Origin of the sequence: Lactobacillus sp. RTP31084st1_F9_RTP31084_210423 (assembly GCF_040919545.1) — a bacterium.
GTDB lineage: Bacteria > Bacillota > Bacilli > Lactobacillales > Lactobacillaceae > Lactobacillus > Lactobacillus paragasseri.
In genome coordinates this window covers 935,037-1,050,379 of record NZ_JBCOVH010000001.1, presented here as the reverse complement: position 1 = coordinate 1,050,379, position 115,343 = coordinate 935,037, and the positions used below count along the sequence as shown (strand labels likewise).

The following is a 115,343-nucleotide window of genomic DNA, read 5'->3' as shown; positions in this document are numbered from 1 at the left end:
AAAACTCATTTCGCCTGAGCGTCGTCCAACTTCCTTTATTTTAGTTATACTTGCTGTTGCTGTTGGTGGCATTTTGTATGCATTCTTATCAGTGAAATTTGGCTTAGCGCAAAAGATTATTGGACCAAAGGTTAACCGAGTATTAGCAAGATTGCATATTAGAATTTAAGAATATAGAGAAAAAGGGAAACTTAGTGATTATACCTAAGTTTCCCTTTTTTGCCCCTGCCAAGGAACTTCATTATATAATATTCTAGAGAAAGTGAGGAAGAAAAGATGAATAATATGCTTGTATATGCTGCGAAAGAAAGGAAAAGCTTTAGTGAAGCTTCTTTAAACGAGATAGACAGCATGATTTTTTCACAGTTAGCATATTGCAATTTTGATCTTCTTCCTCAAATCACTAAGTTGACCGATTTGGCTTCAGACGACGAAATTAAGACTTTAACACAAGGCAATCTTGGCGGAAAAAATACCGAAAAATTAATCAAGATTATGATTAAAAATCCACGTTTTAAAAATGTATCTTGGCATCAAGCCATTAGTAAGGTAGATGCAAAAACACAGATGCAGTTTAATGCTGTTGCTTTTTATGTCGCTACGGGCGAGTATTATGTTGCTTATCGTGGAACAACAGCAACGACTATTGGATGGAAAGAAAACTTTAATATGTCTTTTAGAGATTGGGTACCAGCTCACTATTTTGCCCGTTCATATTATCGAAAAGTAAGAAATAAATTTCCCGGGAAATTTTATATTGGAGGTCATTCAAAAGGTGGTAATTTAGCTTTTGCCGTTGCATTAGGCCTAAAAGAGGTCGATTTAGCTAATATTGTTAGAATAGACTGTTTTGATGGTCCCGGCTTTCATAATCAAGATCGATTAAAAAATAAATTTTTAAAATTAAAAGGGAAAATCCATAAATACATCCCACAAGGATCCTTAATTGGAATACTTCAAGATGATCTTATTGGAGAAAAAGATTATTGCACGATTGTAGCGGCTGCAGGTGTGAATATACTTCAACATGACATGTTTAATTGGCGTGTAAAAAATGACAAGTTTGTGACTTTAAAACAATTAGATAGTACCTCTGAAATTTCCTGGAAGGCAATTGCTGAATGGCTAAAAAATACTACTGATGCTGAACGAAGAGATTTCATTGAAATGTTGTATTTAACTGTTAGCGATACTAATCAAATTTATTTTAGAAATCTATTAACGCCTAAAACAACGTATAAACTAGCCACTCGTTTAATTAAAAATAGTTCTGTCAAAAAAGAGGTATGGGAACCAATAATTAGAAAATTATTTGAAGCTTATGTTAACTCAGGTACAACAACGCTCAGTGAGCAGAGAAGAAATAATTTAATGAGTTTTAAAAATATCTTAGATGAGCAACGCCGATAGTAATAAAAAATTTAAAATTTCCCGCTTATCAGGAAAAAGAGTAAAATAACGTTTGAAAGAGGTGGACAAAATTGAAAAAAGATACATATATGACTTTGCTAGGATTGCGTGATACTTGTTATAACAATTTCAATTTTGATATTGATGAAAAAGATTTCTACTTAGGAACCGATACATATAAAAAGATAGATAAGATCTTAAAAAACGCACAAGACGAGCAGCTTCTAATTCAGTTTGAAGAAGGTACTCACCTTTATCAAGATTATGATCCCGAATATTTGAGTGTAGCTCAAAAGAGAGAAGTGCAACATGATATTAACGCAGCTCGTGACTTTTTAGATAACTATGATGGTAGCAGTGATGATAAGCATGATAATTATGCCGCTTACTTAGATGACAATTCATTAAGTTATTCTTTTGGTGCAGATAGTAGTTTAGATGAAGTGCAAAATAATTTAAACGATATTGAAACTGACGCAGTTATTGTTTGGCAAAGAAGGGAAGATGAATATATCTTACTTCCACACACCATTCACAGTCTTGAAAGAATTAAAAAGCAAATTTCGTCAAATAAGCATGTTGATGATAAAAAACTTCGTTATGCAATGGAGCGTTTGTTTGATAATATAACTGATTTCCTTAAGCCATTTAGTGATAGCGAACTAGGAAAATATGAAAATACGATTTCTAAAGAGTTAAAGGACAATTTTGAGCATTATGCTTTAGGCGTTCAAACAGATGCACGAGAAACAGCAGCTGATAAATTGACAAAATATGCTGTTGAACTTGCAGAAAAGGAAAATAACGATAAATTATAAAGCTGAAGCTCATCGATTTGATGGGCTTTTTTGGATAAGATAAAAATGAAAAGTATTTCAAAAGAACTAATATCTGAGGTAATTAAAAAGCGTGAAAGTGCCACACATAAGGGTAATTATGGGCGAGTACTATTAATTGGTGGTAATAAAAAATATGGTGGTGCTCTCATTATGTCTGCAGAAGGTGCACTAAACAGTGGTGCTGGTTTGACTACGGTGGCGACAGATTCAGTAAATATTAGTGCCTTACATGCCAGAGATCCTGAAATTATGGCTCTTGATTGGGATAAAAGAGATGAATTAAAAAATCTAATTGTGGGCTCTAATGTAGTAGTTTGTGGGATGGGACTTGGTTTAGATGACCAGGCACGAGATATTTTGGCTCTTATTAGAGATAGCATTAGCTTAAAGCAAGTATTGATTTTAGATGCAAGTGCACTTGATTTAATTAGCCAGCAAAAAGATTTATTGCCAGTAAACTCAAAATTAGTAATTTTTACACCTCACCAGATGGAGTGGCAAAGATTGAGCAAAATAAAAATTGCTGACCAAAATGATCAATCGAATCAAGCTTTTTTAAATGAATTAGTCCCCAGGAAAAATGCTATTTTAGTATTAAAATCTAATCATACTAAAGTTTATGATCAAGCAGGAAATATTTATCAGAATCCTTTTGGCAATCCAGGAATGGCGATTGGCGGAATGGGAGACACGTTAGCTGGAATCATTGGTGGTTTCTGCGGTCAATATACACCTAATTTAAAGACTGTAGCAGGTGCTGTGGGCATTCATTCAATAACTGCTGATGAAATTGCGAAGAAACACTATATTGTTCGACCGACACAACTGTCAGCCCTTATTCCTGCAATGATGAGAAAATATGAGAAGTGAATAAAATGAAAAAGATAAGTAAATATCAAAACTCTGTTTTAATTATTGGAACAATACTAACTATTTTAGTATTTGCAATTATTTTATTTCCTCATCGTAATGTATCGCTGGCAAGTCCAAATAAAATAGTAAACAGTAAAGTAACAAAAAAAGTAGCCCAAAAAGTAAAAAAAGTTACACATAAAGATTCTAATTTACCATATCCGGATCCTAAAGATTTACAGCCAGCTGGTAGCTGGAAAGTTAAAAGTGAAAGTAAGGCACATCCTGATCTGGTAAGACTAAATAATTTGTGGATAAGAGTTTCAATTAAGGGAAATCGTGTTTATATTATGGATGGTAACAAGCCAGTTTACACAATGCTTGCATCTTGCGGGGTGTATCATAATGGTAAATCTGCAACGCCAACTGGAACTTATGCTGTCGAAGCTGAAAGGGGAGCAACATTTTTTAACCAGAGTCTCCAGGTTGGCGCACGTACTTACATTAGCTGGCACGGCCATGGAACTTATCTCTTTCATTCGGTCGCAACAGATGGTAATAATAAAATCATGAAAAATGAAGCAAAGAAACTTGGTAAAACCCAAGCCTCGCATGGTTGCATTCGCTTGAGTATTCCTGATTCTAAATGGCTATATGAAAAATTACCTGTTGGCACTAAGGTTGTAGTAAAGGATGAGTAGACTAAATATGTGCAGCGAAAGAAATTAGGTGACGAAATGAGGCATGCAAAAAAGAAATCTAGAAAAAAATTTCTGTGGATAATAGGTATAGCAATAATTATTATTTGCTTTTTTCTGTGGAAAAATGATCATGGTCCAAATGGGATGCCGTCTAATTATCATGCCGATCAAGTGAACTTAAATGTTAAAGCTGCCGTAGCAATTGATGCCAAAAATGAAAACGTCATTTATGCCAAAAATGCCAATCAAAGTTTGCCAATTGCTTCAATGACTAAGTTGTTAACTGCTTACTTAACCTTAAAAGCAATTAAAGAGAAGAAAATTTCTTGGGATACAACTGTTAGTCCTACTCAAGAAATCATTAATTTAAGTTCTAATCCTGATTATGCAGGTGTGCCACTTAGTTTAGGTCAAAAATACACTGTTAGAGAACTTTATGATGCGGCATTGATAAAGTCAGCTAATAATGCAGCTCGTATGCTGGCGATTGCAGTTAGCGGAAGTGAGACTAATTTTTTAAATCAAATGCGGCAGCAGGCCAATAAATGGAAACTTCATAATGTTAAATTGGTGACAGTTGATGGGTTACCGGAGAAAAATAAAAACTTCTTAGGGATGACAACGACAATTGAAAATAAAATGAGTGCTAATGATATGGCAATTATTGCGAGAAAATTAGTTACAGATTATCCTGAAGTTTTAAGTACGACTAAAGTAGCAAAGTCCGATTTTAGAAATACATTAATGACTAATAGCAATAAAATGCTAAGTGGACTTTCAGACTACGATCCTAATTATCCTGTTGATGGGTTAAAAACAGGAACAACTGATGGAGCTGGCGCTTGCTTTACTTGTACAATGGATAAAAATAATAAGAGAGTAATTACAGTGATTTTGGGTGCTCAAAATGATAACGAGCGCTTTTCAGAAACAAAAAAGTTACTTAATTATTCTTTTAATTAAAATTTAGCTATGAATTCGTTTTAATATTGCACTTTGGCTAAGATTGCTGATATAATCTTCATGATAAAGAGTTAAAAGTAGTAATATTAATCTATTTTCAGCGAGTCTATGGTTGGTGGAAGTTAGGCAATAGAGTGATATGAAGGCGTGTTTAACTACAATTTTAAAATCAATTAATAAGCGGATACTTTGTATCAAGTAGAGTGGTACCGCGGGAAACTTTCTCGTCTCTTTCTAGATTAGCTAGGAAGAGACTTTTTTTATGCAAGAGGTGTTATCAGTGGATTTTAAACAAAAAGTCGTAGATTTAGTTAGTGAACAGGTAGATTTACCTAAAGAAAAAATTGCAATGTTAATTGAAAGACCAAAGAATGCTAAAATGGGAGATTATGCTTTTCCAGCATTTGCTTTGGCTAAGATTGAACACAAGAATCCAGCTTTGATTGCAAAAGACATTGCAGAGAAAATTAGTGATGATAATTTCACTAGTATTCAGGCAGTTGGACCATATGTTAACTTTGCGATTGATCATGCTAAACTTGTTAATGCGACTTTAAATGATGTTTTGACAGAAAAAGACCATTTTGGTGATCAACAATTAGGCGAAGGTAATGTACCAATTGATATGTCTTCTCCTAACATTGCTAAGCCAATGTCAATGGGGCATTTACGTTCTACTGTTATTGGTAATTCAATTGCTAAAACTTTGGAAAAAGTTGGTTACACTCCAATTAAGATTAATTACCTTGGCGACTATGGTACACAATTTGGTAAGTTGATTACAGCGTATCGTTTATGGGGCAATGAAGAAGATGTTAAGAAAGATCCAATTACTAATCTTTTCCATTATTACGTTAAATTCCATGAAGAAGCTGAAAAAGATCCTAAATTAGATGATGAAGGACGTGCTGCATTTAAGAAACTTGAAAATGGTGACGAAGAAGAGATTAAATTGTGGAAATGGTTCCGCGAAGTTTCCTTGCAAGAATTTAACCGTATTTATAAAGAATTAGGTGTAACTTTTGATTCATACAACGGTGAAGCTTTCTTTAACGATAAGATGCAACCAGTAGTTGACGAATTAAGAGAAAAAGGATTACTAGAAGAATCTCGCGGAGCTCAAGTCGTTAACTTAGGTGAAGATGAGAATCCAGCATTAATCTTAAAATCTGATGGCTCTAGTCTTTATATGACTCGTGATTTAGCTGCTGCATTATATCGTAAAAAAGAGTATGACTTTGTTATGTCTCTTTATGTTGCTGGTGGTGAACAAAGCGGTCACTTTAAGCAATTAAAGCAAGTTTTGAAGAAAATGGGATATGACTGGGCTGATAATATTCACCACATTCCATTTGGTCTAATTACGCAGGGCGGTAAGAAGTTATCAACAAGAAAAGGTAATGTTGTCTTCTTAGATAAAGTATTGAAAGATGCGGTTTCTTTAGCAGAACAACAAATCGAAGAAAAGAATCCTAACTTAGCTAATAAAGACCAGGTAGCTCATGATGTTGGTGTGGGTGCAGTAGTATTCCACGACTTAAAGAATGATAGAATGGATAATTTTGACTTTGACTTAGAAGAAGTTGTTCGTTTCGAAGGGGATACTGGTCCATACGTTCAATATACTAATGCTAGAGCACAAAGTATCTTGCGTAAGGCAAATAAAGAAATCTCAATGGATAATTTGAGCTTAAATGATGATTGGTCATTTGCAGTTGCGAAAGCTTTAGCTGATTTCCCAGCTATTGTAGCAAAAGCTTCAGAAAAATTTGAACCATCAATCATTGCCAAATATGCGTTAGATTTAAGTAAGAAATTTAATAAATACTATGCAAATGTGAGAATTTTAGATGAAGACGATCAGTTAAATGCTCGGCTTGCACTAGTTCAAGCAACTTCAATTGTTTTAACTGAAGCTTTGAGACTTTTAGGCGTAAATGCACCTAAAGAAATGTAATATTTATCAAAATAAAAATATTCACTGAATTTTTTTGAGCTAAAGTATGTTAATTTTTGCACTAATGGGTTAAACTAATGATGTGTTAAAAATTTAGGAGGTATTTTTTTAATGGCTTATTTAGTAAATGGTAATGACATTTTCAAAGCTGCTCGTGAAAACCACTATGCTGTAGGTGCATACAACACTAACAACCTTGAATGGACTCGCGCACTTTTAAGAGGTGCTAAGGAAACTAGAACTCCTTTATTGATTCAAGTTTCTACTGGTGCTGCTAAGTACATGGGTGGTTACAAGACTGTTAAGGATTTAGTTCTTAACGAAATGGACAACATGGATATCGATGTTCCAGTTATTTTGAACTTGGACCACGGTGACTATGAATCTGCTAAGGAATGTATCGCACTTGGTTACTCATCAGTTATGTTTGATGGTCACAACTTACCAACTGACGAAAACTTAGCTAAGACTAAGGAAATCGTTAAGTTAGCTCACGAAAGAGGTATCTCTGTTGAAGCTGAAATCGGTAAGATTGGTGAAAACCAAGGTGCCGATGGCGGTGAATTAGCATCTGTTGAAGACGCTAAGACTTTCGTTGCTGCTGGTGTTGACAAGCTTGCTTGTGGTATTGGTAATATCCACGGTGTTTACCCAGAAGGCTGGAAAGGCTTGAACTTCGATCGTTTGAAGGAAATTGCAGAAGCTGTACCAGGTGAACCACTTGTTCTTCACGGTGGTTCTGGTATTCCTCAAGACCAAATTGAAAAGGCAATTAAATTAGGTATTGCTAAGATCAACATTAACACTGAATTCCAATTAGCATTCCAAGCTGCAACTCGTAAGTACATCGAAGACAAGATGGACTTAGACAAGGGCAACAAGGGTTACGACCCACGTAAGCTTTTGAGAGCTGGTACTGACGCAATTACTGATTCTATGAAGGAAATGATTTCATGGATGGGTACTGCACCAATCGACTCAAAGGAATCATCAGTTAAGTTTGACGAAGCTTCATTAAACGAAGAATAATCAACTAATTCCATTAAAAAAGACCTCAGTTTTTCTGAGGTCTTTTTTGTTTAGGTGAGATAAAAGATAATGCATGTCGAATTTTACAAAAAGGGTTGTAAAAGTTTCTTTAAAAAATATAATAAGCAAAAAGATACCATTGTAGAATTGGTTGAAGCCGCAATTGACAAAGAAATGGCTAGCGGGATGACAAAGGTTAAATTGGCGACCAGAAAAAGAATAAAGGGTAGAAATATTTATGAATTTCGGCTTAATGTCGGTACAATAGGTTCGATTCGAATTGCATTTTCAATTTTTGATAAAAAAGCAATAGTTTACTTTATTAGCAAAAACCTTCAAAAATCAACGTTTAGTAAAGATTTTGATAAAATAATTGTTAAGCTATAATAAAATATTTTTAGTGCTGTACATATTCAAAAAGTAAGAGTTTATTACTATGAAAATTTTGAAAATTAAAGCTCTTGATCAAGAAACAGAAAATAAATTATTAGTAATTTGGGAAAGCAGTGTCAGAGCTACGCACAATTTTTTATCAGATCCAGAAATTAATAATATTAAGAAATATGTTCCTCATGCTTTAAGAAGAGTATCGCATTTAATTGTTGCATATGATGAGAATGAACCAGTTGCTTTTATGGGAATCAATGATCTAAAGCTAGAGATGCTCTTTGTTGATGCTAATCAGCGTGGAAACGGAATTGGCAAAGCCTTGATTACTTATGGCATTCATAATTTAGATATTAATGAGTTGGCCGTTAATGAGCAGAATCCAGGAGCTCGTGGTTTTTATGAACATATGGGATTTAAAGCAGTAGAAAGATCTGAGTTTGATGATCAGGGTAATCCTTACCCAATTTTAATTATGAAAAGAATTTAGAAAGAAGGATTTAGATGTCTTTAACAGTTAACCTTTATTACACTGGAAAAAATGGAAGTGCCCGCAAGTTTGCTGAAGAAATGGAAAGTAGCGGTGTGGCTGATCGTATTAGACAAGAGCCAGGCAATGAAAAATACGATTATTTCATTCCTATGAATGACCCAGAAACGATACTTTTGATTGATAGCTGGAAGAACCAAAAATCTTTAGATGCTCATCATGCTTCGCCAATGATGAAAGAATTAGCAGATTTACGTGAAAAGTATGATCTACATATGCGTGTTGAACGTTATATTTCTGATGAGAATGGGATGCCAGATACGGATCAAAAGTTTATTAGAAAATAGTAACAGAAAAACTCGTTGATCTATCAATCAACGAGTTTTTGCGTTCAATACTAAAAATAGAGGAAAATGAAGAATAGAATTATAGATTTATTTCCGACGAACCTTTACAGGAACTGGAACTGGTTTATTTACAATAGCGGCATTTGCGGCAAGTACTGCCATAGCGCTAACTCCTAGAATTAATAATAATTTCATTAAACCATTCCTTTCTTTATTTGATTGATATCCATCTTAAAGTGAAGTTGTGAATTTTTTGTGACTTATATTTAAGAGAAAATCTAAAAAACTATAAATAATTTTATCCCCTTTATAAATACGAACAATTTTGCAATATTAAGTAAAAATAATTAATAAATAAGTGTAAAAAGACTAAAAAAATCTCTTTATTTATGTTAAAATTTCATCATTGACGATTTTAGTAAAGAGGAATTACAGAATGAATAACGATATCGAACGTATATTGTATACTCAAAGCGACTTAGATAGTCGTATGGATGAAATGGCTGCGGAATTAAATGTGAAGTATAAGGACGAAGAGCCGATTGTCGTGCCCGTTTTAAATGGAGCCATGATTTTTGCTAGTGACATGATTAAGCGATTGAATTTTAAGTTGACTATTGATCCGATTAAGGCCTCTAGTTATGCTGGTACGCAATCAACTGGAGAAGTAAAGATTACGCAAGATATTAAGTCAGATGTAAAAGATCGTCCAGTAATTTTTATGGAAGATATTATTGATACTGGTCGGACTTTACAAGCACTCAGTGAAGTCATGAAAGGTCGTGGAGCTAAGAGCGTTGAAGTTGTTGCAATGCTTGATAAGCCGGAAACACGTGTAGTAGATTTTCATGCTGATTATTACGGATTTAAGGCACCAGACGAGTTTTTAGTCGGCTATGGCTTAGATTATAATGGGTTGTACAGAAACCTTCCTTATGTGGGAATTTTAAAGCATGAGGTTTATGCTAAATAAGGGGGATAAGTAATGCGTGTAAATGTTTTACAACATACTCCAAATGAAGGACCTGGTTCAATTAAAACTTGGGCTGATCAACATTACTATGATTTCTATGTTTATCATCCTGAAACTTTTGGTAAACTGCCAACTGTGGAAGAAACAGATTTATTAATAATTCTGGGTGGACCAATGAGTCCAAACGATGATTTAATTTGGATTAAGCAAGAGAGAAAATTAATAAAAGAAATGCTTGATGCGCATAAACCAATGTTTGGCGCATGTCTTGGCGGACAGCAAATTGCAAAAACTATGGGCGCTAAAATTTTAGATGCTCCTCATAAAGAAGTGGGTTGGGCACCGGTTTACTTGAAGGATCAGACAATTCCTAACTTACCGGAAAAATTAACAGCTCTTCATTGGCACCAGCAAATGTTTGAAATCCCAGAGGGTGCTAAGCTATTATTTTCAAGTGATTTAGTAGAAAATCAAGGCTTTTTATTTGGTGATAATGTGATTGGTTTACAATTTCATTTTGAACCAGAAGAAGATAATGTGAGAGAAATTGCAATCAATGACGTTGATTATCCATTAGAGAATAATGATTTGCATCAAACTGGTAAAGAAATTATTGCTCACGGGGTACCGGAAGAAAATCAGAAAGTAATGTTTAAGTTACTCGATTTCATTACTAAGTAAAAATTTTAGACTACTAATAAAAAGTAAGCTAAGATAAAGCTGTAAGTTTTTCTAGGAGGAAAATTATTATGGCTAAGATTTTTATTTTTGGTGGTTCAGGAAGAGTTGCTACAGACTTAATTCAAGACTTAGTAGCAGATGGTAATACTGTGACGGCTGCTGCTCGTCATCCAGAAAATATTATTCAACTTGATGGCGTTACGGCTGATAAACTTGATTTACATGTTGACGTTGATGATATTTTTAAGCAAGTAAAAGGTTTTGACGCAATTTACTTTACTGCTGGTTCACGTGGTAAAGATCTGATTCAGACGGATGCAATGGGTGCAATTAAGACAATGATGGCTGCTGAAAAGGCAGGCGTTAAGCGCTACATTATGCTTAGTTCGATGCTTAGTTTAGATATTAATTCATGGAAGAAGATTCCAAGCTTAGAGGATTATTTAGCAGCTAAGTTCTTTGCAGATACTTATTTGATGGATTCTACGAACTTGGAATATACTATTTTACAACCAGGTAGTCTTACTGAAGCAGCTGGAACAGGTAAAATTCAGCTCGATGTTAAAGCGACTGATTCAAATCCAATCCCTGATGTTGCCAAAACATTAGCAGCAATTCTAAAATATCCGAATACAATTGGCAAGGTTATTCCAATGAGTAGTGGTAAGACACCAATTGATGATGCTTTGAAAGAAATCTAATAAAGAGAAAAAAGACTCCATTATGGGAGTCTTTTTGTGTGTTAAGGAAATATACTATTTAAAATTTAAAGACATTAGAAATTGCTTCCAAATATTTTTGATCTAACTCATCAAAATTAGCAATTTTAGTTGAATCAAAATCAAAAACTCCCCATAAATCATGATTTCTCTTAAAAATAGGAATAACGATTTCAGAATTTGAATCACTATCACAAGCAATATGTCCTGCAAACTCATGTACATTTTTTACAATTTGAGTTTGCCTTTCTTTTGCAGTTGTTCCGCAAACTCCTTTACCAACAGCAATATGAACGCATGCTGGTTTTCCCTGAAATGGACCAAGGATTAATTCATTATTTTCATAGCGATAAACACCAGCGAAGTTAACATTATCAAGTGAATTAAATAAGAGTGCAGAAATATTTGCAGTGTTAGCAATCCAATCACTTTCTCCGTCTACTAGAGCTTCAGCTTGTTTTACTAATAGTTGGTAATTGCTTTCTGTTGTTGCTGACATAAGTGGTACCTCAATTTTTAGTAAATTTATTTAATTTTAACACTTATAAAACATTTAATAGAGAAAATTATATTTTTAATTTAAACATTTGTCTTTCTTCACATCCTAATCAGATTTATGTTAGCAGTTTACTTTATTTGTTGTCTGGATTCAAATCGCTCATAATAAAATTGAGAGAACGGTAAATGAAGAAAGGATTTGTCCAATTATGATTGGAAAAGAAACTCAAATACGTTTAGTAAATAAATTAGAAAATATACACCACGTTGTTGTTCAAGCTTCAGCACTCGATGGAAGTAATGTATTTGTCCTACAATTACTTCATAGACAGAGCGATGTTATTGTTTATCAAACTCCAAATGATAGCGAAACTGTGACCTTTAATGAGGATCATCCAATTTTATACTTGAAAGGACCCAATTCAGCTGGTACAGCGGGTGGACATACTCAAACTTGGGTACAAAGTGGAGAAGACAATAAATGGTTCGTTGGAACTAAACCTAAAAAGCATGGTAATACTTATTGGACAACGCAAATTGCGCGAGTAACAGTTCCTGGCTATCAAACTCAAATTTTTACCAGTAATACGGAGTTGCCAAGACTTTCTTATCTTAATCGCGCAGGTTCAGGCTATGGCGATGGAAGTGTAGCTTATCCTGGCAAAGATTTAGTTAGAGTAGAAGCAGCTGTTTCACCGAATAAACAATATTTCTTAATTGCAAGTATTGACATCAATCACACAGGTCATTTTGCTATCTATAATCTTGATGAAGTTAATAAAAAACTAGATCAAGCAGAAGAAAAAGCTGAAGATGTTAATATTCAGAGCTTGAATTGTTTAGGTGCATTTAATATCCCACATTTTAATGATCAAAAGATTATTTCGATTCAAGGCTATGGAATTGATGATAATAAGGACATTTATATTTCCAGTCAGCCCAGCCCGCATACAACGTTCTTAGGATTTCCAAAACAAGGTAAACCACGTGAAATTGTAAAAATTCCCTGGGGAATATCCAATTCAAATAAATGGTCATCAGTCAATTTAGACAACAGTTTAAATTTAGATGCATTAGACTTTTGTACTGAATTTGAAGGAATACAAGTAACAAGTGATTGTCTTTACTTAACCGTTGCCTATCACCAACGAAACAGTGATTTGACTACTTTGATAAATCGAATATATCAGGTTGAAAAATTTTAGAAAATGGACAGACTATTGAGTCTGTCTATTTTGTTATAATTGATAAAAATGAGGTGTAAAAATTGAAACTAAGTCGTTGTAGTTGGGGAAACAGTAAAAATCCACTTTATCAAAAATATCATGATAAAGAGTGGGGAAAGCTTAATTTAGATTCAACTTATTTATATGAAATGCTAGTTTTAGAAAGTTTTCAGTCAGGATTATCATGGGAGACAATTTTAAATAAACGAGGAAATTTTAGAAAAGCTTTTGCAAATTTCGATTATCATAAAGTGGCTGAATTCAATCAGGATGATTTTGAACGATTGATGCAAGATAAAGGAATTGTACGCAATCGCTTAAAGATAAATGCAGCAATTAATAATGCAAAAATATTGGTTAAACTAGAAAAAGAAAATCGGACTTTTGAAGATTTTCTAGCTGAATTTATTCCTAAGCCAATAATGCATCATCCACAAAAGATGGAAGATATTCCTGCTTCGGATGGTTTATCTACGCAAATTTCAAAAGAAATGAAAAAACTTGGCTTTAAATTTGTAGGACCAGTAACTGTGTACTCTTTCTTACAAGCGGTTGGATTAATTAATGATCACTTAGAAAATTGTAGTTTTAAGAATGGAGGACGTTGATGTCTTTATTACTGCCGACAAAACAAGTAGTAATCATGTTCATTTTGATGATTGTCGGCTGGATTTGTTATCAAGTTAAGTTTCTACATGAACAAACGGTTAAGGATCTAACTAAGGTCCTTTTATATGTAGTATCTCCTTGTTTGATTATTAACTCATTTCGACAGTCATTTTCGGCTGCTAGATTATTACAATTTGGGCTAGTGTTTTTACTAGTAATTGCTTTATTTATATTTAAAATTATTACTAGTGAGTTTATTTTTGGTAAAAATTTAGTCAAAGATCGTCAGAAAAGAACAGTATTGCGATATGCAGGCACCTATACCAATGCAGGCTTCATGGGAGTTCCATTAGTACAGGCAATTCTAGGAACTAAAGGAGTCTTTTTTGCAGTTCCTTATTTAATTGCTTATAACATTTTCATGTGGACACATGGAATTAGAATGTTCACACAGAAAAAACAGTCATTTAGAGAAAGTTTTCAGCAAGCCGTGATTAACCCTAATATTATTGCGGCGGTTATTGGGATGATTTTATTTATAACGCAATTTAAATTGCCTGATGTAGTTTCAGATCCGATGAATTATATCGCTAATTTAAATACACCACTAAGTATGATCGTAATTGGTACAAATCTTGGTTCCATTAATTTAAAAGCAGATTGGCAAGATAAGCTAGCTTGGAGCGGAGTGTTTGTTAGAAACCTATTTTTTCCAATAGTCATTTTAGGGATCTTATATGCCTTACCATTACCGGCAATTGCCAAAATGACTACGTTAATTATGGCTACTTGTCCAGTTGCAGGTGTTGTAGTTCTCTTTAGTTTACTTAGTAATTTTGATGTGAAATTTCCAACGAAATTAATGTGTTTATCGACATTAGGAGCGATTATTACTATTCCTTTAGTGATTTGTTTAGCTACGTTGATAGGCTTATAAGCTAAAAGGCGAGGAAAGATAATGAAAAAAGATAGTTATTTAGCAATTAATGAAACAAATGCCTCAATTAAATGGATGACAATTGCGTCTTTAATTTATCTAGTGGTTTATTCACTAGCAGGGAGATTAGAATTTCAGTCTCAATCGATTTGGATGCAAATTTTGTATTTAGGTATTGTCTGCGTTTTGGCAATAACTTTTAAAAAGTTCTATAAGACAGACAAAGTTTTTATTAAATTGCCTAAAGAAGGAAAAGTAAAGATCATCACAATTATTTTTTGTGCTCTGGTGATCTTACTCTATGCTCTATTGGGTAGTGTGGTAAGTTGGGCGGAAGTTTTAAATTCAATGCCTGAAATGATGTGGGGATCAATTTGTGTTGCTTTGGCTGCAGGAATTGGCGAAGAAGTTTTATGTCGAGTTTTACTATTTAATTTGTTTGCTAAAATTTTTGAAAATAAAAAATATGTTTTAGTTTGGGCTTCTTTAGCTTCGTCAATCTTATTCGGATTATTTCATTTGATTAATTTAACGCATGGAGCAGCTATTAATGCTACTATGCAACAAGTATTTTACGCAACTGCTATTGGATTAATATTTTCATATATTCATATTTTTACTAATCGAATTTGGTTGTGTATTGTGATGCACTTTTTATTAGATTTACAGCCCAATATTGGAACGATGGAAGCACAGGCATCTCCATGGGGGTTAATTTTATTAATCTTTGGTACAGCAATGATTGTTTCTTTATTTTCTATTTATGTATTTAATAGAAGAGCTAATAAGGTGTTTGAACATTAAAAAAAGCAGATCAACTGATCTGCTTTTTTACATACTTAATTAATTTCCAAAAGGAATTTTGTAAAGAAAAATTCCGATGATTGCACCCAGAGTAGGAGCAATAACAGGAATCCAGCCATAACTCCAGTGTGCGCCACCTTTTTTGTTAGGGATTGGCAATAATGAGTAAACAAGTCTTGGACCAAAGTCACGTGCTGGATTAAGAGCAGGACCAGTTGGACCACCAAGTGCCATAACTAAAGCGGTAATTAAGAATCCTACACCGATGTTAGCAATATCGACAGCTTGCTTGAAGAACATCCCTTTGTAAAGACCAATTGCAACGAACATTAAAACTGCAGTACCAACAACTTCAGAGATAAAACCATTCCACTTGTTATTAGTACAATCGCTAGTAGCAAAACAAGAAAATACAATGTCAGGATCAGTAGATTCTTTAAAGTGTGGCCAATATACTGCTAAAACAAGAAGTTGACCACAAATTGCACCTAGTAATTGGCAAATTATATAAGGAGCGACTTGTGACCATGGAAAGTTACCAGCAGCTGCTTGAGCAACAGTAACGGCCGGATTAATATGGTTACCAGAAATTGAACCAAATAGCATGGCAGGAAGCATAACACCAAAGCCAAAACTGAAGGCAACCAAAATCCAACCACCATTAGCTTTACCGTCAGGTGCATTACCAGTTGTTCCTTTTAAGAAAGAGTTGGCAACTGAACCATTACCAAATAATACTAAAATTAAAGTACCGAAAAATTCGGCAAAATACTTGAGCATCCAACTATGTTCCATAGATACTTTTTCCTCTCTTGAAAAAATAAGTGAAAAATAAACACAGCTACTGATTATACCTAAAGTTCTAGAAAAATCCTAGATATTTTTTTAAGATTCTTGCATTTTTGAGCAAAAAGTTTGCATAATATAAAGATAAATGTTTTAGCTCTAATTACTTGATGTAATAAGGGCTCTTTTTATTGTTGAGGAAGTGCTTTAATGAACAAGAAACAGATCAGGATGGTAACAGTGGCCTTGATGCTGGGAAACGTAATGGCCGGGCTAGATGGAACGATCACTAATACTGCAATTCCAGCAATTGTATCGGCGTTACACGGAATTCAATTTATGGGCTGGATTGTAGCAATCTATCTTTTAGGAATGTCTGTTTCAATACCAATTTGGACCAAAATTGGTGAAAAAATCACTAATAAATTAGCTTTTGAAATTGCATTAGGGCTGTTTGTTTTAGGGTCAACTTTAGAAGGATTAGCACCAAACATCTACTTTTTCTTAGTGGCAAGAATGATCATGGGCATTGGTGGCGGTGGTATGGGATCACTACCTTATATTATCGCTGGCTATGTTTTTCCAAATATTAAAAAGAGAACGCAAATTTTAGGTTACTTGACTGCAAGTTTTAATGGTGCAGCAATTTTGGGACCTTTAGTGGGTGGATGGCTAATTGATGCCCTATCTTGGCACTGGGTTTTCTATATTAATATTCCAATCGGATTAGTTGCTTTACTAATCGCCCTAGTTTACTACAAACCGGTGACACCAAAATCTGCACCAGTCTTTGACTTAAGAGGAGCATTTTTATTAGTTAGTGGTTTGATTATGTTTCTGATGGGGATTCAACTCTTAGGTCTAACTGCAACTTGGATTGTAGTCGGATTAATATTATTGAGCTTAGTTCTTTTAATTTTCTTCTTCTTACACGAAGCAAAGGCTGAAAATCCAATTATTCCATTATCAATCTTTAGAAACAGAGATTTAAATGGTGATCTAATTCTATTTGCAACTACCTGGGGTGCCTTTATTGCCGTTAACACTTATTTACCAATGTGGGCACAGGCGCTTTTAGGGATGTCGGCGTTAATGGGTGGAATGACTTTAATTCCTAATTCAGTTGTTGAAATTATTGCTTCGCAAACTGTTGCTACAATTCAAGAAAAAATTAGAACTTTTACCTTAGTAATGATTGGAATTGTCACAATGATGATCTCTTCTGGTGGACTATTTTTAGCAAATAATCATACACCGCTATGGGTATTAATTGTAGTCGGTGCTTTTTCTGGAATTGGAGTTGGTTTTATCTTCGTAGCACTCCAAGTAAAAGTTCAAATTGACGCTGGAATGAAAGATATGGCGACTGCCACTTCGACATCTTACTTAATTAGAATCTTAGCGCAAACAGTAATGGCAGCAGTATATGGTGTGATTATGAATTTGGCTTTAGCTAGCGGAATTAATTCACATAGCAATATTACGATGAAGATGATGAATGAATTAAGTGACGCTAAATCTGCTAAATTATTGCCACAGCAGCTTTTGCCAGAGATGCGTGAAATTTTTCATAGTGGTATCCACGAAATAATGGCAGTTTCTTTTATTCTATTGTTGATTGCTACTGTTTTTAATTTCTATTTCAACTTCAAACAGCCAAATAAAAAAATTAAAAATTATTCAAAATAGTTCTTGTTTTTAAGTAAGTGAGCAAGTATATTTTAGATAGATTATTAGCCTTGATTATTGCGAAATAATTGGGGCTTTTTATTTTTTAGAAAAGTAGGTGTAGACATGACAAAAAAGCAAGTAACGATGGTGACGTTTGCCATGGTTTTAGCAAATGTAATGGCAGGATTAGATAGTACGATTATTAATACCGCGATTCCCGCCATTATTGCGGACTTACATGGAATCCAATTTATGGGCTGGATTATTGCAATTATGCTCTTAGGGATGTCAGTTTCAACCCCAATTTGGACCAAAGTCGGTGAAAAAATTGGTAATAAAGCCACCTTTGAATTGTCGTTGCTCTTTTTTGTTTTAGGCTCTCTATTTCAAGGATTGGCTGATAATATGTATTTCTTCCTTTTGGCACGTGCTTTAATGGGGATTGGTGCTGGAGGTATGGGGTCGCTGCCTTATATTATGGCTGGCTTTATTTTTGATAATATTAAAGCAAGAACGAAGATTCTAGGATATTTAGGTGCTGCTTTTAGCGTAGCAGCGATTGTAGGACCATTAGTAGGTGGTTATTTAGTAGATTCTCTTTCCTGGCACTGGGTCTTTTATATTAATATTCCAATTGGTCTTTTAGCAATTTTATTATCGTTAATGTATTATCACGAAGGCAAGATCAGAAAAACGCCTAAGTTTGATATACTGGGTTCTTTTTTAATCATTGTTGGATTAACTTTGCTTTTATTAGGGATTCAGTTGCTTGGTCTAACTAAGCCATGGAGTGTAGCAAGTTTAATTATTGCTGGTTTAGTGTTATTAGTTTTATTCTTTATGCATGAAGGAAGGCACCCCAATCCTGTAGTACCGATTAGTATGTTTAAAAATCGAGCTTTAGTCGGTGATTTTTTACTCTTCATTTTTAGCTGGGGTGCATTTTTAGCAATTAATACATATTTACCGATGTGGGCGCAAGGTTTGCTTGGCACAACTGCGTTAATTGGTGGAATGACCTTAATTCCGAATTCCTTAGTTGATGTGGTAGGAACTTTAGTGGTTAATCCCTTAAAGGCGCGTTTTAATAATCGAACACTACTTTCGATGGGATTAATTTGTATTTTGATTTCGTCCTTAGGACTAGCACTGGCACCGCAAAGTACTAATATTTGGTGGTTGGCAATTATTGGAACTTTTTCTGGTTTTGGGGTGGGGTTTATTTTTGTATTGCTTCAAATTAAAGTTCAAGTTGATGCTAGTGAGAAAAACATGGCGCCGGCAACATCACTTTCATATTTAATTCGAATTCTGGCTCAAACTGTCATGGCTGCTGTTTATGGTGTGATTATGAATGTACAATTGGCCAAGGGAGTTGCTGAAAATTCAGGTATAACGATGGGGATGCTTAATAAGTTAAGCGATGCTTCATCTGCTAAAAGCTTGCCACAGAATTTATTACCGACAATGAGAAATATTTTTCATTTAGGATTGCAAGAAATTATGTGGTGCGCCACTGCTTTGCTTGTAATTGCAATTGGGTTAAATTTTATTTTTAATAAAAATAGTAAATAAGAAAAAAGCTGGTAGACGAATCCTAAAGTTGGAATTGTCTATCAGCTTTTTTTGTAGTATTAAATCGCTGTAGTCTAAACACTACTTAGTGCTGGCACTAATAAATTAAAGAAATATTGACATTTTAATAAAAAAATAATATTATTGTGGTAATTTCTAAATGGTTATCTCCAACTAACAGATATGTATATTTATCAGTTCCCTTAGAAAAAGCGGACGCTATTAAAAATAATTATAGGATCTAGATGATTAAAATGAGTTTTCAAAAATTAATTAAAACTAATTTACTCTTATTCATTGTAATAATTGTTTTAGAGTTTTTGTTTGCAGCAGGATCTGCAACAAGTTCGTATATTATACAATTCGCTTATAATCAACTAGTTAAAAATATTCTTCTAGGTTTTTTGCTAATTATTGCCAGTAGTGTCTTTCTTTCATTCGTTTCTTATATTTTGAGTTCGTTAGCTACATATCTTTTTAGTAAGCAAACGCAAAAATATATTCACAGTATTAGGCATAAATTAATAAGCAAATACTATCATGACAAGGCGCCTAAAGTAGCTGAAATGGAAAATGAATTAAATAGCAATTTACAAGTGCTGACTAAAAATTATGCCGATCAGTCTTTGAGTATTATCCAATCAGGTTTTTTATTGGTTACGTCAATTAGCAGCCTTCTTCTAATGAATTGGATGCTGACATTGTTAGCAATAATTCTATCAGTTATTACGCTTTATATTCCTCGCTTTACAAGACAGAAAGCTTCTAATGCAACGCAAAAAGTAGTTAATAGAAATAGTAAATACTTGTTAGCTATTGAAGAATGGTTTAATGGTCTAGAAGAATTAAGAAAGTATACTGCTTTTAATAAATTAGACTTAGTCATGCAAAAAGTTAGTCAGAATCTAGAAACAAGTTTCGTAAAAAGAAAAAAGGTAATTTCTGTTGCTGATTTCCTTAAGGGATGTGCTAATTCCTTTTCTCAAATTGCGATTACTCTGTTAGCCGCAATTTTGTTTTTTAATCATCAAGTAACTTTTGAAGTAATAATAGCAGCAGGGAACTTCTCCTCTATGATTTTAAATTGTTTATTGACAATTACTACATCACTAACACGAATTCAGTCAGTTCAAGGTCTTAACAAACAAATTATTGAATCCCAGAAGTTAGCCTCTTCTCATAAAGAAACTAATACTGATGAAATATACTCAATTAGTACGCATAATTTAAGCATTTCGTTTAAAAATGGAGAAACGATCTATTTTCCAGATATTCATATTGAAAGAGGAGAAAAAGTGTTGCTTAGTGGTGACAGTGGTACTGGTAAGTCTACGCTATTTAAGTTAATTCTTAATAAATTACAACCAACTAATGGACAAGTTATTTTTGAAGATAAATATGGTAAAGAAGTTAGTCCTGATTATGCTGAGATAGGATATATTCCTCAAGATGGGAAGCTTTTTCCTACTTCTATTATCAACAATATTATTATGTTCTATAATAAATTGAAAAAACTGGTTAAAAAAGCAGTTGAAAATAATGATTTAAGTAAAGATATAGCTAGTATGCCAAATGGACTTGAAACGGAAATTGATTTAGATACGAATAATTTTTCTGGAGGTCAAAAACAGAAAATTATTTTAGCTCGTAATGAGATACATAATTTTTCTATTATTTTAGCTGATGAGGCAACCAGTGCGATAGATTCAAAAAGTAGCTATCGAATTCTAAAAAACTTAGTATCATCGAATAAAACAGTTATTGTAGTAGCTCATAATTTAACTCCAGCCATTGAAAAACTATTTAGTAGAAAGATTAGCCTTGTAAATAATAAGAGGTGACTATAAGTGTCTTTTAAAGATCTGTATGCTGTTAATAGAATAAGAATGATATCGCTATTAATTCTAGAATTCCTAACTTCTGGTTTAATAATTGGGGTCAGCTATATTAATACATATCAAATAACAGCCATTAAGAACCGAAAATGGCAACAATTTATTTTCTTGATTACTCTATCTTTGATTTTGTTCATTATAAGCTATGCTGGCCTTAATGTTTGTCAGTATTGGATTGAAAAACAAATTCAGCAATACAATCATCAAATAAGATTTAAAATAGTAAATCATTATTTTTATGATAATAAAACGCATAGTACTGCCCAAGTTCAGAATCGATTAACTAACGACCTGAACTTAATAAAAGATTCAAAGCTTGCAGTATATACGGATATTCCATACTATTTAGCGCAAATTATCTTTGCATCAATTGGCTTGCTGCTGTTTCATTGGAGCCTATTAATTGTTGTTTTGATATTAGGAACGCTTAGTTTTTACTTGCCTAAACTTCTTCGTCCCGCCATGCAAGCAGCTGCTCTAAAGTTATCTCAAGCAAATAAGCAATATTTGGATACAGCTGAAAAATGGTTAGATGGTCTATCAGAGCTCAAAAAGTTTTCAGTAGGTTCACAGCTGTCTAGGATTATGGATAATGCTTCCGATACATTAGAAAACGCAAACATAGCGAGAACAGGTACTATGCAAGAGTTAGCCGTATTAAATAAGGCTACTTCCGCCTTGTTACAATTTGCTTTATTAGCCGTTACGGCTATATTAGTTACAAACCATATCGTTATATTTGGTGTAATAGTAACTGTTGAAAGCTTTAGCTCTTATATCAATGTATCAGTTAAGATGCTTGCAACTGAATTAGGACAGATTCACTCAGTAGACCGTTTAAGCAGTGAAGTTAATGCGGACACGGCTGTAGTTGAGCATACGGGCGACTTACAATCTCCAGCTAGTTTAATTACAAAAAATGTGTCAGTAAAATTTCCTAACGGTAAAATAATAAAATTTCCTGATTTAAATATAAAAACTGGTGAGAAAATTCTGTTGACTGGTGACTCAGGATCCGGAAAAACTACTTTATTTAAAGTACTTGTTGGTAAGATTAAACTTCATACCGGTATGATCAATTTTAAAAATAAATATGGTGATGATATTAACGTCGATAAGACTAAGATAGGATATATCCCACAAGATCCGGTTTTATTTCCTGATAGTATCGAAAATAATATTACGATGTTTAATTCAAAATTGAAAAATAAAGTGCTAGATTATGTTAAAGACGTTTCTTTTGAATCTGATATTAGAAAAATGCCGCTAGGCCTAAAGACAGAATTAAATTTGCAAAAATTAAATATTTCTGGAGGTCAGCGACAAAAAATTGTGTTAGCTAGAGCTTGCATTCATGATGACGATTTTATTTTGATTGATGAGGGTACTAGCGCTATAGATAAAAAAGCAACGCTTGATATCTTAAAGAAGTTATTAGATGGCCCATACACTGTGATCTTTATAGCTCATAATTTTAATGAAGAAATGAACAGTCTCTTTGATAGAGAAATACACTTAACTTAGATGCGTTTTTTGTATTATTAATTATTTGCTTTTTCTATTTTTCCAACTGCAATTGGAAGAGTAACATGTGACCATATTTTACTACATTTATATTGAAAGGAACCATTGTTGTGCCTGACACTAGCTCAGTTTCTGGTAAATCAACAAATCCATCTCCATTTAAGTCATTGTCCATTGTTGCTTTACCATCAGGGAAACCATGGAAGTGTTACTAGTGTTCGATATTTGCTGGAGTGTCGAACATTTCAATCATAATATGTAACGTATCTTGTTCCTCATCTTCAGTAAAAGTAGCAGTTCCGTGAGGAGAGCAGGCTATTTTTTCGGCATTAAGTGGTCCAATTTTAGCAATATATTTCTTTGTTTCAATTTCCTTTCTAAAAACTTAAACTTTCAACTGTATTATAGAAAACAAAATTGAGGGGAAGAAAATATTATGCTTATAAATTAGTAATAGATAATGATAACGGAGAATTTAGCTATTGATGACGATATGATTCTCAATATATGATAAGAGCTCATTAATTGGCTTTTGATAATCATGACCAACCCACCAAACCAAGAGCATGTAAATCCCACCTGACTGATAGCTAATTGCATAGGGAGGAAGTTTTAAATTAGGTTGAGAGTAATTAATTAATTCTTTCAAAAATTTGGTTTGCTGGTTAAGTAATTCTCCTTCTAAACCAGCATTAAGGAATAATTTCATTAGATCCGGATGATCCTTAAAAAATTTAAAATAGACTGCTAATTGATCCTTGAAGTCGGTTAGATGGCGATTTACTTCTTTTACCAAAGGCTGTTAAAGAAATCTTGAATTTAGTAATGACACCAGAAAAGGATTTGCAAGATAAGAAAATTAATGAAGTCTTTGACGATGAATTTTTTAAGTCAAACTTCTGGTTATATTGGCAAACAATGTTTGCATTTATGCCTTGGGCAAGTGCAATGGAAATGCGTCGTTACTTAATGCGGTTTGTTCAGCATGTAGCAACTTTGAAGAATCTGTCTTCACTTCGCTTTACTAAGTACAATCAATACGAAGATTTAATTATGCCTTTGATTAGTTACTTAAAGAAGCATGGAGTAAAATTCCACTATGACACAATTGTAGATAATATTATTGTTAATCGGACTGAGGATGAAAAAGTAGCTACTGAAATTAAGATGACTGAGAAGGGGGAGCAAAAAGTTATTAAGTTAACCCCTAACGACTTGGTCTTCGTAACTAATGGTTCAATTACTGAAAGTACAACTTATGGGGCCAACACGCACCCAGCTGAACAAAAACATGAGCTTGGACCAAGTTGGCAATTGTGGAAGAACTTAGCAGCGCAAGATGAAGACTTCGGTCATCCAGAAAAGTTCTGCGAAAATATTCCAGCTGCTAACTGGGTAATTTCAGCTACAGTTACTTTCACTAATGATGATATTGTGCCTTACATTGAAAAGGTTAATAAAAAGGATCCACATTCTGGTTCCATTGTAACTAGTGGTCCAACTACGCTTAAGGATTCTAACTGGTTACTTGGATATTCAATTAGTCGTCAACCACAATTCCATAAGCAAAAGCCAAATGAACTGATTGTTTGGTTATATGGCTTGTATTCAAATACTAAGGGTAACTATGTCAAAAAGACTATGCCTGAATGTGATGGTATTGAACTTTGCGAAGAATGGCTTTATCACATGGGTGTTCCTGAATCAGAAATTAAGAAGATGGCAATTGATGTAACTACAATTCCAAATCATATGCCATATATTACGTCTTACTTCATGCCACGTGCATTGGGAGATCGTCCAAAGGTAGTGCCAAAGAATTCCAAGAATTTAGCCTTCATTGGTAATTTTGCTGAAACTGAGAGAGACACTGTCTTTACTACTGAATATTCAGTACGTACTGCTATGGAAGCTGTCTACACTTTGCTTAACGTAGATCGCGGTGTTCCTGAAGTATTTGCATCTGCCTTTGATGTGAGAATGTTAATGAACGCAATGTATTACTTAAATGACAGAAAGAAGTTAACTGAACTAAATTTGCCTTTACCTGAAAAATTGATGGTTAAAGAAGGTTTGAAGAAAGTTAAGGGAACTTACGTTGAAGAATTACTTAAGAAGTATAAGTTGATATAGATAAAAATTTAATTATTTGACTAATAGGGATGAGTGGAATAGCTTGTCCCTATTTTGTATAGTATTAGAAATTTGCTTTTTATTGAAAAGTATTTTTTAATTAGAGAAGTAAATTATATTATTAGAAAAGAGAAGGATTTTTATTTTAGACGAACAACCCGCCCGATGGGGCTCTAAGAATTATCGTAAAGTTAAAGATTTATATTATAGTGCTTTTCCAGAATGGGAAAGATTTTCATGGATGTCAATGGTATTAATGAGTTTGCGCAAGAAGCTACAACTTAATGCCGTCTATGATGGAGAAGTATTTTGCGGGATGGTTTGTTATTACATTAGTGATAATACTGTTTATCTGGCTTACTTAGCTGTTGAATCCGAATTACGTGGTAATGGATATGGAAGCAAAATTTTACATATGCTTGAAGAAAAATATCCAGATCAGCAAATTGTGTTAGATATTGAACCGCTTGATCCTGATGCGGAGAATTATCATCAACGTGTAAGTCGTCTGCGCTTTTATCAAAAGAATGGGTGGCGTAGAACTCACCAGATGTTAGTTGACGCAGATGGTGAATTTGAAGCTTTAGTTGATCAAAATCATTTTGATAAAAAGGATTTTGCTAAGACCTTGAAACAAATGAGTTTAGGCTTTTATCGCTTTAGAATTGAAAAATAATATTTGCAGTCACTTAACTATTGAGTGACTGTTTTTTATGAAAGTATATTTAAAATATAAAGTTGAAGAATTTGGCGATATGTATTAGAAACTAAAAAGGCTTGAAACAGAGAGGGAATTGTTTCAAGCCTTTTTACTAGAGAATATTATTTTTAATGTAGGTGAGAACACCTTGTTCATTGTTTGATGTTGTTGTATGATTCGCGACCTTTAAAAGTATTGGAGCTGCATTTGACATAGCTACGCCATCGCCAACTTCTTTGACCATTTCTAAGTCATTTCCACCGTCACCGAAAGCAGTCATTTCAGTAAGAGAAATACCAAGTACTTTACCTAATTCTGCTAAGCCATGTGCCTTATGAATTCCTGGTAAGATAAGATCGATATCGCCGTGCCCACTACTTGTTACATTACAGTAATTGCCAAGGTTCTTTTTTAGAAAATGAATATAATAATCTGTCTTTTCATCAGGACAGGAAATAGAAAATTTCAGAACTTTGTCGTCAATTTCACTAAAGTCGTGTATTTTCTTTAAACGATAGTAATACTTAGTAGAGATTTCGTAATAAGCGTCCGTAAATTGAACTGGAAAATAGGCACACTCTACTCCTGATACTAAAAATTGTAATTCAGCTTGCTTTAAAAGAAAATCTTCAATCTTTTTAACGTTTTCTTCAGAGAAAGCATGCAGGGCTAGAATCTTTTCTTTGGTTCTAACTAAGGCACCATTTTCTGCAACATAAACTACAGCAGGAAATTTCTTAAAGAAAGTAGTAATTTGATAATATTGATTACCACTAGCAACTGTGAATATAATGTTTCTTTTTTCTAATTCCTGGTAGATTTTAGCAAATTTTTCTTCATCATAGCTTTTATCGTCTCTTAAGAAAGTACCGTCCATATCTACGGCGATTAATTTTGTCATTTTGCAGTCTCCTTTTAATAATTTATTAAAAAACAAACTTATCTAAAGCCTTTGCGATGCCGTCATCATCGTTTGATGCAGTGATAAAGTTTGCGTGATCTTTAGCTTCTTGACTTCCATTACCCATAGCCACAGCAGTTCCTACGATATCAAACATAGAAATGTCATTTCTTTCATCCCCAAAAGCAATCATTTCGTTAGTGCTAATGCCAATCTTTTCACCTAATTCTTTCAAACCGTTTCCTTTGTTTACGTTTGGATGTAGACATTCTAAGAAATGGTCATCTGCACGAACAATATATAAATCTTGATCAAACTTTGTTCTTAATATTGGTTCAACTTGATCAAGAAGGTCTTTATTGCCGACAAAACATCCTTTAGAAATCTGGAAGTCATTAGGCATTTCATCAGGAGTTCTAATGAACATTGGAGCAGTATTTTCCCAGGCTTGTAATAATTCAAAGTAGTCTACATCACGATCGGCAGTAATAATTCTTGAGTCTGGATCAACAATATTAAAAGGAACTTTTTGTTCTTTAGCAAATTTAGTTAGTTTGCGGTAAAGATCGTTATTGACTAGATCTTGTGTCATTATTTTACCGTCTGCGTTTCTCGTAATTGCACCGTTTAAGGTGACGGCGTATTGATCACTGCCTTCAATTCCAAGTTCTTTCATGAAATGCGCAAGACCTGCGATTGGTCGACCAGAGCAAAGGACAACCTTGACTCCCTGATCTAAAGCTTTTCTTATTGCTGCTTTAGTAGAGGGAAGAATTTTATTTTTAGAGTTTAAAAGTGTACCGTCTGTATCTAAGGCGATTAATTTAATCATTTTTATTTCCTCCTCGTATTTTTTACACTATTAAGATACCATTTATAAATAGAAACTAAGTGTCATTTCTGTAACTAAGAAGTAATTATTTTGAAAGGGATTACAATGGTTGAGCATGAGGAAGTTCAAAATAATCAAAGACTGCCATTTTATTTTTATCATGATAATCAGGTAAATGAGCCAGAGCATTGGCATCAGGGAATTGAGCTTAACTATTTAATTAAAGGAAAAGATTTGCGTTTTGCACTTGAGGGTAAAACTTACCATTTCAATAGTGGCGATATCTGGCTAGTTAACCGCCGGCAAATTCATAGTGCTTCAGGTGAAAATGAAGACTGGAAGTATGAAGGTTTTATTATTGATGATGACTTTTTATTGAGCCAGTATCCAACGAGTATCAATTGGAATCTTGATTTATTAGGTAAAAATAGTACTAATAATCAAACTGCTTATAAGGAGTTAAAAAAAGAAGTTGTTGAACTTGGTGAATTGTGTCAAAAAAGCTTGACTGACGCTCGACGTTTTATGATTTTAAGTCATTTAATGAAAATTATTGTCTTACTTGATCAGAATTTTAATAAGAAAGAGCCAGTTACTAGAAGTCCTAATCTTCCCTTGGGGGATGAAATAATTAAATATATTAATGATCATTTTCAAGAAGATATTCAGGTTAGTGATATTACAAATAAATTTAATATTTCGCATGTAACTCTGAATCGGCAACTTAAGCAGAGCAATAATATGAGCATGGGTAAATACTTAAAGTTGGTTCGCTTAATGCACGCAAGAGAATTGCTACTGAGCACAAATAAGCCAATTGAATTGGTGGCGTTTGAGAGTGGATTTTCGAATGCACGGGTGTTGAATAGAAATTTTAAAGAATGGAAACATAAGACGCCAACGGAATATCGAAATGAGTTTAGTAAGTATTTTATTAAATAAATTATTAATATTTTTTAGCAATAAAAATACAATAAGATACACACAAATATTTAGTAATTTGTCAAAACAAGATAAAAAATTTGTTTTGGCAATGGCACAAAGCTCAAACGAACGGGTAACTATTAAAGAGATACGAGAAAAACTAGATCGACCGAGTAACTTTATTGCTAATTATCGAAGACGTTTATTAGACGATGAAATTATTAAAGCTACAAATTATGGAGAGGTTGCATTTACTTTGCCATTTTTTTAAGGAGTATATATTGCAGCAATATAGATTTGAACAAGAAATGGACTACTAAAAAAGCTAGAATCCGTATTACACGGGTTCTAGCTCTTTTCATATATTCAACTAATTAAAGTATTTTTGCTCTTTTTCTTTCTTTTCAGCTTCTAATGCTTTTTCACTGGCTGCCTTCTTAGGTAAGATCCAGTTCATTAACATACCGAAGATTGTACATAAAGCGACTGAAGTTAATTGAAAATTACCAAGTTGGAGGTAGGCACCACCAATACCGATAACTAAAATAACTGAGGCAATTAACATATTACGTTTTTCACCAAAATCAATCTTGTCGTCAACTAAGATCTTAAGACCGTTAGATGCAATAGTTCCGAATAATAAGAAAGAAATACCACCAATAACTGGCATTGGAATTGATTCGATAACTGCAGCGACTTTACCAACAAAGCTAAAGATAATTGCAAATACAGCAGCTCCAGCTAATACCCAAACTGAGTGAACCTTAGTCATTGCCAAAACACCAATATTTTCACCATAAGAAGTGGTAGGTGGACCACCAATAAAACCAGCAATAATTGTTGAAAGACCATCACCCATCATAGTTCTGTGAAGACCAGGATTCTTGAAAAAGTTTCTCTTAGTTAGAGAGTTAAGAACCATAATGTGTCCCATGTGTTCAGTCATAGTAACAAAGGCAATTGGAGCCATAGTTAAGATCGCAGCTGGATACCACTTAAAGTGGTAGCTGATTCCAGGTAGGTCTAAAGCAGGCATGGAGAACCAAGCAGCTTTTGCTACACCAGAGAAGTCAACAATTCCTAAGACGCAAGATAAGGCATAACCACAGACAATTCCAAGCATAATGGAAACTAGACTAGTAAAGCCTTTAAAGCACATTTGGAAAATTAGTGTCATAACTAATGTGAAGATTGCAACTCCAAAGTAGGTTAAGTTGTATTTAGTGCCTTTCATCATGGCGTCGTTAGCAGCTGTAGTTGCTAGAGATAAACCAATTACGATAATAATTGGACCAACTACAATAGGTGGCAAAACTTTATTAACCCAATCAGAACCAACTTTTGCAATGACTAAAGCTACAATTACATATACAAGACCAGCAGCAATCTTGTCTCATTAAGGCTTGCATAGTAGCAACAAAGGCAAAACTTGAACCTAAGTATGCTGGAATCTTGAAGTGGGTAAGAAGCATGTGGACTAATGTACCTACACCAGATGAAAGCAAGGCAATACTTGGATTGATTCCGACTAAAATTGGAACTAAAACGGTTGAACCGAACATGGCAAACAAGTGCTGCATTGAAAGCAAAATTCCTTGTCCAAGTTCAGGCTTTTCATAAACGTCTAAGATCGCATCATCATTATGAAATGTGTCTTTAGGCATCTTTTTCATTTTTTCCTCCTTGAAAACGATATTTGGATGACCTAAAGAAAAAACGGCTATCTAAAGAATTACCTCTAAGATAGTCGTTTCTGTTTAAAACTATGCAAAAAATAGTTTACGCGCAGACTTCCTTGATAGCCTCACAGGACTAAATTAAAGGTCATCACTTATATTTCTTTTTTTATTTAACTAAGTTATAGGAAAAAAGTCAAGTGTGAAATTTGAGCTGTTCTAACTTGTGAGTTTGAAAGTTCACAAAAAAATTAAATATTTTATTTGTAAGCGATATCGTTGCTATAATACAGCTTAGAAGGGCTATTTGACTATCTAATTAAATAATGAACACAAATTAACTTTGACAAACATAAATGAACATATATAATAAAGATGTAATGAGTTGGTTAGCCAAATAGAATTAAGGTGAACAATGCTAAAAAGAGAACGATTAAGAAATATTTTAGAAATTGTGACTGATAGAAAGTTTGTGACCGTTGATGAATTGGCTAAGGCGTTGCAAGTTTCAGATATGACAATTAGACGAGACCTCAATGAATTGAATACGACTGGTAAAGTGATGCGAATTCATGGGGGAGCGCAAGTGATTTCTCAGCAAGATTCAGTTGAAAAGAATTATATGCAAAAAAGAGAAATCAACATTTCTGAAAAAAAAGCAGCTGCTGAAGTTGCAAGTAAGATTCTTCAAGATGGCGAAACTATTTATGTTGGACCAGGAACAACCTTAGAGTTTATGGTTGCTAAATTGAATCAAAAAAAATTACGAGTTGTTACTAATTCTTTACCTGTTTTTGAAGCAGCTAAAAAGAATCCAAACAATTATGAACTAATTTTGATTGGTGGCTCATATCGCAGAGTTAGCGGAGCATTTATAGGTGCATTGGCAAATAATCAGTTAAGAGGAATATCTTTTGATCGTGGCTTTGTTGGCGTAAACGGAATCAAGGACACCTCAATGATGACTGCTAACTTAGAAGAAGGACAGACGCAAGGCTTGGGATTAAATCGCTCACGTAAAAAGTATGTTGTGGCTGATTATCACAAGATTAACCGCAATGACTTTTATGAGTTTTATCACTTATACGATGTTGATGGTTTGATTACAAGTCCTGGGCTTGATCCGGATATCGTAAAGCATTACAGCCAAATCACGACTTTATATCAGGGTAGTGAATAGCGAAAGGAGAACAACATGAAAGTTGTTATTGGTAGTGACAAAAAAGGTTTTGAATTAAAAGAAAAAGTTAAAAAGTATCTAGAAGATGGCGGCTATGAAGTATTAGATGTAACGCCAGAACCAGCAGAAGACTTTGTAGAATCTAGCTTAAAAGTTACGCATGAAGTCTTAGACCATGGTATTAAGAAGGCTATTATGTTTGATGAATATGGCGTTGGTTCAGCAATGGCATCAAACAAGGTTAAGGGCATGGTAACTGCTGATGTTAACGAAGAAAGAACTGGACACATGACTGCTATGCACAACGGGGCTAAAGCATTGGCAATTGGTAGTGGCATTGTTGGTGAAAAGCTTGCCGAATCAATCATTGATTACTACTTGCATACTGAATATGCAGGCGGACGTCACCAAGTTCGTTTAGACATGCTTGAAAAAATGATTTAGAGGAGGCTTGAAAATGTTTGATAATGATAGACCACAACCAGAATTTGTAGACCCAAAGATTGATAAACATACTGTTGTTGCATTAGGTAATGACCACATTGTTACGCCAATTAAGATGGCATTATCTGACCATTTGAAAGAAGAAGGATACCAAGTCTTAGACTTTGGTACTTATGACAACACTAGAACTCACTACCCAATGTATGGTAAGCGTGTTGCTGAAGCTGTTGCTGACGGCAGAGCTGATGTTGGTATTGTAATGTGTGGTACTGGTATTGGTATTTCAACTGCAGCTGATAAGAATGAAGGTATTCGTGCCGCAATGGTTGGCGATGTTGCTCAAGCTAAGTATGCTAAGCGTGAATTAAATGCTAACGTCTTAGGTATGGGCGGTATTGTTTTAGGAAGAGACTTTATTTTCTACATTGCTGATGCATTTTTGAATGAAAAGTATCAACCAACTGAAGAAAACAAGAAGTTAATTGAAAAGATCGATAACATTGCTAAGCCAAATCCTGATCAAAAAGATAACGAACACTTCTTTGATGAAGAAAACAAGAAGTGGGCTGAAGGTGTATACCACGATTAGTTAGAATGGGGTAATAACATGAGTAAATTAGAAGAATTTAGAAAAGCAAATCCCCAATATAAGATTTTAACTTTGGATGATCCATCTTTTAAAGAATACGGTGTACTCTACACTAATGACTTTAATTTAGATGATGTTTATAAGGTAATGGAGAAGGTTCCAATTCCCAAAACCGGCATGAAGTATATTGCTAACATTCCTGAACTAGCTGACACTTATACTATGCTTGCTGTAAAGCGTGATATTTTTGGTGAAATTCCAATTGATGCTGGTGTTACATTGGGTCACTCAGATACATTTACTGCATTTGAATATCACCAATGTTCAGAAGTAAACATTATGCTTGATGATGTCTTAATGGTGCTTGGTAAGCGTGAAACTTTGGAAGAGAAGCATTTTGTTGATCCAAATACTGAAGCTAGAATGTTCTACATGCCAAAAGGTACTATTGTAGAACTCTATAATGATACTCTTCACTATGCTCCAATTCAGATAACTAAGAAGGGCTACAAGGTAATTGTGGCTGTAATTCATGGTACTAACGCTGTTTTACCTGAAGGCGTTAAGAGTCTGAATCCACGCGTAGTTAAATGCGGAAAGTTCCAAGTCGTTCACCCTTCTCGTAAAGATAAGATTGAACAAGGTTATCAAGTCGGTTTAAGTGGGGATGTAATTAAAACAACTCCACTTGATGAATAAATAATAAGCGCAATAAACTACAATATTTATAAATTTCCCTCAACTTTTATTAATAGAAACTTATGGAGCATATAATTATATGCTCCATTTTTTTATGCAAAAATAAGTTCAAAATTATTTTTGAAAGCGCTTGTAATTTAACGAACAGTATTATATGATAATGGTGTAGTAAATGAACAATATCTAACATATAAAAACAAAAGTAAAAGTTCATTTACAGATACTGGAAAGGTGGTTCATATGACAGTGGCAACTAGTTTATTTGCTCCTGACGCAGTTTTTACCAGCGACAAGACAAGTAAGGAAGAAGTCCTAAAAGAGGTCTATGGCAAATTATTAAAGGCTGGCTATGTAAAAGGAAATTTCCTTTCACATATTATTGAAAGAGAAGAGCATTATCCAACTGGAATTGACACTTCGCCAATTTCGAAAGAGTTGCCAAATGTCGCAATTCCTCATACAGAAGGCGAATTTGTAAATGCTCGTCTGATTGTTCCAATCGCTTTGAAACATCCAATTAAGTTTCAAAATATGATTGCTCCGGATGAAAGTTTAGAAGTTAAATTCTTATTTATGATTTTAAACAATGATCCGGAAGGACAGGCAAATGTCCTAGCACAGATTATGGGGTTCTTATCCACAACGCCAGTTGAAGATTTAATTAGGCTGTTTAATCTCACTTCAACTAAAGAAATATTTGATTTTATGAGTGAGAATTTTAAGCAAGAATAGGAAGATATTTTTTGGGAGGTATTTATTATGGCAAAGGAAGTTAAGTTATTAGCTGCATGTGGTGCAGGGGTTAACTCTTCTCACCAAATTAAGGATGCTGTTGAAGAAGAAATGAAGAAACGTGGACACAATGTTCATGTTGATGCTGTGATGATTAAGGATGTAAACGAAGATATGCTTAATCACTATGATGCATACTTGACTATTGCTAAAACTGATCTAGCATTTGAACCTAAAATTCCTTTAATTGAAGCAGGTCCAATTCTTTACAGAATTCCAGCAATGGCTCAACCTGTTTATGACAAGGTTGAAGAAGTAGTTAAAAAGGTAGAAAACGAATAGCAGTTATTCCTGGGGGAATAGAAAATGAACGCGATAATTGATTTTGCGAATGCTATCTTTAAGCCTTTAATTGATATGGGAGCACCAACAATCATGTTGGTTGTTCTTACTATTATTGCTCTATGTTTCAGAGTTAAATTTAGTAAGGCTCTTGAAGGTGGTATGAAATTAGCTATTGCCTTAACGGCGATCGGCGATGTTATGAACTTATTGACTACCAGTTTTGCACCAGCGATGAATCAATTCGTTAAGAATACTGGTATGCATAAAGATATCATGGATATGGGATGGGCACCACTTGCCACTATTACTTGGGGTTCTCCATATACCTTGTACTTCTTGTTAGTTTTAATTATCTTGAATGTTTTAATGTTGATCTTCAAGAGAACTAACACACTAGATGTTGATATCTTTGATGTTTGGCACTCAGCCTTTGTTGGTTTGTTTGCAGTATTCTGCGGCGCACCACTTTGGTTAGCAACTTTATTAATTTTACTTATTGGTTACTTAAAGATCGTCAACTCAGACTTAATGAAGCCAACCTTTGACGACTTGCTAGATGCTCCATCAAGCAACCCAATGACTACTACTCACATGAACTACATGATGAACCCAGTAATCATGGTCTTCAATAAGTTTTTTGATAAATGTTTACCATGGCTTGATAAATACGACTTTGACTCGGCTAAATTAAATGAAAAAATTGGTTTCTGGGGCAGTCGTTTCGCAATTGGTGTTTACTTAGGTATCTTTGTTTCATTACTTGCTGGCTACAACTTTACAACTGAGCAAGGTTGGAAGACAATGTTTACTCTTTCCTTCACAGCCGGTGCATGTATTGAGTTGTTCTCAGTCATTGGTTCTTGGTTCATTGCTTCTGTTGAACCATTATCACAAGGTATTTCAAACTTCGCTACTTCAAAATTTAAGGGACGTACATTCAATGTTGGTCTTGACTGGCCATTCATCGCTGGACGTGCTGAAATTTGGGCAGCTGCCAATGTTTTAGCTCCAATTATGATGATTGAAGCTATGGTTATTCCAGGCAACAGATTAATGCCTTTAGGTGGTATTATCGCCATGGGTGTTACTCCAGCCTTGTTAGTTGTAACTCGTGGTAAGATTATTAGAATGATTATCATTGGTACCATTGAATTACCAATCTTCCTATGGGCAGGTACTTTAGTTGCTCCATTCGTAACTCAAGTAGCTCACCAAGTTGGTGCTAACATTCCTGCTCACACTTTAGTATCAGATACTACTATGGAAGGTCCTATTGAAAAATTCTTAGGTTACTTAGTAGGTAACGCTTGGAAGCATCAGGGAATGTTTATTGTTTATGCAATCTTAGCCATTGCTGCTTACATTTTAATCTTCTGGTGGTACTCAACAGAAATGAAGAAGCGTAATGCTAAATATGCAGCAGCTGCTAAAGAAGCATAGTTAATAATATTATTTAGAAACGGTAGAGATGATTTTTATGAAGACAAAGAAAGTTAGCCGCGAAGAAGAAGCACGACGTAAGCGAGTATTATATTGGACAATATTTGTAATTGCGATTAATATTCCACAACTTTTCTTTAAAAATATTTTTATTGAAGGCTTTGCAATGATTGGTACTATTTATGCCCTTTATCGCTTGGTGGTATTCGATAATAAAAAGAATCGTCTCAGCCGTAAATATTATGACTGGAAGGGCAGACCTTTAGACGCCAAGAATAAGAATTAAAACAGTTTAGAATAAGTTATTAAAAAAGTTAAGATTTATATTTTTAGAAAAACCGCACGCAAAAAGAGATTGGAATTGAAACCAATCTCTTTTTATTTAGGAACAATAAATAATAAAATAAATAAATACTAATAAAAGCGTTTACATTAGACAGATTACATGCTAATATACATGTGTAAGCAAAAATAAATGTGGATTGTTACTAATACGATTAGGCAAAACCGCGAATTTTTAATACAGATGACTAACTGTAATCTCGTATTAAAATTCGTGGTTTTTTTATTTTTCCTGGAGGGGTGAGAGATGGAATACCGAATAGTTCAAATATTAAACAATAATGTTGCTATTGTTCATACCAGGAATAATAAACAAAACATTGTTATGGGAAGGGGTGTTGCTTTTCATAAGCAAAAAGGAGATTTAATCCAAGAAGAGAATGTCGACAAAATATTTGAGATAAGAGATAGAAATACCGTTAATGATTTAACAACTTTGTTATCAAACGTACCGCTAGATTTTGTAACTACAAGTTATGACTTAATTGATCAAGTGCAGGCAAAATATCATTTTGCTGCTGAGCCGTATATCTACGTAACTTTAACAACGCACTTGTTTGGTGCATATCAACGCTTAATGAAAGGCGAAAATGATGTTAATTATTTACCAGACTTAAGTGATAATTATCCAGTTGCTTACAAAATTGCGGATGACGTAATTAAGGGATTTAAAAGTAGTTTAGATATTTCTTTTCCAGAGTCAGAACATAAGAGTATCGCCCTTCACTTTATCAATGCTCATACTAGTGGAAGTGTTGAAGAAGAGAAGAGTCAAACAGAAAATGAAGAAATCATAAAAGTTGTTCAAAATGAGCTTGAAAGAAATGGAATATATCGAACGCAAAAAAATGCCAACGATTATGACAGATTGTTAGTTCATTTGAAGTATTTTATTAATCGGCTTAATAATCACGAACCAGATAGTTTACCTATTTCCGAGGGAATGATTGGAGAAATAGAAGCTAGTTATTCGAAGGCTTGGAGAATAGTTCAGAGAATAAAAGAATTAATGCAAGAAAAATTAGAAATAAAGTTATCGTTAAGCGAACAAACATATTTAACAATTCATATTCAGAGATTGATCTAAGGAGAATAAAAATGGACGCAGAAAATCAAATTACTAAAGAAGATATTTCAATGACTGGTTTTTCAATTGTTGCATATTCAGGGGATGCAAGAACTTACTTAATGCAGGCAATGGATAAAGCTAGTGAAGGAAAGATTACTGAAGCAAAAGAACTTGTTAAGAAGGCGGAGGAATCAATCAACTTAGCTCACAATGAACAAACTAAGCTCTTGAGTAAAGAAGCTGGAGGAGATGATATGGATGTGACTTTCATTATGGTTCACGGTCAAGATACATTGATGACTACAATGCTTTTGAAGGACCAGATGAAGACAATTATTAATCTTTATGAACGAGTAAATAAGCTCGAAGGAAAAAGCATTGAATAAAGTGATTAAAAACAAATAGTTTTTAAAAATTTACGAAAGAGGAGGAAGAAAAGATGAATGGTTTTACCAAAACAATGGATAAGATGAAGCCTAAATTCGAAAAAATAGCGGCTAATCCATATGTTTCAGCAGTTCGTGACGGCTTTATTGCTGCCATGCCAATTATTTTGTTTTCAAGTTTGTTTACGCTGATTGCATATGTACCAAACGCATGGGGATTTTATTGGCCAAAGGCAGTAGAAAATGCATTGGTTTTGCCTTACAACTATTCAATGGGATTGTTAGCTTTATATGTAACTGCAACCTGTGCAAAGAATTTAACGGATTATAAGAACTTAAAGCTACCTAAGACAAACCAAATTAACTCAATGAATGTTATCTTAGCTGCTGAAATTTCATTTATTATTATTGCTATTAAAGTTGGTAAGAACGGATTAGATTTAACTTACTTAGGTACGCAAGGATTAATTGCTTCATATATTGTTGGTTTGATTGTACCTAACATTTACTATCAATGTATTAAGCATAATGTAACTATTAAAATGCCAGATGTAGTACCGCAAAATATTGCTCAAACTTTTAAAGACATTTTTCCAATGACTTTTTCAGTAGCATTATTCTGGTTGGTACAAATTGTATTAAATCAATTCTTTGGTGCTAACTTATCTGAATGTGTGGTAAAAGTTCTTTCACCATTATTCCATGCAAGTGATACTTACGGTGGTTTAGCATTAGTTGCTGGTGCAATGGCATTCTTCTGGTTTGTTGGTGTGCAAGGTCCTTCAATTGTTGCTCCAGCCGTAGCCGCAATTGAAACTACTAATGTTGGTTTGAATCAACAATTAGTTCATGCCGGAATGCAAGCAAGTCATGCTTTAACTATTAACTGTCAAGACTACGTTATGAACATGGGTGGTACTGGATCAACTTTCGTAGTTCCATTCATCTTCTTACTTTTAGCTAAATCAGCTCAAAACAAGGCTGCTGGTAAAGCCGCAGTTATTCCTGGATGTTTCTCAGTTAACGAACCTATTTTGTTTGGTGCTCCAATTATCATGAACCCAGTATTCTTCATTCCATTTTTGGTAACACCAATGTTCAATGTCTGTGCTTATAAATTCTTTGTTCAAGTTCTTCACATGAACGCTTTATACAACACTTTACCTTGGACTGTTCCAGCTCCAATTGGTATTATCGTATCTTCTGGTTTTGCTGGTTTATCATTTGTTTATGTAATTTTAACTTTAGTTGTTGATACTTTAATTTGGATTCCATTCTTTAAGTTCTACGACAACGATTTGTACAAACAAGAACAAGCTAAGCTTGCTGCAGAACAAGCTTCTGGCGTAGCTACTGCTGCTGATGATTCAACTGCTAGTCTTACAGCTACTGACAAAGAAGCTAAAGAAGGTATTACCAAAGATACTAACGTAATGGTTATCTGTGCCGGTGGTGGTACTTCAGGTATCTTAGCTAAGGCCTTAAACAAGATGGCTAAAGAACGTAATTTGCCACTTCACGCAGCAGCTCGTGCTTATGGTCAACACATGGATATTATTCATGATATGGACTTAATTATTTTGGCTCCACAGATGGATAGTATGAAGGATAACTTGAAAGAAATTGCCGATCATGACGGTTCTAAATTAGTCACTACTACTGGACGTCAGTACATTGAATTAACTCAGAAACCTGATTTAGCATTTAAGTTTGTTGTTGATAGCCTTGAAGGCAAGAATGAAGATAAGTAATTGAGGTAAAAATTAATGAAAGAATTTAAATTTCCAAAAGGATTTTACTTTGGTGGTGCAACTGCTGCTTACCAATGTGAAGGCGCAACAAAAGAAGATGGTAAAGGTGAAGTAATCTGGGATAAGTACTTGCGTGAACAAGGAACAATTAATCCAGATCCAGCTTGTGATTTTTACCACCGTTATCCAGAAGACTTAGAATTATGTAAAAAGTTTCACATTAACGCAATTAGAGTTTCAATTGACTGGGCAAGAATTTTCCCTGAAGGTGAAGGAAGAATTGAGCCAAGAGGTGTTGAATACTACCACAAGTTATTTAAGAAATGTCATGAAGAAGGCGTAGAACCTTTCGTAACGCTTCATCACTTTGATACACCACAAGCCTTGCAAAACAAGGGTGGCTGGCTATCACAAGAAATGTTAGATGCTTTTGTTGAATATGCTAAGTTCTGCTTTAAGGAGTATGCTGGCGAAGTTAGATACTGGATTACCATTAACGAACCTACATCAATGGCTGGTCAACAATATGTTGGTGGAACATTCCCTCCTGCATACAAGGATCAATTTGATAAGTGTTTTAAAGCTGAATATAACCAGAATCTAGTTCATGCCCGAATTGTTAATGCTTATAAAGAAGCAGGCTATACTGGCCAAATTGGTATTGTTCATGCTCTTCAAACTGTTTATCCAGCAACAGACAGCGAAGGTGACAAGCATGCTGCTGAATTAAAAGACGTTTTAGAAAATAAGTTTTATCTTGATGGAACGTTAGCTGGTAAGTATTCTAAGCATACGCTTGCTTTAGTAAAAGAGATTATTGATGCTAATGGTCAACAAATGATTGACATCAAGTCAGAAGATGAAAAAGTACTTCTTAAAGCTGCAAAGCAATTAGACTTTGTGGGAGTTAACTATTACTTCTCGAAGTTTATGAAAGAATATCATGGTGACACCGAAATCATTCATAACGGTACTGGTGAAAAGGGAACTGATGTCAACCGTATGAAAGGCGTTGGTGAAGAAATTCACCCGAAGGACTTGCCAGCAACTGATTGGGATTGGATCATTTATCCACAAGGGATGTATGATCAATTGAAGCGTGTTTACGATGATTATCCTTTAGTTCATTCAATCTATATTACCGAAAACGGAATGGGTTATAAAGATAAGTTTGAAGGCGAAGATAAGATCATCGATGATACACCAAGAATTGATTATCTAAAGCAACATATGGAAGAAGTAGCTAAGGCAATTGAAGCTGGTATTCCAGTCAATGGTTACTTTGTATGGTCACTGCAAGATATGTTCTCTTGGACGAATGGTTATTCAAAGCGTTATGGTTTATTCTATGTCGACTTCAAGACGCAGAAGCGTTATGCTAAAAAGAGCGCATATTGGTATAAGAAACTAGCTGAAACTCGAGAAATTCCTTCTATTGATTAAAAATAAGCATTTGAAAAAACTAAGTACTGAATAAAAGTACTTAGTTTTTTTGATGGAAAAGTTTAAAAGAGTTTAAAAGTAGATATGAAGTTTAAGTGAACGTGCAGGTAAAAACCAGCTAAGCATTTAGTGTTTAGCTGGTTTTGTTTAATTTAGATGGAATTTCCGAAGAATGTCAATTCCTTGTTTTTGATATTTATTGGGAATAAAACTTTTTCTCATTGCAATTTGCATGTATGCCCAGAGTTTTTGTCCTGAACGAAGACGAATTATGTGGAGATCTTTTTCATCTTTAACGGAATTCTCCATTGCTAGAGCAATACCAACGTTTCTTTTGACTAAATCGATCATTAGTTTCATTGTTCGAGCCGTGTATAAAATGTTTGGAGTAAAATCGCCGAGCTTTGCCTCTTCTTCCAAACATTCTCTGGTTAAGTAACCTTTTTGTCTGGCCACAAACTTGCGGTTTCTTAATTCCTGGGCATCAATGACTTTTTTATTTTCCCAAGGGTCATCTTTACCGGTAATAATGACTAATTCTGTTCTATCTAAATTACGGATAAAATAGGCAGGATCGTTGATCGGCACCATCCAAGAATAGATAGCAACGTCTACGTCGCCATTATTTAAATCTTTAAATGCAGTCGCACTTCTTTCTAAGCGAGCATCTAACAGGTTAACAATATCTTCTTTATAAAATTTTTCTATAATTTCAGGAATATAAATACTACCAGCAATCCCAGAAAAAGCTACTCTAATTTTTTTAATATTGGCGTGTTTAACGTCGTAATCGATACTTGCCATTTCTTTTAAAAGGTATTTGGCTTTCTGATAAAGTAATTCACCTGCGGGTGAGAGTGTAATTTTACTTTTGCGATTCTTTTGAAAAATCAAGGGATCATCAAATCTATTTTGAAGTCGCTTGATCGCCATCGAAATTGTCGGTTGTGTAACGTTGAATGAATTAGCAGTCACGGTATAGTTCTGCGTTTCAACTAATTTGCAAAAATATAATAGATCCTTATCGTTCATATTATTATCTCTTTTATAAATATTTTTTATAAACTAATCTTTTTTAATTATAAGTTACATTTTTCACAATCACAAGGAAGCTATGATATATGCGGTTTTATAGAGTTGAGTAGTTCAATTTTATTCACAATTACCCACTAGAAAAAGTTTATAAAGAGATATAAATTGCTATGTGTAAAGGATGAAACAAGTTTGTGAGGAGAAGAGCATATGGTGTATAAGACGAAAGTATCTTGGGATGCCACATATGATGTAATTGTAATTGGTTTTGGTGGCGCCGGAGCAGGTGCAGCGCGTTTTGCTGCTGATAATAATGCAAAAGTTCTTTTGATTGATGCTGCTCCTGAAGGAAGCGAAGGTGGTAATACTAGATATGCTGGCGGTGCTTTTGCTTGGGGATCAAATTTCGATCAACTGAAAGAATACTATAAGCAGACCTATTATCCATTTGAGTATGATGAAGAAGCTTTAGATACCTTTATCAAAAATGTAATGCAAATGAAGGAGTATTCAAAAAAGTATTTTGGAATTGAAGCTCAACCAACGGGTAGAAGACCAAATGGAGAATATCCAGAATATAAAGATGCAGCTTCTATGCAGTCTCAAAGTATGACTAAAGGGATGTACAATGGCGGATTTTGGAAATTGCTTCGTAAGCAAGTTTTTGATCGATTAGACAAAATTGATATTTGGTTTGAATCGCCAGCAGAGCACTTAATTCAAGATCCAGAAACTAATACAGTAATGGGTGCTGTTATTAAGCGAAATAATAGAGAAGTAAATGTTGCTGCTAAAAGAGGAGTTGTCTTAAGTCTAGGCGGTTTTGAAAATAATCAAAGTATGATTCAAGACTTTTTAGGTCAAGGCTCGCTTGCGCCAATTGGTACTTTGTATAACCGTGGTAAGGGAATTGATCTTGCTGTTGAAGCAGGTGCGGGATTATGGCATATGTCTAACTACGATTCACATGGCTTATCACTTAGACAAAATGAACCACGAGAAAAATTTGCTTACATGATTAATTGGAAGAGCTTATTTAATGGGTCAATTTTTGTGGCAGGGGATGATGGAACTCGTTACTTTAGAGAAGATGAAGAAGATCGTCATGGCTACAAGTACAATCATGGAAATTGGGTTATGATTCCTAATCAAAATCATCCACATATCATTATGGATCAAGCTCAATATGAGCAGCTTTCTAACGATCAGTCAGCTAAGGCAGATCAAATTAAAGAATTGATTTCATATGCAATTAAAGCTGATTCAATTGAAAAATTATCTAAAAAAATTGATGCGCCATATTTAAAGCAGGCAGTTGAAGACTTTAATTTCTTAACTGATGTGAAAAAACGAGATATGTTTTTGAACAGAAAAATTGAAACTATGAGATCTTTAAAAGAAGGCCCATACTATGCAATTCCTGTTCGTCATAATATTTTGCATACACATGGTGGTGCACAGAGAAATTCTAAATGTGAAGTAATTGGACTTGATGGAAAGGCAATTCCTAATTTATATGAAGCCGGAGAATTAGGAGACATTTTTGCCACTAAGTATTTAGGGGCCAATTCAATTGCTGATTTATTAATTTCAGGAAAGATTGCTGGAACTAATGCAGCAAAAATAAAGAATAACGTAGATCTTCCAGATGCTGTTACTAGCGCAAGTCAAGTTCATGAAGATTTAAAGAGTGATGCACATCAAGTTAAGATGCATTTTGAAGCTGGTAAAAATCAAGGAATTGGGTCAAGCGATCAAGGGATTAATGATCTTCCAATTGTTGTTCGTGTAACTTTAGATGAAAATCAAAACTTAAAGAATATCGAAACGCTTCAAGAAAAAGAATCTGGCGATTTGGGTGGTCAGGCAATACCAAAATTGACCCAAGAAATGCTCGACCATAATTCTGCTGACGTGGACTCAGTTTCTGGTGCAAGTACAACTAGTAGAGCATTTAAAGATGCTGTGAAACAAGCAATAGAGAATGCTCGTAAAAGCAAATAGCTTTGGTTAGGGGAGAAGATATACAAATGTTAGCAAAAGTAAATTGGAAGGGATTTATACTTCCAGTAATTATTGGATGTGTATTGTGGATCATTACACCTTTTAGACCGGCTGCAATAACACCAATTGCATGGCATTTATTTGCCTTATTTATTGCCACAATCGTGGCATGTATTACTAAACCATTACCGATGGTTGGTTCTACTTTGGTTGCTGTTACAATTGGTACGCTACTTCATATTTTTAATATTAAAGAAGTATCTGCATCTTTTGGGAATACGACTGTTTGGTTAATTGCAATGTGCTTGTTCATGTCTGCTGGATTTATTAGATCAGGATTGGGTAAACGTGTTGCTTATCTATTTATTAGGTCTTTTGGTAAAAGAACAATTGGCTTAGCTTATTCACTTTCAACGGTTGAAACCTTAATGGCGATCGCCATTCCAAGCAATATTGCACGTGTTAATGGTATTATGTATCCAATTATTGACGCTTTATCTAGACAAATGGGGTCAGATCCAAAAGAAGGTACACAAAGAAAGCTAGGATCGTATTTAATTTTTAACGAATACGAGGTAAATATTGTAACTTCAACCATGTTTTTAACTGGATTAGCTGGAAATATGGTTGCCTTGGGTATTGCAAAAACGCAAGGAATTACTGTCTCATGGATGCAATGGTTTTTAGCAGCAATTGTTCCAGGTCTTATTTCTCTGATTTTAGTACCATTTATTTTATATAAAATTTATCCACCAGAAGTTAAAGAAACACCTAATGCTAATGCATGGGCAAGTAAGAAGCTTGAAGAAATGGGGAAAATGACGCCTGCTGAAAAGATCATGGCTTGCGTATTTGTTTTGGCACTACTTTTATGGTTATTAGGATCAAGTATCGGAATTGATGCAACTTTAGTTGGTTTTATCGCAGTTTCAATTTTACTGATTTCTGGTGTCATTACTGTTAAAGATATGATGGATCAAAAGGGTGCTTGGAGCTTGATTGTATGGCTATCAATTGTGATGCTTATGTCACAGAAATTAATGAAATTAGGCTTTTTCCCTTGGTTCTCAAAGGAATTAGGTCTAATGCTTCATGGCGTTAACTGGGTTTGGGTCTTAGTAATTCTATTCTTGGTTTACTTTTATATTCACTATATGTTCCCATCTATTACCACGCAAAGTTCAGCCGTTTTAGCAGGTTTTCTATCAATTGCACTTGGAGCTGGTGTTCCAAAGCTAATGGCGGGATTAATGCTAGGCTTTGCAGGGTCAATCTTTTGTTCAACGACTCCTTATTCAGCTGGACCAGCAGCGCTTCTTTCAACCACAGGATATGTAAAATCATCAGATTGGTGGAAATTGTCCGCAATTTTCGGTGTCTTTTTGAATATTGTATGGCTTGGCGGCGGTCTGCTTTGGACTAAAATAATTGGTTTTTGGTAAAAAATAAAATATCAGTGGTACACGTTATCGCTGATATTTTTTTGTTTTATTTTGTAATCCCAAATATTTCACCTAATCAATTGAATCATCTATGCTTAAAGTGAGAGTGTGTTTTTCATAGAAAAGAGATAGCTATGATTCAATTAGAAGAATTGGTTAAGAAAAATTTACCCAAAGAAAAAGAAGGAAAAGTTGCTAGTTATATTCCTGCTTTAGCTGAAGTTAATCCTAAACAATTAGGCGTAGCTTTGTATGACTTAGATGATGGCGAAATTGGTGAAGCTGGGCAAAGTGAAGTTCGATTTGCAATCGAGAGTATTTCAAAAGTAATTACCTTGATGCTTGCTATAAAGAAGATGGGGATCCAAGAAGTATTTAAGCATGTTGGATCTCGTCAAACCGGTTTTGCCTTTAATTCAATTCTTAATATGGAGATTGAAAAGGCCAAATATCCACTGAATCCGTTTATTAACGCCGGTGCTATTGCCACAACATCGATGGTAGTAAGTAAGACCGGAGAAGGAGCATTTGAGGAAATCTTATCATTTGCCCGTGATATTTGTAATGATCCTAATCTTTATTTAGATCAAATTATTTATCATTCTGAAAGACGGACTGGTAATCTCGACCGGTCACTTGCATATTATATGGAATCTAAAAATATGATGCTTGGGGATGTAATAACAAGCCTTGATACTTATTTTAAGCAATGTTCAATGATGGTTACAGCACGCTCCTTGGCAAACTTAGGTGCTGTTCTGGCTAATAACGGCGTAAAACCTTGGGATGGAAAGCGAATTTTTTCTGTTGAAGGAGCAAGATGTATTAAATCATTGATGATGACAACAGGGCTTTATAATCAGTCAGGAACTTATTCTCGGTTAATTGGTGTGCCAACTAAAAGCGGAGTTGGTGGCGGTTTAATGTCAGCTGCACCACATAGATATGGAATTGGGATTTTTAGCCCTGCACTTGATAAGGCTGGCAATAGTGTTGCTGGATTAGAGTTATTAAAGGATATTGTTGAAGACTTAGAGCTAGATATTTTTGATTAAATTATAAATTTTGATAGAAAAAAGCTAAGCTACTCGCTATTTTTTGCGGGATGCTTAGCTTTTTTTAGTTATTGTTCTTTTTTCTGTAATCATTAGGACTTAACCCATAAATAGATTTAAACTTTTTATAAAAAAAGCCTAAATTATTGTATCCAACTTTCTCTGCTATTTTATATATTGGAATATCAGTATTTTTTATAAATTCACATGCATAGTTAAGTTTAGTTTTGATAACTAATTCTTTAAATGAAATCCCCATTTCTTTTTTTATTAGGTAACTTAAATAATTTGGAGTAAATGAAAAGTGTGTTGCCATCTTCTCTAAAGTTAAATCTTTAAAATGGAAATCAATATATTGAAGTAAGTCATATATAGAGAGATTAGATTTTATATATTTTTGTTTTACTTGTTGGTACGTTCTTATTAAATTGCTTAACAAAAGAACCATATCAGCATCAATTATTTGGTTGCTACAAAGCGTTTTATCAAAATATTCACTTAGCATATTGTTGATGATTTTTCGAGCTTCTGAATTAATTTTTGTGAACAATATATATTGATTATGGGCAGTTTCTTTAGAAATTGCATTTGCTAAAAACATAGATATTATACTTCCGTTAGAAATATTAGTTAGCAATTTGTTGAATAAATAATCTTTTTTCATAGTAATTGATATTACTATGTCATTTTTATTTAGATATTCAACTGAATGAATAACATTTTGATCAAGAATACATAAATCTCCCTTTTTTAGAATTAGCTTTTTATTATTTATATGTTGGATAGAAATCCCATCATAAACATACACTATCGAAATGACTGAATGAATATGTGTAGGTATGCTTGTATAACGGGTATCTTTAACTATGCCAATAGTATTAGTTCCTAAAAAATTTTTATAACTAAATTTGTATATATTTTTACTATCATATTTTATTTTTGCAATTTCTTTATATCGTTCTGACAATTTTCTAGAAGGGTTATTTAAATGTTTTTGTTCTGATGGAGTTGTTTTTCTTAAATAGCTATCTATGTTTGTAATCATTTCACTATCACCTTATAACTAACTATAAAAATCAATTTACTCTTATTTAATTACTCACACATATTGATTATATTAAATCGTAAGTTTGGTGAGTATTTATATTATAGCACGTAATTGTATGCGCTTTCTGAAAATGAAATAATAAATGCATAAGAGGAAAAAGATATTATTAAATAGCATTAGAAAGGGCCATCGTTATGAAAGACGAACAAATGTGTAAAGAGATATTAAAATTTGTGGGTGGTAAGTCTAATATTGCTGAAGCGTATCATTGTATTACGAGATTAAGACTGAATGTACGAGATTTATCTAAAGTCAAAGTAGATGAGATAAAAAAGATAAACGGTGTGCTTACTGTCCAAGTATTGGGAAAACAAGTTCAAGTTGTAATAGGACCAGGCGTAGATCAAATATATGAGACTTTTTGTAAAGTAGCTGGTATTGAGCAACATGCAGAAGTAGATCCAAATGAAGACGACCAAGTAAAAAAAGAATCAAATGAGGATGATATCGTCGCCATAGCTACCAAAAATGCTAACTCCAAAAGTAAAAATCCAATTACAAAATTATTGAATACCTTAGCGGCAATTGTTACACCATCGTTAAACGCTATTATTGCTGGTGGTATGTTAAAAGGATTATCTGCAACACTCGTTGCGTTGAAATTAATGTCTATAAAAGATCCTTTTATCCAAGTGTTAAATATCGTTGCAGATGCACCATTCTATTTTCTGCCATTTCTTATCGGATATGCAGCAGCAAAGAGATTCAAGGTTAGTGGATATTATGGTCTAATGATGGCCGGAGTTTTAATGTATCCAACAATAGTAAATGGATCCACTAAACCAGGAACAGGTATTGGAATGTGGGGATTGACTGTCCCTTTCTTTAATTATAAAGCCTCAATTTTTCCGGTATTACTTTCAGTATGGGTATTTGCTTATGTTTATCGCTGGATTAATAGATGGATGCCGAGAAAAATACAGATAGTATTTACTGGTATGATAGCTTTTTTAATTACTACACCTATTGCTTTAATACTATTGGCACCTTTAGGAAATTACATTGCTGTTGGATTAACTAGCGCAGTAACCAAATTATATGCATTTTCTGCACCAGTAGCTGGTGCATTCTTCTGCGGAATTTTACCTTTAACAGTTATTTTTGGTATTAAAGGTTGGAGTGCAGTTGAATTAAGTAATCTGAATATTCTTCACTATGATTTTATGTTGCCTAATTTCTTTTTTAGTAATTTAGCTATTTCAGGAGCAACATTAGCAGCATCATTAAAAATGAAAAAAGGAATTGATAAGTCTGCGGCGACTTCTACTGGCTTGCTTGCTATATTAGGTATTACTGAACCAGCTCTTTATGGTATTGATGTTCCATATAAAAAACCTTTATGGTCATCTATGATTGGTGGTGCAATTGGAGGTTGTGTTGCTGCAACGTTAGGTGTTAAGACTTTTGCATTTGCTATGCCTGGTATTACATCAATAGCTACATATGTCGATAAAGGAAATAATCTTTTAATGACGTTGATTGCTGTTGCAGTATCATGGTTAGCTGGATTTCTTATTCAGTTGATATTTAATTTTAAGACTAAGAAAGAGAATTGAATAAAATAGATTAGAAAGGAAAAAGCAAATGAAAGTAACAGAAAAGGAAAGTTTTCCAGAAAATTTTTTATGGGGTGGAGCTATTTCATGTTCGCAAGCTGAAGGTGGCTTCCATGATGGTGGAAAAGGTATAGATTCACAAGATTTACGATATTTTGATCCTAGTTGGTCTACCGAAGAAAGAAAAGATTTTAAGAATAGACGAATGTATCAGAAGAGATTTGATACAGCATTAAAGGATACAAATGATAAAATGTATCCGTTTAGAAGAGGGATTGATTTCTATCATCGTTGGAAGACTGATATTGATCTTTTTGCGGAAATGGATTTAAAAATTTTTCGAACATCTATTGATTGGTCTAGAATATATCCAAATGGAGATGATGAAGAACCAAATAAAGCTGGTATTCAATATTATCATGATATGTTTCAATATTGTCATGATAAAGGAATTAAAGTTTTTGTGACAATTTTACATTATAATATTCCCGTTCATTTGATTACTAAGTATGGAGGTTGGACTAATAGGAAATTAATTGACTTTTATTTAAAATATGCTCATACCTTATTTAAAGAACTAGGTGACGTTGTTGACTATTGGTTGCCTTTTAACGAGATTAATTGCGGTCGTTTTAATCCATATAATGGGGTATGTGTAGTTCAGGATGATCCAAATAGTGATGAAAAAATATTTCAATCTCTTCATCACCAGTTTATTGCAAATGCTTTGACAGTGAAAATGGCACACGAAATGTTGCCAAATAGTAAAGTTGGTGCAATGATTGCTAGATTTTCATCTTATCCAGCAACATGTAAGCCAGAGGATGTTTTACAAAGTTTGCAAGATGAACAATATAGTAATTGGTTCTATTTAGATATAATGTCACGAGGAGAATATCCAAAATATATGGACAGATATTTTGCCTCAAAAAATATAAAAATTAAAATGAAACCTGAGGATAAAAATATATTAAAACAAAATACTGTTGATTTTGTTTCATTCTCATATTATTTTTCACAAGTGTCTACCACAGACAATAATTGGGAAAAAACGGATGGTAATCTTATTGTTGCAAATAAAAACCCATATTTAGAGACTAGTGAATGGGGATGGCAGATGGATCCTGTTGGACTTAGAACTACTTTAAATCAAGTTTATGACAGGTATCAAAAACCTATTTTTATTGCAGAAAATGGACTAGGGGCAGTTGATAGATTAGAAAAAGATGACTCAATACATGATCCATATAGAATTGATTACTTGAAAAAGCATATTAGTGCTATCAAGGAAGCGATTAAAGATGGAGTTCCAGTTTTTGGATATACAATGTGGGGAATTATTGATTTAATTTCTTGCGGTTCAATGGAAATGAAAAAAAGATATGGCGTTATTTACGTTGATCAAGATGATGCCGGTAATGGATCTTTAAATAGATATAAAAAAGATAGTTTTTATTGGTATAAAAAAGTAATTGATAGTAATGGTGATGTTTTAGGATGATGAATTTATTCAAGAAATTGCTTAATAAATCGAATAGTTTGGATATTAAGAATAATGAAATTATTACTCCATTAGCTGGTAAAATAGTTAATTTAGAAACTGTTTCTGATCCTTTGTTTGCACAGCAAATAATGGGAAAAACAATCGCTATAAAAACTAATAAAATTAGTGATATTGTAAATGCACCAATAACAGGAAAGATAAAGGCTTTATATCCTACAGGACATGCTTTTGGCATAGAAAGTGATTCTGGATTAGAAGTATTGGTACATATTGGTATAGATACTGTTAATGCAAAAGGTAAAGGGTTTAAGATATTAGAACATAATCAAGGAGAAAGAGTAAAAGCGGGAACACCGATGGTAAAGGTTGATTTTGGAAAACTTTCTAAAACATATGATATGCTTGTATTTGTGGTAATAACGAAGAATATAGCATCAAAAGTGGAATTTAAGAGTTTAACCGAAGTTGAGGATAATCAAATTATTAGTATATAATTATTAAAACTTATTTAGTTAGAAACTTTGATAGAAAAAAGCTAAGCTTACCGCTGTTTTTTGCGGGATGCTTAGCTTTTTTATTATGCGGTTAAAAGAAATTGTAAATATAAAAATGATCAAATCACAACATTTATTTGATTAAGTTCTGGTATTTATATGAATCAATATGATAGATAATAACCATAGATATCAATGAAAGCGCTTTGATACAAAAGATATCAATGATAATTGAACACTAAAAAATTTTTTTGAGAAAGGAGAGAAAAATTTGAAACTGTATTTTATTCAGAACAATGACAATATTGTGATAAATCCATCGCATATTTCGAATCTAATTAAACAAAAATTTTCTCCCTCAAGTAATTTTGAAATAAAGAGTTTAACGTATAAAGGTGACAAATGGAAGCAAACTGATATTAATCAAGATGATGTTGTTATCCTAGGATTAGGTCATTTATTTAACCCAGAATATGTAAAAGGTGAGATAAAAGCTCAAGTTAGTTATTTCTTGAAGAAAAAAGTTAAAGTCGCTCTCGCAACAGAGTATCGTTATTTTAATTATTATCGAAATTATTTCGATAAAGATTCCGATGGAATGGCTATTCATAATCTAGCCTGGAAAAATAGATTACCGGTTTTAGATGTATACAGTTTTCTTAATTCATGGTATTTAAGCGATGTCAGAAAACAGAGTGATTTAGAACCCGTTAAATATAGAGATAATGAACAGCAAATCAAGTCAGGTATAAAGCAACAATTATTTGAAAATTTTATTTCTACTTGGTTATATCGTAAATTTATAAAACCTAATCATTCCCAATACTTATATGGGGCCTCAATTTATCCTGAAGTATGGAGTGATGAAATCAATGAAGAAGATATGGACCATATGGAAAAAATTGGTTTTAATACGGTTCGAATTGGTGAGTTTTTCTGGAGTAAATTAGAACCAGAAGAAAACCACTATGATATGGAATATCTTCGAAACTTATTAGAGAAATTAAAGAGACATCATCTTAAAGTGATCTTGGGAATCCCTTCCCCAACGCCTCCAAGATGGTTTACATTACATTATCCTGAAGCACGAGTGGTTAATAAAGATGGTCAAGTTGATGAACATGGATCAAGACAACATGTTTGTACGAATAATTTGGTTTTTAGAAAAAAAGTTTATCAACTAACTAAAAAAAATTGCAGCAGTTGCTAATGATTTTGACAACATTGTTGCTATTCAAATTGATAATGAATTTAAATGTCATGTAGACCAGTGTTTTTGTGAATCGTGTAAGAAATTATGGCCGAGATGGTTAAAAGAAAAATACGGAATAATTGAAAATCTAAACAAGTCTTGGGGAACAAATTTATGGAGTGAAAGATATCCTAATTTCGATTCGGTAGTAATGCCGACTAAAACGCCATTTACTCATAATACCGGATTAGAAAATGCTTTTGCTGATTTTACTGCTGATACAGTTAATGATTTTGCTTCCGGAATAATTCAAATATTAATTGATAATACAAAAATTCCAATAACTCATAATTCGTCGATGAACTTTAACTTGAATAACTTTGAATTATTTAATCAGCTGGATATCGCAGGCTACGATACTTATCCAAGGTTTGATCAATACTGGAACTTTCCAATTAATCTTGATTTGTTTAGAAATGTAAAAGATACTAGTAACTTTTATTTGCTAGAAACGTGTACTTCACATGTTGGATATATAGGTAATTATGTTCCACCTTACTCTAAAGGATATTTACCTGTAGAGGTATTTTTAGGATATGCAGCAGGGTTAAATTCGATTTTGTATTGGCCTTATCGTGGGCAACGTGTTGGTGTTGAACAAACGCACAGCGCAGTTGTTACACAAGCAGGAACACCAGATCTTGGTTATGAGGATGTCTTAAAAGGTGAACAGATTTTAAACAGAATAAAACCAATATTAAAAGAAACTACGGTTCGAAAAGCAAAAGTAGCAATAATTTATTCTGATGAAACTAAACGTAAGATGAATACAGAATCGGGTGGAATATATCAATATCGTCCAACGTTTACGGAAGTATATGAAGCAATTACAAGACGTGGAATATCAGTTGAAGTAATTCAACCAAATGCTGATTTTAGTGAGTTTAATTGCATTATTGCTCCGTATATTCGGTCAGTTGACCAAGATTTATTAAATAAATTTAAGTACTTTTCTGAGAACGGAGGTGAATTAATTTTAGGACCTTTAACAGGAGATAGAACGGTTGAAGGAAATTGGCATAATAATGATAATGGATTAGGTCAATTAGGAATCTGGCTAGGTGTAAAAAATGTTGTCCAATATCTTTCTAGTGAAGATAAAACTGCGGCTAGAGTTCAAATAGATAAAAAAGAGGATAGATTTAGTGGTTTAGTTACTTTATTTGATACCGATCATGAAATGAAAGATGTAAAAACGATTGCACCAGTTGCTGGAAACCGATCAATTACATATCAAAACAAAAATGTAGTCTACATAGGTGGAATGCCAGAAAACTGTATGAAAAGTTGTTTTTGGGACTATGTAATTGATAAATATATTAAACCAAATATTGAACAAAGTATTGAACAAATGGACGATGGTATTTATAAATATGAGCGAGAAAATGATGATTTCGTATATATATTTATTGCCAATATGTCTGATAAAGGTAGGGATATTCGAATAGGTAAAGAAAAAATATTTAACGAAAATAATGAAGAAATAAGTGTAGGATTACATAAGTTTGAACCGTATGCATATAAAATTTTTAAATTCAGAAAGAGAGGACATAAAGATGGATGCAATGAGTGATCAACAGCCGTTGGCGGTAAAAGTTAATGGTGGGAAGCCAATACCTAAGTTTGGTTTAAGAGATAAGATTGGTTACGCTTTTGGTGATGTAGGTACTACCTTTTTAATGGGTATTTTAGCCTCATTTGAATCAATTTACTTTACTAACGTTTTGGGAATTTCGCCGGTTATTAGCGGGACAATCTTATCGGTTACAACAATTGTTGGTGCATTTACTGATTTAGCAGTTGGTAGAATGGCAGATAAGCGTCATTTAGGAAAGAAAGGTCGTTTCCATCCTTGGATTAAATCAATGAAGTGGGCATTAGGATTGTCAGTTTTGCTAATCTATATGCCGTTTATTCAAAGTTGGTCAATGGGAGCAAAGATTACATATATTTCATGTGCAAGTATTTTCTATATTGCTTGTTTGTCTGCATTTAATATCCCTTATGGATCTTTAGCTGCTGCTATTAGTTCTGATCCAGATGATAGAACGTCTCTTTCAATTTATCGTAGTGTAGGTTCTGCTATTGGTGCTGGTGGTACAGGATTTGTTTTACCATATCTTGTTTATACGACCTCTAAGACAGGACAGCAAATTTTATCTGGTACTCGTTTATTCTACTGTGCTATTGGTTGTTTTTTATTAGCAATGATCTGCTACACAATTATGTACACCTTAACTACTGAAAGAGTTGTGGTTGAACATAAAAATCCTGTTAAGGGTGGAAAACTAGCCGCTTCATTATTTAAGGACCGTGCACTAATTTCATTCTTAGCAGCAGAAATTGTCATTGTTTTATCAACGAGTTTTTCATCATTCTTAACTACTTATATGTTTTCAACTTACTTCCAAAGTAAGCAAGCTTTATCAATTGCATTATTGTTTAACTATGCCAATACTATTGTTCTTTCATTCTTTGCAAAACCATTAGCTTCAAAATTTGGTAAGAAAAAGATTGTTTCAATTGCCTTATTTATGTCGTCAATTTTGTATTTAGTTGTTTACATTATGCAAATCCATAATGTATGGCTTTACTTAGTTTTGAGTTTCTTTACTACATTATGTTTCTCTATGTTTAATATTATGACTTGGGCCTTTATGACTGACGTTATTGACTACCATCAATATGTTTCAGGGATGCGTGAAGACGGGACTATTTATAGTGTAAATATGTTTGGACGTAAAGTTGCACAAACTTTGAATTCATTCTTTAGTGGTGCAATTTTGACAGCAATTGGTTATAAGGCATCAACAACTGGTAGTTTGACACAATCACCAGAGGTTCTAAGAGGAATTTACGCTTTGGCAACATTAGTTCCATTTGTTTTATTAATGATTGGTGCTTTGATCTTAACTTTCTGGTATCCATTAAGTAAAAAAGAATTAGAGAAAGTATCCGCAAAATTAAAGGTGGTTAATAAGACTAATAAAGAATAGAGAAGAGATAAAATGAGATATTTTTCACAAAAAATAAACTCACCACTTTCTGAAAAAGCAGTATTAGATTGCTATATTCAAAACACAGAGAAATGTGCTCAAGGCAGGAAGAGACCAGCAATTATTATTTGCCTAGGTGGTGGCTATGAAGAAATTGCTGATCGAGAAGGTGAGCCAATTGCAATTAAGATGATGTCTTATGGATTTCAGTCTTTTGTATTGAACTATAGCCTAACGCCAGCCCATTTTCCAATAGCCTTAACTGAACTAAGCACTGCAATAGAATATGTTAGAAAAAATGCTAAAGAATTTCATATTGATCCAGATGCTATTTGGGTAGCGGGATTTTCTGCTGGAGGTCATTTGGCGGCTAGCTTAGGAGTTTATTGGCATACTGATTTTCTGCAAAAATATGGTTATCAAGCCGAAGAAATTAAACCTAATGGATTATTGCTTGGTTACCCTGTAATTACAGCAGGTAAGTATGCTCACCGTGGATCAATTGTTAATTTGCTAGGTAAAGACAAAGCAAATGAAATTGAGTATTTAAATGAAGTATCTTTAGAGTTGCATGTAGATAGATTTACCCCACCAAGTTTCATTTGGCATACAGCAACAGATGATGTTGTACCTGTAAATAATAGCTTAATGTTTGCGAATGCTTTGAAACAAAATGATGTTAAATTTGCTTTGACCATTTATCCAGAAGGTGGTCATGGATTAAGCTTGGGGACTATTGAAACAGCCCATAAAAGTGGTCACGATATTGTTCCTTGCGTAACAAATTGGCCAGAAAAATTTGTTGAATTTGCTAAAAATGTAGGAAATACCTTTCTGAGTGAAAGGAAATGATTATGTTAACTAATTTAGATAAGTATAAAAATTATAAGGGAGTCGGTGAAAGACCAAAAGATTTTGACAAGATTTGGAATCAAGGGAAAAGAAAAGTAGACGAAATAGGTTTTGATTATGAACTGCAAAAAGTAAGTGAGCCTTCAAATATTGTAGATTTTTATCATTTATATTTTTATGGAATCGGTGGAGCCAAAATTCATGCTCAGCTAATTGTGCCTAAAAAATTAACTGGTAAGCATCCTGGACTATTGTACTTTCATGGTTATCATTGTAGTGCAGGTGATTTTGAAGATAAAGTTGGTTGGGCAGCTGAAGGATTTATTGTTCTTGCTTTAGATTGCCGCGGACAAGGAGGTTTATCTGAGGATAATGTTTCTGTAAAAGGGGATATTATGAATGGACTAATTATACGTGGCGTTGAAGAGTGGAATCCAGAGAAATTATATTTTTATCGCCAGTTTTTAGATACTTACCAAGCTGCAAGCATTCTCATGAATATGACTCATGTTGATGAAAAGAAAATATTCATTAAAGGAATTTCTCAAGGTGGAGGTTTAGCATTAGCATGTGCAGGTTTAGTTCCGGAAATTTATAAGGTTCAAGTTGCGTATCCATTTTTATCAGACTATCGAAAAGCATATCAGTATGGACCAACCACGGCATTTGGCGAACTATCTTATTGGTTTCATTATCGCGATCCTCTTCATAAAAAAGAAAAAGATCTATTTAATCTTTTAGATTATATCGATGTTAAATTCTTTGCTGATAAAATAAAAGCTCAAGTATTGTGGGAAATGGGTGGTTCGGATGAACAGGTTCCTCCTGAAACACAAATGGCTGCTTTTAATCGGATTACGTCTAAAAAGAAGATTTATTTGGCTCCAGAGTATGGACATGAATTTATTCCTCGATTAGGTGATGATATTAGAGACTTCTTTTTTGAATGGAATGTAAGCGAATACATCTTATGCTACAATTAAATTGTAACTATAGATGAAAAGCGTAAATAAGATGAGTATAAAATTCAATTCTTCAGAAAGCGAATATCCACTAAAGTTTTATGATATCGGATTAAAGTGGGTACAACATAAAGTTTATCGTCCTCATGGATTCAGATATTATCATTGGCTTCAAACAGATAAAGGTACTGGTTTTATAAAAATCGGTCAAAAAGTAATAAAATTATCTCCCCATCAAGGTTTTCTAATGAGACCATATACTCCCTATTCTTGCTATCCTGATACAGATCAAATTTGGATAACGTCATTTTTAACTTTTGAAGGAACAATGATTGATTCCATGGCATCATTTCTTGATTTAAATGAATTTCAAATTTATCAGGATCTCGATAAAAATCTGGAGAATTTTATTGAGAATAATTACAAGTCATTTACAACGTATGATTATTTATCTTCCTTAGAACAATCTACCTTAATTTATACATTTTTGATGTATTTAAAGCGTAATGCCTATATTAATGAATTAGATTTTTCGCAAAGTAAAATAGTCAATAAAATTATTGAGTACATTAGGCTTCATTATCAAGAAAAAATAAGTAATGAGATGCTTGCATCACTTAGTGGTTATTCTATCCCTCACACTGTAAGATTATTTAAAGCCGAAGTTGAGGTTACTCCAATGGAATATTTAACACGTTTTCGCTTGAGAATGGCTAAGACACTGGTAGATTTTAAGCCAGAGATTAGTATTGATGAAATAGCCTCGTTAGTTGGCTACTCGAATATTTCTTACTTTATTCAACAGTATAAAAAGATGTTTCAAACAACTCCTGGACAGGAAAGACATCATGTTTTATAAAGTAATATTTTAATTATATATAAAAGCCAAGCATATTATGTTTGGCTTTTATATTAGGAGAAAGAGCCATGTTATCTAAATTAAAAGTGCATAGAGAAGATAGTAATAAAGAATTATCTTTAAGCAATAATGAAGTACAAATAACTTTCACTAAACAAGGCTATGTCACAAAGCTCCTGTATAAAGGAAAAAATGTCTTAGAGGGCTTAACAGGTGAACCTCATGATCCAGATAAAAATCGTAGTTTTTATTGTGATTATCATATCGATGGAAAAACAAGACATATGCATATTGATCAAATAAAAACTATTAAAAATAGTGATCAGATGATTCATGTGGCGTTTATTGATTCGAAAAGTGAACTTGGAATTGAATATCATATTATTTTGAAAAATAACGATTCTGGCATTTATTCGTATGTTAAGGCATGGAACAATACTGATCATCCCTTGAAAGTAAACGAATTAAGAACCGTTTATCGGTTCAATCAAGGCTTGTTTAGTTGGAGTACAAATGGAGTTCGATTCGGCAGACAACCTTCATCAAAGGAAATGCTGAGAGGTAAAAAACTCCAAGATGAAACTTATAGGATGAAGCGAGGAGCTTTGTTTTCAAACAGTCAGATTTATTCCAAATATGATTATGCTGGGTACTATAAAGATACAGATTTCTGGGGACAAGCAGGAGATAATTTCGGTGCATGGCTAATTACACCAGATAAATCTTTTTATGGTTCAGGCCCGTTAAATCAAGATCTTATGATTCATTATGATGGATTAATCTTGAATTACTTATTTAGTGAACATTTTGGTAAAGGACTGAATGTTCTGCCAACTGACTTTAAGAAAATGTATGGACCATGGTGTCTATATTTAAATAATGGTTCATTTGAAGATGTAGTAAAAAGAAGCAAGAAAGAAAAACAGGCTTGGCCATATTCCTGGTTGGATGATCTAGATTATCCGTTAGAATTAAGCAATGTTATTGGTCAGATTGGTTCAGCTGTTTCTAAAAAATATGAAATTATTTTGATTAGTAATCCTAAGGATAAAAAGATATTTATCGAGCAACAAAATTCTAATACCTATTATGTTGAGACAGATAAAAATGGAAAATTTAGGTTAAAAAATATTCGACCAGATAGCTATTCCTTATATGCTTACGCTTTAGATGGTACAGATCTTGATGAACATTTATTGATAAAAGATATTTCAATCAATCAAAGAAAGATTGATTTAGGAGAATTTCAAATTCATCCATCTACAAAATCTATTTGGCAAATTGGTTATCCTTCGCACACAACTGATGGATTTAAGTATAGTGATCAGCTGCGTAATTATGTTTGGCAAGAATTAGTGCCTAATAATTTAACATATCGGATTGATCAAAATGATGATTGGTATTATCTCCAAAATGATAGTGGGAAATGGAATATTGAATTTCCTTCTAATAATTTATCTAATAAAAATTTAGTACTTAAGCTTGCGTTAGCGGGAGCAACGCAAAAACAAATGGATCAAGGAAATGGGGTCCTGATTAATATCAATTTAAATGGAAAAAAGATTTTTTCTGAAAGATTTGAAAATGATCGGGCTGCATATCGTTCTGCCTTAAAGAGTGGAAGATATCATCTGATAACAGTGCCGATTACTTATGATCAACTAAAACAAAATCAAGTTAATACTATTAGTTTTACTACTGATGGATATTTAATGTATGACGCAATCCAACTAGGAGAGGAGTGTAAAGAAGATGAATAATAAGAATAGGCTAGATGAATTAGCGACGGGTGGAGAAAATGAAAAAATTCCTATGTGGCGAAAATTAGGATTTTCAGCATTTCAAATGTCTAATATCATGATGACATTGGTTACAACATGGTTAATGTATTACTACACAACATTTTTGAAAGTTCCAATTGTTACCGTAACTTTGATGTTTACAACAGCAAAGATCATTGGTACGATTGTTACACCAATTTATGGCTATTTTTCGGATCGTTTATATCAAACAAAATTTGGTCGAAAGCATGGCAGACGCCAATCAATGTTTTTGATTGGCATACCCCTTAAGGCAATCACTTATATTGTGATGTGGATACCAGGGTTAACAACGCCATTTTATTTCATTTTCTTTATGTTGTATTTTCTTGTAACACCAATGCTTTCTACTTCTCAATTAACTTTGACTTCAGAAATGTCAGAAAGTTCCGGGCAAAGAGCACAATTAGTTGGCTTTAATCAAGCAGGTAGTGCAATTGCTGGTATCTTTGGTTCTTTATTCATTGCTTGGATTTTTAAACTTTGTGGTCAAAATAATCTAAAAAGTTTTGTAATTGCAGCAATTATCTATGACATTATCGGTACCATCATGTTGATTATTTTCTATAATTCTGTTTATGAAAGACCAGTGGATGAATCAACTATTCTTGAAAATAATAAGCTAGTATTATGGGAAAGATTAGTCAATATTTTTTGGAATTTCTTTAGTGCAATTAAAAATAGGTCTTATTGGACTTATGTCTTGATGTGGCAAAGCGAGGAACTTTTTAGAACAATTCGTGGTGATATTAATACTTACTTTATTATTTTTGTATTGTTATTAACGCCATCTGATGTTGCAGTTTCGACTAGTGTTGGTTTCTTCTTTGGTATTTTGTTTCTACTATTTTTTATGTGGCTACAGAGCAAAACGAATGGGATGCTCTCATATCGTATTGGTGCCTGGGCCGGAATTGCTGTCTTTTTGTTCATCGGATGCTTAGCTATCTTTAGACCAGCGCATTTAAGTTTATGGTGGATCGTGGCAATGATTGCGTTGAATTTCGGTATTACAGGGGTTGTTAATTCCTCGCAATATATTTTTACCTTTATACCAGATATTGACGAGATGGTAACTTCGAAGCGTCGAGAAGGTGAATTTGCAGGTATTAATACAACTTTAGATACAGTTTTAGATTCTCTGTTCACTTTAATTGTAGGTGTTGTTTTGCAAGTTACTGGATTTAAACCAGGCGCAAAGATTCAGTCAGCTACAACAGTAAATGCATTGATGATTTTATACATCGCTGTTCCGATTTGCTTATTATTGTTAGGGATTGCTTTTTCTTATATTTGTAAATTAAATGTTGAAAATCATACGATTATTTTGAATGAAATTAAGAGATTACGTAATGGTGGTTCAATGAGAGAAGTTACCCCAAAAACTAAGAAAGTAGTAGAAGATCTTACTGGTTTTAAGTATGAGAATTGCTGGGGTAATAATGATGTGATGAACTATCGAAAGAGTAGGAAAAAGTCGAAAGAAATAGAAATGAATTAAAGAAAAAAGAAAGCAGAAACAAAATTGCTTTCTTTAAATATATAAGCTACATTTAAGGCTTAATCTTTAGTAAAATATAATCCAGGTTCAAATATAGCAGGTAGCTCCTGCTAGAGCTTAGCAACTTTAGCATGGTTATACGCCCCTCAAGCATTTTAAGTTACGGAGGTGGAAGCTCATGCAAAACTGGGTGGACTGGAGAGTTAGATTGACGAGTGATATCTTTCACTATTGCGGTAAGTATTATCTTAGGTGCTCTTGGAACATGTGCCATACGTATCGCAAAAGCTTACGCAATAATAAAAAAAGCTAATCACAAGGATTAGCTAAACTCAAAAATCATCTTAAGTTACGATTGGAGTTAGTGACTCGCACTCACTAACTCCTTTTCTTTTATAATTATACACTAAAAAGTTCATTTATGGTGTGAAAGCGTATGTAAAAATCATATATGATAAATTAAGTGGTAAAATAATAAAAAACATTAATGGAAATAGGAGTAAAAATGAAAAAATATTCAAAAGCAATATATTGGGGATTACCAATCAGTTTAATCCTTGCTATTTCAATTATTTTGCATTTAGGTTGGATTAATGCCTTTGATAATTTCTTTGAAGGATTAGTTCATATTGTGCCTAATTTAAAGGGATTGATGCTAAAGATTACGTTTTTAGCTGATACCAAGGTTGATTTAGTTTGGATGGTTTTAATTGCCGTAATTCTATGGTTTAGAAAACAACGTCCTCTTGCGACTAACTTGGTTTTAACAATGATTACTGGGGATGCAGTAGGTTGGGTAATCAAGCATTTAATTCAGAGAGCACGCCCAGTACAACACTTGGCAGTTGATGATGGATTTAGTTTTCCAAGTGGTCATACCTTAGGAATGGGAATGATTGTAATTTGGATTATTATGGTTCTTTTACCAGTTGTCTTGAAGGATAGAACTAAACGTTTTTGGATTGATTTTCTTTTAATTGTTTGGTTAGTCATCGTAATGATTTCTAGAGTATACGTATATGCTCACTATCCATCAGATGTTTGTGGCTCCGTTGCAATTGCCTTAACTTGGGTTGCTGTCATGCAACTCGTGTTTGAAAAGATTAAGCAAACGATAAATAAATAGTGAACAAAATAGGGTTAAGCGTAAATGCTTAACCCTATTTGTGTGAGTAGTTTTATAATTATATTTCTGATTAAGTTAATAGAAATTTATTTAGTCAAATAATGTCCAAGGTTGACTTGGTCTGTCATACAGATAACCTTTTTGCCAGTTCCATTCTGGATGTTGCTTCATAAAGTCTTTTGCATCAAATGGCTCGCCATCGGCTCTGCCAAAGATGCCCCACATATTCAAGTTTTGAATATCAGTAGCATCTGCGCATTTACCATCGCATGAGCCACCTGGGAAGAATGGAACATTCCATACACCATGTGGATCATCAGCATAATATTGTGGGTCAACATCATAGTGAGCACAAATATTACGTGAAGAAGCACATTGATAACCAAGATATGGATCATATTTATCAGCTAAAATCTTTTTAGCTACTGAATCGTCAATTGTGCCTGATACTTCTGGCAATAATTGCTCAAAGCGAGCCCGGCGAGCACCAGTTTGCTGACGAGTATCATTATAGCCGTTGTCGACACACTCAAGATTGCGAATTCGAGGATTATGACAAGCATTGCAGCCATAGTAGAAACCATCAGTTGATTCTAGTAATTCTTGATTCTTTAATCCTTGTTCATAACGGGCAATTTCACCGGTATTAATATTGCAAAGAAGCCAAATATTAGCGTAGCCACCGTTATTCCCTTCATTGACTAGTTTTACCCATTGGTCAATATTATTAGCATATTGAGTAGCTTTACGAGCCCGGATAAATTCTGGCATCCCGTTTACATCATAACCAACAAATCCAGCAATAGTGGTTTCAGTAATGCCAAGACCTGCATCTGTTACGTAAAAGTCGGTCATTGAATCGATGTAGCCAGGAACGGTTTGCATCTTAAAGGCATGACCATTAGTTGGGTGAACTTCTTCGCAAACGTTGAAGTATTGTCCACTCCAAAAATCGTCAAAACTTTCGTGAGCAATGACAGGTTTTCCATCCCGCGTAGCAGATCCAGTTGCAACAAAACCAGAGCAGTGTGATCCGCGTGGACCTTGAGGTGGATTGTTTGAATAGTTAGCTGCAACTTGTGGCCACCAATAGCCGGTTAACTCCATCCAATCGTTCCAGCCGATAATGTCGTCAAGGCTAGTTTCAAAGCCATTTGCTGTAAAGCCATCAGCCATCCCTTGCATTTCTTCTAGGTATTCTTCAGAAATTTTATTTTTATGCAATTTAACAGCTTCCTGAACAAAGAATGAATAATCCATTCCATATAGTTCAAGAGTCATATGTGTGTAAACACGAATTGCATCCCTGAACTCATCAGTTAAAAGATAGCCATGTTGAAAGCCAATTTCATAGGGATCTCCCTGAACTGATAAGTAGTGCCAGCCATTGAGATCTTTTTTACTAGCTTTTGCAATAATTTCTTTTTGCGTATCTGTTAATGTCATAGTATTTGCCTCTATGTTTTACTTTTAAAAGAAAAAGCTAGATGAAATTGTCACCTAGCTTTTAAAAATTTTATAGCTATGGGAGCTTTAAAGCTACTAAATTGGGTTCATTGCGTTCCAGTATGGAAGCATTACAGGTTCTTTTTCGTATGCGGCAAGTTGCTCATCAGTTAAATACTTCTTGTTGACAACTGTTTCGTAAGTGTATTGTTCCATCCAATCGTTACCCATAATGAAGTAACCTTTGTGACCAGGCTTATTGCCCCAAGAGTTTTGAATCTTCCATCTAATTGGCTTGTCATCACGCATGTCAACACCAGAAATAAGCATTGCGTGTGTTGGAAGACTTTCACGATATTCAAATCTCTTGGTCTTATCAGTACCTAATTTAATTCCAAATGAACGATCCCAATCAAATACCTTAGTATCTAACAAGCCGGCGTTTGGAGCCCATTCTTGCAATACATCACAACCAAACCATACAGGTTCATCATCTTTCAATTGCTCAATGGCGGTCTTTTCCATATCTTTCATTGAAACGTTAAAGTAACGACTTGGTTGACCACCAACCATATTTCCAGAAATTTCAACGCCAAATGGAGTGTTATATGGATAATTTTCACCTGGTAAGTTCATTAATTCAACATAATCATCAAAGTTAATGTTAACGAACTTCTTGAAGAATTCCATTGGAGTAACTTGACCAGTGGTGTGGTATTCATTGTTTTCGTCACGATATTCATAAGTAAACTTCTCTGGAGGAGTACCTAAAGAAATAGCTAAGACACGATAGTTTTCTGCGTTTAAGTGGTGAAGAACACTCTTCATCTTTTCATCAGATGCATCGCTGTTTGCTAAATCACGTAACTTTAAGGCATCCTTTTGTAATTTTCTATTAAACATCCGGTTTAATTCCTGAGAGTTAGCACTGACTGCATCTTCAGGCATAGCTTCAAATGGAACAATACCGTACTTCTCAATCAAATCAACTAATAATTGCCAGTCACCACCATCTTGTTGTGGAGTAGTAAGTAACCAGTTAACTAAACGATCTGATAGGGGACGATCAGCAGTGTTAATAATGTTTTGATAGAAGTAATTAGCTTTTTCTAACTTGTCATAGAAGTAAACATAAGTGCCAGATAATTCCATATCCTTGATATGATGTTCTTTTTCCACGTGATAGCGGATAAAGTTTAAACCTGAAAAGTCCCAGCAACGGCCAGATTGCTTTTGGTTCATAACTTTGTTTGAGTCAACATCAACTGAAAATACGAAGGGTTGAGAATTAATTACGCTTTGGTTCGTAATTGATTTCTTAATGCCATTCTTCATGACAGCATTTTGTGTATTGCGGTACTTTGGAGTATCTAAAAATTCAGATCTAACTTGTTTTAAATCTTCATTATCAATTTGTACCATAATATAATCTCTTTTCTTTAAATCGATAATTTATTTAATTTTTACCAGTAGAAATATTATTCTCTTCATCAGCTTTAACTACATGCTCAGAAACTTGTTGGTCTGGCTTGTATGGACGCTTGATTGGCATACCCATTGGATTTTGATCTTTAGACATAAGTGTAGTAGGTACATTTGATAATACCTTGCCAGGCTTCTTAAGACCTTCAATTTCCCAAGTAAACGGAGCAAATTCATTATCTGGATTTACCCAATCGTGGTGCTTTGAAAGTTGATACAAGGCTAGACAAATAGCAAGAATAATTGCAACTAAAATTACAATTACTGAGATATAAATAGCTGGTGAACCAACTTCTGACTTAACTTGTGCAGGTGGATAAATAGCTAAAACAATCGCAAATACGCTTGAAATTAACCCTATACCAGCAACGATCCATGCACCGACCATACCGCCAGGAACTTTAAATGAACGTGGACGGTTAGGTTGATCGTAACGTAAACGTAAGAAAGCAGTGAACATTAAAATGTAGTAGATCATGTATAAAACGGTAATTGTTTGTGTTAGTAAAATAACGAATCCTTCAACATTTGGAATTAATTTTACTAAGTAGGCAATAATCGTCATACCTGCAATTTGCGTGTACATTAAGTGAGCAGGCATATTATGCTTGTTCTTTTCTTGAAGCCAATGTGGTAAAAATCCACTACCGCCAGCTTGACCAAGCATAAATGAAGGACCAGCCATGTTGGTAACAACCATCGCAATTGTGTTGCAGAGCAACGCCCAGACAAGAACCATGTATAACCATGGCATTCCGATAGTTGATCCTAAAATCCTGAATACAGAGTAGAGAGTGTACAAAACGTTAATTTGTTTTTCAGGAATAATCATCGCAATGATGACAGTACCAACAACGAAGATTAAGAAGGCAAGAATAATAGAAATAAACATTGCCTTGGTAAAGTCCTTTTCAGGGTGCTTCAGTTGCTTAATGTGGGCGGCGTTCATATCAATACCAGTGTATGAGAAGAACACACCAGCAGCTAATGCTAAAGTACTCATTCCATTCCATTTAGGAATTAAATCTTTTGGTGTCATTGGAATAGCAGGAGTATGTCCTTGAGCTACCCAAACAATAGCTAAAATAACCATGACTGCTAAAGGAATTAAACTTCCGATAATAACACCGTATTTGGCAAGGTTTGAGAAAGTTTTAACACCCTTAGTTGCTAAATATGCTAAGACCCAATATAGGATGATCCAACCTGTCATGATTAATAACTCATGCTGTGGGTTTTGAGCGAATTTTACAGCGGCATCATAGTTCGGTGTATAGAACATAATCGTGGCAGTAAAACTAGGCATTCCCATCCCAAAGTTCAGCATTGTCTGGAACCATAGGATAAACAAACAGGTTAGTCCCCAGCCTTTACCTAAACCTTCACCAACCCAGCGGAAGATTCCTCCGCGGTTACTCCAACCAGAAGCAAGTTCAGCCGCAACCAAAGCGGTTGGGATGAAGAAGCAAATAGCTCCGATTGCAAAGTACGTTACTGATGCAAGTCCGTAGAATGATTGCTGAACATCATTTGCAAGACCGGCAACCATAGATACATTCATCATTGTCAAGGCAAGGACGGATATATAGGTCTTCTTTGTTTTGGTTTTTTCGTCTTCCATGAAAATACCAACTCCTTACTAGAAAGGCAAAAGAAGCTAACTAAAAAGATGCTTAGCTTGTGATGATCATTAATAATAACTTATGTTATAATCAATTGATTAAAAAACGCTAAATTAATTTAAAATAGCGATTTACACGAGTTTTCATCAAAATAGAAAGTTTAAATATTTCAAATAGATATTTACATAACAACTTGCAAGCTAAAAAATAACTATCTATTCGTTTCTTAAGATAGTTTCTTATAGACGAAAAAGCAAATAAAAGGAACCGCTTAAGTAATAGTTTTTATCGAAATTCACACTATAGTAATAAATAATAATAAAATAACATTAATGAATGCCGTATTAATAAAGAAAAGGTATTCGTATTATAAAATTATATTTTTTATAAATAGTTAATATTTTATAGGTAAGTTAGATTGTTTTATTGAACTCGGTTTCTTTTATTTGCTTTTAAAAAAGACAATAGTTATCGTTGAGGTGAGAGTTAATATTTTAAATTAATAAAGTGAACAGTTTCAAAGGTGGTAAGTACTTATGGTTAAGAAAACTGTTCCTAAAAAGTTAACTTTTATGTCGATTTACTTTTTGGGAATTAACGGAATTATAGGTTCTGGGGCGTTTTTACTTCCACAATCTATCTATAAAGACATGAATTTGCTTAGTGTAATTGTTTTACTATCTGCTGCCTTAACAGTTGGTTTAATTGCTTTGTGTTATGCAGATTTGGCGAGTCGTTTTACAGGATCAGGAGCTGCATGGCTATATTCATATAACGCTTTTGGTCGATTTGCTGGTTATGAACTAGGTGTATTTACCTGGTTTTTGGGTTGTTGTACTTATGCAGCTGAAGTCGTAGCATTTTTAACAACGCTTAAGAGTTTTGTACCTGCTTTTAATCAAAGCTCAATATATTTTGCAGTAGGGATCGGATTGATCCTATTATTCTCAATAATTAATTTCTTTGGTCGAGCTTTAGTTAAAGTGATTGATAATACTTCATCAATTGCAAAGCTTTCAACGATTATTCTATTTATTGTGGTTGGGATGTTCTTTATGCATATTACGAACTTCCATCCAGTACTGCCAGTGGCTGCTGCAAAAGGCGTAGGACCATTCTTCCATCACTTTGGTGCAGCATTCAGTGTTGTCTTTTATTTGTTTAGTGGCTTTTCATTTATTCCAATTGCTGCTTCGCAGATGAAAGATCCAGCTAAAAATATTCCACGAGCCTTAGTTGCAGTAATGGTAAGTGTAAGTATCTTATATACATTAATGCTTTTAATTGCTATCGGTATTTTAGGTCATAAGATGTCTTGGTATACCATTCCAATTGCAAATGCCCTTAAGTCCGCTGTCGGTGAATGGGGCTACATTATTATCATTATTGGAGTTGTATTAAGTATCTTTGGTGTAGCATTTACCTGTTCATTTAATACGCCAGCTTTAATTGCTTCACTAGCGCTCGAACACCAATTATTACCAGCTTGGGTAGGTAAGAAGAATAAGTTTGACGCTCCATGGGTTGGTATTATTCTGACCGCTGCGGTAACTTTGCTTTTGATCACGCAATCTTATTTGTTCTTAGTTGGCTGTATTGTTTTAGCATCATTTGTTCAATATGTACCATCGATTTTTGCTGTAATTAAGTTTAAACACACAGGTCAATATCCAAATCATGGCTTTAAACTTCCCGGTGGTTATACGATTCCAATTTTGGCCTTATTAGTAGCATGCTACTTAGTATTTAACTTTACTTGGGAAACCATCTTACTTTCAATCATTGTAGCAGCTGTAACTGCCATTCTTTATCTATTCTTGGGTAAAAAGAGATTGGCAAAGATTGGCGGTATTCCTACTGCAATTAGGGAGCAGAAGAATCATCAAGACGCTAAGAAACAAAATTAATTTTTTTGAAGTATATTTCAATTTTTAGCAATTTATGTGCTGAAATGAAGTATACTTCATTTTTTTATGAATTTAAGGCAAATTTGAAGTATAATTCAAGAAAATAATTTAGAAACAAAAATACGCCATTTCTATCTAATTTAAATTAGGTAAGAAATGGCGTTTTTTGTTAGTTATTAGAATTTAAGAAAAAGCGACTATATAAGCATTATAATTTCTCAAATAAAGGTATTTTTTCCTGAGATTTTACATCGAACAATCCTTTATCAGAAATTTTTATTTGAGGAGAAACCAATAGAGACAGTGTTGAAAATGACATAATTTCGTTTGTATTTTTATATCCTAAGTCTTGCAGAGTATGTCTAATGTTACTAATTTTTTCTCCTAATTTTGTCATTGGTTCATCACTAACAACTCCGCCGATAGGTAATGGAGCATCTTCTATGATTTCGTCTCCTTTAGCAACCACATAACCACCTTGTTCATCTATTAATTGATGTTGTATTTTTAGCATAGCCTTAATGTTTGTTCCCATTATCATTATATTGTGATGATCATGAGCCCAGGTGGCTCCAACAGCACCGTCTTTAGAAATTCCGCGATCTACTAGTCCTAAAGTGTAGTTACCATTGTTTTTGTCATAACGGTCTTGCACCATAATAAGATTTAAGTTTGCTTTTTTCCATTGCACTTCATGATTTTTAACTTCTAGTTTTACTTAAATATGATTGGTAAAAGTTCCAACAGGATTAATTTGGATTACATTGGCAACTACTTGACCATTGTTAATCAGATCAGTTTTTAATTTGAAATCATTGATTTCTAGTTTAGGAGCTTTAACTGATGATCTTAGAGAAGGCAAGAATTGATAATCAGATTTCTTAAATTTGTTTTCTATAGGAAGGCCATTTTTGTATACGGTATTAATAGATAATGTTCTAGGATTGTCTAGAATTATAAAATCAGCTATTCTTCCTGGTGCAATACTTCCGCGATCCCATAAGCCCATATGTCTTGCAGGAGTATATGTTGAAATATAAATTGCTTGCTCTGGGGTCATTCCCATATCAATTGCTTTCTTTACTAAAGCATTTAAGTGGCTATGAAGAAGAGTATCAGGCATTGAGTCATCTGTTACAAGAGCAACATGTTCGAAAAAGTCATTTTTAATGATAGTGTCAATTACATCTTGATGCATAGACTTTAGTTGGACTTCTACAAACATTCCATTGCGAACTTTTTCTTCAACTAGTTCGGCAGTTTGTTGAGTATGATCAGTTGTAATGCCAGCATAAATGACCTTTGTTAACTCTTCTCCAGTGTAAGCTGGAACGTGACCTTCAAGTGGCATTGTAGGGTGGATGTTTCTACACGTTTTTATTATTTTCTTGATTAAAGTATTATCAGGGGAAGTCATACCTTTAAAGTTCATTACTTCATCCAAACATATGAAGCGGGGATCCTTTAATAGCTCTTTAACTTCATCGGGACCAATTTGACCACCAGTAGTTTCCATATGTGAATTAGTTGAAGGAACTGATGATGGTATTCCGAAATAGATGTCTATTGGAGAAGGCTGATTAATAAAATTTTTAAGACCTTTTATACCAGCGACGTTAGTAATTTCATGATCATCTGCAATAATTGTCGTTGTACCATATTTTCCAATTGTTTGTCCCATGATTTCTGGTGTTGTCATTGAACTATCAATATGCATATGAGCATCAACAAAGCCAGGAATAAGATATTTGCCTTTCAGATCTATAACTTTTTTAGCTGTAACGTTAGCTAGATTATCGCTAATCCAATAAAATTTATCATCTTTTATAGTTACATCGCTGTGAATGAACTTTTTCAAGAAGACATTGAAAACTTGAGCGTTTTTAATTAATAAATCTACCTGTGTCATGTGTTGCTCCTTATAAATAAAAGAGTTGGTAATTCCAACTCTTTTATAATGTTTGCGTTAAAAACTAATTATTCATTATCTTGTTCCATTGGTTTATCCATTTGGAAATATGGCTGTTAACATAGAAGAAATCAATGGTTTTAGCACGTTTAGCTACGTCACCGTAAGTTTTATTAGCTGCCTCTTTTTTGCTTAAATTAACTTGTTGATTAACAGGAGCGTTATTAAGTGATTTAGTATTAGCAACTTTCTTTTGCACTGATTCGCTTAAACGGTAATTAATATATTGATAAGCTGCATTCGTATTTTTACTATTTTTCAAAATAGAAACATTATCATAGTTAGCATAAGTGCCAGAAGCTGGTACGAAATATTTTAAATCAGGATTAGTTGCTTGAAGCATTCCGACAGCATAGTCACCTACAACTGCAGCACTAATTTCTCCAGTCTTAAACATATTACTTAAATCAGAACTTTGAGTATAAGTTTTTACGATGTTAGGTTTTAATTCCTTCATTGCTTTAAATGCGGCAGTACCATCATCTTTAGTAACTTGGGTACCAGCATGATCTCCGGCAATATATAGCATAGCAGGGCCAAATGTAGTAGTCATATCTGGAACGGATATTTTTTGCTTGAGCTTATCAGACCAAAGATCGTTCCAATCTTTAATGTTTACTTTTTTAGGATTATAAATAATTCCTACACTATTTACTGTATAGGGAACAGTATTGGTTTTCTTAGCTAATTGCTGTTGATCTTTAGATAGATACTTGAAATTTTTGATTTTTGAAAAGTCTAGTTTTTTAAATAATTTCTTTTTTGCTCCTGTAACAGCATTATTTTGAGCGAGTTCAATAACATCGACATTAGAGTTGGGATTATGTTCTATTTGAGTTAGTCGAGTTGAACTGTCTCCAAATTGAGTTGAGACTTTGACGTTATATTTTTTTGAGAAGGGATTTAAAACATCTGAGCGCATTTGCTTAGTAGATAAGCCAAAAGTTGAAACTACCAATTTCTCACTTGATTTTGATGAACAAGCAGAAGTACCGATTGCAACACCAGCAGTAATTAAGATAAGGGACCAAAGATAAAACTTTTTGAATTTCATGATATTCCTTTCTGAAAATAAAATTCAATTATTCTGATAGAGGATGAAGATGTTTAGCTGGGAGAGTGAGAGTTACTGTATCTCCTGAACTGCGCATCTTTGCTCTAGCTTCTTCAACTTGAAAAATTCCTAAATCACTTGTAATTGTGTATTTAAAACTTTGTCCTAGATATTCACGAGATGTAATAGTTCCTAAGAAAGAGTTTTCTGAATGATTATCTTGATCAAGAAGAATATTTTCTGGTCGAATGGTTAAAATTTTGGCATTGCTGTTTGATTCTTTTGTGGTTAGCAAAGTGTTTTTAACTAGAATATGATGGTCGTCGTTTCTTTCATTAGAATTTATAGAAATGAAGTTATCGTAACCTATAAAACGAGCTACATATTCTGTACGAGGGTGATGAAAAATATTTTGCGGAGTATCGTATTGCTCGATGTGACCATCTTTCATAATTAAAACTTTGTCAGAAATTGCGAAACATTCTTGCTGATCATGTGTAACGAAAAGAACAGTCATTTTTAAACGTAATTTTGCATCTAAGTTGCTTAGAGGTTCATCCATCAATAATAATTGTGGATTTGTAACTAAAGCACGTGCTAAAGAAACTCTTTGTTGCTGCCCTCCTGAAAGTTGAGCAGGGTATTTTTCCTTTAATTGATAGAGTCCTGTTGTGTTAAGGATTGAAGTAACTTTATCTTTTATTTCATCTTTAGAGACTTTATGCATTTTTAAACCAAAAGCAACATTATCAAAGACATTTAGATGAGGAAACAGAGCGTAGCTTTGAAAAACCATCCCAAAGTTTCGTTTATAGACTGGAATATTTGTAATTTGTTTACCATTGAGTAAAATTTGTCCCTTACTTTCTGGAATTAAGCCAGCAATAATTCGTAATGTTGTAGTTTTACCACATCCAGATGGTCCTAATATTGAAACTAAATCACCGTCTTTTATATTGAAAGAAATATTTTTTAAAATGTTGTTTTTTCCATCGTATGACTTAACTAAATTTTTAATTTCTAAATTTGCCAAAATAATACCTCTATTTAGTAAGACTATTAATCCCAATTGCTTTTTCGACTAAGACCATCATTAAAGCTGTAAAGATCATTAAAAGAACGGAGATAGCTGAAACTGTTGGATCATAATTGTTTTGCAGATAATTTAAAATTGCTGGCGGAAGCATTGTTAGAGAAGGACCATTCATAAACAATGAAATTGGAATGTTGTTGAATGAGTTAATAAAACACAGCATAAAAGCTGCAATAATACTAGATTTAATATTAGGTAAAACTATTAAGAAAAATCCTTTTCTTGGTGAGCATCCATATATCCAGCCTGCTTCTTCTATGTGTTTATCCATTAATAACATGCTGGCTGTCACTAGGCGAATTACGTAGGGTAAACATAATAAGAAATGACCTATAACTAGACCTATAAAGACTGGGATTCTTAGAGTAACAACTACGGCTTGATATAGGGCAAAACCAATAACAATTTCTGGGATTAATGTAGGGCTGAGGAAAAATGATTGAAACCAAGCGGCATGTTGAATATGAAATCGAGTTAGTGCATAAACAGCTGGAATACCAATTAACAAAGCTAAGCTACTAGCTAAAAGAGCCACTATTAAACTTGATTCAAAACCAGAAATAAAGTCAGGTTGCTGAAAAATATTCGCATACCAATTAAAAGTGAAACCTTTTATAGGTAAAGAAATTGAACTCTCAGTATTAAATGACGTAATAATAACTAAAATTAAAGGAATCAGTAATAACGCTAATATGATAAGTGAAATAGCAGTTAAAACTTTATTTTTTCGATCAAGCACGGCTAGGTCTCCTATCTAAAAAGTAATTTATTTTTTTCATAATCCACATAGATAGTGCAGAAATAATAATTAAAATTAGAGCAATTACGCTAGCTTTTTGCCAATTACCTAAAGTCATTGCTTGTTGGTAAATTAACGTAGACATAACCAAATGACGATTTCCTCCCAAAATTTGAGGAGTAGTATAAGCTGTCATTGTTCCTGCAAAAACCAAAATGCAGCCTGTGAAGATTCCTGTCGTTAACTGAGGGATTATTATTTTAAACAAAGTTTGTAATGGAGTAGAGCCAAGTACAGCAGCAGCTTCTTCCACTTCTAGATTGAGTTCAGAAATATTACTAGTTAATGTGATGATCATAATTGGTAAAAATAGATAAATGGATCCGATTATGATTGCTAGATTGGTATAAAGCAGTGACAAGGGATGATTAATTAAATGCAAATTTAATAAAAATTTGTTTACTATGCCATCTCGTCCTAGGATGATAATCCAAGCGAAGTTTCTGACAACTGCGTTAGTTAACATTGGAAATAAGATTAGGATCATTAAAATTTGTTTAATGGATTTTTTCTGACGAGCAATCCATAGAGAAATGGGTAACCCTAAAATTAAGACAAGGATAACTGTTACGATAGCTATAAAAAATGTTCTTCCAATTATTTGCCAATTATAAGTATTCCTTAGGAATGTAGAATATAGTCCCCAGAAACCATATCTAGTTTGAAATGTAGGAATAATGATTTGAATAATGGGAAAAAGTGCGAATAATAAAACTCCCATAAAAGCTGGAAGAAGTAACCAAATGACTGATTTTCGATTCATTTTTAACCTCCGATTTGTCTATTAGCTTAAATGATTGTAAGTCTAAAGTCAATGATAAATACGAATATTATTAAACATATGCTTGTCTAAAGATTGCATTTATGCATAAATAAAGCTGATAAAAATTTTTAATAATGAATCAGATAAATAAAAACACGAACATTAAAAAAGAAATAATGTTTTTGTAAGATATAGCATTACTATAAATAATTGGATATAAAAAAACTGATATACCGGCGTTGTGATTATAACGTCTGCATATCAGTGCTGATTTTTTATTTTAGATTTTAATTTTGAAAATTATACACAAAAATATAAACGCATTAGTTTTTATGCGAATCATACATAGCAATAATTTTTCCTAATTTTTCATTGGGAATCAGTTTCAAATTTCTAACAAATTCTGTAGCTTGTTCCAAAGTACTGCCATTATTCAGTTGATTTTCGAGAATAATTTTGGCAGAATCTATTTTTCCTTGCTCTAATCCCTGTTTAATACCGTGCTGCATTCCTTGCTCATAGCCTGCTTTTCCTGCAGCTTGTTCTCGTTCTAGCATCCTTGTTTCGTAAAGCATGATTTTTTCCCTCATTTCTGGATCTTCATTGATTTCCTTGATTCTTCTTTGCGCATAATCGAAATGTTTATTTAATTTAACTGGCTCATTATTCATCAGTTTAGCTAGAGCTTTTAATTCTTCGCTTTGACCTTCAGCTGAAACTTGTGAATTAATGATAATCTTTGTCACGCCATCTTGCGATTGCTTTGATCTATCTTGATCAGAATAAGTATGGTACGACTCATAAAATTTATCATCTTTCTTGGGTTTGAAATTACAGAGAAAAATAATGAAGGCGTCTTTCAAATTTCGATAGGTCTTTCCTTTATTTAAAGTATAGCGTAGATCAAGTCTTGAAAGATAGTAGCGCATGCGTCTACCAATATCATCCTGATCCGTTGTTTGCATTTCTATATTAAACACGCGTCCTTCATGGTCTGTGACTAAAACATCAAGTCTAACTTCTTTAGCTTCGTTCTTACGTTCAGAATTATTAATCTCAACTTGCTTATCTAACCAATCAATCTTCTTGATCTTTAGATCTGGAATGATGATTTCAAGCAAATATTTACAAAAATCCTTGTTTTCCATCACCATCCCAAACACTTTATCTTCTGTGAACCCAAACCATGGTTCAATCTTTTTAACCATATGAGCAGTCCTCTCTAAAGATATTTGAGGAAGTAATCCCATATGTTTATTACGCAAAGTGGTAAGATTTTTTATAATTAATTTAAAATTTATTCTAGCTAAAAAAGCATATCCCAATATAAAATCAGAATATACTTTTTCACTCTAATTAATAATGTACTTTAACAAATAATTATTAGGGCCTTTAATCTTCTTCAGCCTTAAAACCATTGGCTAGGTTAGGTTTTCTTCTACCAATTAGCCAAACAATCAGTAGACTAAATATACCTTCAACAGCAATGTAGATTCCACGTCCAGATAAGTGCTTTAATCCTCCTAGGTAAATTCCGAAGATAATTGAACACATAGTGATTGCAATCATTGAAATCCATTGAACCTTATCAAAAGCAATACCGTATTCAACTTCTCGGTGTCTGATTCCAGGCAGAATTGCACCTAAACCAATTAAGACGATTACAGCAACAATATTAATAATTAATTCATACCACCAAATACTGCTTCCTTCTGGTACATCTTGTGGCGTAATTCCCATAATCGTGGCTATAGCAGTAACAAGAAGGAGAATTAATCCAACAGCATAGGCAATTTTGTCGTTTTTAATAAAGACATATTTTGAAGGGAATTTTTTCGAATCTTTTCTAACCCGCATAAATGAGTAGAAGATCCAGCAGGTAACACCTGGTGAAACGATTGCGTTTAAGTTAAGCAACCAGTTAAAAATATCGTTCATGTCAGGCAAAAAGATACCTAAGATCATAATGAATGATGACAAAGCTACAGTTAATATATATCCATTAATTGGTAAGCCATTCTTATCCTTTTTTCTAAGGAACTTAGGCATATAGCGACTACCAGTATCGGAAATTAACATTCTAGTCATTGCATCAAGTAAAACTGCTAGCAACGCACAGTTAAAGAAGAAAGATGTCCAAGCCCAGAGATAAAGAAGGAAATTGCCCCAACCATATTGGTGACCAATCATCTTAAAGGCATAGTAAGCACCGTTCATTTTTAAGTCGTTTGGCATATGATTAGCGTTAAAGTAGATTCCTAGAGCAAATGAGCCTAAAATTGTTAAAAATGCAGTCATTGCTGCTAATGCAATCATTGCCTTAGGGAAGTCATATTGTGGCTTTTTCATTTTGGTTACATAAGGAGCCACTAGTTCAGCACCGTTCATTGCATAGATTAACATGGCAATCGTTGAGAAATAGTGCCAGTCAAATTTAGGAAAAATATCTTTCCAAGTAAAATTGGTTGTCGCCATATGACCGCCTGATTTTGCCAAGCCTACAAAGGCAAGAACAACAAAAAGAATGGTCATAATTACCATTAACCCACCACCAATTGTTGACAAGAATTCCATTGAATTTGAAAAATGGTGTTCAATAATAATGAATACAATAAAAGTTACAAAAGTTAATAGGGCAAATAAAGAATTGGGGATTTGATCTTGAAATTTTTCTGATCCAGTAAGGGCCCAACCTAAGTCAACGATAACTTCATTAGCTGAATCAACAGCATAAGGAATTGAAGCAGCCCAATAAGTCCAAGCAGTGAAATATCCTAAGAATTCACCATCAGTTCCGCGTACCCAGGAAGAAAGCCCTCCACCCTCTGTACTAAAGGCAGAGCCTAATTGGCCAACCATTAAAGAGTAAGGAATGACATAGAATAAAACCATTACAATCCATGAGAATATGACAGCCATTCCTTGGTTTTGAAAATTGAACATGATATCGTCTAAACCAATAACAGTACAGAGCGCCATCAAAAATAAAGTCTGCCAAGAAATAAATTTCTTATCTGGGTTTAATGCATTTAATTCATCCACGTTTAAATTTTCTCTCTTTTCTAGTAATAATTATTTATGCGTTATTACTAGGATTAACTCGGTGACTTATTTTTAAATTTAATATTCATAAATCTAAAATCGATCCTTATATATTTTTTCTTTATCTAGTATAGATTAAAATTGTCGTTAAAAATAGCACCTCTCAAGTTTATGAGGGATGCTATTTTTGTTATTTGGCAAGATTTCTAACAACATTAAGATTAAACAAAATTAAATTTAAGACTACGATTGCTGCAGTGACAATAAGTACCATGCTGTAGCTGGAAATTCCAGCGATAAAGGAACCAAGAAGAGGACCGACAATATTTCCAATATACATTGCACTTTGATTCCATGAGAAAATTCGACCGGTTACTGCTGCCGGGGAATTTTTAGTAAGCAAGGTTTGTACTTGAGGGAAAAGGCAAGCATCAGTAAAGCCAACTAAAAATCTTAAAATACCTAACTGAACTGTATTGTGAACAAAAGCAGTTAAAAAGAAGAGAATTGTCGCTCCGATAAAACCACCAATAATAATCTTGTGTGTACCAATTCTGTCGCCTAACGCTCCAAAACGAGAAGCAGCTAAGAAAGTAGCAATTCCCGGAAGAGCCGCAATAATTCCTGAAACAAAGACGACATTGCCATTTCCGTTCATTAATTGCTTAACATAAAGTGAAACAATCGGATTAATTGAATTATTGGCAGCCTGGATAATTAAGGTTGTTAAGAGCAAACCAAAGATTAAGGCAGGAGAGCGAAGAGTTGCAATGACGCCGCTTGCTTTATCAAGTTTCTTTTCAGTAATGGGCTTAAAGCCTTCTTCATGAACAAAGAATAATGAAAGAAGGAAAGAGATTAACAATAAACCGCCCGTGATAAAGAAAGTAACACGGTAACTAAAGGCAGAAGCTAGTGCACCTCCTAAAAATGGTCCCAGCAAGTTGCCGGCAGTAAAAGATGAAGCCATGGTTCCTAAAGCTTGACCAGATTTTTCCTTTGGCGTTTCTGTAGCAATTAGAGCATTTGAATTTGATACAAAACCCGCAAAAACTCCTTGTAGAATTCTTAGGAAAAATAGTTGCCAGACGTTAGTAACTAGTCCCATGCTTCCAAGAACAATTGCCATTCCTAGAGAAGCTCGCAAGATCATTAGTTTTCTACCTTTTTTGTCAGCTAATTTTCCCCACCAAGGCGAGATAATAGCGGAAACAAAGTATACTCCTGAAAAAATGAAGCCAGACCAGAAGTTTAATTGCTGGTGAGTAAAATGACCAAGAGTATCAATATACAGAGGCAAAAAAGGCATGATTTCTGAAAAAGCGATTCCCGCAATAAAAACGGCAATTGAAAGGACATAAAGGTTCTTTTTCCAAATAGGTTTATCAGATTTTTTTGTCATCCTATTCCTCCAACTTTTTAAAGTTTACGGTCTTATTTTTCAAGGAGATCTTTCCTACTTCAAATCCATAATCTTTGAGTTCTTTTTTATAAGTCAGAAAAGAATGGTCGATTGGCAGACCAGCAATCTCTTGAATTTGATCAAAGGATAACTGGAAATCACTATTTTTATTGTTTTTAATATATTCCCATAAGGGATTAAACTTACTCATCATTATGCCTTCTTTGAACTTGTTTTTTTAAATTATTTGATATTTCTTCTAGTTTAGTTAAAGTGTCAGAATTTACCGTGCCGACTAATTGATTAACTTCTTCAAAAGCTTGATTAACTTGATCAAGAACATCTTTGCCAGCTGGTAAAAGAAATAATTGCTTCTTTAAACCGTTCTTGGGATCAGGACGGCGTTCAATCATCTGCTTTTTTTCTAATAATTTAACTACATTGGTAAAGCTAGCAGGTTGATAAAAGAGATATTCAGCAACTTCTTTTTGGATACACCCGGGATGTTTTTGAATATAACGTAAGGCATGAGCATGCGTCATTCTTAAGTTAATTGAACTCAATCTTTGATTAATTAAAAGATTCTCTAGTTTACCAATATGATATAGAAGATTGGCTAGTGGTCGTTTTCTCATAGAATTCCTTCTTAAAAAGTTGTAATTACAACTAATGTCAAAAATAATTATAACGTAATTAATTGTAATTACAACTAGTCATTGATTAATTACTTGGATTAGTGACTTGTGAGAAATCATATTTACGATATTTTAAAGCAGCTTTTCGATCCTTAAAAATAGCACTGTGAATATCACCTGATGAATATGCTAAGTAGAGGCAGCGATGCCCTTTAAAAGTACCTGTAATATAAATAATATCAACAGTATCTAAGAAGCCACGTGCTCGTAACCACTGAGAGCCGTTTTTGTCTTCAAAAGATACCATTGTTGCGTTTCCAGCATAGGTTTTATTGTCTTTTTCAGAACGATGGCTCAAATTTAAGTTGGGATCTGTTTTTTGATAAACCACAGAATCCATGATTGTATGTTTGGTAATGATAAATTTTCGAGCCTGTGTGCTATAGATATCAGTTTGGTACCAAGTACCTTGAAAGTTGTCTGGAATTGTAGCCAGTTTAAAGCCTGGATATTTTTTATTTAAGTTTGGTTTAGGCGTGGCTGTTTTGCTCCTCTTTGAAGTAGTGATTGAAGATTGTGAACTGGAAGATTTATTTTCGGTATTATTAGACGAAGTATTGCTGCAAGCAGTGAGCAATATGGTTGAAAAAAGTACTAGGACTAGCTTTTTCATGTTTTTTACTTCCTTAAGATATGAATTTTTGCTATAAGTATAACAAAAGATAGGAAAATCTATGATATTTTTTAACCGTAAAACAAAAAGCAGACATCTGGGGGAATAGAAGTCTGCTTTTTTAATGTCGTATGTTATTCTGGGAGAATAAGTAAGGTGTAGAAGTTCCCTTACTTGTCTAATAGAATACCTTTAATTTTTTAAATAAAGCTAGGCATAAGATTTAAAATTTGCAAAGAATTTCTTTAAAAAGTTTAAAGAAGTAAAATATAATTAAAACAAAAGTATTTGCGAGAGGAAAAATCATGAAAAAAGAACAAGAAATTGAGATGCTAAAAGAATTCTCTGATGCAAATTCAACCTCTGGATTTGAAGAAGAATTTGTAAAATTATTTTCGACTTATGCTAAAAATACAGCAGATATTACAGTTGATGGCATGCTTAATGTGTATGCTGCAAAGAAGGAAAATAAGGGAGATCGTCCTGTAATTCAGATGGATGCACACTCAGATGCAGTGGGCTTCATCACTCAAGCGGTTAGACCAAATGGTTTAATAAAATTCGTGCCACTTGGTGGCTGGGTAAAATATAATATTCCTGCATTAAAAGTAAAAATTAGGAATCGTGATGGTGAGTATATTCCAGGTGTAGTTGCAACTAAGCCACCACATTTTATGACTGCAGCTGAAAGAAATTCGATTCCAGAAGTAGCTGACATGTCAATTGATGTTGGCTCATCAAGCAGAGAAGAAACAATAAAAGACTATAAGATCGATACCGGTTGTCCAATTTTTGTTGATGTGAAGTGTGAATATCATGAAAAATCAGGTCTTTTCTTTGGAAAAGATTTCGATGATCGATTTGGTGCTGGTGCAATGGTCGATGTTTTAGATAATTTAAAAGGTGAAGAAACTGATTTTGATGTTGTGGCTGCTTTATCAAGTCAAGAAGAAGTTGGTCTTCGCGGAGCTTATGTAACTGGTAGAAAGATTAAGCCAGACTTATGTATTGTTCTAGAAAGTTGCCCAGCCGATGACACTTTTGAACCGGAATGGTTATCTCAAACAGGTCTAAAGCGTGGACCGATGTTGAGAGACATGGATACTACATTTTTACCAAATCCTAAATTCCAGCAATATGCTTGTGATTTAGCAGATAAAAATGGCATTCCATATACCCGCTCAGTGAGAACAGGTGGAGGACAAGATGGAGCTGCTATTTATTATGAATATGGTGCTCCAACAATAGTAATTGGTATTCCAGTACGTTATGAACATTCTCCATACTGTTTCTCTGCCTATAAAGATTTTAAAGCATCAGTTGATTTAGCAACTGCCATTATTCGTGATATGACGCAGGAAAAGTTAGATAGTTTTAAGGTGATTTAATGGACTGGAAAAGTTTCTTTAGAAAAATGACAATTATCATTTGGATGCTATGTTTGATTAATTTGTTGGTGCTAATAGTTCGCTATACTGCAAGTGATATTGGGATGTTCTTTTCGTGGGATTATCCGCTAATATGGGCCTTTATACTGGGATGTATTTTTTGTGTTTTGGCAATTTTTTGGCCCAAGAAAAATAAATAAAGGTATGAAAAAAGTGAAGGTACATTGAAGTACCTTCACTTTTTGTGTGATCTGATTTTATTCTACGCGTGCAATTTCAGATCTGACTTTAATGTTGTTTCCAGCAATACTTGGTTTTTGTCCATGCAAATTGAACTCTACCTTAGTTTCAGGTCTAAATAGCAGGACATGTGTTGATCCACCAAAGTGGAACATTCCTAATTGATCTCCCTTGTTAACGTGTTGACCAACGCTTACTGTGATTTCATTGCTTGAAACTTCAGACATTCCTACAGCAACAAAAGCCATGAGACCAATCTTAGGATTATCAGCTTTAATAAAAATAACTGCTCTAGTTGCGGTGGAAGTAAGAAAGGCTTGAGAATCATTAGCAGCTACTGGATCGGCACCTCTTGGATTTTCAAAACCTTGATATAGGCTTTCTGCATAATACGTTCCAGGTAAATTGTAAGCTTTTACTACAATACCAGACACAGGACTATTCCATCTATGGTAGCTTAAAGCGCTTAGGAAAGCTTGATATAACGTTCCACCTTCAAACTTAGATGCCCACGGATCGCCGTCAAGTAAGTCAACTAAGGAATAAGGTTGTCCCTTAATCCAGAATTTAGCCTTTAATGGAACATCGTGTGCAATTCTAAATGGCGCGGATTCGCAAGCATTGGCGATAGAGTTGGGATCGTCACGATTTTGTACAGGACGAATACCCGGATTAAAGGTTCTAGTGAAAAATTTATCCCAAGAGGTAAAGCCTAAGTGTTTAGTTCTATCTTCAGAGGGACAGTTAAATAAATTAAAGAAATCATCTCCATATGCGACTTTAGACATTTCATTTAATGCGTAGTCGCTAAGCCAGCCATTTTCGGATGTATTGAGGACATAAGTTGAGTCTGAAGTTTGAAGAAATTTACCCCAATAATCTAGGATGTTTTTCAAGCAAGCATTAACTTTAGGATTATTGAAAAATACATATCCAGCTTTTGTAGCCATTGGATAATCAAAAATCGCATTAATAGGTGTACCTACTAATCCAGTTTTATTAAATTCTGGGGCTCTTTGAATAATTCGGTTAAGCATCAAAAGCATTTGCTGATAATTTCGTACTTGTGGTGTTCCAGCAGGAGTATCAACGTCTTTTTCTGGAATCTCATCAAACATTAATTGGGTAATGTTATAAATATAGCGATCAGATTCAATTAAGTGTTTAAGTGCTTGGACTGGTGGCAATAAGTATTGGTTTTCTTCATTTTCAGCTTCTTTTAAGACCTTACCAAGCCATTGATTAAAGAATTTTTGATCTGTTGGTAGCCACTTACCAACGTTATATGGAATTGTTTTTGCCATAATTTTGCACCTCTATAAAAATACCTTTTCAAATTAAAAGTAAGGCTAGTTGATGTCTAAGTCAAAAAAAGCGCATTAAAAAAGATGGTTTTAAACGCCATCTTTTTTGCATACATTTAATTTAAAAACTATTTCTTAATCTTTTGCAGCGTCACCTACGATTGAATCATTAGAATTCTCTTCACTACCACCTTCGGCTTTAAGAGCTTGCTTATCCAAAGCTCTGAAGAATGGCCAGTAGCAAACAACAGCAAAGGCTAAACAAATTGCTTGCCAAACAACTGCTTTCCAGTCACCACCGGTGATTAAGAATCCGTTTAAGAAAATAGGAGTAGTCCAAGGAACACTGGCAATTACCATGTGGATAACGCCAAATTTAATTAAGAAGTATGAAATTCCTTGTAGAATCATAGGGACTAAGATAAATGGAATTGAAAGCATTGGGTTCAATACAACTGGTAAACCAAACATAATAGGTTCAGAAATTTGGAAGATACATGGAACAAATCCTAAATGAGCTAATTGCTTATAGCGTTTACTCTTAGCAAACATCATACAAATAACTAATCCTAAGATAGCACCAGTACCACCCATGTTCATACCGAAGTTTAAGAAACCATCAGCAGTAATGTGAGTAGCAGATGCTCCGTTCATAGCTTTATGCATATTGTCCATTAAAAATGCACCATAAACAGGACCAGAAATAGCACCGACGGTGTTGTTTCCGTGAATACCAATAGTCCAAGCAAATAAAGTAAAGAATAGTAGAATTTCCATTCCCCAGAAACTGCCAAGACCAGCAGTAAGTGGTGAAAAGATCCAAGTAATAAAGGCATTGATGTCTAAGTGAAGTAAACATCTTAAAACCCAAGCAAGACCTAAGATTACGATAGCTGGAATTAAAGAAACGAAAGAACTTGCTACTGCAGGTGGAACAGATTCAGGTAATTTGATAACAATCTTATGTTTAATGAAGAAATCATAAATTGTTCCTGATAAAAGGGCAATAACGATAGCAGTAAACATACTAGTTGAGCCTAAATTAGCTGGATCAAGAACCATCTTGTCATTTAATTCACAGATAATAAAAGCAATGGCACCGATCACAGATGCGGATAATTTATCAATTTTATTTTCTCGAGCTAAAGTATATGAAATACCAATTGCAACAATTAAACCGATCATTCCAGTTGTCATGTTAATTGGAGCATTCAAAATTGGAAGGTAAGGCTTAATAATATTGTTCCATCCATTAATAGGCAGGTTGGCAATAATCATAAAGATTGAACCAAAGATGGTGAATGGAACCGAGATAATCATACCGTCTCTTAAGACGATCATATATTTATTATTGCCAAATTTTCCTAGAGCTGGCAGGACTTTTGACCTGATAAGGGTCATGAACTTACTGTTTTGCATGAGTTAGACCTCCGAAAAAAAGATAACCAGTAATTATTTAAGTAAGTAAAGTTAATTAACTAACTATCTAAAATGTAAGCCCTTTCCACGAAAATGTCAACAATTAATTTCTGAAATTATAAAAAAAGGCTTATGTCTAAGGAATTAGACGTAAGCGCTTGGTACCAAGATGAAAGACTTGGCGCATTAAGAATGAATAACTTCCTAGCAAAGGAGCAAAGGTAGATTGTCGTGAGATTTCTAACTTAGTATCTGTTTTTTGCAAAATAGGAAGATGGTTGCGAAGCTGTATTAATAAAAGTGGCAAATTTTCAATTAATGTTGAATCGAGAAAAATAATTTTAGGAGAATAACTAGCAATTAAGTTATTTAGTACAAGCGAAAGACCATTAATAAATTGATTAATTGAAGCAACAACTTGGTCATTTCCTTGAACATATAATTTTGCTACTTGTTGCAAGGAAAGATTATTTAACCCTTTATCCTTATATACTTCTTTTAAGATAGCGTCTTGGGAACAATAAGAAATAGGATTAATTTCAATTACCTTGTCATCTGTTTGAAGTAAAAACTTCATATCTTCAATATTGCCCGCTGCAGCTTGATTGCCGAGATAAAGATTTTCATCAATTATTACTCCAGCATCAATAGATTCATTGATAGTAAGTGAAATCAAATTTTTAATTTCATTATTTGAAGAAAAATCTCTTTGAAAAATTGCAGCCGCATTAGCACTATTGAGTAAAACTACAGGTACTCCGAATTCTGCTTCTAGAACTTGGGGTAGATCAATATCTCTTAAAATTGGCTTTTGTGCAGCATTATCTAAGACGCGACAATGAACAGCAAGAGAAATACCTAAAAGGTGATGGACAGTATCTTTTAACGCAAAATTACTTATCTTTTTCTTGATAGTCTGATAAATTTGGCCATCTGTTTTATCAATAATTGATATTTCTTCGAATCTTGCAATTTGGCCGTTAGCCCAAGTGGACATGATATTTACGTAGTCTTTGCCAATTTCGATGTTGATGAAATAGCCAAAGCTTTTATTAAATTCAATTAGTTTCGGTTTGCGACCGCCATTTTTAGTACTTGCTCCTTCGCCAATTTCTACTACATATTGCTGTGAGAGTAAGTCTTCAAGAATGCTCGAGATAGTTACCTTATTAATCGAAAGATCACGAGAAATCTTACTTCTTGATATGGGACCGTAATTAATGACATGCCTAATTACAGAGCGTTCATTATTCAGACGCATAGTATGCTTATTGATAAACATGGGCCAAACTCCTTTGCGAATATATGTACTATTATACAAGTTTTATTCATTGAAAGTGTTTACATTATTTAATAATTAGTTTATGCTTTATTTGTAACGTAAGTAAAGATAATTAACTAACCTGAAAAGGAGAAAGCATTATGGCAATCTTAACACTCGACATAGGTCAGAGATTTATACGTTATGGTTTCTTTGATGAAAACGGAAATTTAACTGAAAAAGGTCAATATCAAGTTCCTAAAAATTCAGCCAAGGATTTTTATAATTCTATTGCTGATTTAGTGGATGAGAGTGACATGAAGATTAAAGCAATTAGCATTAGTTTTCCCGGTTTTATCAATGTAAAGGATAAAATTGCTATTCGTGCAGGTTCTTTAAGATTTTTAGACGGACATAATATTAGCGAAGATTTACATCAGTATATCGATCAAAAGATTGAAATTTTTATTGAGAATAATTCTAATTGTGCTGCAATTGCAGAAAAATTAAATGGCAATGCTCAAGACGTTGAAGATTTTGTAGTTATCACCTTAGGACATGGTGTAGGCGGCGGAATATTTGTTAATAATAAGTTGTTACGTGGCCCCGGCTATTCTGCAGGCGAATTTGGAATGATGATTACAGATTATTCAGCTCATCAGTTTATGACGGCACATGAATTGGCATCTACATCAGCTTTAATCAGCGATTACGCAACCATGCGAGGAATACCTAGTGAATTGGTGGAAGAATATCAAATCATGGCTGAACTTGATAATCCAAAAGTTCGAGAAGTAGTTGAAAAGTGGGCAAGCTATGTAGCAATTTGTATTTTTAATTTAGCTTGTACTTTGAATCCACAGCGATTTTTAATTGGTGGAGCATTAAGTCAGAATAATGAATTAATTCCAATTCTAAAAAGTAGATTGGCACAAATTCCAAATTGGTCAGATTTTGAAACAGAAATTCAATCTTGTCGTTTCTATAATGATGCAAGTCTATATGGAGCCTACTGGGCATATATAGGAAGTAAGAAAGATGTATCATAAGCAATTAGACGATTTTCCAAAAGATTTTTTATGGGGTGCGAGTTCAGCTGCGTATCAGATTGAAGGAGCGGCTAGAGAGGATGGAAAAGGACCATCTATCTGGGATAAATATGCACATCAAGCCGGTAATACTTTTAAAGGTACAACTGGTGATATTGCAGTTGATCATTATCATCGCTATAAAGAAGACATTAAATTAATGGCTAAGCAAGGACTGAAGGCTTATCGTTTTTCTGTTTCTTGGAGTCGAATTTTACCCGATGGAGAAGGAAAAGTTAACCAAGCAGGAGTTAATTTTTATCATCATCTAATTAAAGAATTGAGAAAAAACGAAATAGAACCGGTGCTTACAATGTATCACTGGGATTTACCCCTAGCTTTACAAGAGAAATATCAGGGATGGGAATCTAAAAAAACGATTGCTGCTTTTGTAAACTATGCAAAATTATTATTTAAAGAGTTTGGCAGTGAGGTTAAATATTGGGTAACAATCAATGAGCAAAATGTTTTTACTTCAATGGGATACCGTTGGGGAACTCATCCGCCGAAGAAGCAGAATGTAAAAGCGATGTTTTTAGCCGACCATTATGTAAATTTGGCTAATGCATTAGCAACTATTGAATTTCATCAAATGGTTCCAACTGGTAAGATTGGTCCTAGCTTTGGTTATGGTCCCGTTTATCCTAAGACTAATAATCCTGAGGACGTTTTAGCAGCCTTAAACGCTGATGATTTTAATAATAATTGGTGGCTAGACGTTTATTGCCGAGGAAAATATCCATTTTTTACTAAAAAACAACTAGAAAATCTTGGCTTAATGCCCGAGGTGACTAAAAAAGAACAAGCAATTCTAGAAAATCCTCAGGCGCATCCAGATTTTTTAGGTATCAACTATTATCATGGTGGAACAGTTCAAGAAAATAGATTGCAGAAACCTGCTGCAAAGAATAAAGAAAAGCAATTTAACCAAGTTGATCCATATTTAATGCAACCTAAGGGCGATCAAGTTAAGAATCCAGAAGTACCTATGTTTAATAGTGTTGAGAATGATTACGTAGATAAGACAAAGTGGGGTTGGGAAATTGATCCAACTGGCTTAAGAATTGCCTTAAGACAAGTTTATGAAAAATATCAACTACCAATTATGATTACTGAAAACGGTCTTGGTGCTAAAGACATTGTTCAAGATGGAAAAGTTAATGATCAATATAGGATTAACTATTTAGCAGATCATATTATGGCAATGAAAGAAGCTATTAGCGATGGGGTTGATTTAATTGGTTACTGTGCATGGTCTTTCACGGATTTACTTAGCTGGTTGAATGGTTATTCTAAACGTTATGGCTTTGTTTATATCGATCAAGATGACACACAAAACGGAACATTGAAAAGAATTCCGAAGAAGAGCTATAGCTGGTATCAACAGATAATTTTAACTAATGGTAATAAACTTAGTTTGCTAAAGCATGGAGAATAAAGATGAAATATTTAAATGGAAATTGGTTAGTTAAAGATGGCTTTTCGATTGATTATGGACAATGTATTTATGATAGTCGAATTGAGGATAACAAGTTAACTCTTTGGGTGCCGTTTAAAGAAATTACAGATCCTGGAATGACGTTAGACGATGGAATGATAACTTTAGAAATTTCATCTCCAAGAGAAAACATAATTAATACTAAAATTATTAATTATCGTGGTAGTGTCGATCATGGACCTAATTTTAAATTAAGCCAGAATCAAAATATTTCCCCGGAAATAAAAGAAACAGTCGATAAATTTATTTTTAAATCTGGAAAGACAAAGCTTGAGATAAGTAAGGGTAGTCAAATTCTTTTTCATTATTTTTATGAGAATGAGTTAAAAGCCGAAGTTGCTGCACGTTCAATTGCCAGAATTTTTGATCCAGATGGTAAGGTGCATATGTCTAATTCCTTTGTACTTGAACCTGGTGAGAAAATCTACGGTTTAGGCGAACGCTTTTCTAATTTTGTTAAAAATGGACAAGAGATAGAGATGTGGAATGCTGACGGTGGAACAGAGACTATGCAGTCATATAAGAATATTCCGCTTTATCTATCTAATCGCAAATATGGAATTTTTGTTGATTCAAGTGAGAAAGTATCCTACGAAATTGCTTCTCAGCAAGTCGATCGAGTAGAGTTTTCTGTTCCAGATCAGACTCTGTCTTATTACTTTATTGGTGGAAGTGACAACAAAGAAGTCTTAGATCATTACACGGCTTTAACTGGAAGACCACCTTTATTGCCAGCTTGGAGTTATGGCTTGTGGTTAACTACATCGTTTACGACTAAATATGATGAACATACTGTCATGAGCTTTATTAATGGAATGATAGAAAGAAAGATTCCATTATCAGTTTTTCATTTTGACTGTTGCTGGATGAAGCCAACAGAATGGTGCAATTTTGAATGGGATCCAGATATTTTCCCTGATCCGGAAGAATTGCTTGAAAAGATTCACGATAAAGGAATAAAAATTTGTGTTTGGATTAATCCTTATATTGCGCAAAAATCCCGTTTGTTTGATGAAGGAATGAAAAATGGCTACTTTATTAAGAAAACTAATGGAGATGTTTGGCAATGGGATAAGTGGCAAGCCGGTATGGCAATTGTAGATTTTACTAATCCCGATGCGGTTAGCTGGTATCAAGGTTACTTAAAAGAACTTCTTAGACAAGGTGTTGATGTTTTTAAGACTGACTTTGGTGAAAGAATCCCAAGTAAAGGAGTTAAGTTTTTTGATGGGTCAGATCCTAAAAAGATGCACAACTATTACACTCTTTTGTATAACAAGGTTGTAACGGAGGCTATTGCTGATGTAAAAGGTAAAAAAGAAGCATTGGTATTTGCAAGATCAGCTACTGTTGGAAGTCAGTGCTATCCGGTTCATTGGGGCGGAGATTCTTCATCTAATTATTCTTCAATGGCTGAAACTTTGCGTAGCGGTTTGTCATTTGGAATGAGTGGCTTTGGCTATTGGTCACACGATATTTCAGGATTTGAAGCTAGTGCTACACCTGATTTATACAGAAGATGGACGCAGTTTGGTTTGTTGAGTTCACATTCGCGCTATCATGGCTCAACTACCTATAAGGTTCCATGGCTATATGGAGAAAAGTCAGTTGAAAATACTAAGAAATATACAAATCTGAAGTTAAAGTTATTGCCATATTTGATGGCCATGTCGAATGAAGCACATTATCATGGCACACCAATTTTAAGATCAATGGTTTTAGAATTCCCTGATGATCCTGGCTGTGAAGATTTAGACATGCAATATATGCTTGGAAGTAATTTATTAGTAGCTCCAATTTTTAATGATCAAGGCTTAGCTACTTTTTATGTTCCTGAAGACGAAGGTAAGTGGATTAGTATCTTAACTGGAAAAGCTTATGAAGGTGGTAGATGGTATAAAGAGAAGTTTGATGACTTTACTTTACCTCTCTTAGCTCGCCCTAATTCAGTAATTATTACTGGCCGCTATAACGATGAAACAATGTGTGACTATACTGATCATCCAATAGTCAATGTATATGAAATGAAAGACGGTAAGATTTCTACAATTATCACTGATAACTATGGTGAAAAGCTTGGAACAATTGTTGTTGAAAAGAAGGATGGCAAGATTAAAGCATATAGTGATGTAGTGAAAAATTTTGATTTAATCATTCATGATGCAGGAAAAGAAGATCAAAAGTTAAGTACAAATGACGGACAAATTAAGAATTAAAAGCAGTATGATTATCTTAAAGGAATAGCTACGTTTTCTGAAATTGCAGATAGAAAGAAACAAGGAATAAAGTCATGAAACGTATCTTAAATACTAACGAATTTCTACATGGCGGTGATTATAATCCTGAGCAGTGGTGGGATGAACCGGATGTGATCAATCAAGATTTTGCACTGTTTAAGCAAGCAAAGATAAATACAGTGACGGTAGGAATTTTTTCGTGGGCAAAATTAGAACCAGAAGAAGGTAATTATGATTTTTCTTGGCTAGATAGTATTTTTGACCGAGTTGAGGAGATGAATGGTCATGTTGTTCTTGCTACGCCTAGTGGCGCAAGACCTGCATGGCTTGCACAAAAATATCCTGAAGTTCTTCGAACAGATAATCTAGGAAATAAGCGTGGTTTTGGTGGTCGTCATAACCATTGTTTGACCTCACCTATTTATCGTGAAAAAGTGCGAGAGATTAATACGAAATTAGCGGAGCATTTTGGTCAAAGAAAGAGTCTAGTGCTTTGGCATATTTCTAATGAATATTCAGGCGAATGCTACTGCGAGTTATGCAAAAATGCTTTTAGAGAGTGGTTAAAAAATAAATATGGAAATTTAGATAATCTCAATCATGCTTGGTGGAATACTTTCTGGAGTCATACTTATAACGATTGGTCGCAGGTTAATCCACCAAGTCCTTTAAGTGAGATGGGTAATAAAGGGATGAATCTGGATTGGAAGAGATTTATTACTGATCAAACAATTTCGTTTATTGATAATGAAACTGCACCCTTGAAAAAGATAACGCCGAATATTCCAGTTACTACGAATATGATGGCTGGTAATCCATTAATGGATCCATTTGCTGGTTTTGATTATCAAAAAGTTGCGAAGCATTTAGATTTTATTTCTTGGGATTCTTACCCTGCATGGGGAAATGATAATCAAACTACAGCAGAACTTGGAAGAAATGTTGGTCTAATTCATGATTTCTTTAGAAGTTTGAAACATCAAAACTTTTTAGTTATGGAAAATACACCTTCCCGTGTTAATTGGCATAGTGTTGACCGAGCAAAGAGACCGGGAATGCATGAATTAGCTAGTTTACAAGATGTTGCTCGTGGTAGTCAGGGAGTATTATATTTTCAACTGCGAGCTTCTCAAGGATCATCGGAAATGTTTCATGGTGCTGTGATTGAACATCGCCATCCTGAGCAAACGCGTGCTTTTAAAGATGTCACTAAGGTAGGCAAAGACTTAGAAAAAATTAGACCAATTGTTGATACCAACTATCTCAAAGCTAAAGTTGCTATCGTTTTTAGTTATGACAGCTATTGGGCTTTGCAAGATGCTGAAAGCTATAGTAAGGATAAAAAGATTTGGCAAACAATGCAAAAACATTACCGCTACTTTTATGACCATGATATTCCAGTTGATTTTGTTAGTGTAGAAGATGATTTTTCTAATTACGACTTATTGATTGATCCGATGCACTTTTTAATGAGTAAAGCCTATTTGAAGAAACTTGCTAGCTATGTCAAGAACGGCGGTAGAGTAGTTGGGACATATATAAGTGGTGTTGTAGATGAAAATGATCTTGCTTATATGAATGAATGGCCAAAAGAATTACAAGATATTTACGGAGTAGAACCACTTGAGACTGATGTCTTATATCCGGGACAAAGCAACACATTGAATTTTGATGGGCATGAATATAAGGCTCATGATTATTGTGAGACTCTAATTAATTGTAGAGGTAAAGTGTTAGCGAAATATGCTAGTGATTTCTATCAAGACACTCCTGCGGTAGTTGAGCATGAATATGGAGCAGGCAAAGGTTATTATCTTGCCTGCCGAACCGATTATGATTTTTTAGAGAAGTTTTATGAAAAAATAACTGCTAATTTGATTCCAGAATTTCCAGTTAAAAAGTTTAGTAGCAATATTTCAATTCAAGTACGCGAAAATAAAGATCAGAAATATTACTTTGTACAAAACTTTTCTGATAAGTCTGAGCAGATTAAAGTGGATGGAGAATTAGAGGATCTTCTTGAAAAAAAGATAGATAGAGGTGAAGTTGTTCTTAATCCATTTGGAAGTAAGATTTATTATAAAAAAGGTAATTAGTTAAAACGTTTTAAATATTTTCTGAAAAATAAATTTCTTATATAAAGTGATAACTTTTTAACAAATAAAAAATATAAATAAATACCGATGTATCAATGTTTTTAGTCGTTGATATACCGGTATTTTTTAGTATAAAAATAAGATTAAATAGTTACTTTTTAAACACTTTTTATAGAAAGCGCTTGCAATTTTATAAAAACATAGTATATTTAAAGTGTAACTTGAAACGTTTAAAGTTCTAAAAGAGATGTTAATAAAACATCTAAAGTTAGTTATATTTTTTAGTTAAAACGTTTAGCTTTATAGAGGAGATTTAAAAATGCCAATTACATTAGCAAGAATTGATCAAAGACTTATTCATGGAATTACTGTTAACCAATGGAATAAAGTTTTACATCCAAAGAGATTCATGGTTATTGATGACGAAGTTAGTCAAAATGAAATGGTAAAAGCAAGTATGAGAATGAGTAAGCCTACAGGCACAGGGATGTCAATTATTAATGAAGAAAAGGCAATAACTAATTTTAAAAATGGTAAATATGATTCTCACTCCGTTTTCTTAATTGTAAAAGAACCTCATTATATTCTAGATTTAATCAATGCTGGTGTAGAAGTTCCAAAGGTTAATGTTGGTGCGTTATTTGAAGAAGGTAATAGAAAACCTTATACAAAGAGAGTTGCTTTAGATGATCAGGAGTTATCAGATTTAAAGGAAATTGCAGCGAAAGGAATTCCGGTATTTTTTGAATATACTCCAGATGATGAAAATGAAGTCTCGCTTGCAGAAGTACTAAAAAATAAAGGAGAGAATTAATTATGCCTATCATATTACAAAACATCCTGATAATTTTACTTGCAGCCTATATGGCTTGGGATAACGGTACAGGTAATCAGATTACGGGTAACTGGCCAGTTATCATTGGTATGTTAGTCGGCTTAATTATGGGAAACCTAAGTGTAGGTTTGGTAATTGGTGGTACGCTTCAGCTTATGTCCTTAGGTGTTGCAGCTATTGGTGGATCATCAATCCCAGAATATGGTGTTGCAACTATCGTCGGTGTATTTATCGCTATTCGAACTGGCGCTTCTACCGGTACTGCAATTGCTGTTGGTTTACCTGTCGGAATGCTAACTTTGCAATTAGATGTTGTTATCAAAATTATTAATAACTTCTTTGCTCATTGGTCACAACGCCTTCTTCATGAAAAGAAGTTTAATAAGATGGATGGAGTCTTTTATTTAACTATTTTTGTTTGGATGCTTAAATACATTATCCCAATTGCATTAGTAGTGATGTTTGGTACTCCAATTGTTAAATTAATTCTTCATGTTATTCCAGCTTGGGTTACAAATGGATTAACTATTGCTGGTGGGATGCTACCAGTTGTTGGTATTGGAATGTTATTAAGATATATGCCAGTTAAAAAATATTTAGCTTATTTACTAGCAGGTTTCGTTTTAGCAGGATATTTAAAAGTTCCAATTTTAGGAATCGCTATTTTAGGTTTAGCAGCAACTTATGAAATTTACCGTATTAATTCCGTTAAGAAAGATAAAGAAGAATTACAAACCGCAGAAAAAAATAGAAGATGAAGGAGACGACTTCGATGAGTAAAGAATTGAATCAACCAGAAAAGGGGAAAAAATTAACTGTCCATGAACGTAAAGATATGTTTAGACGCTGGATTTTTAACGCAGGTTTAGGTTATAACTTTGAAACTCAACAAGCTCCAGCAGTTGCTTTTTCAATGAGAAAAGCTTTAAGAAAGATTTATCCAAATGATGATGAATACATCGAAGCAATGGATAATCATTACAAATATTTCAATGCTAATCCATTAATGGCCAATATCATTTTAGGAGCTACTTTGGCCATGGAAGAAAAGGATGGAATAAAGGCTAAAGATGCTGTTCAATCCTTGAAAACTTCTTTAATGGGACCATTTTCAGGTGTTGGTGATTCTGTCTTTTGGATTTTGATTCCAACTATTATGGGTTCAATTGCTGGTTACATGGCTTTACAGGGTAATGCAGTTGGTGCAATTTTATGGATGTTATTACAACTTTCATTCTATTGGTTAAAAATGTGGTTCTTCAAAACTGGATACGATTCAGGTACTAAGTTAATCACATCATTAGGTGAAAAAATTAATATATTTACTGACGCAATTTCTGTCATGGGTTTAATGGTCGTTGGTTCACTAATTCCAACAGTAGTTAATGTATATACACCATTAAAATTTAGAACTGGGAAAGTTATGCTTTCTATTCAAAGTGGTGTTCTTGACAAAATTATGCCTGCTTTGCTTCCAGTTGCTGTTACCGGTCTTGTTTACTGGCTCTTAGGCAGAAAGAAATGGACACCAACTAAGATTATTTTGTTGATCATTGTTATTTGTTTAGCTGGTGCTGCAACAGGCATCTTAGGTGTTGCAAAATAGATTGGAAGAAAAATGAGTAATATTAAACGTCATATTGTGATTGCATCACATTCAACTCTAGCTGAGGGAATGGCCAATGCTTTAAAATTTTTTGAAGGTAACAGTCTTAAACTGACAGTTTTATCTGCCTACGTTGATAACAAGCCAATTGAAGGACAAATTGAGAAAATATTTAATCAATTTGATAAAAATGATGAAGTTATTGTTTTAACTGATTTATTAGGTGGGTCTGTAAATCAAAAATTTTTCCCATATATTAGTCGTCCGCATACTCATATAATCACTGGCATGAATTTATCATTAGCAATGGCGATTACTATGGAACCAGTTGAAGGTTATTTAACAGGTGAAAAGATTCAATCAATTGTTTCAGAAGCTCAAAATCAAGTGAAATATGTAAATGAGTTAGCAACTGATTCGAGTGAGGACGATGAAGATGAATGATTGGAAAAAGAAAGCTATAGTCTATGAGGCGTATGTGCAAAGCTTTAATGATTCAGATGGTGATGGAATAGGAGATCTACCTGGGCTAATTGAAAAACTAGATTATATAAAGAATTTGGGTGCCAATGTAATTTGGTTAACACCAATTTTTAAGTCTCCTTTGGTAGATAATGGATATGATATAGCTGATTATGAAGCTATTAATCCGATTTATGGGACAATGAATGACTTTAAGAAGTTGCTGCGGAAGGCTCATGAAAGAGATCTGAGAATTGTAATGGATCTTGTTGTTAACCATACGTCAGATCAACATAAGTGGTTTAAAGAATCTAAAAAAAACAAAAATAATAAATACTCTGATTATTACATCTGGCGCGATCCTAAAGAAGATGGAAGCGCCCCTACGAATCTAGGTTCAGCATTTGGTGGATCGGCTTGGACTTATGTACCTGAACGAAATCAATACTATCTGCATCTTTTTGCTAAGCAACAACCAGATTTAAATTGGGATAATCCTCAAGTTCGCAATGATATCTATCACATGATGAAGTTCTGGCTAGATATGGGAGTTGATGGTTTTAGAATGGATTCGATTAGTTTCATTTCTAAACCAAGTAAATTTAAAGATGCTCCTTTGGAAGATAATAAGGAATACGGTGCATATTATTATGGATCAGCTAATGGACCGCATATTCATGAATATTTACGTGAAATGAATCAGAAGGTTCTAAGTAAATATGACGTGATATCGATTGGAGAAACGCCACATACCACAGCTAAGGAAGCTCGACTTTTTGTTGAACCCGATAGACATGAATTGGATATGGTATTTCAATTTGAACATATGCATGTAGATTACGGTGAATTTGGTAGGTATTCTGATGTTACTTATAAGATGAGTGACCTACGTAATTCAATGACTAGCTGGCAAAATGATTTGTCATGGAATTCAAATTATTTGGGTAATCATGATCAACCGCGAATTGTTTCTAGATTTGGAAATGATTCGAAATATAGAAAAGAATCAGCTAAGATGCTTGCAATGGTATCTTTATTGCAAAAAGGGACTCCTTTTATTTTTCAAGGCGAAGAAATTGGAATGACCAATTTACATATTAAGAATATAGATGAATTAAAGGATTTGGAAGCTCATAATATATATAGTTTCTTAAAATCTAAAGGTATATCTGATAAAGACGCCTTAAAGATGGTTAATAGAAAAACACGAGATAATGCACGGACCCCTATGCAATGGAATAAGCAGCAAAATGCTGGCTTTTCTAGTGGTAATCCGTGGATAGAAGTAAATCCAAACTATTTAGAAATTAATGTAAAGAAAGATTTACAAGATCCAAAATCAATTTATCATTTTTATCAAAAGCTTCTAAAATTAAGAAATAATAATCAGGTGTTACTTGATGGTAACTATGATTTAATTACGCCTGAAGATTCGGCAGTTTTTGCTTATACTAGGAGTAGTGAAAAAGATAAAATTGCGGTTATTTGTTCTTTTGTACCATATAAGGTTAAATATGAATTACCTAAAGATTTTGTAAATAAAAATAAAGTGATTTTGTCTAACTATGACGATAAAGAAGATATGGTCTCAAATACAATATATTTAAGACCATATGAAGGAGTTGTAATTAAACGTGAGTAACATGAAGGACGTGGCGCGTGAAGCTAATGTTTCTGTAGCAACAGTCTCGAATTTCCTTAATGGAAAGAAAGTGCGCCCGAAAGCTGCAAAAGATATTGATTTAGCAATAAAAAAATTAAATTATGTACGAAATAATACGGCACGGTTTTTAAAAACGCAAAGATCAGCTTTTGTGGTTTTTGTTGTCCCAAGTGTTTGGTCTCCATTTTTTTCTGAGTTAACTTTTTGGGTTCAGAAGTATTTAGACAATCTTGGATATAAAATGGTGTTATGTGTATCAGAAAATGATTATCAAAAAGAAAAAAGTTATGTCACAATGGCAGAAGAACAACGAGTAGCCGGTATTCTTTCCATCTCATATTCTGATTTAACTAGTCATGTGCATTCTGATATTCCCCTCGTTTCTATTGAAAAAGAAAGTACAGGTCAATTTTCACTAGTTTCATCAGATAATTATGAAGGCGGAAAGATAGCAGCTAAAGAATTAAATGAAAGAAATATAGATAAATATATATTTATTGGTTCAGCCAATCATTCTTCTGTAGAAATGAATGCACGTAAAGCAGGTTTTATAGATTATTGTAATAATCATGGCCTCAAATTTGAAATAGCAGAAGTCGACTCTCAAACTGATGACAAAGAGAAAATTGATAGTCTAATAGATGAGATTTCAAATAACGGTAAGAAGTATGGAATTTTTGCTCATACTGATGAAATCGCACTTATTTTGACGCAAAAATTTAGAGATGCAGATATAAAGATTCCAGAACAGGTGCAGATAATTGGTTTTGATGGCTGGAAACTAACGCCTGATACACATTTAACTATTTCAACTATTAGACAAAATATTGAAGAAATTGCTAAAACAGCTGTTGAACAGTTGCATAAGGAAATGGAAGATCCAGATCATAGAGAAATTTCACGATTAATGATTCCTGTAACTTTTCGTGCAGGAGATACGACTAAAAATAAATAAGAGAGGTAAAAATGTTTAATACTAAAAATACTCAGTTTCTTGATTATTTTTATGAAGGTGAACATTTATGTATTTACCCATGGGGTCATGGACTGAGAGTTCATGACTCTTTTTTTGACGGGATGCATAATTGGGCTCTTACAGAGAAAAGTGATTTTGATTCTAATTTTGCGGTTACTTACAATGATGATGAAGCTACGATAGTTAATGGAAAGATCACTTTTTATGATAAAAATAAAATAATTTTAGAGGAATTTTGGAGAGAGCGAAATTTTAGAAAGATAAAAATTAATAATAGTCAATTTTTAAATCAAAAAGAAAATGAATATTCAAGCGCTTTGAAAATTAAAGCAAGAGATTTTTGCCCAAATAATAAAGGCTCATATGAAGTTGCGGTAAGATTTGAGGCAAATGATAATGAAAAAATATATGGAATGGGACAGTATCAGCAGTCTCAATTAAATCTGAAAGGCTGTAAATTAGAGCTGGCTCAAAGAAACTCGCAAACAACAGTCCCATTTTTGATTTCTAATTATGGATATGGTTTGTTGTGGAATAACCCAGGAATAGGGGAAGTTACATTTGCAAATAACATTACAGAGTGGAAAAATATCGACACTGATTGTATTGATTATTGGATTTGTGCAGAGGATACGCCAAAAGAAATAATTTCTGCTTATACTGATGTAACTGGACATTCTCCTAAGATGCCAAAATATGCTTTAGGTCTTTGGCAAAGTAAACTGAGATATAGAAATCAAAATGAGGTTATTTCGATAGCAAAACATTATCATGATTTACATATTCCACTATCAGTAATTATTATTGATTATTTTCATTGGCCAAAACAAGGTGACTTTAAATTCGATAAACGTTATTTCCCTAATCCAGAAAAGATGGTGAAAGATTTAAAAAAGCTAAATGTTGAATTAATGGTTTCAGTTTGGCCAAATATTGATTGTACTAGTGAAAATTATAATGAAATGAACAAAAAGGGGTATTTAGTTCGAGCAGATAAGGGAAAAAGTATTACGATGACTTTTCATGGCAATACTACTTTCTTTGATACTACAAACCCTGAGGCACGTCTATTTGTTTGGAATAGAATAAAAAGAAATTATTATCAAAAGGGAGTTAAGCATTTTTGGTTAGATGAAGCAGAACCTGAATATTCGACTTATGATTTTGATAACTATCGATTACATCTTGGGAGAAACTCCCAAGTTGGAAATATCTACCCAGCCTTGTATGCTAGAGGATTTTATGAAGGAGAAAAGAGAGAAGGAGAGAATAATCCTATCAGTTTAATTCGTTCAGCTTGGGCAGGAAGTCAAAAATATGGCGCACTTGTTTGGAGCGGTGATATTGATTCAAGTTTTCGCTCGTTTAAATATCAATATCAAGCCGGGCTTAATATTGGCTTAGCGGTAATTCCATGGTGGACAAGTGATATTGGTGGATTTCATGGAGGAAGTTCTACTGATTCTGAGTTTAAAGAGCTATTGATTAGGTGGTTTGAATTTGCAGTATATTGTCCTGTTTTGAGAATGCACGGTGATAGAGAGCCCCATGAATTTCCAATTGATAATCAAGTAGAAGGAACAGGTGCACCTAATGAAATATGGTCATTTGGAAAAGAAACTTTTGACATTTTACGTAAACAAGTTAATATCCGAGAAAGTCTTAAGTCATACATTAATTCTTGTATGAATGAAGCTTATGAAAAAGGGTATCCTGTCATGAGAACTTTATTTTTTGAGTTTCCTGAAGATAAGGCTAGTTGGAACATAGAAGATGAGTATATGTTCGGAAGAAAGTATTTAGTGGCACCGATTTTTGAATTTGGAAAACGAAGGAGACAAGTGTATTTACCATTGGGATCACGATGGAAAGACATTAACAAGGGCTCTATAAGAAGCGGTGGAATATGGATTAATTGTGAAGCACCTCTAGATCGAATTCCGATTTTTGAGAGAGTTGATTACTGAAAATGGTCTCTATTGATCTACACCAATTTGACTACTTATTATAAATAGGTATAAAATTAACCTTTCTGTGTGAATAAAACACAAAAGACGGAAAGGAATAATTTTTGATGAATAATTCGACAACAGAGAAGACTTTCTTTGGACAGCCACGTGGTTTGTCCACTTTGTTCTTCACTGAAATGTGGGAGAGATTTAGTTACTACGGTATGCGTGCTATCCTACTCTTCTACATGTACTATGCTGTAGAACGTGGCGGACTAGGCATGGATGAAACAACTGCTGCCTCAATCATGTCTATTTATGGTTCGCTAGTTTTTCTTTCTACAGTAGCTGGGGGCTGGCTAGCAGATAGAATCTGGGGAGCAAGGAGTACTGTCTTCTTTGGTGGTGTCCTAATTATGATTGGACACATTGTTTTAGCTTTGCCAATGGCAGAGTTAGGCTTATATATTTCAATTGCATTTATTGTAATTGGTACTGGATTGCTTAAACCAAATGTTTCTAACATGGTAGGTGGTCTTTACTCTTTAGATGATCGAAGAAGAGATGCAGGATTCAGTATTTTTGTTTTCGGCATTAACCTTGGATCTGCTTTGGCTCCCTGGCTTGTTCCTTGGGCAAGTGAAGGATTTGGTTTTAACTTATTTGGCAATCATCTTAATTTCCACGCTGGTTTTTCTTTAGCGGCAGTGGGAATGTTCTTTGCCTTGGTGCAATATGTGTGGGGAGGTAGAAAATACCTTTCTGATGATGGGATGCAGCCGACTGATCCAATCGATCCTGCAACTCGTAATAAGCTATTGAAGAGAGTTCTTTTAGGTGCTTTAGTTTTAGCAGCTGTTTTAGGTGTGATGGCTGCGTTAGATCAATTAAACGTCGATAACATTATTACCCTAATTACTATTGTGGCTATTGCTTTGCCAATTTACTACTTTGTTTTAATGCTTAGAAGTCCTAAAGTAACTAAAGAAGAACGTTCGAAAGTATGGGCTTATATTCCATTATTTATTGCTGCTGCAATTTTCTGGGGAATTGAAGAATCTGGATCAGTTGTTTTAGCCTTGTTTGCTGCGCAAAGAACAGTTCTTCATATTGGAAACTGGCACTTTACTGCTGCTAACTTCCAAACTTTAAATCCATTATTTATTATGATTTTAACCCCATTTTTTGTTTGGCTATGGGATAACTGGAAGAAGCAACCGAGTGCTGCTGGTAAGTTTGCAGCTGGTTTAGTTTTCGCTGGGCTTTCATACATGTGGATGGCACTACCAGGTGTGCTCTATGGAACAAATGGACGGGTTAGCCCATTCTGGTTAGTTGGTTCCTGGTTCATTGTTGAAATTGCTGAGATGCTTATTTCGCCAATTGGATTATCCGTAACAACTCGTTTAGCTCCTAAGGCATTCCGCTCGCAAATGATGAGTCTTTGGTTCTTAGCTGATGCAACTGGACAAGCTGTTAATTCGCAGATTGTTAAGTATTACTCAAGTAAAACTGAAGTAGCTTACTTCTTAGCTGTTGGTTTGGTAAGTGTGTTATTTGGTGTTGTAATGTTTTTCTTCACAAAGAAGATTCATAATTTGATGGCTGACGCTGAGTAATTAAGTAAAAAATTGAATATTTAAATTAAAAAGATTCAAGCTTTAGCTTGAGTCTTTTTTCTGTAGGCATTGTAAATTATTAAAAAACGAGTAGAATGAATTCTGAAGAAATAATTGGATGACAGAGAGCATTCATTTTGGAGGAATTAAATATGGATACAATGGTTAAGCACAGACATAGTCTAAGCAAAAATCAGAAGTGGGTTATAGCATCTACTTCTTCAGGTTTTGCTCTTGAAAATATGGATGTGCTTTTTTTATCGTTTGCAATGAGTTCAATGATTGCTGATCTGCACTTATCAGGTGGAGCAGCAGGTTTTATTTCGACAATTACTAACCTTGGAATGTTAGTGGGTGGAATTGCTTTTGGAATTCTGGGAGATAAAATTGGCCGTGTTAAGACTTTTAGTCATACGGTAATTATTTTTGCGATTTCGACTGCTTTGATGGCTTTTGCTAATAATATTTATATGATCTATGGACTACGTTTCCTAGCAGGAATCGGGGCTGGTGGTGAATATGGTGTCGGAATTGCTTTAATTGCTGAAAACTTTCATAAAGAGCAAATCGGTAAGATGACATCAGTTGCAGCAATTGGTGGTCAAATTGGCGCAATTTTAGCAGCTTTGATTGCGGCTTGGATTATTCCAACGGCTGGTTGGCATATGCTATTTCTAGTAGGAATCATTCCAGTAGTTTTAACAATTTTTATTAGAAAGCATGTTCATGAAAGTGAACAATTTCTTGAGGCTAAAGCGAGTGAAAAGAATTCATTATTGTCAGATGTAGCTAAAAAGATGTTCTCTACGACTCGTCTTGCTTGGCAAACACTGGGCTTGATGATTATGATGACTGTTCAAATTGCGGGCTACTTTGGCTTAATGAACTGGTTACCAACAATTGTTCAAAAGCAATTAAACTTAAATGTTTCAAATTCTAGTCTTTGGATGATTGCAACTATCATTGGGATGAGTATCGGAATGATGACCTTTGGTTCAATTTTTGACTACTTTGGTCCTAGAAGAGCCTTTGCAATTTTCTTAATTGGTTCTGCCTTGATGGTATATACTTTGAGCTTAGCTCAAAATATGGCTACTCTTTTAGTAATTGGTGCGGTTGTCGGCTTTTTCTCAAACGGGATGTTTGGCGGTTACGGTGCTGTGATCAGTAGATTGTACCCAACTGAGATTAGATCAAGTGCCAACAACATTATTGTTAATGTGGGTAGAGCAATTGGTGGTTTTTCATCAGTAGTAATCGGTATTTTAATGGATAGATATAATCTTGGTGTAGTAATGGGCTTTTTATCAGCCTTATACATTATTAGCTTCATTGTGATGATTACTTTACCAGGTTTAAAGGATTTATCAAAAGTAACAAAATAGTATAGCTTTTAGCAATAGTAAACTAGTGAGAATAAATATTTTTCAATTAATAATTGTCCTTGTATACTAGAGAAAAGTAAGTGTGAGAGGAAAGATTATGAAGAAGAGAAAAATTTATCTTGCTAGTTTTTTTGTTGCTTTATTTTTATTGGTTTTAACGGGATGTAGTCAAAAGTCGCAGGAAATTCCAACAAAAAAGGTTACAGTTTCATTGAGTAATACTAAAACAATTCCTACCTTTTTCTTCCACGGTTGGGGCTCCAGTGTAAATGCCGAAAAGCATATGGCAAATGCGGCTAAAAAGGCCGGTGCGACTAATACCATTGTTCAAGCTGACGTAAGTAAAAATGGTACTGTTAAGTTGAACGGAACTATTCCCAAAAGTGCCAAGAACCCAATTATTGAAGTTAATTTAGAAGACAATCAAAGTGGTAAGACGTCCTATGTGAAAGACGTGATTACTGCCGTTTCAAATAAATATCACTACGCTAAAATCAATTTAGTTGGACATTCGATGGGAAATTTGCAGATTGCTAATTATATTAATAAGAACTACAACAATAAAAAATTACCACAGATTAATAAAGTAGTTTCAATTGCTGGACATTACGATGGCTATTTAGGCGAAGAAGCCGGACAAAAAGCCAAGATCAAGAATAAAGAAACTGGGCAACCAGACATCTACAGTGATGGATTTAAGAAATTGTTACCTTTGCGTAAACATTATCCAAAGCAGATCGAAGTTTTGAATATTTATGGTAATAAGAAAGATGGCTCGAATTCGGATGGGTCAGTTTCTGTAGCTTCTGCTCAAAGTTATAAATATTTAATTAATGGACGTGCAAAATCATATCGAGAAGTTGAAATAAAAGGAAAGAATGCGCAACACAGTAAATTGCATGAAAATAAAGAGGTTGATCGTCTTCTAATTGACTTTTTATGGAAATAAAAATAAAAAATATTGACAAATAGTCCTTGTAGATACTAATATAATTAAGCAATTAGTATCTACAGGGACTATTTTTGCAAGGCAAAGCATGGAACTAAGTGAAACAGAAAAATTAAATTTTGCGATTATTCGTGGTAGTAAGGCTTATGAAGAATGGGATAGACAGCAAGGCATGCCTGCTTATTTAACGATTATCTTGTATGAATTACTATTACGCAAAAGATTGACACAAAAGGACTTAGTTTATCTAAGTGACTTACCTAAACAATCAATTAATAAAGGGATTCATCGTTTATTAGAAAAGGATTATTTGAAATTAACAATTGATCCGGATGACAATCGAGTAAAGTATTGTCAGTTGACTGAATCTGGTAAAAAATATGCCAAGGAAAAAATGACACCCTTATTTGAAATAGAAAATAAAGTAGCTCAAAAGATGGGTGCGCAAAAGATGAAACAATTGGTAGCTCTAAATGAAGAATGGAGTGAAACATTTTGGAAATTTTTAAGAAAGAAGGGAGAAAAATAAATGCAGATTTTGAAGCCGCATTTCAAAAAATATCGTAAAGAAATTATTTTGGCAGTTATCACCATTTTGGTTTCAGCTTTTGCAACCTTATGGCAACCGCGATTGTTAGAAAACATTCAAAAAGCAATTTTAGCTGATAATCATGATACTGTTTTAAGAGATGGGATTGGGTTAGTAGTACTTGGTTTATTAGCGATTATTGCCGGAATTTTTAATGTATATTATGCTGCAAAAATTGCCCAGGGAATAACTTCAGATTTACGAGAAGAAACTTATGCAAAAATTCAGAGCTTTTCATTTGGAAATATTGAGAAGTTTTCTAGTGGTTCTTTAGTAGTACGTTTAATTAACGATATGAACCAAGTTATGAATATGATGATGATCTTGTTCATGCAGCTGCTTAGAATGCCGATAATTTTGATTGGTTCATTTGTATTAAGTATTGTTACTATTCCTCATTATTGGTGGGCTCCAGTATTAATGCTTGCTTTAATGATGGGTGTTGGCTTTATTGTTATTCAAAATATGAACCAGCTGTTTGCCAAGTTTCAAAAATATATGGATAAAATTTCTACTCGTGTAAAGGAAAATTTACAGGGTGTTCGTGTAGTTAAATCTTTTAATCAAGGTGAAAATGAAATCAAGAGATTTAACAAGACTTCTGATAGTTTGAATGAGTTAAACATTAAAATTGGTTATTGGATTTCTACTATTATGCCAGCATTTATGCTAATTGCTTATTTAGTAATTGCATTAGTAGTCTTTTTAGTAGGCCGCAGTGCTAATTTAAATCCAACTGATGTAGCTGTTGTATCACCATATGTTTCTTATATTTTAACTTTGCTCTTTGCAATTTTAATTGGGGGCTTTGTGATTATGAACTTCACCCGTGGGATGGTTTCTTTGAGAAGAATTAAGGAAGTTCTTGATACTGAGCCGGATGTTCAATTTAATCCCAATGCTTCAGCTGCACCAGAAAAAGGTAGTATTGAATTCGATAATGTTTCTTTTACTTATCCAGATGGGGATAAGCCAACTCTGAAAAATATTTCCTTTAAAGTAAAGCCAGGAGAGATGGTTGGTATTGTTGGAGCAACTGGATCGGGTAAGAGTACGCTTGCTCAACTTATTCCGCGTCTTTATGATCCAACTGAAGGAATGATCAAAATTGGTGGCAAAGATTTAAAAACTATTGGTGAAAAAGCTCTTCGTAATACAGTTTCAATGGTTTTGCAAAAAGCAATTTTATTCTCTGGTACAATTGCATCTAACTTACGGCAAGGTAAAGAAGATGCAACCGATTATGAATTGAAGCGTGCTTCAGAAATTGCACAAGCGCAAGAATTTGTAGGTCAATATCCAGATGAATTCGATCATGAGGTTGAAGAGCGATCAGCCAATTTCTCCGGCGGTCAAAAGCAACGTTTATCTATTGCTCGCGGTGTAATCGGTCAACCACCTATTTTAATTTTGGATGATTCAACTTCAGCCTTAGATGCTAAATCTGAAAAATTGGTTCAAGAGGCTCTAGAACATGATCTAAAGGATACTACAACAGTAATTATTGCTGAAAAAATTGTGTCAGTAATGAATGCTGATAAAATTTTAGTTTTAGATGATGGAAAACTCGTCGCTGAAGGGACTCATGAAGAGCTATTAAAGACTTCTCCAATTTATCAAGATATTTATCGCACACAAAAAGCTAAAGAAAAGAGAGGCGAGATTGATGAGTAATACTAAAAAAGCCTTGAAATATTTTGCTAAGTATCTGAAGAATTACTGGAAAGGAGTTACGGTAGTTGTAGTCCTTTCCTTGGTTTCGACTTTAAGTCAAGTTTTAGGACCGCTTTTCCTGGGAAATGCTGTTCAAGAATTGACTAAAGCTGTCAGCAAAGTAGCTAGTCGCAGTCATGATTTAAGTAGTTTTTATCAGTCCCTTGGCTCAATGGTCAGCGTTTATGCAGCAGGAATTATTGCTTCGTTCATTGCTTGGATGGTAATGTCTAAATTTACTGCGAACGCTACAAATGATATGAGAGAGAACTTATTTGCTAAGTTTCAGAGGATGCTAATTCGTTATTTCGATACTCATCAAGATGGAAAGTTATTATCTTTGTTTAATTCAGATTTAGATAATATTTTTAACGCCTTAAATAATGCAATTTTTGAAATTATTTCTCAAGGTGCATTATTAATCGGAACAATTATTATGATGTTTATTGTTAATCCAGTGATGGCTTGGTTTACAATAGCTACAACCCCGTTTATTTTGATAATTAGTTTAGTCATTATGAAAAAGGCACGGATTTATTTAGACAAGCAGCAAGATAAAATCAGTGACCTTAACGGATATGTTAATGAACAGATTAATGGTGAAAAAGTTATTATTACTAATGGCTTACAAAAAGAATCTGTTCAAAACTTTAAAAAATATAATAACGATGTTCGTAGCGCTATGTTTAAGGGGCAATTTTATTCTGGAATGCTTTTCCCATTATTACAAGGAATTTCTTTATTGAACTTAGCTATTGTAATTGGTGGAGGTGCATGGCTAATTGTTAGCGGTCAGGTAAGTGGAGCAGTGGGTTTAGGATTAATTGTTGCTTTTGTTGAATATTCGCAAACATATTTCCAGCCTTTAACTCAATTAACTTCTATTTATTCTATGACTCAACTTGCTTTAACCGGTGCAAGAAGATTGGCTACTGTTGAAGAGCAAGATGAAGAAGATACTGTGCCAAATGGCAAAGTTTTACAAGGAATTGAAAAAGGCGTTAAGCTTGAAAATGTGCATTTTGGTTATAACGCTGATAAAGAAATTTTGCATGGTGTTTCAATTGACGTTGATAAGGGGAAATCTGTTGCCGTAGTTGGTCCAACTGGATCAGGGAAAACAACTATTATGAACTTGATTAATCGCTTCTACGATGTTAATAGTGGAAAAGTAACCTTTGATAGCGTTGATGTGCGTGATATTACGCTTGAATCTTTAAGAAATAATGTAGGTATTGTTTTACAAGATTCAGTACTGTTTACTGGAACAGTTGAAGAGAATATTAAGTATGGTAAGCCAACTGCAAGTCGAGAAGAAGTAATTGCAGCAGCAAAAGAAGCGAATATTCATGACTTTATCATGACGCTTCCTGAAGGTTATGATACTCAAGTTTCGGAAGAAAATTCGGTCTTTTCTACTGGCCAGAAACAATTAATTTCGATTGCTAGAACTATTTTGACTGATCCAGAATTTTTGATTTTAGATGAGGCCACTTCTAATGTTGATACAGTTACTGAGGCTAAAATTCAAAAGGCAATGGATGCTGTTATTGCAGGCAGAACGAGCTTTGTTATTGCTCACCGTTTGAAGACAATTCTAAATTCAGATAAAATAGTAGTATTGAAAGACGGAAATGTCATCGAAGAAGGAAACCACGACGAGCTGATTAAGAAGCGTGGATTTTACGACGGACTATATACTAACCAAATGGCATTTGAATAATTTAGAGGGATCTTTTCCCTCTAATTTTAGTTAGGGGGGAAACAAAAAAGTGAAAAGAAAGCTACGAATTTTTTCTTTATTTACTGTTTTATTGAGCGTTTTTCTACTATCAGCATGTCAAAAAAATACGCGGAATGTATATCAAGAAGTCAAAAAAAGCAATGAAATTACCTGGGGCGTTAAAGCTGATACCCGTTTATTCGGTTTAATGAGCATTAAAACTGGAAAAATTGAAGGCTTTGAGGTTGATTTAGCCAATGCATTGACCAAAGAAATGCTGGGAAAAAATGCTAAAGCCAGCTTTGTACAAACTACTGCTAAAACCAAAATTCCGCTGTTAAAGAATGGAAATATTGATGCAGTTTTAGCTGCAATGACAATTACACCAGAGCGTAAAAAACAAATTGATTTTAGTAATCCATACTTTTATGCTGGTCAATCTTTGCTAGTTAAGGAAGATTCATCAATTAGAAATGTTCAAGATTTAAATGGGAAAATAGCATTAGCTGTTAAAGGTACAACAGCTGTCGCTAATGTTAAAAAATTTGCTCCCAAAGCAAAGGTATTAGAATTTGACGATTATGGTCAAGCATTTACTGCACTAAAGGCAGGTCAAGGGCAAGCGATGACAACTGATAATGGTTTACTTGCCGGAATTGCTACTGAAAATAAAGGCTATAAGCTTGTTGGTGGTACATACACAAATGAACCATACGGTATTGCCGTGAATAAGGGACAGAAGCAAATGAAGAATGCAATTAATCGTGCTCTAAATAAATTAAAAAAAGATGGGACGTATAATGCCTTAGTAAAGAAGTGGTTTAGCGGTATTCCAGGCTTTAATATTAAAGAGGCTGAAGGTGAAAAATAAATTTTTTACTTGCCTTTTTTGAAAAAATATTATTAAATGTAATCAACATTTAAATTTAAAAAGCGATGAAAAGAAAAGTAAATAATTTATTTCTTTTAGTGAGTTAACGGTAGTGGAAAAGTTAGCAGACCCTGGATTATTGAAAGACACTTTTACAATGCTGCTGGCTGAAATCTTTAATGAGAGTAAGTTTAGCCGTAAGCGGTACGTTATCTAGCCGCTGGAGCATGTTTGTGCTCTAGTCAAGTTGGTCTTTAAGTAGACAATTTAGGTGGTACCGCGGAAAAAAGCCTTTCGTCCTGAGAAATCTAGGAGCGAGGGGCTTTTTTCTTTACTCCAAATTAAAAAAGGAGTTATGTCTGAGTAAGCAATAGCTAAGCTATATTAAAGTTAATTTTAATAATTTTAGAGTAGAATGGAAAAGTGAGTAAAAAAGAGAGGGGAAGCACAATGGCTGCAATTATTGATTTTAAGCATGTAAATAAGTACTATGGTAAATTCCATGCTTTAAAGGATATAAATTTAAGTATTGAAGAGGGTCAAGTTGTTTCAATTATTGGACCATCTGGTTCTGGTAAGAGTACTTTGATTCGAACAATGAATGGACTAGAGCGAATCAATTCTGGTACTTTAATGGTTACTGGCTATGATCTAGCAGATAAGCATACGGATTTAAACAAAATTCGTAAAAATGTGGGAATGGTTTTCCAGCATTTTAACTTGTATGACAACCATACTGTGCTTGAAAATATAACTTTAGCTCCCAAGATTGTTTTACACCGTCCAGAGAAGGAAAACCACGATATTGCAATGGATCTTTTGAAAAAAGTGGGTCTTGAAGAAAAGGCTAATATGTATCCAAGACAGTTATCTGGTGGGCAAAAGCAACGTGTTGCAATTGCTCGTTCATTAGCAATGAGACCAAAAGCTATTTTATTTGATGAACCAACTAGTGCGCTTGACCCAGAAATGATTCAAGATGTTTTAGATGTTATGAAGTATGTAGCAGATCAAGGAATTACAATGGTTGTTGTAACTCATGAAATGGGCTTTGCTCGTGAAGTTGGAGATAGACTTATTTTCTTTGATCAAGGAAGAATTTTAGAAGATGCTAAGCCAGAAGAGTTCTTTGAACATCCTAAGACTGAACGTGCACGTCAATTTTTAAGTAAGGTTATTACTGAAAAGCTAGGTGGCTAAAATGAAAAAATCAATTAAGATTTTTATTTTACCTTTGGTATTAGGTTTACTGATTACTTTAACTGGATGTGCCAAGAAGCAAAAATCAAGTAATGTTTATGAACAGGTTAAAGCAAGTAAAACCATTACTTGGGGCGTTAAGGCTGATACGCGATTATTTGGTTTAATGAGTATTAAAACTGGAAAAATCGAAGGTTTTGAAGTAGATTTAGCAAAGGCTTTAACTAAACAAATGTTAGGTAAAAATGCAAAAGCTGAATTTGTGCAAACAACGCCTAAGACGAGAATTCCGTTACTTAAAAATGGTAATATTGATGCGATTTTAGCAACAATGACAATTACACCCGATCGTAAAAAACAAGTAACTTTTAGTGAACCATATTTTACTGCAGGTCAATCTTTACTAGTTAAGGATAATTCAACTATTAAAAATGTTAAGGATCTTAATGGTAAAACGGCTCTAGCTGTTAAGGGAACAACAGCAGTTGATAATGTTAAAAAATTTGCACCAAAAGCAAAGGTTTTAGAGTATGACGATTATGGTCAAGCTTTTACGGCCTTAAAAGCAGGACAAGGTCAAGCAATGACTACTGATAATGGCTTGCTTGCCGGAATTGCTAGTGAAAATAAGGGGTATAAATTAGTTGGTGGTACCTACACCAGTGAACCTTACGGAATTGCTGTAGAAAAGGGACAAACTGGTTTTGCTGATCGCATTAACAAGGCACTAAATGAATTAAAGAAAAACGGAACATATCATCGTTTGTTAGTTAAATGGTTCAATGGTATTCCAGGATTTAACATTAAGGAGGTTGAAAATTCGTGATAGGGATTTTAACAAATCACTGGTCTGAATTCTTATCAGGCTTTTGGAACACAATCTTATGTAGTCTAATTGCCCTGTTCTTTAGTTTAATTCTTGGGGTAGGCTTTGCTTTATTAGAAGTTGCACCGAATAAGTTTGGTAGAGCAGTGGCACATGTCTATATTGAAATTTTCCGTAACATTCCTTTGCTAGTTATTACAATGATTTTTTACCTTGTTGTACCGCAAATTTGGTTTAAGGTATCAGGTTTTGCAGCTGGAACAATTGGATTAACCTTGTATACTTCAGCTTTTATTGCAGAAACTGTTAGGGCAGGAATTAACTCAGTTGGAGATGGACAAATGGAAGGAGCTCGTTCAAATGGGATGACTTATACGCAAGCAATGCGATACGTTATTTTGCCACAGGCTCTAAAGATTGTAATTCCTCCATTGGGCAATCAATTTATTAACTTAATTAAAAACTCATCGGTATTAGCCTTTGTAGCCGGTTTTGACTTGATGTATCAAGCAGATGTCATAGCTTTTTCATCTTTTGAAACTATTAATACCTATGTTGTTGTAGGTTTATTTTACTTAATTTTAACCTTGCCATTAAGTTACTACATGCGTCACTTGGAAAAGAAATTAGCCTAGGGAGGAGAAAAAGATGGAAAACTTTATTCATGCATATTCTTGGATTAACATTCGCTTTCTCTTACAAGGTTTGTGGGTGACTATATATGTATCCTTAATATCAATTGCCTTGAGTTTTATTCTAGGATTAGTATTCGGCTTTATTCGATATGTGAAGATCAAATATCTTTCAACTATTGTTGGTTTTGTAATTGACATTATAAGAAATTTACCGCTATTGCTGATAATCTTCTTTACGTACTTTGGATTGCCAGAGTTAGGAATTGTTACTAATCCAACAGTAGCATCGATTATTGCTTTGGTAGTATTTGAAGGAGCAATGCTTGCTGAAATTGTTAGAAGTGGAATTGCTGCTGTGGATCCGGGACAAATGGAAGGAGCTCGTTCAAATGGGATGACCTATATGCAGGCGATGTATCATGTGATCATTCCGCAAGCTCTTAATAAGATGATCCCGTCCCTTCTGTCACAATTCGTTTCATTAGTTAAAGACACATCACTTGCAACAATTATTGTTTTGCCAGAGTTATTGTTTCATGCACAGATTATTTACAGTCAAAATACGACATATTTGATTCCAATGTATGTAATTATTGCAATTATGTATTTCATTGTTTGTTTCTCGCTTTCAATGATTGCTAAGCATTTGCAAAGTAAGTATTAATTATATGAAAAACCACGTGAGTTGAACTCACGTGGTTTTTTGTTGATTAATTATTTTTTATAAATTGTTTTAGTTCTTTTTGAGAGAAGTATGAACCATAATCTTCAGTTAATTGTTTTAAAATGAAGTCATTGCTAGCATTCAATTTTCTACTGAGCTTAATCATTTTCTTAATAGCGTCAATTCGTTCTTCTTCTTTTCCCGTTTTTTCTCCAACATATCGCATATCATCAAGTTTCATTTGGTAATCCATGAGCTCTTTCCTTCTTTCTGGATTAGTTTTATATTTCTCAACATCGCTTTGTAACTTTTGAATAAAGCTATCATTTGTATTAATTTTACCACGCATTAAATCAAAAAATCCTTGCAGACGGGCAGTTAGTTAACCCAGCTAAAGATTGGATCAGCGGTGATATCAGCTTCATCAACCCGTTTTTCTAATTCTTTCCTATCCATAGAAAACTCCTTTAAGTGTATTAGAGAAAGATCTCTAATCTTAATTACGCAAAAGGGAGTTTTATTTTTTTGAAAAGAAAAAGAAGATCAATCTGATCTTCTTAAATTAAAGTTTGATTGCTAAAGCTTCATAAGGCTTTAATTGCAAGGCTGAAGGAAGATAAGCAAGATTTTTATCGTAATTTTGAATTAAAATATGCCCCGCCTTATTTAAATATTCAGCAGGTATTTTAACTTCAGTTTCTTTGCCATAGAAGTTCGCAAATACTAAAAGTTTTTCATTAGAGTCATCTAAATAACGCTCATAGGCCATAACTTGTGGGTGTTCCATTAAAAATGGTTTGATGTGACCTTCAGAGATCAATTTTTCTGATTTTCTGAGTTTAATTAATTTTTGGTAGAAATTAAAAATTTCACCATCCTGTAGTTCTTTTTCAACGTTAATTTTATCTTGGTCTGTTGGCATGAGCCAAGGTTTGTGGCCACTAAAACCAGCATATTGAGAATTATTCCAGTGCATTGGAACCCTTGAGTTATCGCGAGCTTTAGACTGAACAATTTCAAAAGCTTCTTTTTCATCAATACCTTTTTTGATTAATGCGTCATAGGCATTCAAAGCTTCGACGTCCACATAATCCTTCATGGAAGTATAGTGAGGATCCATCATACCAATTTCTTCACCCATATAAATGTAAGGCGTTCCGCGTAGTAGATGAAGAGCAAGAGCTAACATCTCAGCAGATTTATTGTGATATTTTCCAGTATCACCGAATCGATTTAATGCCCAAGGCTGGTCGTGATTATTCCAGAATAGAGCTTGCCAGCCACCACCTTGATCAATCTTACTATTCCAGGTAAGCATAATATCTTTTAATTTCTTAAAGTCAAAAGGCATCTTAGACCATTTTTCACCGTTTTTATAGTCAACTTTGAGGTGATGAAAGGTGAAGACCATTGAAAGCTCATGATCTTCTGGACGGGTATAAGCAATTGAATTTTCAATTGTAGTTGATGACATTTCTCCAACAGTAACTGATTCTGGGTCTTGACCGAAGGATTTGGCATTTAATTCTTTTAAATATTGCTGCACCACTGGTGTATCAGTATAAAGGGATTTTTCTTGCACCGGATTTGTTGAGTTAACTAAGGTAGTATCTTTCCCTGTAACGTTGATTACGTCAAAGCGGAAGCCGTGAACTCCTTTATTACGCCAAAAGTTTACAACATCTATTAAGGCAGCACGAACTTCAGGATTATGCCAGTCAAGATCTGCTTGAGTTGGGTCATAGAGGTGGAGATAGTAGTAATCGGTGTCGCCAAATTTTGACCAAGCTGGACCACCAAATTTTGATTGCCAGTTATTAGGTAGTTGTTCATCCTTACCTTTTCTAAGATAAAAGAATTTTTGATACTTTTTATCTCCGGCTAGAGCTTTTTTAAACCATTCATGTTCCGTTGAACAGTGATTTAAAACCATGTCGAGCATCACATTAACATTAATTGCTTTTAATTTAGCGACTAGTTCTTCGAAATCGCTCATTGTTCCGAATCGAGGATCAATTTTTTTATAATCAGCAATGTCATAGCCGTTGTCATTTTGTGGAGAAACAAAAAATGGGTTAAACCAAATGAAGTCTACATTTAGCTTTTTGATATAGTCGATTTTTTCAATGATGCCACGTAAGTCGCCGATACCATCATTATTTGAGTCATAAAAAGATTTGGGGTAAATTTGATAAATTACTTTATTGCCTAAATTATTCATCGCTGAATCCTTTCTAAAATTTAATCTTTTTTCTGCGAGCAAAATCCACAAATTTGAATTTGTCAGGTCGATGATAGGACAGGGTTAATTCGAATTTAGTTGTGTCAGCTAAATAATTTCTACTTGCAACTAGCACTGCAAGTTTATTGTCTAATTGAAGTAAATCTTGAATTCTCTTGTCAACTTTACAGACAGAAATTTCCTTCGTTGCATAGGAAATTTCTAATTTTTCTTTATTTTCTAAATAATTATAAATAGAAGTTTCTGCGGCATCTTTTGGAAGTGAATTAATAGGAGGAGAAAGCAAATAGTCGCAATCTAAGACATCAGCTTGTCCTTCTATTAATCGCAAGCGTTCAAGATGAAAACCAGTACTGTTTTTTTCTTCAGGAAAATATTTGATAAAGCCAGTTGGCAAATGATCTTCTTTTTGTAAAAGTAAAACTTTTGTTTCTGCTTTAAGTCCTAATTGATTATTCAATTCTGCAAAACTGCTAATTCCTGAAATGGGAAAAGTGTAGCGATCGAGATTTAAAACTATTGAACCTTTTCCACGAATCTTCTGAATTAAGCCTAGGTCGGTTAAGCTAGTAAGTGCTTTTCGAATTGTTTCTCTTGAAGCACCATATAAGTCCATTAATTGATGTTCACTAGGGAGATATTCGCCAGGCTTATATTGTTGATGCTTAATTTTATCAACTAAATCTTGAGCAATAGCACTAACTTTAGATTGAGCCATAAAAAATCCTCCTTTGTCTTTAATTATATACACTTGTTTAGACAAGTAAAGCAAAACTTTTTCATCTATAAAATAGTTAATTTAAAAGAAAAAGTAAGCTTTTTCATAAAATAGTATTGACAACTTGTACAGACAAGTATAATATTTAAATCAAGATATATGAAAGCGGATACTTTCAAAGAGGAGAATGAAATTATGGTACAAGATACTACTAATTTATTAGCTCCAGCTACTGGAGCGGTTATTGCTTTAGCTAAGACTTCAGATCCTATTTTTTC

At 33.9% G+C, this 115,343-nt stretch carries 102 protein-coding genes, 5 pseudogenes and 1 other annotated feature (2 of these 108 cut by a window edge); of the genes and pseudogenes, 78 read left to right on the top strand and 29 right to left on the bottom strand.

Annotation, left to right across the window (positions count from 1 at the left end):
- The 14 genes from AB5359_RS05295 to AB5359_RS05230 form a co-directional block, all read left to right on the top strand.
- A protein-coding gene (locus AB5359_RS05295; protein ID WP_049161257.1) for a polysaccharide biosynthesis protein crosses the window boundary here: on the top strand, nt 1–169 show its 3' end. The gene continues 1,490 nt to the left of window position 1, outside the view; the window shows 169 of its 1,659 coding nt (coding positions 1,491–1,659); its start codon lies beyond the left edge, outside the window; the stop codon is at nt 167–169.
- Nucleotides 170–276: 107 nt separating this feature from the next.
- Nucleotides 277–1,410: an Mbeg1-like protein gene (locus AB5359_RS05290; protein ID WP_048685522.1), complete on the top strand. Its 1,134-nt coding sequence runs from the start codon at nt 277–279 to the stop codon at nt 1,408–1,410.
- 71 nt (nt 1,411–1,481) lie between these two features.
- Nucleotides 1,482–2,228, top strand: coding sequence for a hypothetical protein (locus AB5359_RS05285; protein ID WP_039157298.1), 747 nt, complete (start codon nt 1,482–1,484; stop codon nt 2,226–2,228).
- Nucleotides 2,229–2,273: 45 nt separating this feature from the next.
- Nucleotides 2,274–3,119 (top strand): NAD(P)H-hydrate dehydratase, encoded by an 846-nt coding sequence (locus tag AB5359_RS05280; RefSeq protein ID WP_048685525.1) that lies wholly within the window; start codon nt 2,274–2,276, stop codon nt 3,117–3,119.
- A gap of 5 nt (nt 3,120–3,124) precedes the next feature.
- Nucleotides 3,125–3,802 (top strand): L,D-transpeptidase, encoded by a 678-nt coding sequence (locus tag AB5359_RS05275; protein WP_048685528.1) that lies wholly within the window; start codon nt 3,125–3,127, stop codon nt 3,800–3,802.
- A gap of 36 nt (nt 3,803–3,838) precedes the next feature.
- Nucleotides 3,839–4,765 (top strand): D-alanyl-D-alanine carboxypeptidase family protein, encoded by a 927-nt coding sequence (locus AB5359_RS05270; protein WP_035429951.1) that lies wholly within the window; start codon nt 3,839–3,841, stop codon nt 4,763–4,765.
- Between the two features lie 280 nt (nt 4,766–5,045).
- Nucleotides 5,046–6,722, top strand: a complete 1,677-nt coding sequence (gene argS, locus AB5359_RS05265) for an arginine--tRNA ligase (protein WP_020807855.1) — start codon at nt 5,046–5,048, stop codon at nt 6,720–6,722.
- A gap of 111 nt (nt 6,723–6,833) precedes the next feature.
- Nucleotides 6,834–7,751 carry a class II fructose-bisphosphate aldolase gene (locus AB5359_RS05260; protein ID WP_003647684.1) on the top strand — a complete coding sequence of 306 codons (918 nt, stop codon included), beginning with the start codon at nt 6,834–6,836 and terminating at the stop codon, nt 7,749–7,751.
- A 69-nt stretch (nt 7,752–7,820) separates the two neighbouring features.
- On the top strand, nt 7,821–8,138 hold the full coding sequence (locus AB5359_RS05255; protein ID WP_048685535.1) for a hypothetical protein: 318 nt from the start codon (nt 7,821–7,823) through the stop codon (nt 8,136–8,138).
- A gap of 49 nt (nt 8,139–8,187) precedes the next feature.
- The gene (locus AB5359_RS05250) at nt 8,188–8,628 is read left to right on the top strand and encodes a GNAT family N-acetyltransferase (RefSeq protein ID WP_048685538.1); all 441 of its coding nucleotides are present in this window, start codon (nt 8,188–8,190) and stop codon (nt 8,626–8,628) included.
- Nucleotides 8,629–8,642: 14 nt separating this feature from the next.
- A complete protein-coding gene (locus tag AB5359_RS05245) occupies nt 8,643–8,975 on the top strand; it encodes a putative quinol monooxygenase (RefSeq protein ID WP_020807852.1) in 333 nt (110 codons plus the stop codon).
- A gap of 436 nt (nt 8,976–9,411) precedes the next feature.
- Complete coding sequence (gene hpt / locus AB5359_RS05240; RefSeq protein WP_003649311.1) at nt 9,412–9,948, top strand: hypoxanthine phosphoribosyltransferase; 537 nt, start codon at nt 9,412–9,414, stop codon at nt 9,946–9,948.
- Between the two features lie 12 nt (nt 9,949–9,960).
- On the top strand, nt 9,961–10,629 hold the full coding sequence (locus tag AB5359_RS05235; protein WP_048685540.1) for a type 1 glutamine amidotransferase: 669 nt from the start codon (nt 9,961–9,963) through the stop codon (nt 10,627–10,629).
- Nucleotides 10,630–10,697: 68 nt separating this feature from the next.
- On the top strand, nt 10,698–11,330 hold the full coding sequence (locus AB5359_RS05230) for an NAD(P)H-binding protein (protein ID WP_048685544.1): 633 nt from the start codon (nt 10,698–10,700) through the stop codon (nt 11,328–11,330).
- A gap of 58 nt (nt 11,331–11,388) precedes the next feature.
- Here the strand turns inward: AB5359_RS05230 and AB5359_RS05225 are convergent, their stop codons facing one another.
- Nucleotides 11,389–11,847, bottom strand: coding sequence for a GAF domain-containing protein (locus tag AB5359_RS05225; protein ID WP_020807850.1), 459 nt, complete (start codon nt 11,845–11,847; stop codon nt 11,389–11,391).
- A gap of 208 nt (nt 11,848–12,055) precedes the next feature.
- On the opposite strand from AB5359_RS05225, the gene AB5359_RS05220 reads away from it, so the two are divergent.
- From AB5359_RS05220 to AB5359_RS05205, 4 genes are all read left to right on the top strand, one after another.
- The gene (locus tag AB5359_RS05220; RefSeq protein ID WP_048685548.1) at nt 12,056–13,051 is read left to right on the top strand and encodes a class III bacteriocin; all 996 of its coding nucleotides are present in this window, start codon (nt 12,056–12,058) and stop codon (nt 13,049–13,051) included.
- A gap of 62 nt (nt 13,052–13,113) precedes the next feature.
- The gene (locus AB5359_RS05215; protein WP_048685550.1) at nt 13,114–13,680 is read left to right on the top strand and encodes a DNA-3-methyladenine glycosylase I; all 567 of its coding nucleotides are present in this window, start codon (nt 13,114–13,116) and stop codon (nt 13,678–13,680) included.
- Nucleotides 13,680–14,618, top strand: a complete 939-nt coding sequence (locus AB5359_RS05210) for an AEC family transporter (protein WP_048685553.1) — start codon at nt 13,680–13,682, stop codon at nt 14,616–14,618. The genes AB5359_RS05215 and AB5359_RS05210 overlap by 1 nt, the downstream gene beginning before the upstream one ends.
- Before the next feature lie 21 nt (nt 14,619–14,639).
- Entirely contained in the window at nt 14,640–15,422 is a 783-nt protein-coding gene (locus AB5359_RS05205) for a CPBP family intramembrane glutamic endopeptidase (protein ID WP_048685556.1), read from the top strand.
- A 39-nt stretch (nt 15,423–15,461) separates the two neighbouring features.
- Here the strand turns inward: AB5359_RS05205 and AB5359_RS05200 are convergent, their stop codons facing one another.
- Nucleotides 15,462–16,217 (bottom strand): MIP/aquaporin family protein, encoded by a 756-nt coding sequence (locus AB5359_RS05200; RefSeq protein ID WP_048685559.1) that lies wholly within the window; start codon nt 16,215–16,217, stop codon nt 15,462–15,464.
- A gap of 201 nt (nt 16,218–16,418) precedes the next feature.
- Between AB5359_RS05200 and AB5359_RS05195 the strand changes: the two genes are divergently transcribed.
- From AB5359_RS05195 to AB5359_RS05180, 4 genes are all read left to right on the top strand, one after another.
- The gene (locus AB5359_RS05195) at nt 16,419–17,897 is read left to right on the top strand and encodes an MFS transporter (RefSeq protein WP_048685562.1); all 1,479 of its coding nucleotides are present in this window, start codon (nt 16,419–16,421) and stop codon (nt 17,895–17,897) included.
- 105 nt (nt 17,898–18,002) lie between these two features.
- Nucleotides 18,003–19,454, top strand: a complete 1,452-nt coding sequence (locus AB5359_RS05190; protein WP_048685566.1) for an MFS transporter — start codon at nt 18,003–18,005, stop codon at nt 19,452–19,454.
- 254 nt (nt 19,455–19,708) lie between these two features.
- Nucleotides 19,709–21,295 carry an ATP-binding cassette domain-containing protein gene (locus AB5359_RS05185; RefSeq protein WP_368280080.1) on the top strand — a complete coding sequence of 529 codons (1,587 nt, stop codon included), beginning with the start codon at nt 19,709–19,711 and terminating at the stop codon, nt 21,293–21,295.
- A 6-nt stretch (nt 21,296–21,301) separates the two neighbouring features.
- Nucleotides 21,302–22,873 (top strand): ABC transporter ATP-binding protein, encoded by a 1,572-nt coding sequence (locus AB5359_RS05180; RefSeq protein WP_126327860.1) that lies wholly within the window; start codon nt 21,302–21,304, stop codon nt 22,871–22,873.
- Between the two features lie 91 nt (nt 22,874–22,964).
- Here the strand turns inward: AB5359_RS05180 and AB5359_RS05175 are convergent.
- Nucleotides 22,965–23,243, bottom strand: a pseudogene (locus AB5359_RS05175) (hypothetical protein); the annotation flags it as partial.
- A gap of 105 nt (nt 23,244–23,348) precedes the next feature.
- A complete protein-coding gene (locus AB5359_RS05170) occupies nt 23,349–23,669 on the bottom strand; it encodes a transcriptional regulator (RefSeq protein WP_077410177.1) in 321 nt (106 codons plus the stop codon).
- On the opposite strand from AB5359_RS05170, the pseudogene AB5359_RS05165 reads away from it, so the two are divergent.
- Both AB5359_RS05165 and AB5359_RS05160 read left to right on the top strand, forming a co-directional pair.
- Nucleotides 23,645–25,006, top strand: a pseudogene (locus tag AB5359_RS05165) (oleate hydratase); the annotation flags it as partial. The gene AB5359_RS05170 and the pseudogene AB5359_RS05165 sit on opposite strands and share 25 nt — an antisense overlap.
- 142 nt (nt 25,007–25,148) lie before the next feature.
- Nucleotides 25,149–25,682, top strand: coding sequence for a GNAT family N-acetyltransferase (locus AB5359_RS05160; RefSeq protein ID WP_324249699.1), 534 nt, complete (start codon nt 25,149–25,151; stop codon nt 25,680–25,682).
- Between the two features lie 136 nt (nt 25,683–25,818).
- Here the strand turns inward: AB5359_RS05160 and AB5359_RS05155 are convergent, their stop codons facing one another.
- Together AB5359_RS05155 and AB5359_RS05150 are read right to left on the bottom strand one after the other, a co-directional pair.
- Entirely contained in the window at nt 25,819–26,607 is a 789-nt protein-coding gene (locus AB5359_RS05155; RefSeq protein WP_020806873.1) for a Cof-type HAD-IIB family hydrolase, read from the bottom strand.
- Nucleotides 26,608–26,632: 25 nt separating this feature from the next.
- On the bottom strand, nt 26,633–27,439 hold the full coding sequence (locus AB5359_RS05150) for a Cof-type HAD-IIB family hydrolase (RefSeq protein ID WP_048686113.1): 807 nt from the start codon (nt 27,437–27,439) through the stop codon (nt 26,633–26,635).
- 105 nt (nt 27,440–27,544) lie between these two features.
- On the opposite strand from AB5359_RS05150, the gene AB5359_RS05145 reads away from it, so the two are divergent.
- Together AB5359_RS05145 and AB5359_RS05140 are read left to right on the top strand one after the other, a co-directional pair.
- Nucleotides 27,545–28,381 carry an AraC family transcriptional regulator gene (locus tag AB5359_RS05145; RefSeq protein ID WP_048686112.1) on the top strand — a complete coding sequence of 279 codons (837 nt, stop codon included), beginning with the start codon at nt 27,545–27,547 and terminating at the stop codon, nt 28,379–28,381.
- A gap of 58 nt (nt 28,382–28,439) precedes the next feature.
- Nucleotides 28,440–28,634: a hypothetical protein gene (locus tag AB5359_RS05140; protein WP_223890194.1), complete on the top strand. Its 195-nt coding sequence runs from the start codon at nt 28,440–28,442 to the stop codon at nt 28,632–28,634.
- A gap of 99 nt (nt 28,635–28,733) precedes the next feature.
- On the opposite strand, the pseudogene AB5359_RS05135 reads toward AB5359_RS05140, so the two are convergent.
- A pseudogene (locus tag AB5359_RS05135) lies at nt 28,734–30,036 on the bottom strand (solute carrier family 23 protein).
- A gap of 418 nt (nt 30,037–30,454) precedes the next feature.
- On the opposite strand from AB5359_RS05135, the gene AB5359_RS05130 reads away from it, so the two are divergent.
- The 12 genes from AB5359_RS05130 (at nt 30,455) to lacG (ending at nt 40,459) form a co-directional block, all read left to right on the top strand.
- Nucleotides 30,455–31,219, top strand: coding sequence for a DeoR/GlpR family DNA-binding transcription regulator (locus AB5359_RS05130; protein ID WP_048686108.1), 765 nt, complete (start codon nt 30,455–30,457; stop codon nt 31,217–31,219).
- Between the two features lie 15 nt (nt 31,220–31,234).
- Nucleotides 31,235–31,663 (top strand): galactose-6-phosphate isomerase subunit LacA, encoded by a 429-nt coding sequence (lacA, locus tag AB5359_RS05125; RefSeq protein WP_003647662.1) that lies wholly within the window; start codon nt 31,235–31,237, stop codon nt 31,661–31,663.
- Nucleotides 31,664–31,676: 13 nt separating this feature from the next.
- Nucleotides 31,677–32,252 (top strand): galactose-6-phosphate isomerase subunit LacB, encoded by a 576-nt coding sequence (gene lacB, locus AB5359_RS05120; protein ID WP_048686106.1) that lies wholly within the window; start codon nt 31,677–31,679, stop codon nt 32,250–32,252.
- Nucleotides 32,253–32,270: 18 nt separating this feature from the next.
- Entirely contained in the window at nt 32,271–32,951 is a 681-nt protein-coding gene (locus tag AB5359_RS05115; RefSeq protein WP_368279998.1) for a DUF4867 family protein, read from the top strand.
- A gap of 240 nt (nt 32,952–33,191) precedes the next feature.
- Nucleotides 33,192–33,683, top strand: a complete 492-nt coding sequence (locus tag AB5359_RS05110; RefSeq protein WP_003649285.1) for a PTS sugar transporter subunit IIA — start codon at nt 33,192–33,194, stop codon at nt 33,681–33,683.
- A gap of 27 nt (nt 33,684–33,710) precedes the next feature.
- Entirely contained in the window at nt 33,711–34,025 is a 315-nt protein-coding gene (locus AB5359_RS05105) for a phosphotransferase system, galacitol-specific IIB component (RefSeq protein ID WP_020806868.1), read from the top strand.
- A 24-nt stretch (nt 34,026–34,049) separates the two neighbouring features.
- Nucleotides 34,050–35,468 (top strand): PTS transporter subunit IIC, encoded by a 1,419-nt coding sequence (locus tag AB5359_RS05100; RefSeq protein WP_048686102.1) that lies wholly within the window; start codon nt 34,050–34,052, stop codon nt 35,466–35,468.
- 28 nt (nt 35,469–35,496) lie between these two features.
- On the top strand, nt 35,497–35,754 hold the full coding sequence (locus tag AB5359_RS05095) for a hypothetical protein (RefSeq protein WP_003647656.1): 258 nt from the start codon (nt 35,497–35,499) through the stop codon (nt 35,752–35,754).
- 303 nt (nt 35,755–36,057) lie between these two features.
- Complete coding sequence (locus tag AB5359_RS05090) at nt 36,058–36,897, top strand: PRD domain-containing protein (RefSeq protein ID WP_048686100.1); 840 nt, start codon at nt 36,058–36,060, stop codon at nt 36,895–36,897.
- Nucleotides 36,898–36,908: 11 nt separating this feature from the next.
- Entirely contained in the window at nt 36,909–37,265 is a 357-nt protein-coding gene (locus AB5359_RS05085; RefSeq protein WP_048686098.1) for a PTS lactose/cellobiose transporter subunit IIA, read from the top strand.
- Between the two features lie 53 nt (nt 37,266–37,318).
- Nucleotides 37,319–39,016 (top strand): PTS lactose transporter subunit IIBC, encoded by a 1,698-nt coding sequence (locus AB5359_RS05080; protein WP_048686097.1) that lies wholly within the window; start codon nt 37,319–37,321, stop codon nt 39,014–39,016.
- Between the two features lie 15 nt (nt 39,017–39,031).
- The gene (gene lacG, locus AB5359_RS05075) at nt 39,032–40,459 is read left to right on the top strand and encodes a 6-phospho-beta-galactosidase (RefSeq protein ID WP_048686095.1); all 1,428 of its coding nucleotides are present in this window, start codon (nt 39,032–39,034) and stop codon (nt 40,457–40,459) included.
- Between the two features lie 147 nt (nt 40,460–40,606).
- Here lacG and AB5359_RS05070 read toward each other — a convergent pair whose 3' ends face one another.
- The gene (locus AB5359_RS05070) at nt 40,607–41,491 is read right to left on the bottom strand and encodes a LysR family transcriptional regulator (RefSeq protein WP_048686093.1); all 885 of its coding nucleotides are present in this window, start codon (nt 41,489–41,491) and stop codon (nt 40,607–40,609) included.
- 210 nt (nt 41,492–41,701) lie between these two features.
- On the opposite strand from AB5359_RS05070, the gene AB5359_RS05065 reads away from it, so the two are divergent.
- The 3 genes from AB5359_RS05065 to glsA all read left to right on the top strand — a co-directional run bounded on the left by AB5359_RS05065 (nt 41,702) and on the right by glsA (nt 45,992).
- On the top strand, nt 41,702–43,495 hold the full coding sequence (locus tag AB5359_RS05065) for an FAD-binding protein (RefSeq protein WP_048686091.1): 1,794 nt from the start codon (nt 41,702–41,704) through the stop codon (nt 43,493–43,495).
- Between the two features lie 26 nt (nt 43,496–43,521).
- Nucleotides 43,522–44,937 carry a DASS family sodium-coupled anion symporter gene (locus tag AB5359_RS05060; RefSeq protein ID WP_003647648.1) on the top strand — a complete coding sequence of 472 codons (1,416 nt, stop codon included), beginning with the start codon at nt 43,522–43,524 and terminating at the stop codon, nt 44,935–44,937.
- Between the two features lie 134 nt (nt 44,938–45,071).
- Nucleotides 45,072–45,992: a glutaminase A gene (gene glsA, locus AB5359_RS05055; RefSeq protein ID WP_048686089.1), complete on the top strand. Its 921-nt coding sequence runs from the start codon at nt 45,072–45,074 to the stop codon at nt 45,990–45,992.
- 64 nt (nt 45,993–46,056) lie between these two features.
- Here glsA and AB5359_RS05050 read toward each other — a convergent pair whose 3' ends face one another.
- Nucleotides 46,057–47,037, bottom strand: a complete 981-nt coding sequence (locus AB5359_RS05050) for an AraC family transcriptional regulator (RefSeq protein WP_048686087.1) — start codon at nt 47,035–47,037, stop codon at nt 46,057–46,059.
- Between the two features lie 197 nt (nt 47,038–47,234).
- Here AB5359_RS05050 and AB5359_RS05045 point away from each other — a divergent pair, with 197 nt between their 5' ends.
- The 12 genes from AB5359_RS05045 to AB5359_RS04990 all read left to right on the top strand — a co-directional run bounded on the left by AB5359_RS05045 (nt 47,235) and on the right by AB5359_RS04990 (nt 62,022).
- Nucleotides 47,235–48,656 (top strand): PTS transporter subunit EIIC, encoded by a 1,422-nt coding sequence (locus AB5359_RS05045; protein ID WP_077410183.1) that lies wholly within the window; start codon nt 47,235–47,237, stop codon nt 48,654–48,656.
- Nucleotides 48,657–48,684: 28 nt separating this feature from the next.
- The gene (locus AB5359_RS05040) at nt 48,685–50,157 is read left to right on the top strand and encodes a family 1 glycosylhydrolase (protein ID WP_048686085.1); all 1,473 of its coding nucleotides are present in this window, start codon (nt 48,685–48,687) and stop codon (nt 50,155–50,157) included.
- 38 nt (nt 50,158–50,195) lie between these two features.
- A complete protein-coding gene (locus AB5359_RS05035; protein ID WP_161800335.1) occupies nt 50,196–50,654 on the top strand; it encodes a PTS glucose transporter subunit IIA in 459 nt (152 codons plus the stop codon).
- Nucleotides 50,655–50,925: 271 nt separating this feature from the next.
- The gene (locus AB5359_RS05030) at nt 50,926–51,864 is read left to right on the top strand and encodes a beta-galactosidase (RefSeq protein WP_368280002.1); all 939 of its coding nucleotides are present in this window, start codon (nt 50,926–50,928) and stop codon (nt 51,862–51,864) included.
- A complete protein-coding gene (locus AB5359_RS05025) occupies nt 51,848–53,479 on the top strand; it encodes a beta-galactosidase (protein ID WP_368287198.1) in 1,632 nt (543 codons plus the stop codon). The genes AB5359_RS05030 and AB5359_RS05025 overlap by 17 nt, the downstream gene beginning before the upstream one ends.
- Complete coding sequence (locus AB5359_RS05020; RefSeq protein WP_231589386.1) at nt 53,463–54,902, top strand: MFS transporter; 1,440 nt, start codon at nt 53,463–53,465, stop codon at nt 54,900–54,902. Before AB5359_RS05025 ends, AB5359_RS05020 begins: the two co-directional genes overlap by 17 nt.
- A 12-nt stretch (nt 54,903–54,914) precedes the next feature.
- Complete coding sequence (locus tag AB5359_RS05015) at nt 54,915–55,754, top strand: alpha/beta hydrolase (RefSeq protein WP_368280004.1); 840 nt, start codon at nt 54,915–54,917, stop codon at nt 55,752–55,754.
- Nucleotides 55,755–55,756: 2 nt separating this feature from the next.
- Entirely contained in the window at nt 55,757–56,737 is a 981-nt protein-coding gene (locus AB5359_RS05010; protein ID WP_065425539.1) for an acetylxylan esterase, read from the top strand.
- 31 nt (nt 56,738–56,768) lie between these two features.
- Nucleotides 56,769–57,575 carry an AraC family transcriptional regulator gene (locus AB5359_RS05005; RefSeq protein WP_035429835.1) on the top strand — a complete coding sequence of 269 codons (807 nt, stop codon included), beginning with the start codon at nt 56,769–56,771 and terminating at the stop codon, nt 57,573–57,575.
- A gap of 68 nt (nt 57,576–57,643) precedes the next feature.
- Nucleotides 57,644–59,335: a polysaccharide lyase family protein gene (locus AB5359_RS05000; protein ID WP_048686076.1), complete on the top strand. Its 1,692-nt coding sequence runs from the start codon at nt 57,644–57,646 to the stop codon at nt 59,333–59,335.
- Nucleotides 59,328–60,896: an MFS transporter gene (locus tag AB5359_RS04995; protein WP_368287197.1), complete on the top strand. Its 1,569-nt coding sequence runs from the start codon at nt 59,328–59,330 to the stop codon at nt 60,894–60,896. Before AB5359_RS05000 ends, AB5359_RS04995 begins: the two co-directional genes overlap by 8 nt.
- A gap of 505 nt (nt 60,897–61,401) precedes the next feature.
- A complete protein-coding gene (locus tag AB5359_RS04990) occupies nt 61,402–62,022 on the top strand; it encodes a phosphatase PAP2 family protein (RefSeq protein WP_048686072.1) in 621 nt (206 codons plus the stop codon).
- Between the two features lie 90 nt (nt 62,023–62,112).
- On the opposite strand, the gene AB5359_RS04985 is transcribed toward AB5359_RS04990, so the two are convergent.
- The 3 genes from AB5359_RS04985 to AB5359_RS04975 form a co-directional block, all read right to left on the bottom strand.
- On the bottom strand, nt 62,113–63,468 hold the full coding sequence (locus AB5359_RS04985) for a C45 family peptidase (RefSeq protein ID WP_048686070.1): 1,356 nt from the start codon (nt 63,466–63,468) through the stop codon (nt 62,113–62,115).
- 96 nt (nt 63,469–63,564) lie between these two features.
- Complete coding sequence (locus tag AB5359_RS04980; protein WP_048686068.1) at nt 63,565–64,890, bottom strand: C1 family peptidase; 1,326 nt, start codon at nt 64,888–64,890, stop codon at nt 63,565–63,567.
- Between the two features lie 34 nt (nt 64,891–64,924).
- A complete protein-coding gene (locus AB5359_RS04975; protein WP_048686065.1) occupies nt 64,925–66,571 on the bottom strand; it encodes an APC family permease in 1,647 nt (548 codons plus the stop codon).
- A 537-nt stretch (nt 66,572–67,108) separates the two neighbouring features.
- On the opposite strand from AB5359_RS04975, the gene AB5359_RS04970 reads away from it, so the two are divergent.
- On the top strand, nt 67,109–68,479 hold the full coding sequence (locus AB5359_RS04970) for an APC family permease (protein WP_003649259.1): 1,371 nt from the start codon (nt 67,109–67,111) through the stop codon (nt 68,477–68,479).
- A 208-nt stretch (nt 68,480–68,687) separates the two neighbouring features.
- Here the strand turns inward: AB5359_RS04970 and AB5359_RS04965 are convergent.
- From AB5359_RS04965 to AB5359_RS04915, 11 genes and pseudogenes are all read right to left on the bottom strand, one after another.
- Nucleotides 68,688–70,388 (bottom strand): annotated as a pseudogene (locus tag AB5359_RS04965) (adenine deaminase C-terminal domain-containing protein).
- Between the two features lie 64 nt (nt 70,389–70,452).
- Complete coding sequence (locus AB5359_RS04960) at nt 70,453–71,502, bottom strand: ABC transporter substrate-binding protein (protein ID WP_048686061.1); 1,050 nt, start codon at nt 71,500–71,502, stop codon at nt 70,453–70,455.
- Between the two features lie 28 nt (nt 71,503–71,530).
- A complete protein-coding gene (locus tag AB5359_RS04955) occupies nt 71,531–72,535 on the bottom strand; it encodes an ABC transporter ATP-binding protein (RefSeq protein ID WP_368280006.1) in 1,005 nt (334 codons plus the stop codon).
- Nucleotides 72,536–72,545: 10 nt separating this feature from the next.
- Entirely contained in the window at nt 72,546–73,334 is a 789-nt protein-coding gene (locus AB5359_RS04950; protein ID WP_003649255.1) for an ABC transporter permease, read from the bottom strand.
- Nucleotides 73,327–74,157: an ABC transporter permease gene (locus AB5359_RS04945; protein ID WP_003649254.1), complete on the bottom strand. Its 831-nt coding sequence runs from the start codon at nt 74,155–74,157 to the stop codon at nt 73,327–73,329. Before AB5359_RS04945 ends, AB5359_RS04950 begins: the two co-directional genes overlap by 8 nt.
- A 323-nt stretch (nt 74,158–74,480) precedes the next feature.
- Nucleotides 74,481–75,365 carry an Rpn family recombination-promoting nuclease/putative transposase gene (locus tag AB5359_RS04940; protein WP_126327861.1) on the bottom strand — a complete coding sequence of 295 codons (885 nt, stop codon included), beginning with the start codon at nt 75,363–75,365 and terminating at the stop codon, nt 74,481–74,483.
- A 184-nt stretch (nt 75,366–75,549) separates the two neighbouring features.
- On the bottom strand, nt 75,550–77,199 hold the full coding sequence (locus AB5359_RS04935) for an APC family permease (protein WP_048685022.1): 1,650 nt from the start codon (nt 77,197–77,199) through the stop codon (nt 75,550–75,552).
- A 190-nt stretch (nt 77,200–77,389) separates the two neighbouring features.
- Entirely contained in the window at nt 77,390–78,601 is a 1,212-nt protein-coding gene (locus tag AB5359_RS04930) for an MFS transporter (protein ID WP_048685019.1), read from the bottom strand.
- Between the two features lies 1 nt (nt 78,602).
- Nucleotides 78,603–78,812 carry a hypothetical protein gene (locus AB5359_RS04925; RefSeq protein ID WP_020806848.1) on the bottom strand — a complete coding sequence of 70 codons (210 nt, stop codon included), beginning with the start codon at nt 78,810–78,812 and terminating at the stop codon, nt 78,603–78,605.
- Nucleotides 78,805–79,236, bottom strand: coding sequence for a MarR family winged helix-turn-helix transcriptional regulator (locus AB5359_RS04920; RefSeq protein WP_048685017.1), 432 nt, complete (start codon nt 79,234–79,236; stop codon nt 78,805–78,807). Before AB5359_RS04920 ends, AB5359_RS04925 begins: the two co-directional genes overlap by 8 nt.
- An 85-nt stretch (nt 79,237–79,321) precedes the next feature.
- Nucleotides 79,322–79,909, bottom strand: a complete 588-nt coding sequence (locus AB5359_RS04915) for a membrane lipoprotein lipid attachment site-containing protein (protein WP_048685014.1) — start codon at nt 79,907–79,909, stop codon at nt 79,322–79,324.
- Nucleotides 79,910–80,214: 305 nt separating this feature from the next.
- Between AB5359_RS04915 and AB5359_RS04910 the strand changes: the two genes are divergently transcribed.
- Nucleotides 80,215–81,297 carry a M42 family metallopeptidase gene (locus AB5359_RS04910; RefSeq protein WP_048685011.1) on the top strand — a complete coding sequence of 361 codons (1,083 nt, stop codon included), beginning with the start codon at nt 80,215–80,217 and terminating at the stop codon, nt 81,295–81,297.
- A 257-nt stretch (nt 81,298–81,554) separates the two neighbouring features.
- On the opposite strand, the gene AB5359_RS04905 is transcribed toward AB5359_RS04910, so the two are convergent.
- The 3 genes from AB5359_RS04905 to AB5359_RS04895 form a co-directional block, all read right to left on the bottom strand.
- On the bottom strand, nt 81,555–82,841 hold the full coding sequence (locus AB5359_RS04905; protein WP_048685005.1) for a phosphatidylserine decarboxylase family protein: 1,287 nt from the start codon (nt 82,839–82,841) through the stop codon (nt 81,555–81,557).
- Nucleotides 82,842–82,976: 135 nt separating this feature from the next.
- Nucleotides 82,977–84,260: a PTS sugar transporter subunit IIC gene (locus tag AB5359_RS04900; protein ID WP_077410197.1), complete on the bottom strand. Its 1,284-nt coding sequence runs from the start codon at nt 84,258–84,260 to the stop codon at nt 82,977–82,979.
- Nucleotides 84,261–84,396: 136 nt separating this feature from the next.
- Complete coding sequence (locus AB5359_RS04895; protein WP_048685001.1) at nt 84,397–85,542, bottom strand: ROK family protein; 1,146 nt, start codon at nt 85,540–85,542, stop codon at nt 84,397–84,399.
- Between the two features lie 140 nt (nt 85,543–85,682).
- Between AB5359_RS04895 and AB5359_RS04890 the strand changes: the two genes are divergently transcribed.
- The 22 genes and pseudogenes from AB5359_RS04890 (at nt 85,683) to AB5359_RS04785 (ending at nt 112,105) form a co-directional block, all read left to right on the top strand.
- On the top strand, nt 85,683–86,570 hold the full coding sequence (locus AB5359_RS04890; RefSeq protein ID WP_048685000.1) for an ROK family protein: 888 nt from the start codon (nt 85,683–85,685) through the stop codon (nt 86,568–86,570).
- Nucleotides 86,560–88,047 (top strand): glycoside hydrolase family 1 protein, encoded by a 1,488-nt coding sequence (locus AB5359_RS04885; protein ID WP_048684995.1) that lies wholly within the window; start codon nt 86,560–86,562, stop codon nt 88,045–88,047. Before AB5359_RS04890 ends, AB5359_RS04885 begins: the two co-directional genes overlap by 11 nt.
- 2 nt (nt 88,048–88,049) lie before the next feature.
- Entirely contained in the window at nt 88,050–90,323 is a 2,274-nt protein-coding gene (gene yicI, locus AB5359_RS04880; RefSeq protein WP_048684993.1) for an alpha-xylosidase, read from the top strand.
- A gap of 74 nt (nt 90,324–90,397) precedes the next feature.
- Entirely contained in the window at nt 90,398–92,440 is a 2,043-nt protein-coding gene (locus tag AB5359_RS04875) for a beta-galactosidase (RefSeq protein ID WP_048684991.1), read from the top strand.
- 319 nt (nt 92,441–92,759) lie between these two features.
- Nucleotides 92,760–93,254, top strand: a complete 495-nt coding sequence (locus AB5359_RS04870) for a PTS sugar transporter subunit IIB (protein WP_039157169.1) — start codon at nt 92,760–92,762, stop codon at nt 93,252–93,254.
- Between the two features lie 2 nt (nt 93,255–93,256).
- Nucleotides 93,257–94,055: pseudogene (locus tag AB5359_RS04865) on the top strand (PTS mannose/fructose/sorbose/N-acetylgalactosamine transporter subunit IIC).
- Nucleotides 94,048–94,881, top strand: a complete 834-nt coding sequence (locus tag AB5359_RS04860; RefSeq protein WP_048684985.1) for a PTS system mannose/fructose/sorbose family transporter subunit IID — start codon at nt 94,048–94,050, stop codon at nt 94,879–94,881. Before AB5359_RS04865 ends, AB5359_RS04860 begins: the two are co-directional and overlap by 8 nt.
- Before the next feature lie 12 nt (nt 94,882–94,893).
- Entirely contained in the window at nt 94,894–95,325 is a 432-nt protein-coding gene (locus AB5359_RS04855; RefSeq protein WP_048684981.1) for a PTS sugar transporter subunit IIA, read from the top strand.
- Nucleotides 95,318–96,985 (top strand): alpha-glucosidase, encoded by a 1,668-nt coding sequence (locus AB5359_RS04850; RefSeq protein WP_048684978.1) that lies wholly within the window; start codon nt 95,318–95,320, stop codon nt 96,983–96,985. The genes AB5359_RS04855 and AB5359_RS04850 overlap by 8 nt, the downstream gene beginning before the upstream one ends.
- Complete coding sequence (locus tag AB5359_RS04845; RefSeq protein ID WP_077410199.1) at nt 96,978–97,961, top strand: LacI family DNA-binding transcriptional regulator; 984 nt, start codon at nt 96,978–96,980, stop codon at nt 97,959–97,961. Before AB5359_RS04850 ends, AB5359_RS04845 begins: the two co-directional genes overlap by 8 nt.
- Nucleotides 97,962–97,972: 11 nt before the next feature.
- Nucleotides 97,973–99,949, top strand: coding sequence for a TIM-barrel domain-containing protein (locus tag AB5359_RS04840; protein ID WP_048684967.1), 1,977 nt, complete (start codon nt 97,973–97,975; stop codon nt 99,947–99,949).
- Nucleotides 99,950–100,056: 107 nt separating this feature from the next.
- Nucleotides 100,057–101,550 carry a peptide MFS transporter gene (locus AB5359_RS04835; protein ID WP_048684965.1) on the top strand — a complete coding sequence of 498 codons (1,494 nt, stop codon included), beginning with the start codon at nt 100,057–100,059 and terminating at the stop codon, nt 101,548–101,550.
- Nucleotides 101,551–101,702: 152 nt separating this feature from the next.
- Nucleotides 101,703–102,935: an MFS transporter gene (locus tag AB5359_RS04830; protein ID WP_048684963.1), complete on the top strand. Its 1,233-nt coding sequence runs from the start codon at nt 101,703–101,705 to the stop codon at nt 102,933–102,935.
- Nucleotides 102,936–103,032: 97 nt separating this feature from the next.
- Complete coding sequence (locus AB5359_RS04825) at nt 103,033–103,884, top strand: alpha/beta hydrolase (RefSeq protein WP_048684961.1); 852 nt, start codon at nt 103,033–103,035, stop codon at nt 103,882–103,884.
- 88 nt (nt 103,885–103,972) lie between these two features.
- Complete coding sequence (locus tag AB5359_RS04820) at nt 103,973–104,413, top strand: MarR family winged helix-turn-helix transcriptional regulator (RefSeq protein WP_003649234.1); 441 nt, start codon at nt 103,973–103,975, stop codon at nt 104,411–104,413.
- On the top strand, nt 104,414–106,147 hold the full coding sequence (locus AB5359_RS04815) for an ABC transporter ATP-binding protein (protein ID WP_003649233.1): 1,734 nt from the start codon (nt 104,414–104,416) through the stop codon (nt 106,145–106,147). It abuts the gene before it with no gap.
- A complete protein-coding gene (locus AB5359_RS04810; RefSeq protein ID WP_048684957.1) occupies nt 106,140–107,909 on the top strand; it encodes an ABC transporter ATP-binding protein in 1,770 nt (589 codons plus the stop codon). Before AB5359_RS04815 ends, AB5359_RS04810 begins: the two co-directional genes overlap by 8 nt.
- Nucleotides 107,910–107,958: 49 nt before the next feature.
- Entirely contained in the window at nt 107,959–108,780 is an 822-nt protein-coding gene (locus AB5359_RS04805) for a transporter substrate-binding domain-containing protein (protein ID WP_039157137.1), read from the top strand.
- Between the two features lie 56 nt (nt 108,781–108,836).
- Nucleotides 108,837–109,085 (top strand) — a binding site (T-box leader).
- Nucleotides 109,086–109,230: 145 nt separating this feature from the next.
- Nucleotides 109,231–109,980, top strand: a complete 750-nt coding sequence (locus tag AB5359_RS04800) for an amino acid ABC transporter ATP-binding protein (RefSeq protein WP_003647627.1) — start codon at nt 109,231–109,233, stop codon at nt 109,978–109,980.
- A 1-nt stretch (nt 109,981) separates the two neighbouring features.
- The gene (locus AB5359_RS04795; protein WP_035429821.1) at nt 109,982–110,806 is read left to right on the top strand and encodes a transporter substrate-binding domain-containing protein; all 825 of its coding nucleotides are present in this window, start codon (nt 109,982–109,984) and stop codon (nt 110,804–110,806) included.
- Complete coding sequence (locus AB5359_RS04790) at nt 110,803–111,441, top strand: amino acid ABC transporter permease (protein WP_003647625.1); 639 nt, start codon at nt 110,803–110,805, stop codon at nt 111,439–111,441. The genes AB5359_RS04795 and AB5359_RS04790 overlap by 4 nt, the downstream gene beginning before the upstream one ends.
- A gap of 13 nt (nt 111,442–111,454) precedes the next feature.
- On the top strand, nt 111,455–112,105 hold the full coding sequence (locus tag AB5359_RS04785) for an amino acid ABC transporter permease (RefSeq protein ID WP_048684948.1): 651 nt from the start codon (nt 111,455–111,457) through the stop codon (nt 112,103–112,105).
- A 46-nt stretch (nt 112,106–112,151) separates the two neighbouring features.
- On the opposite strand, the gene AB5359_RS04780 is transcribed toward AB5359_RS04785, so the two are convergent.
- From AB5359_RS04780 to treR, 3 genes are all read right to left on the bottom strand, one after another.
- Nucleotides 112,152–112,454, bottom strand: coding sequence for an Rpn family recombination-promoting nuclease/putative transposase (locus AB5359_RS04780; RefSeq protein WP_003649227.1), 303 nt, complete (start codon nt 112,452–112,454; stop codon nt 112,152–112,154).
- 213 nt (nt 112,455–112,667) lie between these two features.
- On the bottom strand, nt 112,668–114,326 hold the full coding sequence (gene treC, locus AB5359_RS04775; RefSeq protein WP_048684946.1) for an alpha,alpha-phosphotrehalase: 1,659 nt from the start codon (nt 114,324–114,326) through the stop codon (nt 112,668–112,670).
- A gap of 13 nt (nt 114,327–114,339) precedes the next feature.
- The gene (gene treR, locus AB5359_RS04770; protein WP_035429815.1) at nt 114,340–115,065 is read right to left on the bottom strand and encodes a trehalose operon repressor; all 726 of its coding nucleotides are present in this window, start codon (nt 115,063–115,065) and stop codon (nt 114,340–114,342) included.
- A 195-nt stretch (nt 115,066–115,260) separates the two neighbouring features.
- On the opposite strand from treR, the gene AB5359_RS04765 reads away from it, so the two are divergent.
- Nucleotides 115,261–115,343: the 5' end (the start) of a PTS glucose transporter subunit IIABC gene (locus AB5359_RS04765; RefSeq protein WP_048684936.1), read on the top strand. It continues 1,846 nt past the right edge of the window; the window shows 83 of its 1,929 coding nt (coding positions 1–83); the start codon lies at nt 115,261–115,263; its stop codon lies beyond the right edge, outside the window.

Bases quoted from the DNA above. Each gene is read 5' to 3' on its own strand.
- AB5359_RS04945 (WP_003649254.1), bottom strand. From the start codon at position 74,157: ATGAATCGAAAATCAGTCATTTGGTTACTTCTTCCAGCTTTTATGGGA.
- AB5359_RS05110 (WP_003649285.1), top strand. From the start codon at position 33,192: ATGACAGTGGCAACTAGTTTATTTGCTCCTGACGCAGTTTTTACCAGC.
- hpt (WP_003649311.1), top strand. From the start codon at position 9,412: ATGAATAACGATATCGAACGTATATTGTATACTCAAAGCGACTTAGAT.
- AB5359_RS05185 (WP_368280080.1), top strand. From the start codon at position 19,709: ATGAGTTTTCAAAAATTAATTAAAACTAATTTACTCTTATTCATTGTA.
- lacG (WP_048686095.1), top strand. From the start codon at position 39,032: ATGAAAGAATTTAAATTTCCAAAAGGATTTTACTTTGGTGGTGCAACT.
- AB5359_RS05230 (WP_048685544.1), top strand. From the start codon at position 10,698: ATGGCTAAGATTTTTATTTTTGGTGGTTCAGGAAGAGTTGCTACAGAC.
- AB5359_RS04795 (WP_035429821.1), top strand. From the start codon at position 109,982: ATGAAAAAATCAATTAAGATTTTTATTTTACCTTTGGTATTAGGTTTA.
- AB5359_RS05225 (WP_020807850.1), bottom strand. From the start codon at position 11,847: ATGTCAGCAACAACAGAAAGCAATTACCAACTATTAGTAAAACAAGCT.
- AB5359_RS05145 (WP_048686112.1), top strand. From the start codon at position 27,545: ATGGTTGAGCATGAGGAAGTTCAAAATAATCAAAGACTGCCATTTTAT.
- AB5359_RS05200 (WP_048685559.1), bottom strand. From the start codon at position 16,217: ATGGAACATAGTTGGATGCTCAAGTATTTTGCCGAATTTTTCGGTACT.
- AB5359_RS04815 (WP_003649233.1), top strand. From the start codon at position 104,414: ATGCAGATTTTGAAGCCGCATTTCAAAAAATATCGTAAAGAAATTATT.
- AB5359_RS04915 (WP_048685014.1), bottom strand. From the start codon at position 79,909: ATGAAAAAGCTAGTCCTAGTACTTTTTTCAACCATATTGCTCACTGCT.
- yicI (WP_048684993.1), top strand. From the start codon at position 88,050: ATGAAATATTTAAATGGAAATTGGTTAGTTAAAGATGGCTTTTCGATT.
- AB5359_RS04890 (WP_048685000.1), top strand. From the start codon at position 85,683: ATGGCAATCTTAACACTCGACATAGGTCAGAGATTTATACGTTATGGT.
- AB5359_RS05105 (WP_020806868.1), top strand. From the start codon at position 33,711: ATGGCAAAGGAAGTTAAGTTATTAGCTGCATGTGGTGCAGGGGTTAAC.
- AB5359_RS04885 (WP_048684995.1), top strand. From the start codon at position 86,560: ATGTATCATAAGCAATTAGACGATTTTCCAAAAGATTTTTTATGGGGT.
- AB5359_RS04785 (WP_048684948.1), top strand. From the start codon at position 111,455: ATGGAAAACTTTATTCATGCATATTCTTGGATTAACATTCGCTTTCTC.
- AB5359_RS05275 (WP_048685528.1), top strand. From the start codon at position 3,125: ATGAAAAAGATAAGTAAATATCAAAACTCTGTTTTAATTATTGGAACA.
- AB5359_RS05085 (WP_048686098.1), top strand. From the start codon at position 36,909: ATGGACGCAGAAAATCAAATTACTAAAGAAGATATTTCAATGACTGGT.
- AB5359_RS05130 (WP_048686108.1), top strand. From the start codon at position 30,455: ATGCTAAAAAGAGAACGATTAAGAAATATTTTAGAAATTGTGACTGAT.
- AB5359_RS04870 (WP_039157169.1), top strand. From the start codon at position 92,760: ATGCCAATTACATTAGCAAGAATTGATCAAAGACTTATTCATGGAATT.
- AB5359_RS05090 (WP_048686100.1), top strand. From the start codon at position 36,058: ATGGAATACCGAATAGTTCAAATATTAAACAATAATGTTGCTATTGTT.
- AB5359_RS05040 (WP_048686085.1), top strand. From the start codon at position 48,685: ATGAAAGTAACAGAAAAGGAAAGTTTTCCAGAAAATTTTTTATGGGGT.
- AB5359_RS04910 (WP_048685011.1), top strand. From the start codon at position 80,215: ATGAAAAAAGAACAAGAAATTGAGATGCTAAAAGAATTCTCTGATGCA.
- AB5359_RS04970 (WP_003649259.1), top strand. From the start codon at position 67,109: ATGGTTAAGAAAACTGTTCCTAAAAAGTTAACTTTTATGTCGATTTAC.
- AB5359_RS05070 (WP_048686093.1), bottom strand. From the start codon at position 41,491: ATGAACGATAAGGATCTATTATATTTTTGCAAATTAGTTGAAACGCAG.
- AB5359_RS05260 (WP_003647684.1), top strand. From the start codon at position 6,834: ATGGCTTATTTAGTAAATGGTAATGACATTTTCAAAGCTGCTCGTGAA.
- AB5359_RS04975 (WP_048686065.1), bottom strand. From the start codon at position 66,571: ATGGAAGACGAAAAAACCAAAACAAAGAAGACCTATATATCCGTCCTT.
- AB5359_RS04900 (WP_077410197.1), bottom strand. From the start codon at position 84,260: ATGCAAAACAGTAAGTTCATGACCCTTATCAGGTCAAAAGTCCTGCCA.
- AB5359_RS05210 (WP_048685553.1), top strand. From the start codon at position 13,680: ATGTCTTTATTACTGCCGACAAAACAAGTAGTAATCATGTTCATTTTG.
- AB5359_RS05000 (WP_048686076.1), top strand. From the start codon at position 57,644: ATGTTATCTAAATTAAAAGTGCATAGAGAAGATAGTAATAAAGAATTA.
- AB5359_RS05270 (WP_035429951.1), top strand. From the start codon at position 3,839: ATGAGGCATGCAAAAAAGAAATCTAGAAAAAAATTTCTGTGGATAATA.
- AB5359_RS04985 (WP_048686070.1), bottom strand. From the start codon at position 63,468: ATGACATTAACAGATACGCAAAAAGAAATTATTGCAAAAGCTAGTAAA.
- AB5359_RS05020 (WP_231589386.1), top strand. From the start codon at position 53,463: ATGGATGCAATGAGTGATCAACAGCCGTTGGCGGTAAAAGTTAATGGT.
- treC (WP_048684946.1), bottom strand. From the start codon at position 114,326: ATGAATAATTTAGGCAATAAAGTAATTTATCAAATTTACCCCAAATCT.
- AB5359_RS05010 (WP_065425539.1), top strand. From the start codon at position 55,757: ATGTTAACTAATTTAGATAAGTATAAAAATTATAAGGGAGTCGGTGAA.
- AB5359_RS05065 (WP_048686091.1), top strand. From the start codon at position 41,702: ATGGTGTATAAGACGAAAGTATCTTGGGATGCCACATATGATGTAATT.
- AB5359_RS05045 (WP_077410183.1), top strand. From the start codon at position 47,235: ATGAAAGACGAACAAATGTGTAAAGAGATATTAAAATTTGTGGGTGGT.
- AB5359_RS05080 (WP_048686097.1), top strand. From the start codon at position 37,319: ATGAATGGTTTTACCAAAACAATGGATAAGATGAAGCCTAAATTCGAA.
- AB5359_RS05245 (WP_020807852.1), top strand. From the start codon at position 8,643: ATGTCTTTAACAGTTAACCTTTATTACACTGGAAAAAATGGAAGTGCC.
- AB5359_RS04800 (WP_003647627.1), top strand. From the start codon at position 109,231: ATGGCTGCAATTATTGATTTTAAGCATGTAAATAAGTACTATGGTAAA.
- lacA (WP_003647662.1), top strand. From the start codon at position 31,235: ATGAAAGTTGTTATTGGTAGTGACAAAAAAGGTTTTGAATTAAAAGAA.
- AB5359_RS05115 (WP_368279998.1), top strand. From the start codon at position 32,271: ATGAGTAAATTAGAAGAATTTAGAAAAGCAAATCCCCAATATAAGATT.
- AB5359_RS04860 (WP_048684985.1), top strand. From the start codon at position 94,048: ATGAGTAAAGAATTGAATCAACCAGAAAAGGGGAAAAAATTAACTGTC.
- AB5359_RS05290 (WP_048685522.1), top strand. From the start codon at position 277: ATGAATAATATGCTTGTATATGCTGCGAAAGAAAGGAAAAGCTTTAGT.
- AB5359_RS05095 (WP_003647656.1), top strand. From the start codon at position 35,497: ATGATTTTTATGAAGACAAAGAAAGTTAGCCGCGAAGAAGAAGCACGA.
- AB5359_RS05050 (WP_048686087.1), bottom strand. From the start codon at position 47,037: ATGATTACAAACATAGATAGCTATTTAAGAAAAACAACTCCATCAGAA.
- AB5359_RS05005 (WP_035429835.1), top strand. From the start codon at position 56,769: ATGAGTATAAAATTCAATTCTTCAGAAAGCGAATATCCACTAAAGTTT.
- glsA (WP_048686089.1), top strand. From the start codon at position 45,072: ATGATTCAATTAGAAGAATTGGTTAAGAAAAATTTACCCAAAGAAAAA.
- AB5359_RS04850 (WP_048684978.1), top strand. From the start codon at position 95,318: ATGAATGATTGGAAAAAGAAAGCTATAGTCTATGAGGCGTATGTGCAA.
- AB5359_RS04980 (WP_048686068.1), bottom strand. From the start codon at position 64,890: ATGGTACAAATTGATAATGAAGATTTAAAACAAGTTAGATCTGAATTT.
- AB5359_RS04940 (WP_126327861.1), bottom strand. From the start codon at position 75,365: ATGGTTAAAAAGATTGAACCATGGTTTGGGTTCACAGAAGATAAAGTG.
- AB5359_RS04895 (WP_048685001.1), bottom strand. From the start codon at position 85,542: ATGTTTATCAATAAGCATACTATGCGTCTGAATAATGAACGCTCTGTA.
- AB5359_RS05190 (WP_048685566.1), top strand. From the start codon at position 18,003: ATGACAAAAAAGCAAGTAACGATGGTGACGTTTGCCATGGTTTTAGCA.
- AB5359_RS04780 (WP_003649227.1), bottom strand. From the start codon at position 112,454: ATGCGTGGTAAAATTAATACAAATGATAGCTTTATTCAAAAGTTACAA.
- AB5359_RS05195 (WP_048685562.1), top strand. From the start codon at position 16,419: ATGAACAAGAAACAGATCAGGATGGTAACAGTGGCCTTGATGCTGGGA.
- lacB (WP_048686106.1), top strand. From the start codon at position 31,677: ATGTTTGATAATGATAGACCACAACCAGAATTTGTAGACCCAAAGATT.
- AB5359_RS04920 (WP_048685017.1), bottom strand. From the start codon at position 79,236: ATGAGAAAACGACCACTAGCCAATCTTCTATATCATATTGGTAAACTA.
- AB5359_RS05220 (WP_048685548.1), top strand. From the start codon at position 12,056: ATGATTGGAAAAGAAACTCAAATACGTTTAGTAAATAAATTAGAAAAT.
- AB5359_RS04855 (WP_048684981.1), top strand. From the start codon at position 94,894: ATGAGTAATATTAAACGTCATATTGTGATTGCATCACATTCAACTCTA.
- AB5359_RS05060 (WP_003647648.1), top strand. From the start codon at position 43,522: ATGTTAGCAAAAGTAAATTGGAAGGGATTTATACTTCCAGTAATTATT.
- AB5359_RS05280 (WP_048685525.1), top strand. From the start codon at position 2,274: ATGAAAAGTATTTCAAAAGAACTAATATCTGAGGTAATTAAAAAGCGT.
- AB5359_RS05150 (WP_048686113.1), bottom strand. From the start codon at position 27,439: ATGATTAAATTAATCGCCTTAGATACAGACGGTACACTTTTAAACTCT.
- AB5359_RS04925 (WP_020806848.1), bottom strand. From the start codon at position 78,812: ATGAGTAAGTTTAATCCCTTATGGGAATATATTAAAAACAATAAAAAT.
- AB5359_RS05250 (WP_048685538.1), top strand. From the start codon at position 8,188: ATGAAAATTTTGAAAATTAAAGCTCTTGATCAAGAAACAGAAAATAAA.
- AB5359_RS05015 (WP_368280004.1), top strand. From the start codon at position 54,915: ATGAGATATTTTTCACAAAAAATAAACTCACCACTTTCTGAAAAAGCA.
- AB5359_RS04810 (WP_048684957.1), top strand. From the start codon at position 106,140: ATGAGTAATACTAAAAAAGCCTTGAAATATTTTGCTAAGTATCTGAAG.
- AB5359_RS04835 (WP_048684965.1), top strand. From the start codon at position 100,057: ATGAATAATTCGACAACAGAGAAGACTTTCTTTGGACAGCCACGTGGT.
- AB5359_RS04930 (WP_048685019.1), bottom strand. From the start codon at position 78,601: ATGACAAAAAAATCTGATAAACCTATTTGGAAAAAGAACCTTTATGTC.
- AB5359_RS04960 (WP_048686061.1), bottom strand. From the start codon at position 71,502: ATGAAATTCAAAAAGTTTTATCTTTGGTCCCTTATCTTAATTACTGCT.
- AB5359_RS04820 (WP_003649234.1), top strand. From the start codon at position 103,973: ATGGAACTAAGTGAAACAGAAAAATTAAATTTTGCGATTATTCGTGGT.
- AB5359_RS05255 (WP_048685535.1), top strand. From the start codon at position 7,821: ATGCATGTCGAATTTTACAAAAAGGGTTGTAAAAGTTTCTTTAAAAAA.
- AB5359_RS04840 (WP_048684967.1), top strand. From the start codon at position 97,973: ATGTTTAATACTAAAAATACTCAGTTTCTTGATTATTTTTATGAAGGT.
- AB5359_RS04995 (WP_368287197.1), top strand. From the start codon at position 59,328: ATGAATAATAAGAATAGGCTAGATGAATTAGCGACGGGTGGAGAAAAT.
- AB5359_RS04830 (WP_048684963.1), top strand. From the start codon at position 101,703: ATGGATACAATGGTTAAGCACAGACATAGTCTAAGCAAAAATCAGAAG.
- AB5359_RS05235 (WP_048685540.1), top strand. From the start codon at position 9,961: ATGCGTGTAAATGTTTTACAACATACTCCAAATGAAGGACCTGGTTCA.
- AB5359_RS05205 (WP_048685556.1), top strand. From the start codon at position 14,640: ATGAAAAAAGATAGTTATTTAGCAATTAATGAAACAAATGCCTCAATT.
- AB5359_RS04875 (WP_048684991.1), top strand. From the start codon at position 90,398: ATGAAACGTATCTTAAATACTAACGAATTTCTACATGGCGGTGATTAT.
- AB5359_RS04990 (WP_048686072.1), top strand. From the start codon at position 61,402: ATGAAAAAATATTCAAAAGCAATATATTGGGGATTACCAATCAGTTTA.
- AB5359_RS04905 (WP_048685005.1), bottom strand. From the start codon at position 82,841: ATGGCAAAAACAATTCCATATAACGTTGGTAAGTGGCTACCAACAGAT.
- AB5359_RS04825 (WP_048684961.1), top strand. From the start codon at position 103,033: ATGAAGAAGAGAAAAATTTATCTTGCTAGTTTTTTTGTTGCTTTATTT.
- AB5359_RS05155 (WP_020806873.1), bottom strand. From the start codon at position 26,607: ATGACAAAATTAATCGCCGTAGATATGGACGGTACTTTCTTAAGAGAC.
- AB5359_RS05100 (WP_048686102.1), top strand. From the start codon at position 34,050: ATGAACGCGATAATTGATTTTGCGAATGCTATCTTTAAGCCTTTAATT.
- treR (WP_035429815.1), bottom strand. From the start codon at position 115,065: ATGGCTCAATCTAAAGTTAGTGCTATTGCTCAAGATTTAGTTGATAAA.